The organism is Arthrobacter sp. 2RAF22, assembly GCF_052115325.1.
Taxonomy (GTDB): Bacteria; Actinomycetota; Actinomycetes; order Actinomycetales; family Micrococcaceae; genus Arthrobacter.
Genome location: NZ_JBFRGL010000009.1, coordinates 1 through 113,891, shown reverse-complemented (window position 1 = coordinate 113,891; position 113,891 = coordinate 1). Strand labels below are relative to the sequence as shown.

General features: G+C 65.4%; 109 protein-coding genes and 1 pseudogene (1 of these 110 running past the window's edge). 26 read left to right on the top strand and 84 right to left on the bottom strand.

Annotated elements, in window-relative coordinates; genetic code table 11:
- Positions 1-887: the 5' portion of an AAA family ATPase gene (locus tag AB4068_RS09610; RefSeq protein ID WP_059387784.1), read on the bottom strand. Its footprint begins 1,342 nt before the window's first position; 887 of the gene's 2,229 nt are visible here — the first part of the coding sequence; it begins with the start codon at positions 885-887; the stop codon falls past the left edge of the window.
- Positions 888-1,045: 158 nt separating this feature from the next.
- On the opposite strand from AB4068_RS09610, the gene AB4068_RS09605 reads away from it, so the two are divergent.
- The gene (locus AB4068_RS09605; protein ID WP_441433242.1) at positions 1,046-1,681 is read left to right on the top strand and encodes a GNAT family N-acetyltransferase; all 636 of its coding nucleotides are present in this window, start codon (positions 1,046-1,048) and stop codon (positions 1,679-1,681) included.
- A gap of 19 nt (positions 1,682-1,700) precedes the next feature.
- On the opposite strand, the gene AB4068_RS09600 is transcribed toward AB4068_RS09605, so the two are convergent.
- Positions 1,701-2,363: a DNA-3-methyladenine glycosylase gene (locus AB4068_RS09600; RefSeq protein ID WP_441433241.1), complete on the bottom strand. Its 663-nt coding sequence runs from the start codon at positions 2,361-2,363 to the stop codon at positions 1,701-1,703.
- Between the two features lie 94 nt (positions 2,364-2,457).
- Between AB4068_RS09600 and AB4068_RS09595 the strand changes: the two genes are divergently transcribed.
- Entirely contained in the window at positions 2,458-4,023 is a 1,566-nt protein-coding gene (locus AB4068_RS09595; RefSeq protein ID WP_441433240.1) for an AlkA N-terminal domain-containing protein, read from the top strand.
- Here AB4068_RS09595 and AB4068_RS09590 read toward each other — a convergent pair.
- The 9 genes from AB4068_RS09590 to argC all read right to left on the bottom strand — a co-directional run bounded on the left by AB4068_RS09590 (position 3,929) and on the right by argC (position 13,541).
- Entirely contained in the window at positions 3,929-4,666 is a 738-nt protein-coding gene (locus AB4068_RS09590; RefSeq protein ID WP_441433239.1) for a maleylpyruvate isomerase family mycothiol-dependent enzyme, read from the bottom strand. The two genes, AB4068_RS09595 and AB4068_RS09590, sit on opposite strands and share 95 nt — an antisense overlap.
- A gap of 126 nt (positions 4,667-4,792) precedes the next feature.
- Entirely contained in the window at positions 4,793-6,265 is a 1,473-nt protein-coding gene (gene argH, locus AB4068_RS09585) for an argininosuccinate lyase (RefSeq protein ID WP_441433238.1), read from the bottom strand.
- A complete protein-coding gene (locus AB4068_RS09580) occupies positions 6,262-7,467 on the bottom strand; it encodes an argininosuccinate synthase (protein WP_236816785.1) in 1,206 nt (401 codons plus the stop codon). The genes argH and AB4068_RS09580 overlap by 4 nt, the downstream gene beginning before the upstream one ends.
- A 103-nt stretch (positions 7,468-7,570) precedes the next feature.
- On the bottom strand, positions 7,571-8,107 hold the full coding sequence (locus AB4068_RS09575; RefSeq protein WP_284989299.1) for an arginine repressor: 537 nt from the start codon (positions 8,105-8,107) through the stop codon (positions 7,571-7,573).
- Entirely contained in the window at positions 8,107-9,105 is a 999-nt protein-coding gene (gene argF, locus AB4068_RS09570; RefSeq protein ID WP_284989300.1) for an ornithine carbamoyltransferase, read from the bottom strand. Before argF ends, AB4068_RS09575 begins: the two co-directional genes overlap by 1 nt.
- Positions 9,102-10,394, bottom strand: a complete 1,293-nt coding sequence (locus AB4068_RS09565) for an acetylornithine transaminase (protein ID WP_284989301.1) — start codon at positions 10,392-10,394, stop codon at positions 9,102-9,104. Before AB4068_RS09565 ends, argF begins: the two co-directional genes overlap by 4 nt.
- Positions 10,391-11,335: an acetylglutamate kinase gene (gene argB, locus AB4068_RS09560; RefSeq protein ID WP_059387787.1), complete on the bottom strand. Its 945-nt coding sequence runs from the start codon at positions 11,333-11,335 to the stop codon at positions 10,391-10,393. Before argB ends, AB4068_RS09565 begins: the two co-directional genes overlap by 4 nt.
- Before the next feature lie 11 nt (positions 11,336-11,346).
- Complete coding sequence (gene argJ, locus AB4068_RS09555; RefSeq protein WP_441433237.1) at positions 11,347-12,513, bottom strand: bifunctional glutamate N-acetyltransferase/amino-acid acetyltransferase ArgJ; 1,167 nt, start codon at positions 12,511-12,513, stop codon at positions 11,347-11,349.
- Complete coding sequence (gene argC / locus AB4068_RS09550; RefSeq protein ID WP_306962901.1) at positions 12,510-13,541, bottom strand: N-acetyl-gamma-glutamyl-phosphate reductase; 1,032 nt, start codon at positions 13,539-13,541, stop codon at positions 12,510-12,512. The genes argJ and argC overlap by 4 nt, the downstream gene beginning before the upstream one ends.
- Before the next feature lie 185 nt (positions 13,542-13,726).
- On the opposite strand from argC, the gene AB4068_RS09545 reads away from it, so the two are divergent.
- The 4 genes from AB4068_RS09545 to AB4068_RS09530 all read left to right on the top strand — a co-directional run bounded on the left by AB4068_RS09545 (position 13,727) and on the right by AB4068_RS09530 (position 21,393).
- Positions 13,727-14,815, top strand: a complete 1,089-nt coding sequence (locus AB4068_RS09545; RefSeq protein WP_059387786.1) for a fatty acid desaturase family protein — start codon at positions 13,727-13,729, stop codon at positions 14,813-14,815.
- Positions 14,816-14,950: 135 nt separating this feature from the next.
- The gene (locus AB4068_RS09540; RefSeq protein ID WP_332603240.1) at positions 14,951-15,916 is read left to right on the top strand and encodes a quinone oxidoreductase family protein; all 966 of its coding nucleotides are present in this window, start codon (positions 14,951-14,953) and stop codon (positions 15,914-15,916) included.
- Positions 15,917-15,981: 65 nt separating this feature from the next.
- Positions 15,982-19,914, top strand: coding sequence for a Pls/PosA family non-ribosomal peptide synthetase (locus tag AB4068_RS09535; protein ID WP_441433236.1), 3,933 nt, complete (start codon positions 15,982-15,984; stop codon positions 19,912-19,914).
- Positions 19,915-19,995: 81 nt separating this feature from the next.
- Positions 19,996-21,393 carry a M1 family metallopeptidase gene (locus AB4068_RS09530; protein ID WP_306962892.1) on the top strand — a complete coding sequence of 466 codons (1,398 nt, stop codon included), beginning with the start codon at positions 19,996-19,998 and terminating at the stop codon, positions 21,391-21,393.
- Between the two features lie 26 nt (positions 21,394-21,419).
- Here AB4068_RS09530 and AB4068_RS09525 read toward each other — a convergent pair whose 3' ends face one another.
- From AB4068_RS09525 to pheS, 3 genes are all read right to left on the bottom strand, one after another.
- Positions 21,420-21,983, bottom strand: a complete 564-nt coding sequence (locus tag AB4068_RS09525) for a 4'-phosphopantetheinyl transferase family protein (RefSeq protein WP_306962889.1) — start codon at positions 21,981-21,983, stop codon at positions 21,420-21,422.
- A gap of 128 nt (positions 21,984-22,111) precedes the next feature.
- Positions 22,112-24,661 (bottom strand): phenylalanine--tRNA ligase subunit beta, encoded by a 2,550-nt coding sequence (gene pheT, locus AB4068_RS09520; RefSeq protein WP_306962888.1) that lies wholly within the window; start codon positions 24,659-24,661, stop codon positions 22,112-22,114.
- 2 nt (positions 24,662-24,663) lie between these two features.
- The gene (pheS, locus tag AB4068_RS09515) at positions 24,664-25,725 is read right to left on the bottom strand and encodes a phenylalanine--tRNA ligase subunit alpha (RefSeq protein WP_441433235.1); all 1,062 of its coding nucleotides are present in this window, start codon (positions 25,723-25,725) and stop codon (positions 24,664-24,666) included.
- 186 nt (positions 25,726-25,911) lie between these two features.
- Here pheS and AB4068_RS09510 point away from each other — a divergent pair.
- Together AB4068_RS09510 and AB4068_RS09505 are read left to right on the top strand one after the other, a co-directional pair.
- Positions 25,912-26,205 (top strand): annotated as a pseudogene (locus AB4068_RS09510) (SIMPL domain-containing protein); the annotation flags it as partial.
- Positions 26,206-26,276: 71 nt separating this feature from the next.
- Positions 26,277-26,561, top strand: a complete 285-nt coding sequence (locus AB4068_RS09505; RefSeq protein WP_441433245.1) for an SIMPL domain-containing protein — start codon at positions 26,277-26,279, stop codon at positions 26,559-26,561.
- Positions 26,562-26,575: 14 nt separating this feature from the next.
- On the opposite strand, the gene pcp is transcribed toward AB4068_RS09505, so the two are convergent.
- Positions 26,576-27,223 (bottom strand): pyroglutamyl-peptidase I, encoded by a 648-nt coding sequence (gene pcp / locus AB4068_RS09500; protein WP_441433234.1) that lies wholly within the window; start codon positions 27,221-27,223, stop codon positions 26,576-26,578.
- Positions 27,224-27,347: 124 nt separating this feature from the next.
- Between pcp and AB4068_RS09495 the strand changes: the two genes are divergently transcribed.
- Positions 27,348-28,442 (top strand): Rv2578c family radical SAM protein, encoded by a 1,095-nt coding sequence (locus AB4068_RS09495; protein WP_441433233.1) that lies wholly within the window; start codon positions 27,348-27,350, stop codon positions 28,440-28,442.
- On the opposite strand, the gene AB4068_RS09490 is transcribed toward AB4068_RS09495, so the two are convergent.
- Positions 28,439-28,879 (bottom strand): (deoxy)nucleoside triphosphate pyrophosphohydrolase, encoded by a 441-nt coding sequence (locus tag AB4068_RS09490; RefSeq protein ID WP_059387790.1) that lies wholly within the window; start codon positions 28,877-28,879, stop codon positions 28,439-28,441. The genes AB4068_RS09495 and AB4068_RS09490 overlap by 4 nt on opposite strands.
- A 144-nt stretch (positions 28,880-29,023) precedes the next feature.
- Here AB4068_RS09490 and AB4068_RS09485 point away from each other — a divergent pair, with 144 nt between their 5' ends.
- Positions 29,024-30,232, top strand: coding sequence for an MFS transporter (locus tag AB4068_RS09485; RefSeq protein WP_441433232.1), 1,209 nt, complete (start codon positions 29,024-29,026; stop codon positions 30,230-30,232).
- On the opposite strand, the gene AB4068_RS09480 is transcribed toward AB4068_RS09485, so the two are convergent.
- From AB4068_RS09480 to infC, 5 genes are all read right to left on the bottom strand, one after another.
- On the bottom strand, positions 30,229-31,146 hold the full coding sequence (locus AB4068_RS09480) for a cation diffusion facilitator family transporter (RefSeq protein ID WP_284989314.1): 918 nt from the start codon (positions 31,144-31,146) through the stop codon (positions 30,229-30,231). The two genes, AB4068_RS09485 and AB4068_RS09480, sit on opposite strands and share 4 nt — an antisense overlap.
- Positions 31,147-31,248: 102 nt before the next feature.
- A complete protein-coding gene (locus AB4068_RS09475; RefSeq protein WP_441433231.1) occupies positions 31,249-32,145 on the bottom strand; it encodes a TrmH family RNA methyltransferase in 897 nt (298 codons plus the stop codon).
- 26 nt (positions 32,146-32,171) lie between these two features.
- Complete coding sequence (rplT, locus tag AB4068_RS09470; protein ID WP_284989316.1) at positions 32,172-32,852, bottom strand: 50S ribosomal protein L20, sunset domain variant; 681 nt, start codon at positions 32,850-32,852, stop codon at positions 32,172-32,174.
- Between the two features lie 117 nt (positions 32,853-32,969).
- Positions 32,970-33,164, bottom strand: a complete 195-nt coding sequence (rpmI, locus tag AB4068_RS09465) for a 50S ribosomal protein L35 (protein WP_059387794.1) — start codon at positions 33,162-33,164, stop codon at positions 32,970-32,972.
- A 117-nt stretch (positions 33,165-33,281) separates the two neighbouring features.
- Positions 33,282-34,325 (bottom strand): translation initiation factor IF-3, encoded by a 1,044-nt coding sequence (infC, locus tag AB4068_RS09460; protein WP_441433230.1) that lies wholly within the window; start codon positions 34,323-34,325, stop codon positions 33,282-33,284.
- Positions 34,326-34,703: 378 nt separating this feature from the next.
- On the opposite strand from infC, the gene AB4068_RS09455 reads away from it, so the two are divergent.
- Complete coding sequence (locus AB4068_RS09455; RefSeq protein ID WP_284989317.1) at positions 34,704-35,090, top strand: DUF1844 domain-containing protein; 387 nt, start codon at positions 34,704-34,706, stop codon at positions 35,088-35,090.
- A gap of 81 nt (positions 35,091-35,171) precedes the next feature.
- On the opposite strand, the gene AB4068_RS09450 is transcribed toward AB4068_RS09455, so the two are convergent.
- The 8 genes from AB4068_RS09450 to AB4068_RS09415 all read right to left on the bottom strand — a co-directional run bounded on the left by AB4068_RS09450 (position 35,172) and on the right by AB4068_RS09415 (position 41,408).
- Positions 35,172-36,506, bottom strand: coding sequence for an MFS transporter (locus AB4068_RS09450; RefSeq protein ID WP_441433229.1), 1,335 nt, complete (start codon positions 36,504-36,506; stop codon positions 35,172-35,174).
- A gap of 57 nt (positions 36,507-36,563) precedes the next feature.
- A complete protein-coding gene (locus AB4068_RS09445; RefSeq protein ID WP_441433228.1) occupies positions 36,564-37,466 on the bottom strand; it encodes an SseB family protein in 903 nt (300 codons plus the stop codon).
- Positions 37,466-38,212, bottom strand: a complete 747-nt coding sequence (gene priA, locus AB4068_RS09440) for a bifunctional 1-(5-phosphoribosyl)-5-((5-phosphoribosylamino)methylideneamino)imidazole-4-carboxamide isomerase/phosphoribosylanthranilate isomerase PriA (protein WP_059387797.1) — start codon at positions 38,210-38,212, stop codon at positions 37,466-37,468. The genes AB4068_RS09445 and priA overlap by 1 nt, the downstream gene beginning before the upstream one ends.
- Before the next feature lie 45 nt (positions 38,213-38,257).
- Positions 38,258-38,416 (bottom strand): hypothetical protein, encoded by a 159-nt coding sequence (locus AB4068_RS09435; RefSeq protein WP_172465499.1) that lies wholly within the window; start codon positions 38,414-38,416, stop codon positions 38,258-38,260.
- Position 38,417: 1 nt separating this feature from the next.
- On the bottom strand, positions 38,418-39,173 hold the full coding sequence (gene hisH, locus AB4068_RS09430; RefSeq protein WP_441433227.1) for an imidazole glycerol phosphate synthase subunit HisH: 756 nt from the start codon (positions 39,171-39,173) through the stop codon (positions 38,418-38,420).
- Positions 39,170-39,796 carry an imidazoleglycerol-phosphate dehydratase HisB gene (gene hisB, locus AB4068_RS09425; protein WP_059387799.1) on the bottom strand — a complete coding sequence of 209 codons (627 nt, stop codon included), beginning with the start codon at positions 39,794-39,796 and terminating at the stop codon, positions 39,170-39,172. Before hisB ends, hisH begins: the two co-directional genes overlap by 4 nt.
- Before the next feature lie 43 nt (positions 39,797-39,839).
- Positions 39,840-40,958, bottom strand: a complete 1,119-nt coding sequence (locus AB4068_RS09420) for a histidinol-phosphate transaminase (protein WP_284989322.1) — start codon at positions 40,956-40,958, stop codon at positions 39,840-39,842.
- A gap of 90 nt (positions 40,959-41,048) precedes the next feature.
- Complete coding sequence (locus AB4068_RS09415) at positions 41,049-41,408, bottom strand: LysM peptidoglycan-binding domain-containing protein (protein WP_059387800.1); 360 nt, start codon at positions 41,406-41,408, stop codon at positions 41,049-41,051.
- Between the two features lie 366 nt (positions 41,409-41,774).
- On the opposite strand from AB4068_RS09415, the gene lexA reads away from it, so the two are divergent.
- Complete coding sequence (gene lexA, locus AB4068_RS09410) at positions 41,775-42,524, top strand: transcriptional repressor LexA (protein ID WP_059387803.1); 750 nt, start codon at positions 41,775-41,777, stop codon at positions 42,522-42,524.
- Between the two features lie 41 nt (positions 42,525-42,565).
- On the opposite strand, the gene AB4068_RS09405 is transcribed toward lexA, so the two are convergent.
- Complete coding sequence (locus AB4068_RS09405) at positions 42,566-44,629, bottom strand: ATP-dependent DNA helicase (protein WP_441433226.1); 2,064 nt, start codon at positions 44,627-44,629, stop codon at positions 42,566-42,568.
- Positions 44,622-46,184 carry a GTPase HflX gene (hflX, locus tag AB4068_RS09400; protein WP_284753588.1) on the bottom strand — a complete coding sequence of 521 codons (1,563 nt, stop codon included), beginning with the start codon at positions 46,182-46,184 and terminating at the stop codon, positions 44,622-44,624. The genes AB4068_RS09405 and hflX overlap by 8 nt, the downstream gene beginning before the upstream one ends.
- Before the next feature lie 402 nt (positions 46,185-46,586).
- Here hflX and AB4068_RS09395 point away from each other — a divergent pair, with 402 nt between their 5' ends.
- Positions 46,587-47,201, top strand: a complete 615-nt coding sequence (locus AB4068_RS09395; protein ID WP_441433225.1) for a class I SAM-dependent methyltransferase — start codon at positions 46,587-46,589, stop codon at positions 47,199-47,201.
- Here the strand turns inward: AB4068_RS09395 and dapF are convergent.
- The 7 genes from dapF to AB4068_RS09360 form a co-directional block, all read right to left on the bottom strand.
- Positions 47,182-48,150 (bottom strand): diaminopimelate epimerase, encoded by a 969-nt coding sequence (gene dapF, locus AB4068_RS09390; protein ID WP_441433224.1) that lies wholly within the window; start codon positions 48,148-48,150, stop codon positions 47,182-47,184. The two genes, AB4068_RS09395 and dapF, sit on opposite strands and share 20 nt — an antisense overlap.
- Positions 48,151-48,181: 31 nt before the next feature.
- Positions 48,182-49,123, bottom strand: a complete 942-nt coding sequence (gene miaA / locus AB4068_RS09385) for a tRNA (adenosine(37)-N6)-dimethylallyltransferase MiaA (protein WP_441433223.1) — start codon at positions 49,121-49,123, stop codon at positions 48,182-48,184.
- A 6-nt stretch (positions 49,124-49,129) separates the two neighbouring features.
- A complete protein-coding gene (gene miaB, locus AB4068_RS09380) occupies positions 49,130-50,725 on the bottom strand; it encodes a tRNA (N6-isopentenyl adenosine(37)-C2)-methylthiotransferase MiaB (RefSeq protein ID WP_441433222.1) in 1,596 nt (531 codons plus the stop codon).
- A gap of 22 nt (positions 50,726-50,747) precedes the next feature.
- The gene (locus AB4068_RS09375) at positions 50,748-51,989 is read right to left on the bottom strand and encodes a lytic transglycosylase domain-containing protein (protein WP_441433221.1); all 1,242 of its coding nucleotides are present in this window, start codon (positions 51,987-51,989) and stop codon (positions 50,748-50,750) included.
- 128 nt (positions 51,990-52,117) lie between these two features.
- Entirely contained in the window at positions 52,118-52,693 is a 576-nt protein-coding gene (locus tag AB4068_RS09370) for a regulatory protein RecX (protein ID WP_306962856.1), read from the bottom strand.
- A gap of 64 nt (positions 52,694-52,757) precedes the next feature.
- Positions 52,758-53,807 carry a recombinase RecA gene (gene recA / locus AB4068_RS09365; RefSeq protein ID WP_059387807.1) on the bottom strand — a complete coding sequence of 350 codons (1,050 nt, stop codon included), beginning with the start codon at positions 53,805-53,807 and terminating at the stop codon, positions 52,758-52,760.
- A 241-nt stretch (positions 53,808-54,048) separates the two neighbouring features.
- Positions 54,049-54,288, bottom strand: a complete 240-nt coding sequence (locus tag AB4068_RS09360) for a DUF3046 domain-containing protein (protein ID WP_307053497.1) — start codon at positions 54,286-54,288, stop codon at positions 54,049-54,051.
- Positions 54,289-54,329: 41 nt separating this feature from the next.
- Here AB4068_RS09360 and AB4068_RS09355 point away from each other — a divergent pair, with 41 nt between their 5' ends.
- On the top strand, positions 54,330-54,827 hold the full coding sequence (locus tag AB4068_RS09355) for a MarR family winged helix-turn-helix transcriptional regulator (RefSeq protein ID WP_284989330.1): 498 nt from the start codon (positions 54,330-54,332) through the stop codon (positions 54,825-54,827).
- A 72-nt stretch (positions 54,828-54,899) separates the two neighbouring features.
- Here AB4068_RS09355 and AB4068_RS09350 read toward each other — a convergent pair whose 3' ends face one another.
- The 16 genes from AB4068_RS09350 to AB4068_RS09275 all read right to left on the bottom strand — a co-directional run bounded on the left by AB4068_RS09350 (position 54,900) and on the right by AB4068_RS09275 (position 70,385).
- Positions 54,900-55,352, bottom strand: a complete 453-nt coding sequence (locus AB4068_RS09350) for a helix-turn-helix domain-containing protein (RefSeq protein ID WP_059387810.1) — start codon at positions 55,350-55,352, stop codon at positions 54,900-54,902.
- A 132-nt stretch (positions 55,353-55,484) separates the two neighbouring features.
- Positions 55,485-55,988, bottom strand: a complete 504-nt coding sequence (locus tag AB4068_RS09345) for a CinA family protein (RefSeq protein ID WP_441433220.1) — start codon at positions 55,986-55,988, stop codon at positions 55,485-55,487.
- Positions 55,985-56,587: a CDP-diacylglycerol--glycerol-3-phosphate 3-phosphatidyltransferase gene (gene pgsA, locus AB4068_RS09340; protein ID WP_307053499.1), complete on the bottom strand. Its 603-nt coding sequence runs from the start codon at positions 56,585-56,587 to the stop codon at positions 55,985-55,987. The genes AB4068_RS09345 and pgsA overlap by 4 nt, the downstream gene beginning before the upstream one ends.
- A 9-nt stretch (positions 56,588-56,596) precedes the next feature.
- Positions 56,597-59,467: an FtsK/SpoIIIE family DNA translocase gene (locus AB4068_RS09335; RefSeq protein WP_307053500.1), complete on the bottom strand. Its 2,871-nt coding sequence runs from the start codon at positions 59,465-59,467 to the stop codon at positions 56,597-56,599.
- 171 nt (positions 59,468-59,638) lie between these two features.
- A complete protein-coding gene (locus tag AB4068_RS09330) occupies positions 59,639-61,330 on the bottom strand; it encodes a ribonuclease J (RefSeq protein WP_059387811.1) in 1,692 nt (563 codons plus the stop codon).
- Between the two features lie 27 nt (positions 61,331-61,357).
- Positions 61,358-62,269, bottom strand: a complete 912-nt coding sequence (dapA, locus tag AB4068_RS09325; protein WP_059387812.1) for a 4-hydroxy-tetrahydrodipicolinate synthase — start codon at positions 62,267-62,269, stop codon at positions 61,358-61,360.
- 86 nt (positions 62,270-62,355) lie between these two features.
- On the bottom strand, positions 62,356-62,718 hold the full coding sequence (locus tag AB4068_RS09320) for a hypothetical protein (protein WP_306962846.1): 363 nt from the start codon (positions 62,716-62,718) through the stop codon (positions 62,356-62,358).
- Between the two features lie 60 nt (positions 62,719-62,778).
- The gene (locus AB4068_RS09315) at positions 62,779-63,267 is read right to left on the bottom strand and encodes a hypothetical protein (protein ID WP_441433219.1); all 489 of its coding nucleotides are present in this window, start codon (positions 63,265-63,267) and stop codon (positions 62,779-62,781) included.
- Positions 63,268-63,271: 4 nt separating this feature from the next.
- A complete protein-coding gene (dapB, locus tag AB4068_RS09310; protein ID WP_306962842.1) occupies positions 63,272-64,030 on the bottom strand; it encodes a 4-hydroxy-tetrahydrodipicolinate reductase in 759 nt (252 codons plus the stop codon).
- 61 nt (positions 64,031-64,091) lie between these two features.
- Positions 64,092-64,547: a molybdenum cofactor biosynthesis protein MoaE gene (locus AB4068_RS09305; RefSeq protein ID WP_236816685.1), complete on the bottom strand. Its 456-nt coding sequence runs from the start codon at positions 64,545-64,547 to the stop codon at positions 64,092-64,094.
- Complete coding sequence (locus AB4068_RS09300) at positions 64,537-65,037, bottom strand: MogA/MoaB family molybdenum cofactor biosynthesis protein (RefSeq protein WP_306962839.1); 501 nt, start codon at positions 65,035-65,037, stop codon at positions 64,537-64,539. Before AB4068_RS09300 ends, AB4068_RS09305 begins: the two co-directional genes overlap by 11 nt.
- The gene (gene moaC, locus AB4068_RS09295) at positions 65,034-65,582 is read right to left on the bottom strand and encodes a cyclic pyranopterin monophosphate synthase MoaC (protein WP_306962838.1); all 549 of its coding nucleotides are present in this window, start codon (positions 65,580-65,582) and stop codon (positions 65,034-65,036) included. The genes AB4068_RS09300 and moaC overlap by 4 nt, the downstream gene beginning before the upstream one ends.
- Complete coding sequence (locus AB4068_RS09290) at positions 65,570-66,790, bottom strand: molybdopterin molybdotransferase MoeA (protein ID WP_284989340.1); 1,221 nt, start codon at positions 66,788-66,790, stop codon at positions 65,570-65,572. Before AB4068_RS09290 ends, moaC begins: the two co-directional genes overlap by 13 nt.
- A gap of 46 nt (positions 66,791-66,836) precedes the next feature.
- The gene (locus tag AB4068_RS09285) at positions 66,837-68,396 is read right to left on the bottom strand and encodes a molybdopterin-dependent oxidoreductase (protein WP_284989341.1); all 1,560 of its coding nucleotides are present in this window, start codon (positions 68,394-68,396) and stop codon (positions 66,837-66,839) included.
- Complete coding sequence (locus AB4068_RS09280) at positions 68,393-69,661, bottom strand: sensor histidine kinase (protein WP_441433218.1); 1,269 nt, start codon at positions 69,659-69,661, stop codon at positions 68,393-68,395. The genes AB4068_RS09285 and AB4068_RS09280 overlap by 4 nt, the downstream gene beginning before the upstream one ends.
- On the bottom strand, positions 69,648-70,385 hold the full coding sequence (locus AB4068_RS09275; RefSeq protein ID WP_059387814.1) for a response regulator transcription factor: 738 nt from the start codon (positions 70,383-70,385) through the stop codon (positions 69,648-69,650). Before AB4068_RS09275 ends, AB4068_RS09280 begins: the two co-directional genes overlap by 14 nt.
- 172 nt (positions 70,386-70,557) lie before the next feature.
- Here AB4068_RS09275 and moaA point away from each other — a divergent pair, with 172 nt between their 5' ends.
- The 3 genes from moaA (at position 70,558) to AB4068_RS09260 (ending at position 72,333) form a co-directional block, all read left to right on the top strand.
- The gene (moaA, locus tag AB4068_RS09270; RefSeq protein ID WP_441433217.1) at positions 70,558-71,688 is read left to right on the top strand and encodes a GTP 3',8-cyclase MoaA; all 1,131 of its coding nucleotides are present in this window, start codon (positions 70,558-70,560) and stop codon (positions 71,686-71,688) included.
- Positions 71,689-71,692: 4 nt separating this feature from the next.
- On the top strand, positions 71,693-71,959 hold the full coding sequence (locus AB4068_RS09265; RefSeq protein WP_441433216.1) for a MoaD/ThiS family protein: 267 nt from the start codon (positions 71,693-71,695) through the stop codon (positions 71,957-71,959).
- 80 nt (positions 71,960-72,039) lie between these two features.
- The gene (locus tag AB4068_RS09260) at positions 72,040-72,333 is read left to right on the top strand and encodes a hypothetical protein (RefSeq protein ID WP_306962826.1); all 294 of its coding nucleotides are present in this window, start codon (positions 72,040-72,042) and stop codon (positions 72,331-72,333) included.
- A gap of 25 nt (positions 72,334-72,358) precedes the next feature.
- Here AB4068_RS09260 and AB4068_RS09255 read toward each other — a convergent pair whose 3' ends face one another.
- The 9 genes from AB4068_RS09255 to truB form a co-directional block, all read right to left on the bottom strand.
- Entirely contained in the window at positions 72,359-72,820 is a 462-nt protein-coding gene (locus AB4068_RS09255; RefSeq protein WP_284989347.1) for a DUF1579 family protein, read from the bottom strand.
- A gap of 87 nt (positions 72,821-72,907) precedes the next feature.
- Complete coding sequence (locus tag AB4068_RS09250) at positions 72,908-74,251, bottom strand: M16 family metallopeptidase (protein ID WP_441433215.1); 1,344 nt, start codon at positions 74,249-74,251, stop codon at positions 72,908-72,910.
- Positions 74,252-74,405: 154 nt separating this feature from the next.
- Complete coding sequence (locus AB4068_RS09245; RefSeq protein WP_284989349.1) at positions 74,406-76,658, bottom strand: polyribonucleotide nucleotidyltransferase; 2,253 nt, start codon at positions 76,656-76,658, stop codon at positions 74,406-74,408.
- 254 nt (positions 76,659-76,912) lie between these two features.
- Entirely contained in the window at positions 76,913-77,182 is a 270-nt protein-coding gene (gene rpsO, locus AB4068_RS09240; RefSeq protein WP_028266602.1) for a 30S ribosomal protein S15, read from the bottom strand.
- Positions 77,183-77,381: 199 nt separating this feature from the next.
- Entirely contained in the window at positions 77,382-78,236 is an 855-nt protein-coding gene (gene kynA, locus AB4068_RS09235) for a tryptophan 2,3-dioxygenase (protein ID WP_441433214.1), read from the bottom strand.
- Between the two features lie 9 nt (positions 78,237-78,245).
- Complete coding sequence (locus AB4068_RS09230) at positions 78,246-79,229, bottom strand: bifunctional riboflavin kinase/FAD synthetase (RefSeq protein WP_284989351.1); 984 nt, start codon at positions 79,227-79,229, stop codon at positions 78,246-78,248.
- Positions 79,230-79,345: 116 nt separating this feature from the next.
- The gene (locus AB4068_RS09225; protein WP_441433213.1) at positions 79,346-79,795 is read right to left on the bottom strand and encodes a hypothetical protein; all 450 of its coding nucleotides are present in this window, start codon (positions 79,793-79,795) and stop codon (positions 79,346-79,348) included.
- A gap of 2 nt (positions 79,796-79,797) precedes the next feature.
- Positions 79,798-80,151 carry a hypothetical protein gene (locus tag AB4068_RS09220; RefSeq protein WP_284989353.1) on the bottom strand — a complete coding sequence of 118 codons (354 nt, stop codon included), beginning with the start codon at positions 80,149-80,151 and terminating at the stop codon, positions 79,798-79,800.
- A 2-nt stretch (positions 80,152-80,153) separates the two neighbouring features.
- The gene (gene truB / locus AB4068_RS09215; RefSeq protein WP_441433212.1) at positions 80,154-81,074 is read right to left on the bottom strand and encodes a tRNA pseudouridine(55) synthase TruB; all 921 of its coding nucleotides are present in this window, start codon (positions 81,072-81,074) and stop codon (positions 80,154-80,156) included.
- An 86-nt stretch (positions 81,075-81,160) separates the two neighbouring features.
- Between truB and AB4068_RS09210 the strand changes: the two genes are divergently transcribed.
- Positions 81,161-82,315, top strand: coding sequence for a pyridoxal phosphate-dependent aminotransferase (locus AB4068_RS09210; RefSeq protein ID WP_441433211.1), 1,155 nt, complete (start codon positions 81,161-81,163; stop codon positions 82,313-82,315).
- A 3-nt stretch (positions 82,316-82,318) separates the two neighbouring features.
- On the opposite strand, the gene AB4068_RS09205 is transcribed toward AB4068_RS09210, so the two are convergent.
- The 6 genes from AB4068_RS09205 to rimP form a co-directional block, all read right to left on the bottom strand.
- Positions 82,319-82,804: a nucleoside deaminase gene (locus AB4068_RS09205; protein WP_284989356.1), complete on the bottom strand. Its 486-nt coding sequence runs from the start codon at positions 82,802-82,804 to the stop codon at positions 82,319-82,321.
- A 116-nt stretch (positions 82,805-82,920) separates the two neighbouring features.
- Entirely contained in the window at positions 82,921-83,430 is a 510-nt protein-coding gene (gene rbfA, locus AB4068_RS09200; RefSeq protein WP_441433210.1) for a 30S ribosome-binding factor RbfA, read from the bottom strand.
- A 235-nt stretch (positions 83,431-83,665) separates the two neighbouring features.
- Positions 83,666-86,515, bottom strand: a complete 2,850-nt coding sequence (gene infB, locus AB4068_RS09195; RefSeq protein ID WP_284989357.1) for a translation initiation factor IF-2 — start codon at positions 86,513-86,515, stop codon at positions 83,666-83,668.
- A gap of 152 nt (positions 86,516-86,667) precedes the next feature.
- Positions 86,668-87,009, bottom strand: coding sequence for a YlxR family protein (locus tag AB4068_RS09190; protein WP_059387822.1), 342 nt, complete (start codon positions 87,007-87,009; stop codon positions 86,668-86,670).
- A 223-nt stretch (positions 87,010-87,232) separates the two neighbouring features.
- Positions 87,233-88,213 carry a transcription termination factor NusA gene (gene nusA, locus AB4068_RS09185; RefSeq protein ID WP_059387823.1) on the bottom strand — a complete coding sequence of 327 codons (981 nt, stop codon included), beginning with the start codon at positions 88,211-88,213 and terminating at the stop codon, positions 87,233-87,235.
- Positions 88,213-88,836, bottom strand: coding sequence for a ribosome maturation factor RimP (gene rimP, locus AB4068_RS09180; RefSeq protein WP_059387824.1), 624 nt, complete (start codon positions 88,834-88,836; stop codon positions 88,213-88,215). Before rimP ends, nusA begins: the two co-directional genes overlap by 1 nt.
- Positions 88,837-89,002: 166 nt before the next feature.
- Here rimP and AB4068_RS09175 point away from each other — a divergent pair, with 166 nt between their 5' ends.
- Genes AB4068_RS09175 through AB4068_RS09165 form a run of 3 tightly spaced genes read left to right on the top strand, consistent with a single transcriptional unit; the run spans position 89,003 to position 91,845 of the window.
- The gene (locus tag AB4068_RS09175; RefSeq protein WP_441433209.1) at positions 89,003-90,007 is read left to right on the top strand and encodes a DUF4439 domain-containing protein; all 1,005 of its coding nucleotides are present in this window, start codon (positions 89,003-89,005) and stop codon (positions 90,005-90,007) included.
- A gap of 51 nt (positions 90,008-90,058) precedes the next feature.
- Positions 90,059-90,787, top strand: coding sequence for a VIT1/CCC1 transporter family protein (locus AB4068_RS09170; RefSeq protein WP_234753091.1), 729 nt, complete (start codon positions 90,059-90,061; stop codon positions 90,785-90,787).
- Between the two features lie 35 nt (positions 90,788-90,822).
- Entirely contained in the window at positions 90,823-91,845 is a 1,023-nt protein-coding gene (locus tag AB4068_RS09165) for an aminoglycoside phosphotransferase family protein (RefSeq protein ID WP_284989359.1), read from the top strand.
- A gap of 39 nt (positions 91,846-91,884) precedes the next feature.
- Here AB4068_RS09165 and AB4068_RS09160 read toward each other — a convergent pair whose 3' ends face one another.
- Genes AB4068_RS09160 through AB4068_RS09150 form a run of 3 tightly spaced genes read right to left on the bottom strand, consistent with a single transcriptional unit; the run spans position 91,885 to position 95,932 of the window.
- Positions 91,885-93,270: a pyridoxal phosphate-dependent decarboxylase family protein gene (locus tag AB4068_RS09160; protein WP_441433208.1), complete on the bottom strand. Its 1,386-nt coding sequence runs from the start codon at positions 93,268-93,270 to the stop codon at positions 91,885-91,887.
- 56 nt (positions 93,271-93,326) lie between these two features.
- The gene (locus tag AB4068_RS09155) at positions 93,327-94,124 is read right to left on the bottom strand and encodes a sulfite exporter TauE/SafE family protein (protein WP_441433207.1); all 798 of its coding nucleotides are present in this window, start codon (positions 94,122-94,124) and stop codon (positions 93,327-93,329) included.
- A complete protein-coding gene (locus AB4068_RS09150) occupies positions 94,121-95,932 on the bottom strand; it encodes a proline--tRNA ligase (RefSeq protein WP_441433206.1) in 1,812 nt (603 codons plus the stop codon). The genes AB4068_RS09155 and AB4068_RS09150 overlap by 4 nt, the downstream gene beginning before the upstream one ends.
- A gap of 601 nt (positions 95,933-96,533) precedes the next feature.
- On the opposite strand from AB4068_RS09150, the gene AB4068_RS09145 reads away from it, so the two are divergent.
- The 3 genes from AB4068_RS09145 to AB4068_RS09135 are packed head-to-tail and all read left to right on the top strand — an operon-like array spanning position 96,534 to position 98,661.
- On the top strand, positions 96,534-97,286 hold the full coding sequence (locus tag AB4068_RS09145) for an ABC transporter ATP-binding protein (protein WP_441433244.1): 753 nt from the start codon (positions 96,534-96,536) through the stop codon (positions 97,284-97,286).
- Positions 97,287-97,297: 11 nt separating this feature from the next.
- The gene (locus AB4068_RS09140) at positions 97,298-98,041 is read left to right on the top strand and encodes an ABC transporter permease (RefSeq protein ID WP_307053541.1); all 744 of its coding nucleotides are present in this window, start codon (positions 97,298-97,300) and stop codon (positions 98,039-98,041) included.
- Entirely contained in the window at positions 98,038-98,661 is a 624-nt protein-coding gene (locus AB4068_RS09135; protein ID WP_441433205.1) for a TetR/AcrR family transcriptional regulator, read from the top strand. Before AB4068_RS09140 ends, AB4068_RS09135 begins: the two co-directional genes overlap by 4 nt.
- Before the next feature lie 66 nt (positions 98,662-98,727).
- Here AB4068_RS09135 and AB4068_RS09130 read toward each other — a convergent pair whose 3' ends face one another.
- The 5 genes from AB4068_RS09130 to dxr are packed head-to-tail and all read right to left on the bottom strand — an operon-like array spanning position 98,728 to position 103,664.
- The gene (locus AB4068_RS09130; RefSeq protein ID WP_284989397.1) at positions 98,728-99,615 is read right to left on the bottom strand and encodes a GNAT family N-acetyltransferase; all 888 of its coding nucleotides are present in this window, start codon (positions 99,613-99,615) and stop codon (positions 98,728-98,730) included.
- On the bottom strand, positions 99,578-100,744 hold the full coding sequence (gene ispG, locus AB4068_RS09125; RefSeq protein ID WP_013600504.1) for a flavodoxin-dependent (E)-4-hydroxy-3-methylbut-2-enyl-diphosphate synthase: 1,167 nt from the start codon (positions 100,742-100,744) through the stop codon (positions 99,578-99,580). The genes AB4068_RS09130 and ispG overlap by 38 nt, the downstream gene beginning before the upstream one ends.
- 60 nt (positions 100,745-100,804) lie before the next feature.
- Positions 100,805-101,098: a YciI family protein gene (locus AB4068_RS09120; protein WP_284989364.1), complete on the bottom strand. Its 294-nt coding sequence runs from the start codon at positions 101,096-101,098 to the stop codon at positions 100,805-100,807.
- Positions 101,099-101,130: 32 nt separating this feature from the next.
- Positions 101,131-102,462, bottom strand: coding sequence for a M50 family metallopeptidase (locus AB4068_RS09115; protein WP_059387828.1), 1,332 nt, complete (start codon positions 102,460-102,462; stop codon positions 101,131-101,133).
- Positions 102,463-102,479: 17 nt separating this feature from the next.
- Positions 102,480-103,664, bottom strand: a complete 1,185-nt coding sequence (dxr, locus tag AB4068_RS09110; protein WP_332603275.1) for a 1-deoxy-D-xylulose-5-phosphate reductoisomerase — start codon at positions 103,662-103,664, stop codon at positions 102,480-102,482.
- Positions 103,665-103,702: 38 nt separating this feature from the next.
- Here dxr and AB4068_RS09105 point away from each other — a divergent pair, with 38 nt between their 5' ends.
- Positions 103,703-105,169, top strand: coding sequence for a lipase maturation factor family protein (locus AB4068_RS09105; RefSeq protein WP_441433204.1), 1,467 nt, complete (start codon positions 103,703-103,705; stop codon positions 105,167-105,169).
- A gap of 15 nt (positions 105,170-105,184) precedes the next feature.
- On the opposite strand, the gene AB4068_RS09100 is transcribed toward AB4068_RS09105, so the two are convergent.
- From AB4068_RS09100 to AB4068_RS09070, 7 genes are read right to left on the bottom strand one after another with little or no spacing between them, the layout of a single operon-like run.
- Positions 105,185-106,021, bottom strand: a complete 837-nt coding sequence (locus AB4068_RS09100) for an HpcH/HpaI aldolase/citrate lyase family protein (protein ID WP_307053518.1) — start codon at positions 106,019-106,021, stop codon at positions 105,185-105,187.
- On the bottom strand, positions 106,018-106,536 hold the full coding sequence (locus AB4068_RS09095; protein WP_059387831.1) for a MaoC family dehydratase: 519 nt from the start codon (positions 106,534-106,536) through the stop codon (positions 106,018-106,020). The genes AB4068_RS09100 and AB4068_RS09095 overlap by 4 nt, the downstream gene beginning before the upstream one ends.
- On the bottom strand, positions 106,533-107,285 hold the full coding sequence (locus tag AB4068_RS09090) for a CoA transferase subunit B (RefSeq protein WP_284989369.1): 753 nt from the start codon (positions 107,283-107,285) through the stop codon (positions 106,533-106,535). Before AB4068_RS09090 ends, AB4068_RS09095 begins: the two co-directional genes overlap by 4 nt.
- A 2-nt stretch (positions 107,286-107,287) precedes the next feature.
- A complete protein-coding gene (locus AB4068_RS09085; RefSeq protein WP_441433203.1) occupies positions 107,288-108,055 on the bottom strand; it encodes a CoA transferase subunit A in 768 nt (255 codons plus the stop codon).
- 19 nt (positions 108,056-108,074) lie between these two features.
- Positions 108,075-109,238: an acyl-CoA dehydrogenase family protein gene (locus AB4068_RS09080; RefSeq protein WP_441433202.1), complete on the bottom strand. Its 1,164-nt coding sequence runs from the start codon at positions 109,236-109,238 to the stop codon at positions 108,075-108,077.
- Positions 109,239-109,240: 2 nt separating this feature from the next.
- Positions 109,241-111,334 (bottom strand): acetyl/propionyl/methylcrotonyl-CoA carboxylase subunit alpha, encoded by a 2,094-nt coding sequence (locus tag AB4068_RS09075; RefSeq protein WP_441433201.1) that lies wholly within the window; start codon positions 111,332-111,334, stop codon positions 109,241-109,243.
- A 4-nt stretch (positions 111,335-111,338) separates the two neighbouring features.
- Positions 111,339-112,946 carry a carboxyl transferase domain-containing protein gene (locus AB4068_RS09070; protein ID WP_441433200.1) on the bottom strand — a complete coding sequence of 536 codons (1,608 nt, stop codon included), beginning with the start codon at positions 112,944-112,946 and terminating at the stop codon, positions 111,339-111,341.
- Positions 112,947-113,096: 150 nt separating this feature from the next.
- On the opposite strand from AB4068_RS09070, the gene AB4068_RS09065 reads away from it, so the two are divergent.
- Entirely contained in the window at positions 113,097-113,726 is a 630-nt protein-coding gene (locus AB4068_RS09065) for an SACE_7040 family transcriptional regulator (protein WP_059387833.1), read from the top strand.
- The last annotated feature ends 165 nt before the right edge of the window (positions 113,727-113,891 follow it).

Sequence of the window (113,891 nt, the reverse complement as noted above, 5' to 3'; positions counted from 1 at the left end):
TGGCGGTTGGCCACGGCATTCGCAATCACGTCGGCCATGTTCAGCTTGCCCTTGAGGGCTGCGACGTCGGGATCCTGTTCCGGGACGGCGTGGATACCGGGCATGAGGCGGCCCAGGCTCGCCATGACGACTCCGGTCTCGCCGAGGGACGGCAGGACCCGCTCGATGTAGTGCATGAACGACGACGAAGGTCCAACAAGCAGCACACCTGCCGACTTCAGGCGGTCACGGTGGGTGTACAACAGGTAGGCGGCGCGGTGGAGCGCGACCGCCGTCTTGCCGGTACCGGGGCCGCCTTGGACAACCAAGGCACCCGACATGGACGAACGGATAATCCGGTCCTGCTCGGACTGGATGGTGCCGACGATGTCCGACATGCGGCCGGTGCGCTTGGAATTCAGGGCGGCAAGGAGTGCGCCCTCGCCCTGGAGCGAGGCGTTGTCCGCCAGCATGCTGGCATCCAGGACATCGTCCTCGATCGCTTTGACCTCCCGGCCCTGCAGGATCAGGTGACGACGACGGCGGACGCCCTGCCGGTCAAAAGCGGTCGCCTGGTAGAAGTGGCCGGCTTCGGGGGCGCGCCAGTCGACCATAAGCCGCTGGAGATCCGCCGTGGACAGTCCGATGCGGCCGATGTACTGCGCCTCGCCGCTGTCCAGGTCAAGGCGTCCGAACACGAGACGGTCGTCGACGGCGTCCAGCTGGGCGAGGCGGTCCTCGTACAGTGCCGCGAACGCGTCCCTTTCGGAAACGTTCTGCATGGTGCCCACCGCTCCGGCGCGCCGGACCTGCGCCAGCTGTTGGCGCTTTTCCTCCCGCAGCTCATCCAGACGCGAGTAGAGACCGGCCACGTACTCCCGTTCGTGGATCAAATCAGCGTCGTGCATCGAAACGTTCCCCTATCGAAAAAGACGGACCGTCCATTCTACAGCGGTTTTGCTTGACGTGTGTGAAACTGCCCGCACGCCGGTGCGTCACGCAATGTTCACCCTGCGCTAACCTCCTGGGCTTTTCAGTCCGGCCCCGGTGGTGCTTCAATGCTGCAATGCAGCACGACGTTGCCCTGACCCGACACGGCATCAGCCTGGTCCCGCTCTCCCCCGCACATGCCGGTCCGCTCTTCGATTTTGTGGACTCCGGGATGTGGTCCGGCATGGCCGCTGAGCAGCCCTTGAGCGCCGCGGAACTGGCCGAACTCTTCGCAGCCCGCCTCGAAGATCCGGCGACCATGCCGTTCGCCGTCGTCGAACAGCGGACGGGAGCGCTGCTCGGAACCACATCCCTGTGCGAGTACAGTCCGCGCCAGCAGCGCTTGGAAATCGGCGGCACTTTTTACGGGCGCCCATTCTGGGGCAGCCACGTCAATCCGGCCGCGAAGCAACTGCTGTTGGCGTACTCCTTCGATGTTTTGGACGTCCACCGGGTGGCCTTCCGCTGCGATGCCCGCAATACGCGCAGCGCCTCGGCCATCCAGCGGCTTGGTGCCAGCTACGAGGGCACGCTGCGGGGGCACCGCTTCGCTCCCGACGGGAGCCGTTGCGACACCGCCGTGTTCTCGATCCTGCGCGAAGAATGGCCCCAGGTGCGCGAGTCCCTGCTTGGCCGCCTCGCGCCGTTCGAGCTGGCCGACAACCAGTGTGCATATGTCGCGGAGCCTGCCCGGACCGAACACGCCGCTTGAAGGATTCCTCCGTGGGCCCCTACAAACGCTTCCCGACGGTGCGGCTGCGGCCCGGCTTGTAGCGGGACACCGTGGGATCCCCGGAGAGCCAAAAGCGCCACGGGTAGTCGGCGGAACCGCCGTCGCCCGATACTCCGACCCGGAGCCCGCTCGCGACTGCCGATGGCGCCGCCGGAGTGACCGGAAGTTCGAGGCCGAAGGGCTCGGCCAAGGCATCCCGGCCGCTGTCCGCCGTCGTCAGCCCCATGGCGGACGCCAGCCGGGCGGGCCCGCTGGCAAGATCGGTCGGCGATTTCGACGCCGGACGGCGGGACTGTGCCAAGGCTTGGCCGGCCACCACCTCCCCTGCCCGCAACAGCAGCGCGGACGCAACGCCGTCGGGACCGCAGACAATGTTGGCGCAATAGTGCATGCCATACGTGAAGTAGACATAGAGGTGGCCTGCCGGACCGAACATGGGAGCGTTCCGGGCGGTGGGGCCGCCGAAGGTATGGGATCCAGGGTCGGGTTGGGCCGATCCCCGCGGGCCCAGATACGCTTCCACTTCGCTGAGCCGGACGGACACCGTGCCCTCGGGAGTCCGGTGGCTCAGCACGGCGCCGAGGAGCAAGGGGGCAACGTGCCGCGGATCACCGGAAAGAATGACCCTGATGGCCTCCGGAGACGCACCCTGCGTTGTCATGCCCAGACCCTAGCAAAAATCCGCCAACCGGGCCGTGGCCGGCTATGTCCGATTTCCGCTAGGACGCGCCTGCCGATGCTGAAAGGATGAAGTCATGGACTTTTGGCAACGCTACCGTGCGATCGATGCGCGGGATCCCCGGTTCGACGGCCAGTTCTTCACCGCCGTCCGCTCGACGGGCATCTATTGCCGGCCGTCGTGCCCGGCACGGACACCCAAGGCAGGAAACGTGACGTTCTACGAAACCTCGGCCGCCGCCCACGAGGCCGGGTACAGGGCCTGCAAACGCTGCCTGCCGGAGGCGGTTCCGGGCACGCCTGCGTGGAACCTGCGCTCGGACGTCGCCGGCAGGGCGATGCGGCTCATCAACGACGGCGCGATCTCCCGGGTGGGCGTCGAAGGACTCGCCGCCAGGCTGGGCTACTCCTCCCGCCAGCTCAACAGGATCCTCAGCCACGAACTCGGGGCCGGGCCGCTGTCCTTGGCGCGGGCCAGCCGGGCGCAGACGGCCAGGACGCTCCTGGTCTCCACCTCGATGAAACTTTCGGACGTGGCGTTCGCCGCCGGGTTCAACAGTGTCCGCCAGTTCAACGACACCATCAACGAAGTCTTCGCCCTGACTCCCACGGCACTCCGGGCCACCGCCAAGCCCCTAGGCCATCACGGCAAGCAGGGTGAGGCCACTTCCTTGACCCTCAACCTCCCGTACCGGGAGCCTTTCGACACGGGGATTTTCGATTTCCTCGCGGCCCGTGCGATTCCCGGCGTCGAACTGGCGGGTCCCACCAGCTATACGCGGACCCTCCGCTTGCCCCGCGGCAACGCAGTGTTCGCAGTGGAGTACGACGCCGGGGCGCGCGGCGGCGCGCTGACCCTCGCCGTCAGCACCTTGGATCTCCACGATCTTCCCGTGCTCCTTAGCCGGGTGCGGCGATTGTTCGATCTCGACGCCGATCCCGTGGCCGTCGACGAGGCGTTGGCCTCCGATGCCAGGCTCTGCCCGTCAGTTCGCGATACGCCCGGGATCAGGGTTCCGGGCGCCGTGGATCCCCAGGAACTGCTGATCCGGGCGATGATCGGCCAGCAAATCACCGTAGCCGCCGCACGCACCGCTTTGAGCCAACTGTCCGACGCCGGGACCCGCTTGCCGGAAGGGCACCCGGGACACGCGCTGGGCCTGGACCGTCTCTTCCCCACGGCCGGGGAAATCGCACGCTCGGGCCGGGAACTACTGAAAGGCCCCCAGCGCCGCATAGATTCCGTGCTTGCCGCGGCAGCAGCCATGGCCAGCGGGGAACTCGACTTCGACTACGGCGACGACCCCCAAACGCTCGCGGACAAACTCTTGCCGTTGCCCGGCGTAGGACCATGGACCGTGGGCTACGTGGCGATGAGGGTCATCGGCGACCCGGATGTCTTCCTCGCCAACGACGCAGCCGTCCGGAACGGCCTCAAGAACCTGGCCGCCTCGGAGGGCCTGCCTACAGACTTCCGCAACGTGAGCCCGTGGCGTTCCTACGCCACGATGCATCTGTGGAGGGCAGCGGCAAGCAAACGCGGCAGCGCTATCGTGTCGCGGGAACGCTCGATGGCCACGGGAGAAGCTCCGGCAAGTCAACACCGTCCGCGTCGGCAGAGGCCCGCAGGCTCCCCAGGGTAGGCGTGCGGCCGGCGAGCCAGGCGGCAATATCCGTGATCATGCCGTTGATGGCAACGGACTGCCGCCCCGAGCCGATGACCACCTGCGGCAGGCCCAGGGGCTGAAGCACGAATTTCCGGTCTGCGGGCACGCGGGCCGAGAGGAAATCGAAAAGGTGCTCGCAGAATTGCCGGCTCCAGGCTTCCGGTCCGCGACCGATTCCCAGGTCCGTGACGTGGATGACCAGTTCGCGCCAGAGCGCCAGGCCGCCGTCGAGCACTGTTCCGTTCCGGAAGCTGATCCGGGTGTTCCAGCCGGACTCCACAAGCCCATCGAAGGCCCGCAGGGCCCGCGAGAGGGCCGCTTCGGTGGCGTCACGGTGTTCGGCAAGGCTATGGCTAGCCGCCAGCTCAATCGCCTTCGTACGGCCCTCGTAGCCGCCGTCGTAGATGTCGATGGTCTCGCCGCGTGCGGCGTATTCCAGTTGCCTGGCCATGGCGTTCGAGATACCGGCAATGTGAGCCAGTACGTGGCCGCGGGTCCACCCGGGCAGCTCGGAGGGAGCTGCAACATCGGCGTCGTCGAGTTTGGCGACAACGTCGGTGACAGTGCCGGCTGCTTTGTGGAGCTCGGCAAGAAGCGCTGAGGTAGTGATCTCGGTCATAGCGCCATAGTATCCGACAGGGTTAATGACTGTTAACGAGGATTAACTGGCAGCGGCGGGCATTTCGCTGCAGGCTTTGCGAAAAAGACTGCCTCGAAATACCCGCCGGCGTTGGCCTTCTTTTCGTTACTCCGCGTACTTCCGCACCGCCGCGAGCTCCGCTTCGAGGGCAAGCAGTTGGCGCTCGACGGCGGCCGGGGCCGTTCCGCCTTGGGAGTTGCGGCTGTTGAGTGAACCTTCGGTACTGAGCACGGTGCGGACCTCGGGAGTCAAGTGCTCCGAAATGCCCGCGTACTCTTCGTCCGTCAGGTCCCACAGCTCGACGCTGCGCCCTTCAGCCAGCTTCACCGCCGCACCGGAGAGCTCGTGCGCCTCGCGGAACGGCACTCCCTGGCGGACAAGCCACTCGGCGATGTCCGTGGCAAGCGCGAAGCCCTGCGGTGCCAGCGATGCCATGCGCTCGGTGTTGAAAGTGAGCGTGGCGATCATGCCGGAGACGGCCGGGAGCAGCACCTCCAAGGTGTCCGCGGCGTCGAATACCGGTTCCTTGTCTTCCTGCAGATCGCGGTTGTACGCGAGCGGCAGGCCCTTGAGCGTTGCCAACAGCCCGGTCAGGTTGCCGATGAGGCGCCCTGCCTTGCCGCGGGCGAGCTCGGCGACATCCGGGTTCTTCTTCTGCGGCATGATCGACGACCCCGTGGAGTAAGAATCATGGAGCGTGACGAAGGAGAACTCCTTGGTGGCCCACAGGATGACTTCCTCGGAGACCCGCGACAGGTCCACGCCGATCATCGAGCAGATCCACGCGAACTCGGCGAAGACATCGCGCGAGGCAGTGCCGTCGATCGAGTTGTGGACCGCCGAGAAGAAGCCGAGGTCCGCGGCGACGGCCTCGGGATCCAGGCCGAGCGAGGAACCTGCCAGGGCACCGGAACCGTAGGGCGAGACACCGGCGCGCTTGTCCCAGTCCTGGAACCGCTGCACGTCGCGCAACAGTGCCCAGGCATGGGCCAGCAGGTGGTGGCTCAGCAGGACAGGCTGGGCATGCTGCAGGTGCGTCCGGCCGGGCATGGCAACGCCCTGGTGGGCCTTGGCCTGACCAACGAGGGCGTCGATCGCGGCGAGCACGCCGCGGGCGATGATGCGGGCGTGGTCGCGCAGGAACATGCGGCCCAACGTGGCCACCTGGTCGTTGCGCGAACGGCCTGCCCGGAGCTTGCCGCCCAGGTGGGTTCCCGCGCGCTCAATGAGCCCGCGTTCGAGGGAACCGTGGACGTCCTCATCGCTCTCGGCCGGCTGGTAGGCGCCGCTCGCGACGTCGTCATCCAGCTGGGTGAGCGCCGCGAGCATGCCTTCTAGTTCGGCGTCGTCCAGCAGCCCGGCCTTGTGCAGCACGCGGGCATGGGCCTTGGAGCCGGCGATGTCGTAGCGGGCCAGCCGCCAGTCGAAATGCGTGGACTTGCTCAGCGCCGCAAGCGCGTCCGCGGGACCGCCGGCGAACCGGCCGCCCCACAGCGCGCCTTCATTCGTCCCCGAACGCTCCCCAACCTCGCTGCGCTCGGCCGGGGACCCCGGCGTCCGTGGGCCCACCGACGTCATTTGCCCGACACCCGCAGGTCGCGGCCTGCGGCGACCTTGGAGGACATTCCCCACAGCTCGATGAAGCCCTTGGCCTGCGACTGGTCGAAGGTATCGCCGGTGTCGTAGGTGGCGAGGTCGAAGTCGTAGAGCGAGGTGTCGGAGCGGCGGCCGTTGACGATGGCCTGGCCGCCGTGCAGGACCATGCGGATGTCGCCGGAGACGTACTTCTGGGTGTCCTCGATGAAGGCGTCCAGGGAGCGCTTGAGCGGGGAGAACCACTGGCCGTCGTAGACCAGCTCGGACCAGCGCTGGCCGACGGTGGCCTTGAAGCGGGCCTGCTCGCGCTCGATGGTGACGTCCTCGAGGTGCTTGTGGGCGGTGATGAGGGCCATCGCGCCCGGAGCTTCGTAGATTTCGCGGGACTTGATGCCCACCAGGCGGTCCTCGACGACGTCGATCCGGCCAACGCCCTGGGCACCGGCGCGGCGGTTCAGTTCCTGGATGACCTGGAGCGGAGTGTGCTTGACGCCATCGATGGCCACCGGGACGCCGGCTTCGAAGGTGATGGTGACTTCGTCCGGTGCCGGCGGGAATTCCGGGGTGGCCGTGTAGTCGTAGATGTCCTTGGTGGGRGCGTTCCAGATGTCCTCGAGGTAGCCGGTYTCGACGGCGCGKCCCCAGACGTTCTGGTCGATCGAGTACGGGTTCTTCTTGGTGGTCTCGATCGGCAGTCCCTTTTCCTCGGCGAAGGCGATGGCCTTGTCGCGGGTCAGGGCGAGGTCGCGGACGGGTGCGATGCATTTCAAGTCCGGGCCCAGCGTCTGGATGCCGACCTCGAAGCGGACCTGGTCGTTGCCCTTGCCCGTGCAACCGTGCGCAACGGTGGTGGCACCGAATTCGCGGGCGGCCTTGACGAGGTGCTTGACGATCACGGGGCGTGAGATCGCCGAAACCAGCGGGTAGTGGCCCTGGTAGAGGGCGTTGGCCTTCAGCGTGGGCATGGCGTATTCGTTGGCGAATTCGTCGCGGGCGTCGGCCACGTAGGCCTCGACGGCGCCGCAGCCGAGGGCGCGCTGGCGGATGGTCTCCAGCGACTCGCCGCCCTGTCCGACGTCGACGGCCACAGCGATGACCTCGGCCCCGGTGGCTTCACCGATCCAGCCGATGGCTACGGAAGTATCAAGGCCACCGGAGTAGGCCAGAACAATGCGCTCAGTCACGAGAGTGCTCCTTTGTTGTTGCTTGGTTCTTTTGAGTCAAAGCTTGGTTCGGGCCGAAGGCCCGGGTGGAACAGCGCCGGAATGGTTCACTTGCCGGGCTGGACTAGTTCCCCGGTCCGGCTTCCTGGGCCAGCTGGAGGAAACGGGCTGCCAGCTCGGCGCCGCCGTCGGGATCCCTGGCAACCAAAAGCAAGGTGTCGTCGCCTGCGATCGTACCCAATACCGACGGCATCACCGAGTGGTCGATGGCCAAGGCGAGGAAGTTCGCGGCACCCGGTGGCGTCCGCAGCACCACGATATTGCCCGACGCCTCGGCGGTCACCAACAGCTCACCGCAAAGGCGCGACAGGCGAGCGTCCAGGATTTCCTGGGTGACACCGCTTTTCGCATTGCGGTCGCCACCCTCGCCGGGCACTGCGTAGACCAGCGCGCCGTCCTTGCCGCGCACGCGGACCGCCCCAAGTTCCACGAGGTCCCGGGAGAGTGTCGCCTGCGTGACCTGCACGCCGTCGTCCGCCAGCAGTGCCGCGAGCTCGGCCTGCGAGCGCACGGACTCGCCCGTCAGGATCGCGGTGATCCGCGCTTGCCGGGCAGTCTTGGTGGCAGGGCTGGCACCTTGCGACGCAGGATGGGTGGACACTAGAACGTGCTCTCCCCGGTGCCCTCAACGGGGGAAAGGCCGTCGACGAATGCGAGTCCCGACTTGTGCATCAGCCACGCCATGAGCGCTTTCTGGGCGTGCAAGCGGTTCTCGGCTTCGTCCCAGACGATGGACTGGGGCCCGTCGATGACGCCGGCGGAAATTTCATAGCCTCGGTACGCAGGCAGGCAGTGGAGCACGACGGCGTCCGGTGCGGCGTGTTCCATGGCCGCCTCGTCCACGGAGTACTCGCGGAAGAGCTGCATCCGGGCTTCTTTTTCGGCTTCCTGGCCCATGGACACCCACGTGTCGGTGGCGACGACGTCGGCGTCGTTCAGGGCTTCCTTGGCGTCGGTGGTGATGAGCACGGAACCGCCGGTCTCGGCAGCGCGCTCCTCCGCTGCCGCCACGATCTCGGCCGCGGGCAGGTAGCCTTCCGGGCCCGAGATCCTGACGTGCATGCCCGCCGTGACGCCTGCCAAGAGATACGAGTTGGCCATGTTGTTCGCAGCGTCGCCCAGGTAGGCCATGGTGAGGCCCTTGAGTTCGCCCTTGTGCTCCTTGACTGCCAGGAGGTCCGCGAGCAACTGGCAGGGGTGGTAGTCATCGCACAGGGCATTGATGACGGGAACCTTGGAGTTTTCGGCCATTGCTACGAGGCCGGAGTGCGCGGACGTACGCCAGACGATGGTGGAGACCATGCGTTCGAGGACCTTTGCGGTGTCCTCCACGGATTCCTTGTGGCCGATCTGCGCCTCGCCCGGATTGATGATGAGCGCGTTCCCGCCCATGTCCGCGATTCCGGTAGCGAAGGACACACGGGTCCGGGTGGAGGTCTTGTCGAAGATGACAGCGACGGTCTTGCGCCCATTGCCGGCAGCTGCGAACGGCTGGACGCTGTACGGAGCGGCCTTCATTCGAACGGCGAGCTCAAGCACTTCGGCTTGCTCGGCCGGTGTGAGGTCCGTGTCCTTGAGGAAATGACGTGTGGTGTTCACTGTGCGTCCTTAGCGGTCAGGGGTGCAGCGTTCTGGGCTGCCGCCGCCTGGATAATGCCGGGCAGCGCGTCGAGGAAACGGTCGGCCTGCTCGGTGGTCAGGATGAGCGGCGGAGCCAGCCGGATGGTGCGCGGGCCCGGGCTGTTGATGATGAAGCCCGCGTCGAGGGCGGCAGTCACCATGGCAGGCGCAATGTCGGCGTCAAGGTCGAAACCGATCAGGAGGCCTTCGCCCCGCACTTCGGTGACTGCGTCGACGTCGGACAGTCCGGCCCGCAAGCGGGCGCCGACGCTAAGAACGTTCGCCAGCACGCCCTGGCTTTCGATGGCATGCAAGGTGGCGAGGGCGGCGGCAGTTGCCACCGGGTTCCCGCCGAAGGTGGTGCCGTGCTGGCCGGCGGTCAGGAGCGACGACGTCGGCTCCCCGAAGGTGATGAGCGCGCCGACCGGGAAGCCGCCGCCCAGGCCCTTGGCGAGGGTCACGGCGTCGGGCACGATTCCGGCGTCTTCGCTGGCCAGCCACTTGCCGGTGCGCCCGATGCCGGTCTGGACCTCGTCCAGGATCAGCAGCGCGCCGGCGGCGGTGGTGGCTTCGCGGGCAGCCCGCAGGTACTCGACGCTGAGCGGGCGGACGCCCGCTTCGCCCTGGATGGGCTCAAGGAACACGGCCGCTGTGCTTTCGTCGACGGCGGCACGGAGCGCCTCGATGTCGCCGAACGGGATGTGGACCACGCCTCCGGGCAACGGCTCGAACGGCGCCCGGTAGGCTTCCTTGGCGGTCAGGGCCAGGGCGCCCATGGTGCGGCCATGGAAGGCACCTTCCAGGGCGATGATCTTGGTGCGCGTGGCAGAACTGTTGCGCCGAGCCAGCTTGAACGCGGCCTCGTTGGCCTCGGTGCCGGAGTTGGCGAAGAACACCTTGGAGCCGGCAGGAGCCTTGGTGATGGCCAGGAGCTTCTCGGCGAGCGCGATCTGCGTGGGGCTCGTGAAGAAATTGGAGACGTGCCCCAGCGTGGCCAGCTGGCTGGAGATGACAGAGGTGACGAACGGGTGGGCATGGCCCAGCGCGTTCACGGCAATCCCGCCGAGGAGGTCCAGGTATTCCTTGCCGTCGGCGTCCCACACGAGGGCTCCCGCGCCACGGACCAGGACCCGCTGCGGGGTGCCGAAGACGCCCATGAGCGAAGAAGAGTAACGGGCAAGCCAGTCGCTTCCCGTGCTCTGGGAAACGAGCGTGGTTGCGGCGGCCTCCGCAGCGCCGGTCGGGCTCAAACCAACAGTTTCGTTCATGCGTTCACTTCCTCGTCGGGGACAACTTGGGTTCCGATGCCCGCGGTCGTAAAGGTTTCCAGGAGCATGGAGTGCGGCAGGCGGCCATCCACGATGTGCGCCCGCTCGACTCCTTCATCGATGGCCTTCAGGCAGGCCGTCATTTTCGGGATCATGCCGGACTCCAGGCGCGGCAGCATCTCCCGCAATTCCGTGGCCGTCAGCGAGGAAATGAGCGAGGACTTGTCCGGCCAGTTGGCGTAGAGGCCCTCGACGTCGGTCAGGATGACGAGCTTGGATGCGCCCAGTGCCGAGGCAACCGCCGCTGCTGCCGTGTCCGCGTTGACGTTAAGCACTTGTCCGGTAGTGGAGCCGGTGCCATCCCCTTCGTCAAGGATCTCGGGGGCGACCGTCGAAATCACCGGGATGCGGCCGGCGTCGAGGATGTCCTCGATACCCCTGGGATCAACGCCCACCACTTCGCCCACCAAGCCGAGGTCCACTTCCTCGCCGTCCACCACGGTGCCGGTGCGCACGGCACGCAGGAGTCCGCCGTCTTCACCGGACATCCCGACCGCATAGGGTCCGTGGGAGTTGATGAGGCCCACGAGCTCGCGGCCCACTTGTCCGGTAAGCACCATACGGACCACGTCCATGGCCTCGGGAGTGGTGACGCGCAGGCCGCCCTTGAATTCGGATTCGATACCCAGGCGGCCAAGCATCGAGTTGATCTGCGGGCCTCCCCCGTGCACGACGACCGGGTGGATACCCACGTGGTGCAGGAAGACGATATCCTCGGCGAAGGCGCGTCGGAGTTCCTCGTTGACCATGGCGTTGCCGCCGTACTTGATCACCATGGTGGTACCGGCGAAGCGTTGGATCCACGGCAGTGCCTCGATCAGCGTCGCGGCCTTGTCCTGGGCATCGCTCATGGAGGTATTTTCGCGGGTGTGCGCAGTCATGGTCATCCCGTCTAGCTCGAGTAGGCGCTGTTCTCGTGCACGTACTCGTGCGTGAGGTCGTTGGTCCAGATGGTGGCCTCGGCGTCGCCGGCCTGCAGGTCGATTTCCACGAGCACCTCGCGGGGCTCGAGATCCACCAGGTTTCGGTCGTCGCCGATGCTGCCGTTGCGGCAGATCTGGATGCCGTTCATGGAGACGTTGAGCTGGTCCGGTTCGAAGACGGCGTCCGTGGTGCCCACCGAGGACAGGACGCGGCCCCAGTTGGGGTCCTTGCCGAAGATGGCGGTCTTGAAGAGGTTGGAGCGGGCCACTGAACGGCTGACGATTTCGGCGTCGCGCTCGCTCGCCGCGTTGAATGTGCGGATGGCGATGTCGTGGCTGGCACCTTCTGCGTCGCCGATCAACTTGCGGGCAAGCTCGGCACACACCTGGGTGATTCCTGCGCCAAGCTGCTCGGCGGACGGGATGGCCTCGGAGGCCCCGGAGGCCAACAGGACGACCGTGTCGTTGGTGGACATGCAGCCGTCCGAGTCGGTGCGGTCGAAGGTGACGCGCGTGGCGTCGCGGAGGACGACGTCGAGCTCTTCCGCCGGGACCTGGGCATCAGTGGTGAGCACCACGAGCATGGTTGCGAGGCCTGGCGCCAGCATGCCGGCGCCCTTCGCGATGCCCCCGACGGTGAACGAGTTGCCTTCGGAGTCGGTGCCGCTGAAGACTGCTTCCTTCGCCACGCTGTCCGTGGTCATGATCGCCGTAGCGGCGGCAGGACCGCCGTTCTCGGAGAGTTCCGCGAACGCCGCTTCGATGCCCGGGATGATCTTGTCCATAGGCAGCTGCTCACCGATCAGTCCGGTGGAGCAGACCACGACGTCGGAGGCGGAGATCCCGAGCACGGCCGCCACTTTCTCTGCGGTTGCGTGCGTATTTTGGAATCCCAGTGGACCCGTGCAGGCGTTGGCGCCGCCGGAATTCAGCACCACTGCGTCAACGCGCCCGTCGGAGAGGACCTGGCGTGACCAGTGCACGGGCGCCGCGGCCACGCGATTCGAGGTGAAAACGGCTGCCGCGGCTTTCAGGGGGCCGTCGTTGACAACCAGGGCAAGGTCCGGATTCCCGGACGCCTTGATGCCGGCTTTGACACCTGCGGCCCGGAATCCCTGGGGGGCGGTGATGGTCACGGGGCAACTCCTTGGACGTTGAGGCCGGCGGATTCGTCCAGGCCGAGGGCAATATTCATGGACTGCACGGCGCCGCCGGCGGTCCCTTTGGTCAGGTTATCGATGGCGCACGTGACAACCACGCGGCCGGAATGCTCGTCGAAGGCCAACTGCATGACTGCGTGGTTGGAACCCTGCACCGATTTAGTGGTGGGCCACTGCCCTTCGGGCAACAGGTGGACGAACGGTTCGTCGTCGTAGGCTTCGGCCCAGGCACTGCGCAGTTCGGCGGCCGTGACCCCGGCCTTGACCTTTGCTGTCGCCGTGCTCAGGATGCCGCGGCTCATGGGCGCGAGGGTGGGAGTGAAGGACACGGTGACTGGTTCACCGGCCGCGTTGGAAAGTCCTTGTTCGATCTCGGGGGTGTGGCGGTGTCCGCCGCCCACGCCATAAGGACTCATGGACCCCATGACCTCGGAACCGATGAGGTTCACCTTGGCTGCCTTGCCGGCACCCGAGGTGCCGGAAGCAGACACAATCACGACGTCGTCCGGCTGGAGAAGCTTGTTGGCGAAGCCGGGCGTGAGGGCGAGAAGGGCCGACGTCGGGTAGCAACCGGGCACCGCAATCCGCTTCGCCCCCTTGAGTGCGTCGCGCTGGCCGGGAAGCTCCGGAAGCCCGTAGGGCCAGGTCCCTGCGTGGGCGGAGCCGTAGAACTTTTCCCACGCCGCGGGGTCTTCGAGCCGGTGGTCAGCGCCGGCGTCGATCACCAGTGTGCCTTCGGGCAGCTGCGCCGCGATCTCAGCCGAGGCTCCGTGCGGGAGGGCCAGGAACACGACGTCGTGGCCAGCGAGGTTTTCCACGCTGGTGTCCTCGAGAATCCGGCTGGCCAAACCGTGGAGATGCGGCTGCAACTCCCCTAGTCTGGAACCGGCATTGCTGTGCGCGGTGATGGCGCCGATGGTGACGTCCGGATGGCCCGCCAGGAGGCGCAGCACCTCTCCCCCGGCATAGCCGCTGGCACCGGAGACGGCAACAGAAATAGTCATGGCACGACTATACAGCAAAACTATTCATGGTTGCCGATATTTATGCACGACCTTTTTAGGGCTTTCTGTAGCAGCCCGGCTCGGGGCGCCGATTTGGGAGCGTATGCTGAATAGAGGGTGATCTAGACCGTGCAGCCGATCGTCGGTTGCAGCGTTGCCCGTTATGTATTACGGGGCAACTGCATATGTCACAGACCTCCACCACTGAACGTCCTAGCAAGGTCGTCCGGCCACCCAACGCCGTCGTGCTCAGCTATTCCGAGCTTCTCAAGACGGTCCGCGCGGAGGGGCTTTTGAAGCGCCGCGTCGGCTTTTATATCAGCGTTTTCGCTTCCCTGGTCCTCCTGCTGACCGGCACCTGGTTCGGCTTCGCGCTGATCGGCCCCAGCTGGTACCAGCTACTCATCGCCGCAGCCCTGGGCATCCTTTGTACCCAGTTGAGCTTCCTGGCACATGAGGCCGGCCACCGCCAGATTTTTGCCTCCCGCAGGGCCAACGACTGGTCCGCGCGTATCCTGGCCACGTCGGTTGCCGGCATCAGTTACTCCTGGTGGGAACAGAAGCACGGCGCGCACCACAACAGCCCGAACGTTATTTCCAAGGACCCGGACATCAAGACCGGCGCCCTGGCCTTCCACGTTGAAGCCGCTGCCGGCAGGCAGGGACGCTTCGCGTTCCTCACGCGCAGGCAGGGCTGGTTCTTCTTCCCGCTCCTCCTCCTGCTGGGCATCAGCCTGCAGTGGGAGTCCTTGATGTACATCTGCCGGCCCGGAGCCATCAAGCACCGCTGGGTGGAGACGCCCATCCTCCTGGCACGGCTTCTCGCCCTGCCGGTCCTCGCCTTTACCTTCCTGCCGCTTGGCATGGCATTTGCCTTCCTGGGCGTCCAGATCATGGTGTTCGGCTTCTACATGGGTGCTTCCTTCGCCCCGAACCATAAGGGCATGCCGGTTCTGCCGGAAGACTCCCGCGTCGATTTCCTGCGTCGCCAGATCCTGACTGCCAGGAACATCTCCGGCGGCCCCTTCATGAACATCCTCCTAGGCGGCCTCAACCACCAGGCCGAACACCACCTGTTCCCGGACATGGCCCGCCCCCACTTGCGCCGTGCCTCGGAGATCGTCCGAAGCTACTGCGAAAAGCACTCGATTGCCTACACCGAAACCACGTTGATGCAGTCATACGCCATCGTCGTGCGCTACCTCAATGAGGTCGGACTCGCCGCGGGCCGCGGCTTTGACTGCCCCGTCGCTTCCGCGCACGGCAGGGGCTGACACGCCCGGAAGTCATCCGGACACATTACGGCGAACCACCGCCCCGAGCCGCTGACTGGACACTCGACGGACTCCGCTCCCTAGGATGGTTGTGTGAATGCGGGCACGAAAGTGCCTCGACGGAGAAGGAGACCCATGACGCACGCAATCATTGCCCGGAAAGCCGGAGGACCCGAAGTCCTCGAACTCACCGAGGCAGAGGTCCCGGTTCCGGGTCCGCGCCAACTCCTTGTCAAAGTTGCAGCCGCCGGAGTGAACTTCATCGACACATATCAGCGCAGCGGCATCTACAAGGTTGAGTATCCATTCACCCCCGGCTCCGAGTCGGCAGGCACCGTAGTTGCCATCGGCGCGGACGTGGTGGATTTCACCGTCGGCGACAGGATCGCTACCGCTGAAGGATCCCGCAGCTACGCGGAGTACACCCTGGTGGACGCCGACAAAGCGCTTCCGGTACCGGACGGCGTCGACGACCACACCGCGGCAGCCCTGCCGCTGCAAGGAATGACCGCGCATTACCTGATCAACTCGTCTTTCCGCGTAGAGCCGGGCCACACCGTCCTGACCCATGCCGGCGCCGGCGGCGTGGGACTCATCCTGACGCAGTTGCTCAAGGCCCGGGGTGCCCGCGTCATCACCACAGTCTCGTCGGACGAGAAGGAAGCCCTGGCCCGGGAAGCCGGCGCGGACGAGGTCCTGCGCTACAGCGGATTTGCGGACAAGGTCCGCGAGCTCACCGACGGCGAAGGCGTCAACGTGGTGTACGACGGCGTCGGCAAGGAGACTTTCGACGGATCCCTCGCGAGCCTTCGCATCCGCGGCGCACTCGTCTTGTTCGGGGCAGCGTCCGGACCCGTGCCCCCGTTCGACCCGCAGCGACTGAACGCAGGCGGATCGTTGTCCCTGACACGCCCGACGCTTGGCCATTTCCTCCAAAACCCGCAGGAACGGCACTGGCGTTCGGCCGAAGTCTTCCGCGCTGCCGCCAGCGGCGCCCTCAAAGTCCGGGTTGGCGGAACCTACCCGCTCGCCGAGGCCGCCCAGGCCCATCGCGACCTGGAAGCGCGCAACACCACAGGCAAACTACTGTTGGTCCCATAAATCGAGGCAAATGCCACGCGGCCGCTGACACTTTTTGTTCACCTCAATCCGAGAAACTTGGGAACGTGACCCAGGAACATGAAATCCCGGCGGACAGCCTGGAACTCAAAGTCGTGCATCTCCCCCAGCTGCAAGGCTCGGCAGCCGCCCCTCCAGCGCGCACACTCGTCGAGATCCTCCAGGACACGGCCCGGACATTCCCGGAAGCGTCTGCCCTCGATGACGGGCACAAGTCGCTGAGTTACTCCGAACTCATGGCTCAGGTGCGCGGTTTTGCGGCGACGCTCAACGCAGCCGGACTGGGGCCGGGAGACAAGATCGGCGTGCGGGTCCCTTCCGGATCCAACGATCTGTACATTGCCATCCTGGCGATCCTCTCGATTGCGGCCGCCTACGTGCCCGTGGACGCGGACGATCCCGAGGAACGGGCACGGCTGGTTTTCGGAGAAGCCAAGGTATCTGCCGTTGTCACCAAGGGCCGCAAGATCGAAGTGTCCGGGGAGCGCCCGGCACCGCACCCGGCTCCGCGCACCCCAGGGCTGGACGACGATTCGTGGGTCATCTTCACCTCAGGTTCCACCGGCACGCCCAAGGGCGTGGCGGTGCAGCACCGTTCCTCCGCTGCCTTTGTTGACGCCGAAGCCCGGATCTTCCTCCAGGAGGATCCGATCGGTCCGCAGGACCGGGTCCTCGCCGGCCTTTCAGTGGCCTTCGACGCGTCCTGCGAAGAGATGTGGCTTGCATGGCGGCACGGTGCCTGCCTGGTCCCGGCACCGCGCGCCCTCGTGCGTTCCGGCATGGACCTCGGCCCATGGCTCATCAACCACGGCATCACAGTGGTGTCCACCGTTCCGACGCTCGCGGCCCTGTGGCCGGCCGAAGCCCTTGAGAACGTGCGCCTGCTTATTTTCGGCGGCGAGGCCTGCCCGCCCGAACTCGCCGAGCGCCTCGCGGTGGAAGGCCGCGAAGTGTGGAACACCTACGGCCCCACCGAAGCGACCGTCGTGGCGTGCGCGGCTCCCCTCGGCGGGGACGGCCCCGTCCGTATCGGACTGCCGCTGGACGGCTGGGACCTCGCCGTCGTCGACGCCGCAGGGGTTCCGGTGGCGGAAGGCGGGACGGGCGAACTGATCATCGGCGGCGTCGGACTGGCCCGCTACCTGGATCCGGCCAAGGACGCCGAAAAGTACGCCCCCATGCCATCCCTTGGATGGGAACGGGCGTATCGCTCGGGCGACCTCGTCCGCTACGAGGAAGCCGGCCTCATCTTCCAAGGCCGCGCGGACGAACAGGTCAAGCTTGGCGGCAGGCGCATCGAACTCGGCGAGATCGACGCCGCCCTGCAGGCCCTCCCGGGAGTCGCCGGTGCCGCGGCCGCAGTCCGCACGACGGCGGCGGGGAACCAGATACTGGTCGGCTACCTGGCTCCAGCCGGACCTGAGGACATCGACCTCGCAGCTTCCCGCGAGCTCCTGACGGAAAGCCTGCCCGCCGCGCTGATCCCCCTGCTGACGGTCGTGGATTCGCTTCCAACGAAGACCAGCGGCAAAGTAGACCGGCATTCCCTTCCGTGGCCGTTGGCGGGCGCAGGCGCCGCGGATGCCGACAAGGCACCACTCAACCTTTCCGAAGACGCCCAATGGGTGGTTGAGCAATGGGAAAGCGTCCTCGGCTCGAGCGTCACCTCGCTCGACGCCGACTTCTTCGCCTACGGTGGCGGCTCCCTCGCCGCCGCCCAACTGGTCTCGGCGCTGCGCGTGCGCTATCCCACCATCACGGTGGCCGAAATCTACGCGACACCCCGCGTCGGCGCCCTGGTCGACGCCGCGCGGCAGTCTTTGCCCGAAGGCGGCATACAGGGGCCGGCGGCGAAACGCACGGTTCGCCCCACCTCCCGGAAATCGCAGGTCTTCCAGACCCTGATGGGGATCTTCCTCAACATCCTGGTTGGCATGCGCTGGCTCACGTATCTCATGGCCGCGAACCATTTGCTGGCCGACCTCGCCGGTTTCACAGCCGCTCCCGTGGTGTCCTGGTGGTGGATCCTGGCGTCTTGGCTGGTGTTCGTGAGCCCGCCCGGACGCATGGGCATCTCGATCCTGGCCGCGCGAACCCTCTTGCGTGGGGTCCAACCCGGAACCTACCCGCGATCGGGCAAAGTCCACTTGAAGCTGTGGCTGGCCGAACAGATCCAGGACCTTTCGAGCGCCATCAGCCTTGCCAGCGCTCCGTGGGTTCCCTACTACGCCAGGGCACTGGGGGCGAAGATAGGGAACAACGTCCATTTGCACTCCCTTCCTCCCGTCACAGGACTGCTGTCGTTGGGCAGCGGCTGCAACATCGAACCCGAAGTGGATCTCTCCGCCTGGTGGATCGACGGTGACTTTGTCCACATCGGCGCCATCCATGTAGGTGCCGGTGCCACAGTCGGCTCCCGCAGCACGCTGATGCCAGGAACCAGCATCGGCGCGGGCGCGCGGGTGGAGCCCGGTTCCGCGGTGTTTGGCAAGGTCAAGGCCGGGCACCTCGTTGCCGGATCCCCCGCCGAACGCCGTGGCAAAGCCAAGAATGGATGGCCCGAGACCCCCTCGTCGCACCACCTGATCGGCCGGCTCTGGTTTGCGGCGTTCGCTGCCGCCTCGGCGCTGCTCGCCTTGATTCCGTACATTTCGGCATTCGTCGCCGCGATCGTCATCCTGGTCTTCATCCAAGGCCGGAGCTCGCTGCAGGATGCCTTCCCTGAACTCCTGCTTGCCATTCCCCTGGCTGCACTCGCCTGGTTCCTGTGCAATCTCCTGCTGATCCTGGCGACTACCCGGATGCTCGGCGTCGGTCTCAAGGAGGGATACTATCGCGTCCGCAGCCGCGTCGGTTGGCAGGTTTGGGCCACTGAACGGGTCTTGGACATGGCCCGGGATCTGCTCTTCCCCATCTACGCCAGCCTCTTCACGCCCGTGTGGCTGCGCCTGCTGGGCGCCAAAGTAGGCCGCAATGTGGAGGCTTCCACGGTGCTGCTGCTGCCACGCATGACGACCATCGGCGACGGCGCGTTCCTCGCCGACGACACCATGGTGGCCTCCTACGAGCTCGGCGGCGGCTGGATGAAGATCGGACCGGCCAAGATCGGCAAACGCTCGTTCCTCGGCAACTCCGGCATGACCGCCGCAGGACGCAGCGTGCCCAAGAACTCACTCGTCGCGGTCCTGTCGGCCACGCCGGCCAAGGCCAAATCGGGCACCTCCTGGCTGGGCAGTCCGCCCGTCAGGCTGCGCCGGACCGCCGTCAACGCAGATCTGAGCCTCACCTTCAACCCGCCGCTGGCCCTCAAGACCAAACGGGCCCTGTGGGAACTATGCCGGCTGGTGCCGGTCATCCTGACCGTGGGGATCGCCGTCGGCATCATGCTGGCCCTCGACTGGATCGCCACCGAGACCTCCTACTGGCTTGCCGCCGTCCTCGGGGGCGTCGTGGTCCTCGCGGCCGGCGCGGTGGCCGCGGCAAGTTCGGTCGCCGCGAAATGGATACTGGTGGGGCGCATCAAAGAGGGCGAGCACCCCCTGTGGAGCTCATTCATCTGGCGCAACGAAGTGGTGGACACCTTCATCGAGATGGTCAGTGCTCCATGGTTCGCACGTTCGGCATCCGGCACGCCTGCGTTGGTGTGGTGGCTCCGTGCCCTCGGCGCGAAAATCGGCCGGGGTACCTGGTGCGAGAGCTACTGGCTCCCCGAAGCCGACCTCGTCACGCTCGGCGAAAGCTCCACGGTCAACCGTGGCTGCGTGGTCCAGACACACCTCTTCCATGACCGCATCATGAGCATCGATACGGTGGTCCTCGGGGATGGCGCCACGATGGGTCCGCACGGCGTCATCCTGCCGCGCGCAAGTATCGGGGCCGGCGGAACGGTGGGACCGGCGTCGCTGGTTATGCGTGGCGAGACGGTTCCCGCGGGCACATACTGGATGGGCAACCCGGTCAGCCCGTGGTCCGGACCGTAGCGTAGATTGGCAAGAGGGCGTGAAATACCGGCCCGTGACACGACCGCAGCACAACAAGCTACACGGAGGCAGCCAGCGCACATGAGCCGCAGCGAACCCGGAACAACCCAAGCGCAGGAAACAACCGCAACTGCCGCCGATCCCTACACCCTGCACCACGGGAGCACGGCATTCCAGGTGCTGAGGTACGAGCTGGACCTGGACTATAGCCTGGGCAGCAACCGGCTCAACGGCCGCGCCATGCTCCGTTGCATAACCCTCGAAGACACGGACTCCGTAGTCTTGGACCTGGTGGGCCTGAGGGCTTCCAAAATCCTGGTTGACGGCAAGAAAGTGCCGAAGTTCAGCCCGCGCGGCGAGCACCTCGTGATCACCGTCAAAGACCGCTTGCGGGCAGGCCAGCACTTCACGGTTGAACTCCGCTACGACGGCAACCCGAAGCCGCGCCGGGGCCTGTGGGGCGAAGTCGGGTGGGAAGAGCTCGAGGACGGCGTGCTGGTTGCCGGGCAGCCGAACGGCGCCGCGTCCTGGTTCCCGTGCAACGACCATCCGCGGCACAAGTCCAGCTACTTGATCAGCATCACCACCGACGACAACTACCGGGCCATCTGCAACGGCCGCCTCGTCTCCCACAGCAGGAAATCAAGCCGCGAAACCTGGGTCTACGAACAAGCCGAGCCGATGGCAAGCTATCTCGCCACGGTGCAAATCGGACGCTACCGGGTTCACCAGCTCAGCCCCGCCCTCGACGGCGTCCGCGCCGGGACTGCCCATCACGCCGAAGCCCTGCGGCAGGCTCCGGTGCCCCAGTTCGTCGCGGTCTCCCCCGGTTTATTGACCGAGGCCCGTGAAGGCCTGGCACGGCAGGCCGACATGATGCGCACCTTTGTGGAGTGTTTCGGTCCGTATCCCTTTGCCGAATACACGGCCGTGGTGACCGAGGACGAACTGGAAATCCCGCTTGAGGCCCAGACGCTCTCGATCTTCGGCCGGAACCACATGGAGCAATCGTGGGACGCGCAGCGCCTCATCGCCCACGAGCTGTCCCATCAGTGGTTCGGCAACTCGCTCACGGTGAGCAGCTGGAGGGACATCTGGCTGCACGAGGGCTTCGCCTGCTACGCGGAGTGGATCTGGTCCGAGGAAGCCGGCGTCATGTCCCTCGCCAACCGCGCAAAGACGGCGTGGCGCAAGCTCGACATGGGCGCCCAGGACCTGGTGATCGGGGACCCCGGGCCGGAGCACATGTTCGATGACCGCGTCTACAAGCGCGGAGCCCTTGCCCTCCATGCCGTCCGTCGTGCATGCGGAGACGCTGCGTTTTTCGGGTTGCTGCGGCATTGGACCGAGGCCAAGCGCCACAGCTCGGTCTCCACGGAGGAATTCATCGCTGCGGCCAACGCCTACGTCCCGGGACTCGACGCGGCCAGTGTCCTGGAACCGTGGCTGTACCAAGCAGACCTGCCCGCTTTCAGCTGACCCTGGAATTCAGCTAAGCCAAGGACTCAGCGGGACGTTGCCGCGAGCGCGGCGAGGAGTCCGGCCGGAAGATCCCGGCCGTCAGCGCTGGCCGGGAGCTCCAGATCCCACAGCCCCGGCCGTTCAAGCACCTCGAGGGAATCCGGCGCCACCCTGAGCCCTTCGCCTGTCATCTTCAACCAGGCTTCCTTGCGCGCCCACAATCGTGCCCGCTCTTGGGCCCGACGTCCGGGTTCCAGCGCGGCGAGATGGCGCCGCTCCCGTGCGGTCAGGGCAACGTCGTCGAAGCCGACGAACTCCGTGCCCGCCGCATTTTCCAGGTCGACGCCCACCCGCAGCCCGGGCCCGGGATACGCGACGGCGGCAAACAGCACCCAGCCCGACGACCGTGAGGCGCTGAGCGCCAGGGGTGCGGGGCCGCCGTCGAGCACGTATCCGGGCCGGCCATGCGCGATGTCCGGACCAGAACCGCAGTCCGGGCACTCATAGGCCGCCTTGAGCTTCGAGGCGGGAACACCCAGAAGGGTGGCGGCGAAGTCTTGCTGCGCCAGCCTGGATGCCAGGAACTCCAGGCGCAGGGTCGCAGCCATGGCGTCTCCCCTTAGGGTTTCGGCCGGAGACAGCAATTCCGCCGCTATCTTTTCGATGGCGGCGGAATCGGCAAGATCCAGGGACTGGATGTGAACAGCCAGCCCCTGGATGCCCGGGTTGATACTCGTCAGCGCTGGACTGCTCCGAACCGCTCTGCGGCGACGGCGACGGCGGCCTCGCGTGCCTCCGAGGCCTCGTCGGCGGTCAAGGTGCGGTCCGTGGCACGGAACCGCAGCCCGAAGGCTAGCGATTTCTTGCCGTCTTCGATCCCTTGGCCTGCGTAGACATCGAACAGGGCAACGTCTTCGAGGAGGTCGCCGGCGCCTTCCCGCAGGGCAGCCAGTACGGCGTCCGCCGGAACGTCCTGCGGCACCACGAGGGCAACGTCCTGCGTGGCGACCGGGAAGCCCGAGATGTGCTTGGCAACAATGACGTCCGGAGCAGCATCGAACAGTGCGTCCGCGTTGAGCTCAAGGGCCACGGAGCGCGCCGGCATGTCATGTGCTGCGAGCAGCTTGGGGTGCAATTCGCCCGCGTAGCCCACGACGTCGCCCGAGCGAAGCGCCAACTGGGCGGCACGGCCCGGGTGGAACGCCTGGTGGCTGCCTTGGCTGACCACGAGTTCCACGCCGAGGACGTCGCCGACGAGCCGCGCAACGTCCAGGGCGTCAGCCCAGTCCCAGGCACGCGGGGTGTGGGCCGCGGCTGCCGGGGAATCATGGCCGGTCAAAACAGCGGCGATGTGCAGCGGCTGGTCCGGGACGCCGTCGTACAGTCCATCAAGGACCTCGTCGGTTGGCTTGACTCCCAGCGGCGGGATGGATGCCGTGCCCAGCTGACCGTCGGGGAGGAACACCGAGCCTGCCTCGAAGAGGGCGAGGTCCCGGAAACCGCGGGAGTGGTTGCGGCGGGCCACCTCGATCAGGCCGGGAAGCACGGAGGTACGCAGGTAACCGTGTTCCTCGCTGATCGGGTTGGCCAATTTGAGGGCGGTGCGTGCCGCGCCCTCTTCCGCCACGCCGAAGGTGTCGTTGGCCGACTTGGAGACGAACGGGTAAGAGAGGACCTCGGTGAGCCCGGCGTCGGCGAGGGCCTGGACCACGCGGCGCTTTTGCTGCTGGGTCCGGGTCAGGCCGCGCCCTGGAGGTGCCACGGGAAGGGTCGCCGGGATGTTGTCGTAGCCCACCAGCCTCGCGATTTCCTCGGAAAGGTCTTCCTTGGTTTCCAGGTCATTGCGCCAACTCGGTGCCGTGACCACATAGGAGCCGCCCACTTCGTCCTTCAGGACGATGGCGCCCAGGTCCTTGAGGGAACCCGTGATCTGTTCTTCCGTGAAGTCGATGCCGATCCGGGAGGCCGCGTAGCCGGCAGGCAGCTCGATGGTCACGGCGTCAGGTGCCGTCCCGACGTCGGTACCGGCTTCGTCCGCCGTCCCGCCGGCGAGTTCCACCAGGAGGTCCACGACGCGCTGGGCGGCAACGTTGGCAACCTGCCAATCCACTCCGCGTTCGAAGCGCTTGGACGCCTCTGACGGCAGCTTGTGCCTGCGGCGCGAGCGCCCGATCGAGACCTCGTCGAAGTGCGCGGCCTCGACCAGGACGTTGGTGGTCGAATCGGAAACCTCGGTATTGGCTCCGCCCATGACGCCCGCGATGCCGATCGCGCCGGAGTCGTCGGTGATCAGGAGGTCTTCGACGTCGAGCGAACGCACTTTGTCGTCGAGGGTGGTGATCTTCTCCCCCGCGACGGCGCGGCGGACCACGATATCGCCCGAAAGCTTGTCGAGGTCGTAGCAGTGGTTCGGCTGGCCGAGTTCGAGCATCACGTAGTTGGAGATGTCCACAGGCAGCGAAATGGAGCGGATGCCGGCCAAGCGCAGCCGGGAGACCATCCACGGCGGGGTGGGGCGGGTGGCGTCCACGCCGCGAACCGTGCGGGCCACGAAGCGGTCGCAACCGGGCTTCCCGTAGATGGGGGCGTCGTCGTTGAGCTTGACGCCGTAGCCGCCGGAGAGCGCGGCGGGGGCATTGACCTTGGCAGCCGGGTCCGTGAAGACGGTTCCGGTGGCGTGGGCGTACTCGCGGGCCACGCCGCGGATCGAGAACGCGTAGCCGCGGTCCGGAGTGACATTGATTTCGGCGGCTTCGTCGTAGAGGCCAAGGAGGGACATGGCGTCGGTGCCGATTTCGGGATCCAGGCCGATGCGGGAAAGCACCAGGATGCCGTCGTGGTCCTCGCCGATGCCGAGTTCACGGACGGAGGCGATCATGCCCGCGGACAGGTGCCCGTAGGTCTTGCGCGCGGAAATGTGGAAGTCACCCGGGAGCACAGCTCCCGGGAGGGTCACTACAACCTTGTCTCCCTCGACGAAGTTGTGGGCACCGCAAATGATGCCCTGCACGCCGGAGGGATCGATGCCCTTGCCGGTCAGGGTCTGCTCCTGGCCTTCGGGGACCACGCGGACCTGGCACCAGTTGATGGTCTTGCCGTTGCTCTGCGGTTCCTTGACGAGGCTCAGGACCTGGCCCACCACGATGGGACCCTTGAGTTCGTCCGTGGGGCGGTGGACAGCTTCTTCTTCAAAGCCGACCTTGACCAGTTCCGCCATGACGTCTTCGGCCGTGGCGTCGGCCGGAACCTGCGCGAATTCACGCAGCCATGAAAGTGGGATACGCACTGTTAGATCTCCATCCCGAAGTGCTCGCTGAAACGTACATCGCCTTCGATCATGTCGCGCATGTCGCCGACCTCGTTGCGGAACATGAGCGTGCGCTCGATGCCCATGCCGAAGGCAAAACCTGAATACTCGTCCGGGTCGATGCCGGCAGCGCGCAGGACGTTGGGATTGACCATGCCGCAGCCGCCCCATTCGATCCAGCGGGGGCCGCCCTTGGCACCGGGGTGCCAAATGTCCAACTCCGCGGACGGCTCGGTGAACGGGAAGTAGTTGGGACGCAGGCGGATCTGTGCCTCGTCACCGAACATCTGGCGGGCGAAGTGCTCCAAGGTGCCGCGCAGGTCGGCCATGCTCAGCTTCTTGTCAATGGCCAGGCCCTCGAACTGGTGGAACACGGGTGTGTGCGTGGCATCGAGTTCATCGGTGCGGAATACCTTGCCCGGGCACAGCACATAGATGGGTACTTCGCGCTCCAACATGGACCGGACCTGTACCGGGGACGTGTGCGTGCGCATGAGCAGGTGCGCCTCGGGAGGTTCCACGAAGAAGGTGTCCTGCATTTCGCGCGCCGGGTGGTCCGGCTTGAAGTTGAGGGCGTCGAAGTTGAACCACTCGGACTCGACCTCCGGTCCTTCGGCGATTTCCCAGCCCATGCCGACGAAGATGTCCGCCACGCGGTCCTGCAGCGTGGAGAGCGGGTGGCGGGCACCGGCGCGGCGCCGCCGCGGCGCTGCCGTGACATCGACGGTTTCCTCGACAAGGATGCGGGCGTCGTTTTCGGCTTCGAGCACAGCGGTCCGTGCTGCGAGCGCCTGGTTGACGCGGCCACGGGAGGAACCCATGAGCTTGCCTGCGGCGGCCTTCTGCTCCTTGGGCAGGCCGCCGATTTCACGGTTGGCAAGGCTCAAGGGCGATTTCTCGCCGGCGTGCGCCAAGCGGACGGCTTTGAGTTCTTCGAGGGAGGATGCAGCGGCAATCGCGGCGACGGCTTCCTCAACGGCAGCGGTGATGGCGGCTTCATCCAGAGGGTTCGGGATGGCAGCGCCCGGCAAAGTGTCAGTCATCTACTGTTCTTAGCTACGAGTCGGAAATGGTCTTCACCAGGCAGGGCCATGGCAAAAGCAGGAGCGATGCTCGCTGGACGCGTCCGGCGGGCACTAACAACCAGTCTAGTAGAAGGGTCCCGCGGGGATTTAACCCGTGACCCTGCCTCATCGATTCATCGGCGCGCCCGGGGCTAGCATGGCCTCATGACACCGGTCCGCACCATCACTGTCACCGGAGAGGGAACCGCGGAAGCCGTTCCCGACCTGCTCACCCTCACGCTCGCCGTCGAGGTCAGGCGCGACGCCGCCGAAGCGGCCTATGGCGATGCGGGAGCGATCGTCTCGGCGGTGACCGACGCGTTACGAGGGCACGGCGTGGCCGGTCCCGACTTGCGGACCAGCGGCCTCAATCTTCGCGCCGACCTTGTGTGGGCTGAGAACCAGGGGCAAAAGGTCAGCGGTTATGTTGCGTCAACCACCCTGGTTGCCAGGGTCGGCCCGCCGTCGGCGGCCCCCGCGGCCATCTCCGCCGCGGTGGCGGCGGGCGGCGACAACCTTCGCATCCACAGATCGAACAGGGATTCACGGATGCCTCGGCCGTTGCGGCACGGGCACAGGAGGCTGCCTGGCGGGAGGCCGAAGCGAAGGCGGCCCGCTTCGCCGCGCTTGCCGGCGGCCGTTTGGGGCACGTCCTCTCCATCGATCAGCGGCCGGAGCATGGATCACCGGTGCCTATGATGGCCGGTATGCAGCGTGCTTCAACGAGCGAAGGCGTGCCCATCGAAGCGGGCTCAGTGGCGGTTTCCGCGAGCGTGGCGGTGCAGTGGGAGCTGGATTCGCCCGCGCCGGCCTAGTGAACGGCGCCGGCCTAGTGAACCGCCCCTGCGGACAGCTTGGTGTCCACCGGAGTCTCAAGCGAAGCGCGAACGACGACGGCGATCCCCCGCCCCATGTCCCGCGTCGCCATCCCGGGCGTCGCACTACCCTGCGGAAGTAGGGCTTCGTCATAGGGAACGTGGATGAAGCCGCCCCGCGCGCGGGGCGGAACGGCTCCGGCGAGTTCGTGCATCAGGGCATAGAACACGTGGTTGCACACGTAGGTCCCGGCAGTCTGCGAGACCTCGGCACGGATTCCGGCGATCTGGAGCGCCCGGAGCGCGGACTTCACCGGGAGTGTGCTGAAGTACGCCGCGGGACCTTCGGGGACTACCGGCTCGTCGATGGGCCTGTTTCCGGCGTTGTCCGGAATCCTGGCGTCATCGCAGTTGATGGCCACGCGTTCCAAGGAGAGCCGGTCCCGGCCGCCGGCGAGCCCCACGCAGATGACCAGATCCGGGCGCAGCCTCTCCACGGCCTCGCGCAGGACCGCGGCGGATTCACCGAAAACGCACGGCAGTTCGAGCGCTTCCACGTCATGGCCTTCGGAGCGCAAGATCTCCTGTGCTTCGAGGACGGCAGCCCACGAGGGATTGCTGGAATCGCCGCCAAAAGGCTCGAATCCCGTCAGCAGAATCATGCATCCACCCTAGCAACGGCTGAGCGATTTCCAGGTGGCTCGTTCGATCCTTCATGGGCCTTCGTTYGGGGCCTTCTTTCAACCGGCCTTGACAAGTGTTCGAACATATATTCGAATGGAGGCCATGAGATGGGACGCACAGGCACTTTCACCACAACGTGGTCCGGCACCCGGAGACAACAGCAGCAGCGGTCCGTCCGGAGCCGCCCCAGCAACGGACGCACTGCTGCCGCTGGCCGGGCTTGTGCGTTCCGTCTCAACCCCCGAATTCTCCGGAGTCACCTTTCATGAGGTCACCGCCAAATCGGTGCTCAACAAGGTGGCATCCGGTTCCCAGATGCCCTTCGAATGGACGGTCAACCCGTACCGCGGATGCAGCCATGCCTGTGTCTACTGTTTTGCGCGCAAGAGCCACACCTATCTGGAGTTCGACGCCGGACACGATTTCGATTCCCAGGTGATCGTGAAGATCAACGCGGCAGAGGTCTTGCGCAAGGAACTGTCCAAGCCTTCGTGGGGCCACCATCATGTGGCCCTCGGCACCAACACGGATCCGTATCAGCGGGCAGAAGGCCGCTACCAGCTGATGCCTGGGATCATCCGGGCCCTGGCCGATTCCGGTACTCCGTTCTCCATCCTCACCAAGGGAACCCTCCTGGGCCGCGACATCCCCCTCCTCAAGCACGCCGCCAGCCACGTGCCGGTGGACCTGGGCATCTCCCTGGCCATGACTGACGAAGCCCTGGCCTCGGCAGTGGAGCCCGGCACGCCCGCGCCGCGCGCCAGGCTCAAGCTCATCCGGCGGCTGCGCGAGGCCGGGCTGCCGTGCGGTGTCATGGCCATGCCCATCCTGCCGTGGCTGACGGACAGCGATGATGCACTGGAGTCGCTCTTTACGGCACTCTCCGGGGCCGGCGCCACTGGCGTCACGGCCGGGGCGTTGTACCTGAAGCCGGGCACGCGGGAATGGTTCATGCAATGGCTGGCGGCCAACCACCCCGAGCTCGTTGGCAAGTACCGGCGCCTCTATGGCCAAGGCTCGTATGCCTCGAAGGAATACAGGACCTGGCTAAGCGGCCGTATCAACTACTTCAAGGCCCGTCACGGTTTCTCCGGGAGCAGCGGTTTCAGCCACAGGAACGCGACGGCGGGCAAGGAGACGCCCGCTTCACTTCCACCTGCTTCCTTTCCAACAACGGGCCAGTCCGCGCTTTTCTAGTTGAGCAGGCCGGAGGCCACCCGTTCCAGCAGTGCACGGACAATCGGCAGGTCGGCAGGAATCCACGGCAAGGTCAACGCCTCGTCGCCATTGCCAAGCGGAACCCACCGGAGTTCATCGTGGTCCTGGAGCGGACGCGGCTCGCCGTCGAGCAGTTCGGCGAACCATACCCTCATGACGGCGCGCTCGTTCAGCGGCCAAGCGGCGCCCGCGTCAGGCTCCACCTCAGACCCGAGCCGGACAGTGATCCCGAGTTCCTCGAGCAACTCGCGGTGCAGCGCGTCTTCGAAGGATTCCCCGGCCTCCAGCTTGCCGCCCGGGAACTCCCACATTCCCGCGAATTGCGGTGGGGCGCTGCGCCTCGCGGCGAGCAGCCGTTTCGGATTTTCAAGGGAATCGACGACGGCGGCGCCCGCCACGCTTATCAGTCCAGTCACCGCAACAGTCTATTGGCCCTCAGGTCATCGCCCCCGCTATGGAAGTTGTCACATTCAGGGCTATTCACCGAGGACTCGAACTAAGCTTGAAAGTCGGCTTTATTCCCTCCGAGTTGCATCCCGCTCGCCCCAAGAAACAGGACGATGACCACTACTGATGTCACCAAGACCTCCCAAATGACCCGAAGCCGTCACGTGGCGCTGGCGATCTTCGCCCTTGCCATGGGTGGATTTGCCATCGGGACAACGGAGTTCACCATGATGGGCTTGCTCAAGGAGATCGAGCAGGGACTCCACATCAGCACTCCCGAGGCCGGGAACCTGATTTCGGCCTACGCCTTGGGTGTCGTGGTGGGGGCGCCCATCTTCGCGGCACTTGGTGCCCGGCTCCCCCGCAAGCAACTTGCCCTGGGGCTCATGCTGTTCCTGTCGATAGCGAACCTGACGTCCTTCATCGCACCGGACTACGGAACCATGGTGATCACGAGGTTTGCCTCGGGACTGCCCCATGGCGCCTTCTTCGGAATCGCCGCGGTCATCGCCGCGAGCCTGGTTGCTCCCACCAAGCGCGGCTGGGCGATTTCGATGGTCATGGGCGGACTGACCGTCTCCAACGTCATCGGTGTTCCCGCGGCGACGTGGCTCGGCCAGACTTTCGGGTGGCGCCTTCTCTTCGTGGTGGTGGGCATCATCGGCCTGGCCACGAGTGTGTTGCTCTGGAAGTTCGTCCCCTTTGAGCCAGCCCACCCGGAGGCAAGCATCCGCCGGGAACTTGGTGCCCTCAAACGCATCCAGGTGTGGTTGGCATTGCTGATCGGAATCATCGGTTTTGGCGGCTTCTTCGCCACCTACACGTACATCTCCCACACCATGACGTCCGTGGCCGGCATCCCGGAGGCGCTGATACCCCTCGTGGTGGCCCTGTACGGACTGGGCATGGTGGCAGGCAACATCCTGGGCGGCCGCATCGCCGATAAGTCGGTCATGGGAACCATCTACCGGGTGCTGCCCCTCATCGCCTTGGCGCTGGTGGCCTACGCGGTCGCGGCCCACTGGGCGTGGTCGGCGTTCGTCATGGTCTTCATCGTGGGCGGCATCGGCTCCATGCTCATCCCGCCCTTGCAAACGCGCCTGCTCGACGCTTCGCCGGACGCGCCGTCCTTGGCCTCTTCGCTCAACCACTCCGCGCTCAACATCGCCAACGCCCTTGGCGCATTCCTCGGCGGGGTGGTCATCGCCTGGGGCTGGGGATACGTTGCCCCTGCCCTCGTCGGGGCCGTCCTGGCGATCCTGGGGCTCGGCGTCGCGGGCATCAGCGGCTGGTTGGAACGCAAGAAGCCGCTGGCTGCCTAGACCTGGACACGCTCTACGTCGGGCTCGAGGTAGATGACCCGGGCGATCGGTACCGCGGTGCGGATCCTGAGTTCGGCGGCGTCGATCGCTGTCGCAATCGCCTGCCCCGTATCTGCCGCGCCCACGCTGATCTTCGCAGCGACCAGCAACTCTTCCGGGCCCAAATGCATGGTCTTGAGGTGGATAATGCGCGTGCCATCCGACTCAATGGCTTCCGTGATCCGCGCATTGTCCTCTTTGGTGGCAGATTCGCCGAGCAGCAAGGACTTGGTTTCCACCGCGAGCACCACGGCGATTCCCACAAGGAGCAGGCCGATCATTCCGGTGCCCGCGGCGTCCCACAAGCCGTTGCCCGTGATGAGGGTCAGGCTCACGCCGAACAGCGCGAAAACGAGGCCCAGAAGGGCTCCGAAATCCTCCAGGAGGATCACGGGCAGTTCCGGTTGCTTGGCGTTGCGGATGAACTTGATCCAGCTTTGTTTGCCGCGCAAGGGATTGGATTCGTGGATGGCGGTCCGGAACGAGAAGGATTCCGCCACAATAGCGCCGAGCAGCACGGCCAGGGGTACCCACCAGAAATCGCCTTCAATGGCATGGGGGTGCTGGAACTTCTCCCAGGATTCATAGAGCGCAAAGAGTCCGCCAACACTGAACAGCACGATCGAGACGATGAAGGCGTAAATGTAGCGCTCACGGCCATAGCCGAACGGGTGCTCGGGACTCGCTGCGCGCTGTGCCCGCTTCCCGCCAAGCAGCAGGAGCAACTGGTTGCCGGAGTCGGCGACGGAGTGGATTGCCTCGGCCAACATGGACGACGACATCGTCAGGACGAATGCGACGAACTTGAGCACAGCGATCGCCAGGTTGGCACTCAATGCCGCCACGATTGCCTTGGTACCGCCATTTGCAGCCACGGAGGCTCCACCTCTTCTTCGATTCAGGGGATGTGAGTGAAAGGCACGAACAGACCGCGAGGTCGCGTTCCTGCAAGCAATACCGTACCTGCAGCGGGAGTGTCAGGAGGCTTGCTGCGAGCGTGCGCTGGCGTAGAGGCAAACCGTGGCTGCTGTGCCAAGGTTCAGGCTTTCCGCGGAACCGTAGACGGGCACTGCGACACGATGGTCGGCAAGGGCAAGCTCGGAGTCTGAAAGTCCTTGCGCCTCGTTGCCGAAGAGCCAGGCGGTCGGGGCTTCGAGGGCGTAGGCGGAAGTCGCTGCTGACGCACCCAGGCGGCGCGCCGCGTTCTCGTCCTGAAGTTTGTCCAGGTTGAGGGTGCCGTAACCGTCCGCTGCGAGGATCCCGATGCCGCGCTCCTTGCAGCCGGCCACGAGTTCCCCGATGTCCGCACCCAACACAACCGGTAGGTGGAAGAGCGAACCTGCCGTGGACCGCACAGCCTTCGGGTTGTAAATGTCAACGCTGGAGGCCGTCAGGACCACGGCGTCCGCCCCGGCGGCATCAGCGGCCCGAAGCACCGTGCCCGCGTTGCCGGGGTCGCGCACCTGGCACATGACGGCGATCAGCCGCGGCCCGGCGTCGAGCACTGATTCAAGGCTGACGTCCACAAAGCTGCAGACGGCCACAATCCCTTGGGGATTGACGGTGTCCGCCATGGCGGCCAGGACATCGTCGTTCGCCAGCCGCAAGGCAACGCCGTCGGCGAGTTCGGCGAGTTCAGGGAGCCGGTCAAGGCAGCTTTCGCTCGCGAACACTTCGTGTACGACGCCGGACTCCCCCGCCGCGGTCCGCTCCCGGTGCAGGACCAGCGCCTCGCGAACGGCCTGGGGGCCTTCCGCGAGGAACCGCCCGCGCTTTAAACGGGCCGGGCGCCCTGCAAGCTTTGCGACATCCCTGACCCGATCGGCTCGGGGGTTGGACATCGGAAGTTCTTGCGGGCGCCCGGTTTCGTTCATATAAAGAACTTTAGTGGCAGTTGCGACTAGTTCTTGATCTGCTGGCGGGCTTCGCCACCGGCAGGCTCAAAGCCTGCAGCCTTTGCGGCCTCAACGGTGGAGAACCAGTACTCGGCAACAGTCACGTCGTACCAGGTGGAACCCGGAACGTGGTACTTGTTGGACTCGGCGTTGCCCTTGATGGCGTGGCCTTCCGGTGCGGCTTCGCCCTCAACGGCGACAACAGCGCCTTCGATGGCCGGCTTCTCGGAAGCAGAGGCCTTGACGGCGGTAGCGGTCTTCGCAGCCGGAGCAGCCTTGGCGGCAGCCTTCGGAGCGGCCTCGGCCTTGGCGGCCGGAGCGGAAGTGTCGGCAGGCAGGGAGTCCTTGGCAACCTTGACCAGCGCGGCGAAAGCGTTGGCGTCGGAAACGGCCAGCTCTGCCAGCATGCGGCGGTCAACCTCGACCTCAGCGGCCTTCAGGCCCTGGATCAGACGGTTGTAGGTCAGGCCGTTGGCGCGGGATGCAGCGTTGATGCGCTGGATCCAGAGGCGACGGAAGTCACCCTTCTTCTTGCGGCGGTCGCCGTAGCTGTACACAAACGAGTGCAGCAGCTGCTCTTTTGCCTTGCGGTACAGGCGAGACCGCTGACCGCGGTAACCCTTGGCCCGTTCAAGGACAACCCGACGCTTCTTGTGGGCGTTTACCGCCCGCTTCACACGTGCCACGTGCGTACTCCTTCAAAATTCTTATCCCAAGCTGCTACTGCCGGAAACCCGGCCGGCCTGAGAAGGCTTTGGTGTAGTCGGCGGCTACCGGATGGCAGCAACCAGAAAACTTGGAACTTAGACGCCGAGCATCTTCTTGATGACCTTGGCATCGCCCTTGAAGACGATCTTGTCGCCGGCAAGGCGACGGGTCAGGGTGGAGGACTTGTGCTCCAGGTAGTGGCGGCGGTTGGCCTGCTGACGCTTCAGCTTGCCGGTGCCGGTCAGCTTGAAGCGCTTCTTAGCACCACTGTGGGTCTTCATCTTCGGCATGGGAACCGATCTCCTTACGTGTCCGCAGACTGGGTCTGCAGTTCTTTCGTGCAGCCACCCCATAGGGGGCGGCTGCTGCTTTCGTGCCGGGCGGAGGGAATGCCTCCTGCGGCGTGACTAGTTGGTCTTGCGTGCCGCTGGCTTCGGAGCGGCCTTGGGGGCTGCCGGCCGAGCTGCAGGCTTCGGAACCGCGGGCTTCGCCATCGGTTTCGGTACTGGTGTGGCAGCAGGCTTGGGGGCAGCCGGCACAACAGGCTTCGAAGCTGCCTGCTCAGGTGCCTTTGCCGGTGCCGGTGCCTTTGCGGGCGCCGGCGCGACAACGGGAGCTGCTTCAACCGCGGGAGCCTTTTCGACAACTGGAGCTGCTTCAACTACAGGAGCTGCTTCAACTACAGGAGCCTTCTCGACAACCGGAGCTGCTTCAACCACGGGAGCCTCTTCGACAACCGTTTCCTCAGCGACCGGAGTCTCTTCGACTTCAGCGGCCTCCGCCTCAACGGCTTCCGGTGCGGTTTCCTCGGCCTGGGTTTCCTCGGCCTGGGCCAGGAGTTCCGCCGGCAGCAAGTCCGCGAGTGACTGGGTCAGGGGAGCATCCTCGCCTGAAACGTCAATCCGGCCTGCGGCCTTGGCTTCATTCTGGGCCTTGGCCTCTGCACGCTGCGCCGCGCGGCGGGCCTCGGCCTTGGCCTCGGCCTTGTTTTTCAGCGGACCGATCACCATGACCATGTTGCGGCCATCGATGCGCGGGCTGGACTCAATCACGCCGACTTCGGCAACGTCCTCAGCGAAGCGCTGCAACAGGCGGATGCCCATTTCAGGGCGCTGCTGCTCACGTCCGCGGAACTGGATCATGGCTTTCACCTTGTCACCGGCACCCAGGAAGCGAAGCGCGTGGCCGCGCTTGGTCTCGTAGTCGTGGGTATCGATCTTCAGGCGGAAGCGGATTTCCTTGAGGACCGTGTTGGTCTGGTTCTTGCGGGCCTCACGGGCTTTAACAGCGGCTTCGTACTTGTACTTGCCGAAGTCCATCAGCTTGCACACCGGAGGCTTCGCCTGCGGTGCAACTTCAACGAGATCCAGGTCAGCCTCGGCAGCCAGACGCAGGGCGTCCTCAATACGGACGATTCCAACCTGTTCGCCGGCAGGGCCGACCAAACGCACCTCGGGGACGCGGATACGCTCATTGATTCTTGGCTCGCTAATGTCAAAGCTCCTGTTGTTGTGATGAGTATTCCACCGGCAAATAGAGAAGGCCCCCAATTGCTGGCGCAATCGAAGGCCTCGAAGATCGGAAACGGCCCCTCAAGGGAGGCGTTCGCGCCATCCAAGGCTGACCTTGAACGGTGTCCGACCAGGTACCCGGCAACTTACATCCCCGAAGGGAAACGGCTGACGCGGGTGGGAGAGAACTCCGCTTGCAAACTGAAAATCAATTCTACAGAAATCGGCAACCAACCGCACATTAACGGTGGGTGGCCGAGCGCTGCGTGAGCCATGGAAAATGGCAACTTCCAGTCGGTCTGTGACAAGCTTACCAGCATGAGCACTTCAGACAGCAATTCCCTCGACCACGAGCCCGCCGGCACTGGTGCCGGAGTAAGCCAGCAGATCCGCGACATTTCGGAAGTTCCGGCTGTTGAGGTCATCACCACCGGCGCCGTTCACCTCATGAGCGCGGCAGCCGTCAAAGTGGGCTTGGCCGACGACCCCGAGGCCGAAGAGCTCAAGGACCTGGACGAGGCCCGCAAGCTGATCACCGCCTTGGCCGGACTCGTCACCGCCGCAGCACCGGAAATCGGTTCGCAGCACGCCGGCCCCTTGCGCGACGGCCTCCGCTCCCTACAGCTTGCGTTCCGCGAGGCGTCCCTGATCCCGGACGAGCCGGGCAAGGGCCCGGGCGAAAAGTTCACCGGCCCGGTCAACTGATCCGGACTATCTGTACGACCGCGACGGCGGGCTGGCCCCTTTGGCCGGCCCGCCGTCGTCGTCTGCCGGCTCAGGCGCGACTCAGGTGGCGGGGTCTCCCGCGCCCGCCTGGGTGATGGTCATGCTCCGGCGCCGACGCAGCTGGAGGAACAACCCGGCAAGGCACAACACCACTCCCGCCGTCCCGATGGCGACGAAGCCGGCCCACGGCCCCACGCCGTCGATGAAGAGGCCCGCGACGGGCGAACCGAAAGCCACGCCTGCAGTGAGGGCCGAGCCGTACCAGCCCATGGCCTCGCCGCGCCGCTCCTCATCCACGATGTCGGCGACCTTTTCCGACGCCGCGGACAGCACCGGCGCGCAGAGCAGGCCGGGAAGCAGAGACAACAATGCAAGGGTCCACGTGTCCCCGGCGAAGCCCATCGGGATGGTCAATGCCGCCATTCCCAGCAGGAGCAGGATGGGCGAGACGGGCCGGTGCATGGCGCCGTAGATGAGCCCGCCGACTACCGATGAGGCGCACCAGAAGAAGAAGACAATTCCGATCTCGCTCTCGTGCCCGCCGCGCTGCAACACCGCGACGATTCCGACGTCGGTGCCGCTCAGGACCATTCCGGATCCTGCGGCGACGGCGAACACGGCGGCTACCGCCGCGGTGAACCATGTGAAGTTCCGGGCCATCTTTCCCCGCAACCCGGAAGGTTGCGACACTGTCGGAGCCATCTCCGAAGCCGCCTCCTGAAGATGGGCCGGAGCCGATGCCACCACCGCGGCTTCGGCCGCATGAAGCTCATCGGCATCCCGGTCGGCCGTCTGGCCGGCGTCCAGGACGCCCTCGCTGCGGGTGGGCGGGTTGAACCAGAGAAGGAAGAGCCCGGCGGCCGACGTGCACACACCCACGATGGTCAGGCCGAGGACCGTGAACCCGCTGGTAGCCACGACCGCGCCCACCGCGGGGCCGATCATGAAGACCACCTCGGTGCCAATGGAGTCCAGCGCATAGGCCGAACGCCGCTGCTCGCCGTCAACCAGCACCCCCAGGGACTGGCGGATGACGCTGAAGATGGGCAGCGTCAACAGGCCCCCGACGAAGACAAGTGGGAGGATCCATTCGTAACTGACGTGCGGCACCACGGACCAAATCACCAACTCAGACACAACGGAAGGAATAAGCGCCTTGCGCAGGCCGACAGTGTCCACGCGCCGCCCCCGCCACGGAGCGCCGATCGCGATGCCGATGGTGAATACCGCCGCGGCAGCACCGGCGGCGGCATATCCCTTGCCCAAAGTCAGCACGATGTGCAGGGTGAGCAGGACTCCCGCTGCCGAGTGCGGTATGCGGGCCACCATGCCCACCAGCAGGAGACGCCGCACGGACGTGATGGACAGCATCTCCCGGTAGAGAGAGAAATTCACGAGCTCATCCTCTGTTCTGCCGAGGGCAGGACAAGGACGTTCCCCCTGTGCCTTCGGCTACTGTGCCGCCCGCTGCAAGCTGACCTCGATCGAGTCAACCCGCTCGGCGAACAATTCGTTCTGCGCCCAACGCCCGTTCAGTCCGGAGACGAGATCCTGCACCGCGGCGGCGTCCAGGCCGTCTTCGAGGTACAGCACCACGCGCAATTCGGGCCCGGGTCCCCCGCCGGCCATGGCCGATCCGTCAGCCGTGCGCGAAGCCATTCCAGATCCCGGCCGCACCTCCAGGCGCCGCACGGCCGGGTACATCCCTGCCAGGGAATTGAGAGCAGACTCCAGTTCATCATCAAGGTACGACGGCGTCCAGTCGCGCTGCTGTGCCAGTGACCACATGGCAGGCCGGCGGACGACGAAGGTGACATCCGAACCGGGATCCAGGACGAGCAACTGGGCCCCTTCGGACACGGCAGACAGCGCTGCCCGGGCCGCATAAACAGCGACGGGACGGGCCTGCGGATGCCAGGCTTCAAGGGCAGCCGCCGACGTGAACACAGGCATGGCCGTGCGGCCATCCGGCGCCTTCAATGTCACGAGCGCCATGTCGGCCTGCTTGTCCGCATGGAGTCCGTCCACGCCCTCGGCTTCCTCAGCGAGCTGGGCCACCACCGGGACGAACACCCTCGCCGTTGCCAACGAAGCCACCACACCGGCCTCGCTGCCGGTTCCGGCGAGCAGAGCCGCGACGGCGGCGAGGTATCCGGCGTCGGCCGTTCCGTCGTCGTCCTCGAAATTATGGATCTTGGCGGCGTCGCCGCTCAGGTCGCGGCCTGCCCAGGGCTGGCCGGCAGAATCGCCTGCGCCGCCAGCACCTGCCAGGGCCGCAGCGATGTGCCCGGGCAACTGCCGGGGTGCCGGAGTCGAAGCCTGGTCAGCTGCCGGGAACTGTGGATCGTGAGACATCAGCGGCGGCCGGCGACGTCCAGGGCTTCCGGGAGCGTAAAGGCACCGGCATACAGCGCCTTGCCGACGATCGCTCCTTCGACCCCAAGCGGTACGAGCTCCCGCAGGACGCGCAGGTCCTCAAGGCTGGAGATGCCGCCGGACGCGACAACTGGCTTGCCGGTCTTTTCGACCATCTGGCGCAACAGCTCGACGTTGGGTCCCTGCAGTGTCCCGTCCTTCGTGACGTCGGTGACCACGTAACGGGCGCAGCCGGCATCCTCAAGGCGGGCCAGCACCTCCCAGAGGTCCCCGCCTTCCTTGGTCCAGCCCCGGCCTGCGAGCGTCGTTCCACGGACGTCGAGCCCGACGGCGATCTTGTCACCGAAGCGGTCGATGGCCCGGCGGGTCCATTCCGGATTCTCCAGCGCGGCGGTTCCGAGGTTCACGCGGGCGACGCCGAGCTCAAGCGCGCGCTCAAGGGATTCGTCGTCGCGCAGTCCGCCGGACAGCTCCACCTTGACGTTCAGCTGCGAGACGACCTCGCTGATGAGGCCCGCGTTGTTGCCGCGTCCGAACGCCGCGTCAAGGTCCACCATGTGCACCCACTCGGCTCCGGCGTTCTGCCAGTTCAGCGCCGCTTCCAGCGGGGTGCCGTAACTGGTCTCGGAGCCGGCTTCTCCCTGAAGGAGACGAACGGCCTGGCCGTCCACGATGTCGACAGCGGGCAGGAGTTCCAGAACGGGCAGTTCGGAGGCGGTGGTCATTGAAGTCCTCGGTGTTGTGGGGACGGGCGTCAGTTGCCCGGCAACTTATTTTGCAGGCAAAGTGAAGAGGTATGCGGCCAGCAGAGCCAAGCCGGCGAGTACGTAGAACGAAATGGAGACCCAGGCGGGGCGTTTCTGCTGGTGGAAGGAGATTCCGCCGCCAACCAGCAGCCCGGCCGCGCCCATGAAGATAACGGACCACATATCAGGCAGCGCCTCCGGCCTCGGTCGGCTGCGGCTGGGTTTTTGCTTGCGGGCGCAAACCCTCAACCCAGTTTCGCAGGAGCCGGGCTCCGGCGTCGCCCGACTTCTCGGGGTGGAATTGCGTGGCACACAACGGTCCGTTTTCCACGGCGGCGATGAAGGGGGCGCCGTGTTCGGACCACGTCACCTTCGGCGGAGCCATGCGGGGCTGGACAACGTCGAATTCCCACTTCTGTACGCCATACGAGTGCACAAAATAGAAGCGTTCGTGCTCGACGCCGGCGAACAGCTTCGAGCCTTCCGGCACGTCCACAGTGTTCCAGCCCATGTGCGGCACAACGGGGGCAGGCAGGAGTTCCACTTTGCCGGGCCACTCGCCCATGCCTTCGGCCTCGGTACCGTGCTCCACTCCGGCCTCGAACAGGACCTGGAGCCCTACGCAGATACCCAGGACTGGCCGGCCTCCGGCAACGCGACGGCCGATCATCCGGATCGCGTCCACTGCCTTGAGTTCACGCATCACCGTTTCGAAGGCGCCGACGCCGGGGACCAGGAGACCGTCGGCGTTCAGGACGTCTTCGGCTTTGGCGCTCAACGTGACTGCCGCTCCGGCACGCTCAAGCGCGCGGACCGCCGAGCGGACGTTGCCCGAGCCGTAGTCAAGGACCGTTACGGTCGGCTTTCCCTCGGGCGAGACGATGCGGCTGGCAGCCTTCGGATCGACCACAGCGCCGTCCTTGAGGATCAGCCCACTCACAAGGCACCCTTGGTGGACGGAATGCCTTCGACACGGGGGTCGGACTCGACGGCGGATCGGAGTGCACGGGCAAAGGCCTTGAACTGGGCCTCCACGATGTGGTGCGGATCCCGGCCGGCCAGGACATTCATGTGGAGGCAGATACCGGCGTGCAAGGTGATGGCCTCAAAGACGTGGCGGGTCAGCGAACCGGTGAAGTGTCCACCGATCAGGTGGTATTCCTGCCCTGCGGGCTCACCGCCGTGGACCAGGTAAGGACGTCCGGAGACGTCGACGACGGCGTGGGCCAACGCTTCATCCAACGGGACCGTGGCCTCGCCGAAGCGACGGATCCCTGCTTTGTTACCCAAGGCGGTGCGCAGGACCTCGCCGAAGGTAATGGCAACGTCCTCCACGGTGTGGTGGGCGTCGATGTGGGTGTCTCCGCTCGCCTTGACGGTCATGTCGATGAGCGAATGCTTGCAGAGCGCCGTCAGCATGTGGTCATAGAACGGCACCGAGGTGCTGATATCCGAGACGCCCGTGCCGTCGAGGTTGATTTCAACCAGGACGGAGGATTCGCTGGTGGTGCGTTCCATGCGTGCTGTCCGGGCGGCCGCCGTGCTGGCGCCGTTTTCGCTCATCGATATGTCCTTAGGAGGAAGGAGTGGTGGGACTTGTTCAAGTCTAGGCCGGTGCGGAGACCTGGCCGTCCAGCAAGGCTTCGAGCGCCTTGAGGAATGCAGTGGTTTCAGGCTCCGTGCCGGCGGTGACGCGGAGGTGGCCCGGGATGCCGACGTCGCGGATCAGGACTCCGCGCTCCAGCAGGCCTTGCCACAGGGCGTGGGGATTCTCGATTCCGCCGAAAAATACGTAGTTCGAATCGGAGGCGGCCGGCTTGAAGCCCATGCGGGTCAACTCGCTGACAATGCGATCGCGCTGGACCTTGATGTCCTCGACGTCCGCCATGAGGGCTTCGCGGTGACGGAGGGCCGCCAGTGCGGTCGCCTGCGTGATGGCGGAGAGGTGGTATGGAAGGCGTACCAGACGGATGGCGTCGGCGACCTCGGGGGCGGCTGCCATGTAGCCGATGCGCGCACCGGCGAGGGCGAACGCCTTGCTCATGGTCCGGGACACAATAAGGCGCTCCCGGCCGGGGAGGAGCGTCAACGCGCTTGGCGTGTTGTCGTGGGCGAACTCGTGGTAGGCCTCGTCCACGATCACCACGGTCCGGCTCGCCTCGCCGGCGTCGTACACGGCTTCGACAACGTCCAGGCCAAGTCCCGTGCCGGTGGGGTTGTTCGGGGAGCAAAGGAACACGACATTCGGCTTGAGTTCACGGACCTGCGCGGCCGCCGAGGCCGCATCGAGGCCATAGTCTTCAGCGCGAACACCAGCGATGTATGCAGTGTCGGTTCCGCTCGCGAGCAAAGGGTACATGGAGTACGTCGGCGGGAAACCGAGCGCGGACCTGCCCGGGCCGCCGAAGACCTGGAGGATCTGCTGGAGTACTTCATTGGAGCCGTTGGCTGCCCAGATGTTCTCGGCCGAAAGGTCGTGGCCAAGGTATTCCGCAAGGGCCTCGCGCAATTCGGTGAACTCGCGGTCCGGATAGCGGTTCAGTCCGGTGGCGGCTGCCGCGACCGCTTCGGTGATGGCCGCCTGGACGTCCGCTGGGACGCCATGCGTGTTTTCGTTGACGTTGAGCAAAATCGGAACATCAAGCTGCGGCGCGCCATAGGGGCTCAGGCCGCGAAGGTTGGTCCGGAGGGGAAGTCGGTCAAGTCGCTCAAGCTGGTCACTCACCATGACAGTTTAAGGTGCCGCGGCGGATGCCCTGAAACTGTGACGGCACGGAGACCGTCCAGGGGCCGGGCAACCCGGTCCAAGTTGCCGCTAAGTCGAAGGAATGAACAGCTGCTGGCCGGGCACGATGTGGCCGTCCTGGAGGTTGTTCAGCTGGATGATCTCCGCAACGACGTCGCGTGGATCCCGGGACGGTGCGGCGCTTCCCGCAATCCCCCACAAGGACTGGCCCACTTGTACCGTGACGCTCGTGCTGGAGGTGGGCTGCAGTTCAGCGGCGGAATCAGCAGCCTTGGCCGGCGAATTCAGGAATCCCGCCAGGCTAAGGAGCGCTGCAACCAGGAGCATGGCCGGGACGCCGAAGAAGACCATGCGGCCCCTGCGGGTCAGGCGGAGCCGGCCCGCCGGCGCACCGTGGCCGGGTGTGTGGGTGATGGTGATTGCGGACATGAGCTGAGCCCTTCTGAACAATGCCGCGTTCCGGAATCTCTGGTTGCGGCTGCCAATTCTTGCCTTCATTCAGTGCTTGCAGGACGGTTGTTCGTTGTTGTCTTCGAACGATTCGGGCGAACACCCGGACCCCGCACCACTTTTATAGAACACATATTCGAACCTTGCTATGACATTTTTAGCACTTATCAACGAACGATGTCGAGACTCGCTAGAACAAATGTTTGATAAACGCCTGCGCCTGCCCTACGTTTGAGTGAAGGAACGAGCACTGAATCAGTGCAACAGGAGGGTCTGACATTTCAGGCCGACAGTCCCGGCAAGCCCTCAGGGCCGCGCGGACGGAACGGAAGGGTGTTGGCGAACATGGCAGCGAAAGCCACTGGCAGCGGGTCGGCCTCAGCGCGGAGCCAGCAGCCGCAGAAGGCCCCCAAGAGCCTGACCGTCCGCCAGAAGAAAATCCTGGAGACCATCCAACGTTCAGTGAACGATCACGGGTATCCGCCGTCGATGCGCGAAATCGGAGACACGGTCGGCTTGGCCAGCTTGTCCAGCGTCACCCACCAGTTGTCGCAGCTCGAGAAGCTCGGTTATCTTCGCCGCGATCCCAAGCGTCCGCGCGCCATGGAAGTCCTCATGCCGTTGACCCTGGACGGTGGCTCCGTCATCCCCGGCGTTGAAGCGCCGGCGAAACTCCGCAGCGCCGGCGGCCTGGCCGTCACGGAACTCGCGAGTGCCAGTGACACGGCCATGGTTCCCCTCGTCGGGCGCATTGCTGCCGGTGGGCCCATCCTGGCCGACCAGACCGTTGAGGACGTCCTGCCTCTGCCCCGGCAATTGGTAGGCCATGGCGAGCTCTTCATGCTCAAGGTCGCCGGTGATTCCATGATCGACGCCGCTATCTGCGATGGAGACTGGGTGGTAGTGCGGCGTCAAAACGACGCACTCAACGGCGACATCGTGGCCGCACTCCTGGACGACGAAGCCACCGTCAAGACCTTCCGGCAGCGCGACGGCCACACGTGGCTGCTCCCGCAGAACACGCAGTACGAACCCATCCTGGGCGACCATGCCACCATCATGGGCAAAGTCGTCTCGGTCCTGCGCTCACTCTAGGACGCGCTCGCTCTAAGGCACCCTCACCCAGGGCACCTGCCTTAGGCCGTGGCCGACTCGGCGTAAAGACGTTCGAGGGCACCGCGCACCACTGAACGGTCCGTGGTGGGCCAGAAGGGCGGCAACGCTGCCCTGAGGAAGTTGCCGTAGCGCTCCGTCGAAAGCCGTGAATCCAGTACTGCCACGACGCCCTTGTCCCCCGTTGAACGGATGAGGCGGCCGGCCCCTTGTGCCAGCCGAATGGCCGCGTGCGTTGCAGACACTGCCATGAAACCGTTGCCCCCGGCCTGGGCGACCGCGCGGGACCGTGCCGTCATCAGGGGATCGTCCGGGCGAGGGAACGGGATCCGGTCAATCACGACCAGCCGGCATGAACCGCCGGGAACGTCGACGCCCTGCCAGAGGGACATGGTGCCGAACAGGCAGGTGTCCTCCTGCTCGGCAAACTGCCTGACCAGCGCGGCCATGGTCGATTCTCCCTGGCACAGGATGTCCACATCCAGGCGCGACCGCATCGCTTCCGCGGCGTCCTCAGCCGCACGACGGGAAGAGAACAGGCACAAAGCTCCGCCGTGCGAGGCCTTGATGAGCTCTTCAAGTTCGTCCAACGCTTCGGGCGAGGTGCCGCGACCCGGCTTGGGCAGGTGCTTGGCGACGTACAGCATGCCCTGCTTCGGGTAGTCGAAGGGCGAGCCGACATCCACGCCCGTCCAGCTGGGGGCGCCCTGGCCAGTCAAGCCCAGCCCTCCGGCTGTGGCCTCGAATGCAGACCCGATAGCCAAAGTGGCAGAGGTCAACACCACGGTATGGCCCGCGAAGAGCCCTTCGCGGAGGCGTCCGGCGACGCTGAGCGGCGCGATGTTGATGAGCGCCGGCGAGTCCTCGTCGGGGGCCGTGTAGCCCTGCTGGGGATCGAAGCTGCTGTTCCGGGAGAGCCACACGACTTCCCTGTTTTCCCGGGCGGAGAGCAGCCGTTCGCACAACTCGAGGATCAGCATGAGCCGTGAGCGCGCGAGCTGACGTCCGCCGTCGACCGCGTTGGACGAATCCCCCTTCGAATCGGAAAGCGCCGCACGGCACGCTTCCCGGAGCTGGTCCACGCCATCAAGTTGTTCGTCATTGAGCCCGTTGGGCAAGAGGCCGGACGGCGCTCCCATGATCGCGAGTTCCAAGCGATCCGCGGCGGCGTTCAGCGCGTCCACGGTGATGGCCGTGTGTTTGCGGGCGCTGGAGGCCGCGGCATGGATCATCGCCACGGACAGCTGCCCGGACACGGCACCGGTCACGCGGTCCTGGAGCTCGTGTGCTTCGTCCACCACCACGACGTCGTATTCGGGCAGGACGGCCAGCCCTTCAAAGGCGCTGACGGCGAGCATCGCGTGGTTGGTGACCACGACGTCGGACTCCGCGGCGCGGTGGCGGGCGAGCTCGCTGAAGCACTCCTCGGCCATCGGACACTTTTGCGCTCCGAGGCACTCCATGGACGTGACGGATACCTGGCGCCAGGCCCGGTCCGTCACGCCCGGCATGAGTTCGTCGCGGTCCCCCGTCGTGGTCTTCGCCGCCCATTCACGCAGCCGCACGACTTCCTTGCCAAGCTGCGAGGCAGGCCCGCCGATGGCTGCGGCCAGATGCGGAACGCTGGTGTCCTCGCCGAGGGAGAACAGCTGCCCCTCAGCCGGTTCCTCGCTGGGGAACCCGCCCTCCAGCTTGTGCCGGCAGACATAGTTGGCCCGGCCTTTGACCAGGGCGATGCTGACCGGGCGCTCCAGCTCCGGATTGATGGTTTCCAGGAGCCGGGGCAGATCCCGGCCCACGATCTGCGTCTGCAGGGCCAAGGTGGCCGTGGACACGAGCGTGGGCTTGTTGCTCTCCATCGAGTGCGCAATCAACGGAATCAGGTACGCAAGGGACTTGCCAGTGCCCGTGCCCGCCTGGACCAGGAGGTGTTCGCCGGTCTCGATCGCCCGCGCCACCTGCCTGGCCATCTGGTGCTGGCCCGTGCGGTTTTGGCCTCCCATGCCGGCAACGGCTTTGTCCAGGAGTTCGAGGGCGGTCCGTTCCCCCACGGTTTCGCCGCGCTCCCCCGCCTCTGGATCAACCATTGCTGACGAACGACTCCAACTCGGCTGCCAGGTTCTCGTGGACCATGGCCACCACGCGGGTGCCTTCCTCCTCATGCTCAAGGCTGAGGATTTCGGCGTCGGTGTTGTGCAGCTTGTTGATGAGCTCGCCGCGGTTGTACGGAATCAGGACTTCAAGGCGCACGCCAGGGCGCGGAATAGCCTCGCTGATAGCCCCGAGGAGCTCGGCAATGCCCTGCCCGGTGCGGGTGGACACGACGACGTGGCGTGGCTCTTTTTGCTTGAGCCGCTCAATGACGAACGGATCAGCGGCGTCCGCCTTGTTCAGGACGATGATTTCCGGGATCTTCCGGGCATCCACTTCGCTGAACACCGTGCGGACGGCCGCGATCTGGCCTTCCGGATCGGGATGCGAAACGTCCACCACGTGGAGGATCAGATCGGCGTCGGCCACTTCTTCCAGCGTGGAGCGGAAAGCCTCCACGAGCTGGGTGGGCAGCGAACGCACGAAGCCGACGGTGTCCGAGAGCGTGTAGCCGATTCCGTCAGGGGTCTGGGCCTTGCGCACCGTCGGATCCAGGGTGGCGAACAACGCGTTCTCCACGAGGACACCGGCATCCGTCAGGCGGTTGAGCAGTGACGACTTTCCGGCGTTCGTGTAACCGGCGATGGCAACCGAAGGAACGGCATTACGACGGCGGTTGGCCCGCTTGGTCTCGCGCGATGGCTTCATGGCGGCGATTTCGCGCCGCAGCTTGGCCATGCGTGTGCGGATTCGGCGGCGGTCCAGTTCGATCTTGGTTTCACCAGGACCACGGGAACCCATGCCGGCACCGGCGCCACCCACCTGGCCACCGGCCTGGCGGGACATGGAATCGCCCCAACCACGCAGGCGCGGCAACAGGTATTCCAACTGTGCGAGCTCAACCTGGGCCTTGCCCTCGCGGCTCTTGGCATGCTGCGCGAAGATGTCGAGGATCAACGTGGTGCGGTCCACCACCTTGACCTTGACGATGTCTTCAAGGCCGCGCCGCTGGGATGGCGCCAGTTCGGCGTCGACCACCACGGTATCGGCTCCTGTGGACATCACGATGTCCTTGAGCTCCATGGCTTTGCCTGAGCCAAGGAAGGTGCCGGGGTCCGGTTTCATGCGGCGCTGGACGATGCCGTCCAAGACTTCCGAGCCGGCGGTTTCGGCCAAGGCGGCGAGCTCCCTCAGGGAATTCTCGGCGTCGGCCAGGGTGCCTTCGGTCCAGAGGCCTGCCAGCACGACGCGCTCAAGGCGCAGCTGTCGGTATTCGACCTCGGTAACATCTTCAAGTTCCGTGGACAGCCCGGCGGTACGGCGCAGGGCCCGGCGTTCGGCCAGGTCCTCTTGATCGCCGTCGTAGATGCTGTGTTCTTCGTCCAAGCGGGAAATTGCCTGGGCTTTGCCAAACACGCCCCGGGGTTCGTCGCGGTCCTGAACTATGGCAGGTGCGTCCTTGGAGAGAATCCGGTCGATGACAGCCTGGATTTCTTCAGGACTCATGTCCTGGGCGTCGGAATCGGGTCCGGTGTTCTTCTGCGTGGTCATGGTCTCCTTTTAGGGGGTTCGGCACTTCCAGAATAGTGCCGATTCGTCTCTTGTGGCGCGGAATTCGCGCAGGGCTGATGCCTGGCAAGCCTCTGCCGATGGCCTGGGGTCTCCAACCGGACGGGCTGCGCGGATTGCGAACACAGATCCCAGGGGCGGGAGGGGACGATCTGCTGAGTGTCCAAGCGTCAAGAACGGCGTCTGGAACGGACATGCCAAGGCGGAATGGCGCTGCACATAATGCAGGCCTGCGTCGCGGGCGGTGCCGGCTACACGGAGTCGGTTACTCGGAGATCAAGAACATGCGAACCACGCTATCAGACCTCGTCAAGCCCGGGCCGGGGCAGTTTGGAGCAGTGCGCGGTTTCCCTTGCCCGCTGCTGGCCACTAATCTGGCAAGCTATGGAGTCTGCTCACTATTTCAGCGCACAGCCCGCGGGGCCGTTCACCCGCAAGCCCCTCACGGTGGAACTGGCCGGCGCGACCCGCCGGCTCCAGACATCGGGCGGTATCTTCAGCCCCGACGGGATCGACAAGGGAACCGCGATCCTTCTCTCCGAGGTTCCACCGCCGGCGCCGCAGGGAAACCTGTTGGACATCGGCTGCGGCTGGGGTCCCATTGCGTTGACCATGGGGCTCATGGCGCCGCACGCTCAGGTCCACGCCGTCGACGTCAACGAACGCTGCGTCACCTTGACCAACGAGAACGCCGCACTCCTGAAGCTCGGGAATGTCACCGCGAGCCTGCCCGACGAGGTCGATCCCGCCGTGACGTTCGACACTATCTGGTCAAACCCGCCCATCCGTATCGGCAAGGATGAACTCCACAGCCTGCTGCTCACCTGGCTGCCGCGGCTCGCTCCGGGTGGAAACGCCTGGCTCGTGGTGCAGAAGAACCTTGGCGCGGACTCGCTTCAGCGCTGGCTGGCCGATACCCTCGATGGTTCCTTCGCGGTGTCCCGGGAAAGCACGTCGAAATCCTTCCGCGTCCTGCGGGTCAGGAAAGCGTCCCGCTAGCGACAATCACGGCGGGGCCGCTGAGCTCCACGTGTTCGCGGCCGCTTTCTCCGGGGAAGAACCGCACGCCGACGACGCCGCCCGGCACGTTGACGCGCCACGTGTCGGGAGCACCTTCCCCGGCCCAGTGCCGGATGGCGACGGCGGCCGCGCAGGCGCCGGTGCCGCACGATTGGGTCTCGCCGACGCCGCGTTCGTGCACTCGCATCGTGATGTTGCCTACGCCTTCGTGGACGAGGGGCTCAGCGGGAACCACGAATTCGACGTTGGTGCCGTTGGCCGGCTTGGGATCGACGACGGGCGCCTTGAAGAGCTGCGTGGATTTGAGTTCTGAAAGTTCGGCCAACGCCACCACAGTGTGCGGATTGCCCATGCTGACAGAGAGGGCAGGCCGGGCCACTTCGAGTCCGTCGGCGCTGACGAGGGAGTCCATGGCCTTGGTAGTGGCATCCTTGGGGAAAATGAACTCCCACGGACCCATGTCCACCGCATAGCCATCAGCGCTCCGGACAATCTTCTTGATGCCGCCGCGCGTTCCGATGGTCAGGGATTCACCGGCGTTGAGGGTGACAAGACCCTGCTCGATCAGGAATTGGACGAAGACGCGGACTCCGTTGCCGCACATTTCGGACAACGAGCCGTCGCCGTTGCGGTAGTCCATGAACCACTCGGCAGCGGAATCCGCCTCGAGCAGCTGGAGGCCTTCGGGCAGGAATCGTGAAGGGACTGCCCGGATGAGCCCGTCCCCGCCAATGCCCAGGTGGCGGTTGCAGAGCGCTGCGACCTGCTCCGGAGAGATCTGGTGCGCGTCTTCGGGGTCCGCAATGAGGACGAAGTCGTTGCCCGTACCGTGCCCCTTGGAGAAGGCCAGCCCGTGAAGACCGGAGGCGGGTACGGAACCGCCGGCAGCGGCAGGCTGCGGGGCGGAAAATGCAAGGGTTTCATCCATGGCTCAAGGCTACCTGTACTGGGGGTTGCGCCTAAATCACCGACGCCGGACTCGCGCAGATTTCTGCGGCTTTGGCCACCAAATCCGTATCCTGCCAGTCCAGCCAATGGATCCGGGGGTCCGCCCGGAACCACGTGAGCTGGCGCCGGGCGAATTGCCGGGTGGCCACGATGGTTTCTTCGGCCGCGGCAGCTGTGTCGGATTCGCCGTCGAGGACCTTCAGGAACTGCGCGTATCCGAGCGCCCGCGATGCCGTCTTGCCTTGCCGCAGTCCGACGGCGTCCAGCCGCGCGACCTCTTCAAGAAGTCCCGCGTCGACCATCTTCAGCACGCGCCCGGCCAAACGCTCGCGCAGCACTCCGCGGTCGACGTCGAGCCCTATCTGCACGGCCGGCTGGAAATACTCGCGCTGCGGCATGAAGGAGCTGAACGGGCGGCCGGTGAGCTCGAAGACTTCCAGCGCGCGGATGACGCGGCGGGCGTCGCCGAGCCTGCCGGCGGACACGGGGTCGATGCGTTGGAGGCGTTCCTGGAGGCTTGGAAGACCGGAGGTTTCGTGCTCCTGCTCCAGCCGCTGCCGCACGCCGGGGTCCGTGCCGGGAAATTCCAGGACATCCAAGGCTGCGCGGACGTAGAGGCCGGAGCCGCCCACCAGGATGGCGCGCTTGCCTCGGCCATGGATATCACGGATGGCGGCGCGGCAGTCGGCCTGGAAAGCGGAGACGCTGGCTTCCTCGGTGACATCCATCGTGTCCAGGAGGTGGTGGGGCACTCCCCTGCGTTCGGCGACGGTGATCTTGGCCGTGCCGATGTCCATTCCACGGTAGAACTGCATGGCATCGGCGTTGATGACCTCGCCATCGAGCGCGAGGGCGAGGTGGACGGCGAGATCGGACTTGCCGGAACCGGTGGGGCCGACGACGGCGATCACGGGCGGATTCGGATCAGCTGACCCGGCCGGTACTGCTGCCATGCCGGGCTAACCGCGTCGTACGGGGAGCGACGGCATACCGAGGGAGACGGCCCTTGAACCTGAAGACCCGATGCCGCCGGACCCTGCGCCCGAGGCACTCGGGGCTGGAGCGCCGCAGGAATCGGCCTGCGCGCGGTCCCACGCGTCGCCGGCACGGGAGCGCCTCAAGCTGTAGTCCGCCGTCGTCTCCGGATCGGAGACGAGGTGGAAGGCAGCGGCCTCGGTGATGGTCACGGTGACGAAATCGCCGGGCCGCGGAGTCTCTGCGCCTTCCGGCACGGAGAAGTGGACCAGGCGCTGGTCCTGGGAACGACCCGAAAGGCGATGCGTTTCCTCGGCCTTGCGGCCGGATTGGGCCGTGACAAGGAGCTCGACCCGGCGTCCGAGCTGTTTCGCGTTCTCCTCGGCTGCGATGCGGTCCTGGAGGGCCGTCAGTCGCTCGTAGCGTTCCTGGACAACGGCCTTGGGCAGCTGGTCCGGAAGGTCCGCGGCCGGGGTGCCCGGGCGCTTGGAGTACTGGAAGGTGAAGGCTGAGGCGAAGCGTGACTTCTCGACGACGTCGAGCGTGGCTTGGAAGTCCTCTTCCGTCTCGCCGGGGAAGCCCACGATGATGTCCGTGGTGATCGCGGCGTGGGGAATCTTGTCGCGGACCTTGTCCAGGATCCCCAGGAACTTGGTCGAACGGTAGGAGCGGCGCATGTCCTTGAGGACCTTGTCCGAACCGGACTGGAGGGGCATGTGCAACTGCGGCATGACATTGGCGGTCTCGGCCATCGCGTCGATGACGTCGTCGGTGAAGGCAGCCGGGTGCGGGCTCGTGAAGCGGACGCGCTCGAGGCCTTCGATATCGCCGCAGGCGCGGAGCAGTTTGGAGAAGGCCAAGCGGTCCCCGAATTCCACGCCGTAGGAGTTCACGTTCTGCCCGAGCAGCGTCACCTCGACGGCGCCGTCGTCCACCAACGCCTGGATTTCGGCGAGGATCTCGCCGGGACGTCGGTCCTTCTCCTTGCCGCGGAGCGACGGCACGATGCAGAAGGTGCAGGTGTTGTTGCACCCGACGGAGATGGAAACCCAGCCCGAGTATACGGAGTCGCGCTTGGTCGGCAAGGTGGAGGGGAAGACGTCCAGCGACTCCAGGATTTCCAGCTGTGCCTCGTTGTTGTGGCGGGCCCTGTCCAGCAACGCCGGGAGCGCCCCTACATTGTGGGTCCCGAACACTGCGTCCACCCACGGCGCCTTGCGCACGATGGTTTCGCGGTCCTTTTGCGCAAGGCATCCGCCGACGGCAATCTGCATTCCAGGATGGGCGGCCTTGACCTGTTTGAGTTCCCCGAGGTTGCCGTAAAGCTTGTTGTCGGCGTTCTCACGGACGGCGCAGGTGTTGAAAACCACGACGTCGGCGACGCCGCCGTCGAACGGCACGTACCCTGCATCCTCGAGGAGCCCTGCCATGCGCTCGGAATCATGGACATTCATTTGGCAACCGAAGGTGCGGACCTGGTAGGTGCGCTTCGCCGCGTGCTCGGGTGCCGGATCGACGACAGGGCCCGGAGCGGGCTGCTGAACGGGGGCTGGTGCTGGTGCTGCAGAAGGGGAACTCACCAATCTAGGGTAGCCCCTCGGACTAGTACCAGTTGAAGCCCATCTCATGCTGCCAAGCGTTGCAGGGCGAACCGTAACGGTCGCGGATATAGCCGAGGCCCCAATCGATCTGGGTCCGGTAGTTGCTAAGCCAGTCGCTGCCTGCCGAATAGTACTTGTCCGGCGGCAGCGCCTGCGCTACACCGTAAGCGCCGCTGCTGGGATTGGTGGCGTCCGTCATCCAGCTTGATTCCTGGGTCCACAGCAAGGACAGGCACTGCATTTGGTCCTGGCCCCAACCATAGGCGCCGAGCCGGGAGGACGCGTATTGCCGTGCGCCGGCGGGGTCGTTGACGACGTTTCCCCCGCCACCGCCACCCCCGCCTACGAAGCCGCCGCCTCCTCCACTGCTGATGGGCGGCTGGACCGCTTGCTGGTTGTTGGCGGCGGCCGCTGCGGCTGCCGCTGCGTCGGCTAACGCCTTGCGCTGCGCCGCCTCCCTCTTGGCCTCCTGGGCGGCCTGGTACGCGGCAAGCGCAACCTGGCCTTCTTGATATTTCTGTGCGACAGCGGCAGAAGTGGAGGTCAAGGACGCGAGTTGGGCCACCATGGTCTTTCGCTGGCCGTCCGTGGCGGCCACGCTGTCTTCGGCTGCCCGCCTTGCAGACTCTGCGGCCTGGGCCTTTGCCGCGGCGTCGCTGTCCAACTGGGCCAGCACATCGCGGGCGGCTTGTTCCTGGGCGGTTGCGGCGGCAGATGCCCGGGACGCGCTCAGGGCATCATCGTGCAGCTTCGCCGTACGATCCAGGACCCTGTTCAGCAAGGCGAAATTTTGAATGTTGTCCGGCGCGATGGCGGCGTTCGCAAGGGACCAGGGACCGGGATCGAAGCCGCCCGACTCGTATGCCTGGACCACCAGGGAGGACGTGGCCTTTCTCAAGGAATCCGCTTTTGCCTTGGCCTGTTGGGACGCCTCGGCCAGTTTCTGGGTGACTGCCTGCTGGTGCAGCAGTGCGTCATGGGCCTTGGCGTACTCAGTTCCGGCCTTGATGGCTGCCGCGCCGAGCTCTCCGGATTTCTGCTGAAGTCCAGCCAATAACTGGTTGATGCGGTCTACTTCGGCGCTTGCGGCAGCTTCGTTCCCTTGGGCTTGCTGTACTTCTGCCCAGCTGGGATAGCCCGACGGCGGGGCATCGTCGTCCGCCGAAGCCGGGCCTGCTTGGAGAAGCGACGCGACAAGCAAGGGCACAATGATTGCCGAAAGCCGTAGCGACAACGGATTCATTGGATCTGACCTGCCTCCCGACTCGGAACACTAGTCCAGAACCTTAGCCGACAGGCACCCAGAAGCCACCCAACCCCGCCGCCGGGGACAATACTCACAGGCAGCTCTCAGTTTCTCCGAGACACCGTTTAGCCGATGTCCTCTGCTTCAGGACCGCGTGCTTCAGGACCGCCATACTCTCCGGCGCCATAGGAGCCAGGCTCCTGCGCCAAGGTTTCGTCCAAGACCTCGCCGACAATCCGGAATGCCGTGGATGGCTGGTAACCCTTGCGGGCAAGCATCGACGCGAGCCGCCGGGTTTGCTTGTCCCGCTCGGCCCTGTCGGAAAGGTCCGTCCCGGCCCTCAATCGGCGTGCGACCAGATCCCTGGCCGCGTTCCGCTCGTCGTCGTCACTCACTTGCGCGAGCGCCTGCTCCGCGGTTTCCGTGTCGATGCCTTTGTCCGCCAATTCGCGCCTCAAGGCACCCCGGGCGAGTTTCCTCGACTGGGAACGGCTGCGGACCCACATTTCGGCGAAATCGGCGTCATCAATGAGCCGGACTTCCTCGAAGCGGTCCAGAACGGCTTCGGCCACCTCCTCCGGCACGTTCCGTTCGGCCAGTTTGCGGGCAAGCTGAAGCCTGCTCTTGGGCGAGTTGGTCAGTTGCCGCAAAACAATGGACCGGGCTACCGATTCCGGATTGGCCTCAGGGTCCGCCGCCACGGACGAATCCGCAGACGGGCCCCACGACCGGGAAGAACTTGAGGAACGGGAGCGGCCCTGGCGCTTAGCCGTCAACGGCCTTCAGCTTCGGAGATTTTTCGGCTTCGGCAGGCTTGACTACTCCGACGCCAAGCTTCTCCTTGATGAGCCGCTCGAGGTCCGCAGCCAACTCCGGGTTGTCCCGCAGGAAACGGCGCGAATTCTCCATGCCCTGGCCCAGCTGGTCACCGTCGTAAGTGAACCATGAACCGGACTTCTTGATGATGCCGTGCTCGACGCCCATGTCGATGATGCCGCCCTCGCGGGAAATACCCTGGCCGTAGATGATGTCGAACTCCGCGATCTTGAAGGGCGGAGCCATCTTGTTCTTGACGATCTTGGCCTTGGTCCGGTTACCTACCGAATCCGCGCCTTCCTTCAGCGTCTGGATACGGCGGACGTCGATGCGGATGGACGCGTAGAACTTCAGGGCCTTGCCACCGGTGGTGGTCTCCGGGGAACCGAAGAAAACGCCGATCTTCTCGCGGAGCTGGTTGATGAAGATGGCAGTCGTCTTGGTCTGGCTCAGCCGGCCGGTGATCTTACGCAGGGCCTGGCTCATAAGGCGGGCCTGAAGGCCGACGTGGGAGTCGCCCATTTCGCCTTCGATTTCAGCGCGGGGAACCAATGCGGCGACGGAGTCGATCACGACGATATCCAAGGAGCCGGAGCCGATCAGCATGTCCATGATCTCCAAGGCCTGCTCACCGGTATCCGGCTGCGAAACCAGCAGCGCGTCGGTATCGACGCCCAGTTTCGCCGCGTACTCGGGATCGAGGGCGTGCTCGGCGTCGATGAAGGCTGCGATGCCGCCCTGGCGCTGGGCGTTGGCCACAGCGTGAAGCGCGACGGTGGTCTTACCCGAGGATTCCGGGCCGTAGATTTCCACGATACGGCCGCGCGGCAGGCCGCCGATTCCCAGGGCGACGTCCAAGGCGATGGAACCAGTGGGAATGACTTCGATGGGCGCACGGATATCGTCACCCAAGCGCATGATGGAGCCCTTGCCGAATTGCTTGTCGATTTGGGCAAGCGCTGCCTCGAGCGCCTTCTCACGATCCTGGTTTGCCGCCATGGTTCACACCTCTGATGCTTTCTCGCTGTGGACTGGCCTGAACGGCCGCTTTCCTGTCTCATCCGACGCTAGTACGAGCCGCTGACAATTTTGTGTGCGACTTCGTCTATGTGGACAACTACGGGCTTCGAATGACACGGAAACCGCTCCGTCAGGACCAATTTTCCGCTGATAGGAGCATAGCCTCATCCGAACAGATATTCGAACAAATTTGTGGGCGTGTCCGTTCAGGAACGGGAACTCAGAACGTCCGGGAACCCTTGTCGGCGGGCTTGATGTCCCTGCCGAGCCGTCGCTCCTGGGGAACGTCCTGGACGTCGCACAGGGCAAGCCAGACGTCGCGGGGGCTGTAGCCCGCTGCCAAGGCGTCGTCTGCCGTCCGTCCGCCGACGCCGGCCAATACAAGGGAGCTGCTGAGGACCCGGGAGTAGCCAGCCCCGAATTCATCGTCCATCAGCCGCCAGAAGTCACTGATCCGCACCAATAGAGTCTCTCATGGGAGCGGACTCTAGAATGGTTGTCATGAGCAACACTCCCGACGACGCGCCAGAGATGGTGGAGGTTGGCGACAACGTCGACGCCGCCCTCCAGCAGGTGGAACACCAGCTGAGCATGTTCTGGCGACGCGCACGATCGCTGTCCCACCAGTTGTCCCGCCAGGTCCATCCCGACATGGAACCAGCCGCCTACGGACTGCTGACGATCATCCGGAAAGAGGGGCCAATCCGCCTCACGGAGCTCGCCTCGTGCATCGGCGTCGGGAAGCCATCGGTGAGCCGCCAGATCGCGTTCCTGGAAAGCATCGGCATGGTCTACAAAGAGGCCGACCCTCAGGATGGCCGCGCACAATCCATCCGGCTCACCCCCAAGGGCGAAGAAAAGATGCACCAGGTCCAGGACGCACGCCGGCAGGTGTTCCGGGAACGCCTGGGTGAATGGCCGCTGGAAGAAATCCAGACGCTTGCTGACTACATTGAACGGCTCAACGCCGCGTATGGCGAAGGTATCGGCAAGGACTGACCTCGCCAGGCCACAAAAGCCCAAGAAGGAGGGCCTCCAGCTGGAGGCCCTCCTTCTTTACTTCAGGTCCGCCTAGCGGGCTCCGGAGAGCATGCCCTGGGTGAAGTCGTCGTTCAGTTCGGCGCTGAGCTCGCGATCGAGATCGCGGCCATAGCGCTGGGCGAATTCCTGCGGGACGGTGTCCGGAACAGCGACGCCTTCGGCGACGGCAACCCGGTCACTGACCTCGCGGAGCATGCCGGACAACGGAACGTCCAGGGCCGAGCAGATCGAGGACAGCAGCTCTGAGGATGCTTCCTTCTGGCCGCGTTCAACTTCGCTCAGGTAGCCAAGGGAAACGCGGGCGCTGTGCGAGACTTCGCGGAGCGTACGGCCCTGGCGCTGGCGGACATCGCGCAGGACATCACCAATTTCGTGACGCAGTACAACCATTTTGCGCTCCTTCTGTTCGCTCGGTGCCTTCTCGGCCAAGCCCACATCCTTCCAGCGGACAACGCCGTTTATGGATACGGGCTGCTTAACCATCTGTATCGCCTTGCTCCCTCGTGAGGCCGGTTCACCTTGCGGGTGCACCGGTTGTTTTTTACATCCTAGGCGCCCCGGCCATTCCGGGGCGACACAATGTAACAACTATTGGGCCGCTGTTTTTGTTCCCGGCTACTTTACGTGCGGTAAGTCGGCATGGACAAGGCACTCCAACAAGCGCTCCAGTGCGGCCGCGGTCGCCTGCGCACGGATACTTGGGCGATCTCCCCGAAAGGAGTAGGCATGGGCCGCAGCTCCGCCCTGCGTGGCGACGCCAATGAAGACGGTGCCAACCGGCTTCCCGTCATGCGGCAAAGGTCCCGCAACCCCCGTCGTGGAGACCCCGACGTCGGCCCCGCACGCGCGCCTGGCACCGTCGGCCATGGCCGCCGCCACTCCGGCGTCGACGGATCCGACGGCGGACAGCAACTCCTCGGAGACCCCCAGGATTCCGGCCTTGACGGCATTCTGATAGGCGACCACCCCGCCCTGGAGCATGCCTGACGCGCCGGGAGTATCGGCGAGGGTGGCTGCAACCATTCCGGCTGTCAGGGATTCTGCGGTAGCCACGGTAACGCCCCGCTCGATGGCGAGGGCGACGGCGGACGCAGCCGCCTCTTCAGCGGTGGGGCTCATGCGCGCTTGCCCGCCGAGCGAAGCTTTGCGGCTTCGATCACATATTCGGCGCCGGTCCACACTGTAATCGCGAGTGCGACGATCATGACCCAGAAGGCCACGCTGACGAGCCACGGCGCGAAGGAATTCAGCGGCAGGATGTAGAGGAAGATCGCGACGGTCTGGATGACGGTCTTTAGCTTGCCGCCCCGCGAGGCCGGCATCACGCCATAGCGGATGACGAAGAAGCGCAAGGCGGTGATGCCCCATTCGCGCACGAGGATGAGGATCGTGATCCACCACGGCAGCTCCCCCAGCGCCGAGAGGAGAACGAGTGCCGATCCGATCAGCAGCTTGTCGGCAATCGGGTCCGCGATCTTGCCGAAGTTGGTGACGAGGTTGCGGCTCCGGGCGATGTCGCCGTCGAGCTTGTCCGTATAGATCGCCACAGCGAAGGCCACAACGGCGGTCCAGCGCCAAATGCCGTGCTGGCTGTTGTCCGCCAAGAGGAACCACACGAAGAACGGGACGAGGACAATTCGAAGCATCGTCAGGATGTTGGGCAGGTTCCAGATATCGGAGCTGCTGGAACCGGCTTTGCTGCCGTCGGATGTAGTCACCCCTCTAGGCTACCGTCCGGTCAATGACCAGGCGTCTTCGCCGCCGTCGTCCTCGTCATCGATGCCATCTGCTCCGTCGTGGTACTCCGTGGCCTGCTTGCGGCGTTCGAGATCGGCGGCGACCAAGTCCTCGGCGTAACCGCCGACGGCGATGTTCGCGTTCGCGTTGTCGCTCAGCGCCGCGGTGTGCGCGTCGGGGATAGCCGGAGCATCCTGCCCCTTCATGGCTGCCAGCACGGGAGCGAGGTCGTCGGGCTTGACCAGGACATCGCGGGCCTTGGAACCTTCGGACGGGCCCACGACGCCGCGCGACTCGAGCAGGTCCATGAGGCGGCCGGCCTTGGCGAAGCCGACGCGGAGCTTGCGCTGCAGCATCGAGGTTGAGCCGAACTGCGTGGTGACCACCAGTTCGGTGGCCTGGAGCAGGACCTCGAGGTCGTCTCCGATGTCGTCGTCGATCTGCTTCTTCTGCGCCTCGGGTGCGACGTCGTCACGGTAGACAGCCTTGAGTTGGCCTTTGACGTGTTCCACCACGCGGTGGATTTCGGACTCGGTGACCCAGGCGCCCTGCACACGCATCGCCTTGGAAGCGCCCATCGGCAGGAAGAGGGCGTCACCCTGGCCAATGAGTTTTTCCGCGCCGGGCTGGTCCAGGACCACGCGGGAGTCGGTGACGGAGGACGTTGCGAACGCCATACGCGAAGGGACGTTGGCCTTGATCAGGCCGGTGACGACGTCAACGGACGGACGCTGGGTGGCGAGGACCAGGTGGATGCCGGCAGCACGGGCCAGTTGGGTGATGCGGACAATCGAGTCTTCGACGTCGCGCGGGGCCACCATCATGAGGTCGGCGAGCTCGTCCACGATCACCAGCAAGTACGGGTACGGCTTGATGACGCGCTTGGAGTCGACCGGCGGCAGAACCTTGCCGGCGCGGACCGCCTTGTTGAAGTCGTCGATGTGCTTGAAGCCGTAGTTGGCGAGGTCGTCGTAGCGGGCGTCCATTTCGCGCACCACCCACTGAAGTGCCTCGGCGGCCTTTTTGGGGTTGGTGATGATGGGCGTGATGAGGTGCGGAACGCCCTCATACGCGGTCAGTTCCACGCGCTTGGGGTCCACCATGACCATGCGGACCTCATCGGGTGTGGCACGCATCAGGATCGACGTGATCATGGAGTTCACGAACGACGACTTACCGGCACCTGTGGCACCGGCCACGAGCAAGTGCGGCATTTTGGCGAGGTTCGCGACGACGTAGCCGCCCTCGACGTCCTTGCCGACGCCCATCACCATGGGGTGGTCTGTCCGCCTGGCGTTCTGGCTGCGCAGGACATCGCCGAGGGACACGGTCTCGCGGTCCGTGTTGGGGATCTCGATGCCGATGGCAGACTTGCCCGGAATAGGGCTGAGGATACGGACATCACTCGATGCCACCGCGTAGGAGATGTTCTTGGACAAGGCAGTGACGCGCTCCACTTTGGTGCCGGGAGCAAGTTCGATCTCGTAGCGGGTCACGGTGGGTCCACGGCTGAATCCGGTGACAGTGGCGTCCACGTTGAACTGCTGCATCGTGTCCGTCAAGGCGGCCACGACGGCGTCGTTCGCTTCCGTGCGTTCCTTCGGGATGGAGCCCGGAGTCAGGTTGTCGGAGGACGGCAGCGTGTACGTGACGTCCCCGGCGAGCGAAAGTTGTTCGGTGCGCTGCGGGATCGGCGTCGGGGGCGGTGGTGGACTGACCGGTGCCGAAGGCACGATGACCGGTGGAACGGCGGCGGCCGGCGCGACCAAGGGGATCGCTTCGGTGGCGTTGTCCGCAACCGCCTTCGCGCTTCCGAGTCCCTGTGCACTTCCAAGACCTTGCGCGGCTTTGATCTTCTCGACGGCGATTTCAGCCTGGGTCGGCCTGCGCACGCCCGGCGGCACGGCGGGCCCGCCCTTCGCGGGAGGGGCATCGTCGTCGACGATTGCGTGCTCGAAGGCTTCGTCGCCCACATAGCCCTCGAGTGTGGGGTCGTCGTCGTGGTCCTTGCCGAAGAAGCGCTTCCGGCGCTTCTTCTTTGGCTCAACGGCCGCCTCGTTTTCGTAAAGGTAGCTGCGGTCGTGGGAATCGTCGTGCTGCGAGCCGGCATCCACGAGATCGACGCCCATGAGGTGCTCGTAGGCGCCCCGGATACGCCGGGGAATGGCGCCGAAGGGCGTGGCCGTGACAATCAGGAGCGAGACGAACGCCAAGGCACCGTAGACCAGGACGGGTACGGCAGGGTGGATGGCGGCAAGAGGCGATGCCGCGAGGAAACCGAGCATCCCGCCCGCACGCCGGAGGCCATCGAAGCCGTCGGCGACGGTCGGCTGGCCCCCGATGATGTGGGCCAAGCCGGTTCCGGCGAATGTCATGATCAGGAAACCGATGCCCACGCGGTTGTTGCCCCGGCTGTCCCATGGCTGCCGGAAGAGCCGGAAGGCGCAGACAAAAAGCATGAGCGGCAGGAGCAAGGACACCCAACCGAAGGTTCCGTTCACGATGCTGTAGACAACGTCCGGGAACCAGCCTTTGAAGCCCCACCAGGCGAAGGTTGCGATGAAGACACCGAGAGCCAGGTTGAAAAGGGCGGCGCCGTCCCGGCGGTCGGCGGGATCAAGGTCACTGACGTCATGGCCGATCCGGCGGACCCCCGCACCCACCACGTGCCCGATTCCCAGCCAGACACCCGCAAGCACACGCAGGATCCATGGCTGTTGGGGTTCGACGACGGCGGCCTGCTTGCCGCGGGCCGCGCCTGTGCCGCTCCTGCCGGTCTTGGCCGGGGTCCGGCCGCTGCCCGAGCCGCTGGTTTTGCTGTTGGAGCTGCCTCTAGGCGCGGAGGTAGTACGAGTCGCCATATCGGCCACGCTACCCCAAGCCGTCCGGAAAGCCGCGGATTTCAGGGGAACGGAGGAGCCATGTTGCCCCTGTAGAACAATCCGCGGACCTGGTTCCGCGGCGGGCCGGCCTTCAAACACGAACGGCCCGGTTCGCTTGAACCGGGCCGTTCGGAGTCATCTCCGTCCGGGCTATGCTTCCAGAACCAACGGGATGATCATGGGGCGCCGGCGAAGCTTGCGGTTGACCCACGTGCCGATCACGCGGCGCACGACTTGCTGGAGCTGGTGGTTGGTGTGGTCCGCGTGGTGGAGCACCGCGTCTTCGAGGGCAGCATTGATCTTGGGGATGATTTCGTCGAACACGGAATCGTCTTCGGCCACGCCGCGGGCGTGGATTTCCGGGCCCGAGACGATCTTGCCGGTGGTCCGGTTGATCACGGTGATGACCGAGATGAAGCCCTCGTCGCCGAGGATCCTGCGGTCCTTGAGGTCGGCGTCGGTGATTTCACCCACGCTGGAGCCGTCCACATAGACGAAGCCCACTTCCACCTGGCCAACAACATTGGCTTTGTGGTCCCTGACGTCGATGACTGTGCCGTTGTCGCTGAGGATGACGCGGTCCGAGGGCACGCCGGAGTCCTCCGCCAGGTTGCCGTTGGCGATGAGGTGACGGGTTTCGCCGTGCACAGGCATCGCGTTCAGGGGTTTGAGGATGTTGTAGCAGTAGAGCAGTTCGCCCGCAGCGGCGTGTCCGGAGACATGCACTTTGGCGTTGCCCTTGTGCACGACGTCGGCGCCGAGCTTGAGCAACCCGTTGATGATCCGGTAGACCGCGTTCTCGTTGCCGGGGATGAGGCTCGAGGCCAGAATAACGGTGTCGCCCTGGCCCACCACCACGCGGTGGTCACCGTTGGCCATCCGGGACAGTGCTGCCATGGGTTCGCCCTGCGAGCCCGTGGACATGAGGACCACGCGGTGGTCCGGCAGGTTGTCGATGTTCTTGATGTCCACGAGGATTCCCGGCGGGACGTCAAGGTAGCCCAGTTTCGCGGCGATAGCCATGTTGCGCACCATGGACCGGCCCACGAAGGCGACATTGCGGCCATGCTTGGCGGCGGCGTCGAGCACTTGCTGCACCCGGTGCACGTGCGAGGAGAAGGAGGCAACGATGATCCGCTTCTTGGCCTGGCCGAACAAACGGTCCAAGGTGGGGCCGATCTCCTTTTCCGCCGTGGTGAAGCCGGGAACATCCGCGTTGGTGGAGTCGGCCATGAACAGGTCCACCCCTTCTTCACCCAGGCGGGCGAAGTGGCGCAGGTCCGTGATGCGGCCATCGAGGGGCAACTGGTCCATCTTGAAGTCGCCCGTGTGCAGGACGTTGCCGCCGGCAGTGCGGATGAAGACGGCCAAGGCATCCGGAATGGAGTGGTTGACGGCAACGAATTCGCATTCGAAGGGGCCGAACTGCTCCACCTGCCCTTCGGCGACCGTCAGCGTGTACGGCTTGATCCGGTGTTCCTGGAGCTTGGCCTCGACGAGGGCAAGCGTCAGCTGGGAACCGACCAACGGCAGGTCCGCGCGCAGGCGCAGAAGATACGGCACAGCGCCGATGTGGTCTTCGTGGCCGTGCGTCAGGACGATGGCAACTACGTCGTCCAGCCTGTCCTCGATGTACGAGAAATCGGGCAGGATCAGGTCGACACCCGGCTGTGTCTCTTCAGGGAAGAGCACGCCGCAGTCAACCACCAGCAGCTTGCCGTTGATTTCGAAAACGGCCATGTTGCGGCCGATCTCCCCCAGCCCGCCGAGGGGCACAATCCGGAGTGTTCCCTGCGGAAGTTTGGGCGGGGTGACAAGTCCGGGAAGGGCGGTTTGGGTCATAATGCGCTACTTTCCGGCGGAATCGTTCTAGACAGTGAAGTCCATTCCAGCTTCCGCCAAGTCCTCGCGGATGATTGCGATCTCGGCGGCGTCCGGCTCCACGAGGGGCAAACGGACAACCGAGTTGGGCAGGACTCCCTGCCATTTAAGAATTTGTTTGGCGGCGACGGCGCCTTGGACCCGGGTCATGGTTGCGCGGATCACGGGCTCGAGTTCGAAGTTGATCTTGCGTGCCGTGCCAAGGTCGTTCGAGTTGATGGCGTCGATCAGCTCACGGAAGCGGCGGGTGACAACGTGGGTGGTGACGCCAATCAGGCCCACCGCACCCATGGCCATCCACTGGAGGGTCAGTCCGTCGTCCCCCGAGTAGAAAAGAAGGTCGGTTTCCGCCATGACGCGTGTGGCCGCGGCGAAATCGGCCTTGGCATCCTTGACCGCAACGATGTTGGGGTGGGAGGCAAGGCCGATCATGGTCTCCGGCGCGATCTGGATGGAGGAACGCCCGGGAATGTCATAGAGCATGACAGGAAGCTCGGTGGCGGACGCAATGGCCTCGAAGTGGGCCCGGACGCCAGCCTGGCTCGGCTTGTTGTAGTACGGGGTGACGAGCAGGAGTCCGTCGACGCCGAGCTTCGCGGCTTCCTGGGAGAGGTGCACCGAGTGCGCGGTGTCATTGGTTCCCGTGCCCGCGATGATTGCCGCGCGACCGCCCACGGCTTCCTTCACGGCGCGGAACATGCCGAGGTTTTCCTCGTCGGTGAGCGTGGACGTCTCCCCCGTTGTTCCGGTGACCACCAGGCCATCGCAGCCGTCGTCAACAAGCTTGACTGCCAGTTCCGCTGCCTGCTTGTAGTCAACTTCGCCGTCCTTGGTGAACGGGGTGACCATGGCGGTCAGAAGGGTACCGAGAGCAGGAACGTTCGCACGAGAGTCAGACATATGAAAAACGTTACCCTGTCAGCTGCGGGTTAGGAGAATGGGGCCCGCGTGATTGTCGTCAAATTCAACGAAATGGGAGCACGGCCTCAGGCCGAAGCGTCGCTGTGGCGCCCGGGCGTCGCTGGCCTCTCCGGCGAGCAATACCGGGCAACCGCGGACTCCCGCAAGCGGTCCGCCCACGCTCCCAGCCGCTGTGCTGCCCGCACATAGTCGAACAATTCAACGGGGGTCAGCGATTCAACGTCGGTCTCCGCGAGCCGCCTGGCAAGTTCGGCGCCCGGTTGCTGTTCGCCCAGAACGGTTCCCTCGCGGCGCCACTGCACATCTTCAGGGGGTTCCCCTGCGACAAGCTGCCGGAAGAGGAAATCGACGACGCCCGGGCTCATCGCCTTCATGGGCCCATCCAGGCCTTGGGGATAGCCATTCGGCCGCTTCGAAGGATCGTTCATGCAGCCATGGTATTCGAACATATATTCGAATACAAGGTGTTCTCTCCGAGGGGCCGGCCGCTACCGCTCCGCTGCGGTGGGCTCAGCGCGGAAGAGTCGCACGGCGTCGCGCATGGATTCCCGCGCGCGCTTGCGGTCGCCGGCGGCATCGTAGGCGCAGCTGAGCCGGAACCAGGAACGCCAGTCCTCGGGGGCGGCCTCGGCCTTCACGCGGTACTTTTCAAACTCGGCGTCCGCGGCTGCACGCACGATGCGGCCTCCCGGCGTGCGCGGCAGGTTGTCCACCGGCAGCCCGCCTTCGGCTTCGAGCACCTTCGCCATCTTTTCCGTGCGCGCACCGAAAACAAGCTCGCGGATCAATGCCCACGCTCCAATGATCGGAAGCACCAGGTAGGCGGCTCCGATTCCCTTGGCGACCAGGTTCGCGTCACTGAGCAGCAGGATCGAGCGCTCGAAGGTAACCACGAGGTAGAGAACCAGCAACAGGGTGACGGCACCCACCCAGATCTTGGTGCGGTTCTCCTTGAATGCTTTCCAGAGCGAGCCCATGCGCCTACAGCCCCAGATCCAAATAGCCGTCCAGGCCGACGGTCAGCCCGGGGTGGGACGCCACATTGCGCAGTCCCAGCAGCACACCGGGCATGAAGGACGCCCGGTCGAAGGAATCGTGGCGGATGGTCAGTTGCTCTCCCGGGCCGCCGAGGAGCACTTCCTGATGCGCCACGAGTCCACGCAAACGGACGCTGTGGACGCGGACACCGTCCACGTCGCAACCGCGGGCACCGTCAAGGGCCGTGTTCGTGGCATCCGGGCTAGCGGGGACGCCGGCTTCTTCGCGGGCGGCGGCAATGAGCTGGGCCGTGCGGACGGCGGTGCCCGAAGGCGCGTCCACCTTGTTCGGGTGGTGCAGCTCGATGATTTCCACCGATTCGAAATACTTGGAGGCCTTGGCGGCGAAAGCCGAGGCGAGGACGGAGCCGAGGGCGAAGTTGGGGGCGATCAGGACGCCGGATTCCGGGTTCGCCGCAAGCAGGCCGCGCAAGGCCGCGAGCCGCTCGGCGTCCCAGCCGGTGGTGCCGACAACAGCGTGCATGCCGTGTTCGACGGCGAAGCGGACGTTCGCTTCGGTGCTGTCCGGAACGGTCAGGTCGACGACATACTTCGCACCGGCGTCGAGCAGGGTATCAAGGGAATCGCCGCGGCCCAGCGCCGCGACGAGCTTCATGTCGGCGGCTGCCTCCACCGCCTTGACGGCTTCGATACCCATGCGGCCCTGGGCGCCCAGAACGGCGACAGCAAGTTGTTCGGTCATGCCCTTAACCCTACCGGGCGGCGCGCCGGGTTTTTCGCCCCAACGTGGGGTCGCCGGGAAGCTACTCCCCTGCCCCGACCCACTCGACCGTGCCGTCGCTGAAGAACTGTTCCTTCCAGATGGGCACTTGCGCTTTGATCCTGTCCACGAGCTCCGAGCACACTGCGAAAGCCTGTCCTCTGTGTGCAGCGGCAACGGCGCAGACGAGCGCAGGTTCGCCAATCTCCAGCAGGCCGATCCTGTGCGCTGCCCAGATCCGTACAGGCTGGGCTGCCTCCCCCGAGTGCTCTGCCACGAGCTTCGCGACGACGTCGGCCATGACCTGGTGCGCCGTGGGGTGGGCGCTGTAGCTGAGCCTGTCGACGGGTTTGCCGCCGTCGTGGTTCCGGACCACGCCGCTGAAGCTCACTACCGCTCCCGCCGTGTCCGATTCAACCGCCGCTATGGCCTGGTCAACGGAAATCGGCTCCGCGCTGAGGATCGCGCTGATGACTTCGAAGTCGGTTTCAGTGGTCATGGCTTCCCTCCAACTGATCGCATAGGTGGGCGATGACAGGATCAAGGACGGCAAGGCCGTCCATTACGCCCTTCGGTGAGCCCGGCAGGTTCACGATGAACGTCTTGCCGGCTGTACCTGCATGGCCCCGGCTCAACATCGCCATGGGGGTCTTGGCGGCACCGGCGCGCCGGATGCCTTCCATGAGCCCCGGTATTTCTCGGTCAAGCAAAGGCAAGGTGACTTCCGGAGTGCGGTCATCGGGGCTCAGACCGGTACCGCCGCTCGTAATGACGACGGCGGGTTCCAGGGTCAGCAGCGCCCGGATGGCGGCACCGACCGGCTCCCCATCCGGCACTACCATGACGGGGAAGGTCTCGTAGCCGTGTTCGACCAGCCAGTCCAGGATCACGGGGCCGCTCTTGTCCTCATAGATTCCTGCCGCGGCACGGTTGGAGGCGATGACCACGCCGGCCTTCCGCGGCCCACGGACGGGTTCGCAGGCGTTCATGTGCGCTCTCCTTCGCCGGGCGCGCCGGACGGGGCGGGAACGGCCCAGTCGCCGCTCTTTCCGCCGCTCTTGGCCAGCACCTGGATGCCGCTGATGACTGCGTGCTTGTCCACTGCCTTGATCATGTCGTAAACGCTCAAGGCGGCCACCGATGCCGCAGTCAACGCTTCCATTTCCACGCCCGTGACGCCCCTGGTCTTCACCGTTGCCAGGACAACCACCGTGTCCGGGCCGAGTTCGAAGTCCACGGTGACCTTGGAAATCGGCAGCGGGTGGCACAGGGGGATGAGTTCGGGCGTCTTCTTGGCTGCCATGATGCCCGCAACGCGCGCTACCGCGAGGGCGTCGCCTTTCGGAAGCTCACCGGCGCCGAGCAAGGAAAGCACCTCGGCGGTGCTGTGGACGGTGGCCGTGGCGGTCGCCTCCCGTGTGGTCACGGCCTTCCCGGAGACGTCGACCATTTGGGCTGTACCATCTTGGCGCAAATGCGTAAGGGCGCCGCCGACCATGCCGGCGGGTTCTGGAGTGTCGTTCACAACATCCATACTTCCACTTCCGCCCCGGCGTCGAGTTCCGTGACGGCCGCAGGCACCTGGACGAGCGCGTTCGAGTTGGCCAGCGCATGGATGAGATGGGAGCCGGCACCGCCCTCCAGCCGGACTGTTCCCCCCGGAAGCAGCGTTCCGCGGCGGACCTGGTGTTTTCCGGCGGGCGAAGTCAAAGACTCCGTAAGGCGGGCCTGCAGGCTGGGCCGCAAGGCGGGGATTCCGACCACGGCGGCGAGCGCCGGGCGAAGGAACATTTCGAAGGACACGAGGCAGCTCACGGGATTGCCCGGGAATCCCAGGAAGGGCACGCCGTCGAACATTCCGATCCCCTGGGGGCCGCCGGGTTGCATGGCCACCGACACGAATTCGACGGCGTGGCCCATCATCGCCTGCCGGACCACTTCGTAGGCTCCTTTGCTGACGCCCCCGGTGCTGACGATGAGATCGACGGTCCCGCTCCGGCCGCGGAGGAGCGCCAACAGCTCGGCGGGATCGTCGCCGCTGATTCCCGTCCGTGTGACGTGGAGGCCGGACTGCAGCATGGCGGCTTCGAGCAGGGTTCCGTTGGAATCGTAGATCTTGCCTGCCGGCAGGGACGTGCCGGGCTCCACGACTTCGTCGCCCGTGGTCACCAGGAGCACGCGCACCGGCGTGCGGACCTCGACGGCGGTCATCCCCAAGGCGGCGAGCAGCCCCAATTGCCCGGGCCCGAGGGCAGTTCCTGCGTGCAAGGCGACGGTTCCCGCGGTGATGTCGCTCCCGGCGTCGCGGACGAACGTTCCCGGCTCGGTGGTGGGAAGACGGACAGTTGCTGGCACGCCGGGGACGGGAAAGACATCAGGCAGGGCCTGTTCGATAGGCACGACGGCGTCGGCCCCCTCGGGCATCATGGCGCCCGTCATGATCGGGGCTGCGGTGCCCGGGATGAGTCGGACCGGTGCCGCGCCGGCCGGGACCGGGTCCACGACCGTCAGCTCCGCACCGGCGTCGCTCCCTGCGTGGGGGGCAAGGTCGGCTGAGCGGACGGCGAACCCGTCCATCTGGGAGTTGGCGAACGGCGGCAGGCTGAGCGGGGCCAGGACATCGGCGGCAAGTACCCGGCCGAGCGCCCCCATCAGCGGAAGCTCCTCGGTGCCCTTCGTGTCCGCGAGGCCGGACAGCAGCTCCTGGACGGCTTGGCGGTGTGCTGCGACGGATCGTGCCACGAGGGTTCCTCCCGGATTGGTTCGCTCAGACTTTCACAGCCTAATGTCAGTTGGCGGTGACATGGATGGTGTGGAACCCCGTGGCGCCGTCCGGGGCGACGGGAGTTTGGGCTTCGGGCTGCGGCGTACCCGTGGCATCGGTGGCACGGACCTGGACTTCATGGTTCCCGGAGCCCAGCTCAAGGCCCAGCTGCCATTGGTACCACGTATCCGACGAGATCCCGGGCGCGAGCTTGGCTTCCTGCCACTTGCCGCGGTCGACGCGCAGCTCCACCCGGGAAACGCCGCGGTGTTGAGCCCACGCGACACCGCCGAACTGGACCGTTCCCGCCTTTACTGAGCGGCCGTCCCGGGGCACGTCGATGCGCGACTGGGTCTTGATGGGACCGTGGTCGCTCCAACCGCGAGGGACCCAGTAGCCCTGATCGTCGGCGAAACGCGTCACCTTCAGTTCGGTCAGCCATTTGGTGGCCGAAACATAGCCGTAGAGGCCCGGGACGACCATCCGGACGGGGAAGCCATGCTCCAGCGGCAGGGGTTCGCCGTTCATTCCGACGGCGAGGATCGCGTCCCGATTGTCGGTGAGCGCCTCGAGGGGGGTTCCGGCGGTCCAGCCGTCAGTGCTGCGGGAGAGCACCATGTCCGCACCGGGCTTCGGTCCGGCCATGGCGAGGAGTTCGCGGACCGGCCAGCCCAGCCAGAGGGCGTTGCCGATCAGGTCTCCGCCGACTTCATTGGATACGCACGCGATGGTCACGTGACGCTCGATCATCGGCTTCGTCAGCAGGGTGGCGAAATCCAAGGTGACTTCGCGTTCCACCAGGCCAGTCACCTTGAGGGTCCAGTCCGGCGGATTCACGGCAGGCGGGATCAGCGCGGTGTCGATCCGGTAGAAGTCGGGGTTCGGCGTGACGAGCGGCTGCAGGCCCGCCAAGGTGAGGGCGGCGCCGTCGGGAACCTTTTGCGGGGGCGTCACCGGGGCAGGAAGCGCCACCCCGCGGCGGAAATCGGATGCCACCGTTCCCGCCCTCCGCACGAGGGTCGTGACGATCCCCGCCGCCGCCGCTGCTATCGCGGTTCCACCCAGCAATTGCATAAAGCTTCGGCGCGCCAAGGGCATGTCGCTTGCAACGGGCACGGGTCGCCAGGTTTCCAGCCGCTGGATCAGGAGCCGGAGGAAAAGCATGGTGACGATCGTGGCCACGACGGGGGCAATTGCGGCTGTCGGCGCGGCTTGGGCACGGGTCAGCACTGCAGCCAGCCCCGCAGCTCCAGCGAGCAAGGCGAGCGCCAGCCCCGCTCCTTTTCGCCGATACTCCAGCAGTCCTGCTACCGCGGCAAGGACCAAGGTCACCAGGGCGATGCTGACAATCAGGGCAAGTTTGTCGGCGGTGCCGAAAAGGTTGACGGCCAGTTCCTTGGCCCAACCCGGCACGGCGTCGATGACCACACCGCCCAACGCGGTGACCGGTGAAACGGACGGGCTCAGGAACCCGGCCAGCAACTCGCCGGCCGCCACCCCGAACCCGATGGCCACCACGCCGCACGCCGCCGCCCACCGGACGGCCGTCCTGGTACCGGCTTTCTTCGAAGTGGTCCTGCTCATAATGTGCCTGCCTGTTTGGGGCTCTCTGACGGAACGGTGTCCGCGTGGACTGTCTGCTTCGGAAATACCTCGGCGTGGGCCGGGGCGGCCTGTGCACCCGACGGAAGGCGGAGCGTGAATCGGCAGCCCTCGCCGGTGTTCGCCACCGTGACCGTGCCGCCGTGAGCCTTCACGATGCCTGCCACCATGCTGAGCCCCACGCCTGCTCCGCTGTATCGCGGTGGACCCCCTTCCACAGGCTTCCCCGCTCCCCGGGAACGGTCCTTTTGCCAGCCGGTCTCGAAAACGTGGGCGAGATCCTCCTCGTCGATGCCTCCGCAGCTGTCCACGACGTCGACGACGGCGTCGCTCCCGTCGCGTCCGACGCGAACCATGACCCCGCCGTCGGGCCGGCTGTAGATGATCGCGTTGAGCAGCACGTTCCGGACTGCCCGTCCCAGGCTGGGGCCGTCCGCGACGGCCATGCACTCCCGGTCGCCGCCGCCGTCGAGCCGGATGCCGCGTTGGGCGGCGAGGGGCGCGAGATCGGCGATGGCGTCGCTCACGAGGTCGTAGAGGTCGAGGGATTCTGCGCTCAGGCGGAGCGTTCCCGCCTGGATTTTGGACAGTTCCAGGAGGTCGTTGACCATGACCGCCATCTGGTCCGTCTGGGCGATGATCTTGCGGTAGTACGCGGGGATGTCGGAGGCCATGCCATCTTCCAGCGCTTCGGCCATGGCCCGCATGCTGGCCAAAGGGGTCCGGAGGTCGTGCGAGATCCAGGAGACCAGTTCGCGGCGGGCGGTTTCGACGGCGGCTTCCCGTCGCCGGGATTCCTCAAGTTTGACGCTGCTCGCTTCGAGTTCCTGGGCTAGCTGGGCGAGCTCGGAGTTCATTGCCGGTCCGGCCCGCCGCGATCCCGATTGTGGCAGGAAGGAGCCATCGAGGGCTTCTCCGCTGCCGAGGCGCCGCGTTGCTGCGACGAGCCGGATGGCGTTGCGGGACACCCCGGCCCCGAGGACCAGGGAAATCGCGATCGCCACGGCCGAGGCTACCCCGAGGATGTACCACATGACTTCGAGGTCCAGGGCGGAAATGAACATCGCATTGAAGGCGCTCACCATCCCTGCCACGAGGACGGCAACGGTGGCCACCACCACGAGGCAAATCTGGACCAGGATCGACGCGCCACGCAGGAAACGCAGCAAGGCAAGGGTCAAGGCGCCGATGAGGACAGCCCACAACAGCATCCAGCCCAGGATGGTGAACATTTCAGCCGGCTGCATGTCCACCTTCCTTCGCGTCAAAGCGGTAGCCGACTCCCCAGACCGTTTTGAGCAGCATCGGGGTGGTGGGGTTGTCTTCGATCTTTTCCCGCAAGCGACGCACGTGGACGGTCACAGTGGACAAATCCCCGAAGTCCCAACCCCACACTGCCTTGATGAGATCCTCGCGGCTGAACACCTGGTTGGGCCGGCGGAGGAGGAACGCCAGCAGATCGAACTCACGCACCGTAAGCATCAGGGGTTTGCCATCCTGGAGCACTGTGCGCGAGGCAGGATCCAATTCGAAGCCGGCGAGTTCGACTGGCGGTTCCGGGCTGAATTCCCGGATGCTCCGGCGCAGGACGGACTTCACGCGGAGGACCAACTCGCGGGGTGAGAAGGGCTTGGTGACATAGTCGTCCGCTCCGCTTTCCAATCCCAGGATCCGGTCGTCTTCCGTGCCGAGGGCGGTCACCATGATGATCGGTACGCTCATGGCCAGGCGGAGCCTGCGGCACACTTCCACGCCGTCGAGTCCGGGCAGCATCCGGTCCAGGATGACAAGGTCGGGCCGCCTGGCGGCCGCGAGGCTCAGCGCGGTGAAGCCGTCGCCCGCGAGATCGACTTGGAAGCCTGCCTGGACCAGGTAGTCCCGGACGACGTCGGCGATGGTCTGTTCGTCTTCGACCAGCAGGATGCGCCGATTGCCGACGTCGGCACCGTGCGGGGCGGGCTGCGTGTTCACACCTTCAGCATAGATTCGCGTGGTGCCCGCGGTAGGTGTTCCGGGCGTCCACGGGCCAACCGTATGCATTCCGTAAGAAGTCACCTCTTGCGTTGCCTTCCGCGGGAGCGGATGACGAACGTGACTGGTGGCCGATATCACGCTCGGGCCCTGCCTGGCGTAGCCTGAACCCATGAGTGTTCAGCTAGGCATGCCGTTGCCCCCTACGGGCGATGGGACGGGAAGCAGCGTGTCTGCTCCTCCGCCGCGCCCTGCCGGAACTCCTCCGGGCCTGTTCGACCGTTACGGACGCCGGGCCACCGACATGCGCTTGTCCTTGACCGACAAATGCAATCTCCGCTGCACCTACTGCATGCCGGCCGAAGGCCTCGAATGGTTGTCCAAACAAGCCGTGATGACCGCCGCCGAGATCGTCCGGCTGGTGCGGATCGGCGTCGAACACCTCGGGGGCCGCGAACTGCGCCTCACCGGAGGCGAGCCCCTGGTCCGCGCCGACCTGGTAGACATCATCACCGCCCTCCGCCAGGCGCACCCCGATCTGCCGATCTCCATGACCACCAACGGCGTCGGACTCGACAAGAAAGCGGCGGCGCTCAAGCAAGCCGGACTCACCCGCATCAACGTGTCCCTCGACTCCCTCCACGAAGAAACCTTCACGAAGCTGACCCGGCGGCCTTTCCTGGACAAGGTGTTGGCCGGCGTCGACGCCGCCCGGGCCGCAGGCCTGGGACCGGTCAAGATCAACGCCGTCCTCATGCGCGGAATCAACGACGCCGAGTCCCCCGAGCTCCTGGCCTGGGCAGTGGAGCGCGGCTATGAACTGCGCTTCATCGAACAAATGCCGTTGGACGCCGACCACGGCTGGACCCGGCGCGACATGATCACGGCAGCCGAGATCCGCGAACTGCTTTCCCGCGACTTCGTGCTGGCCCCGGACCCGCGCGAACGCGACGGCGCACCGGCGGAACGATTCGAAGTACGACGGCGGGACCCGGCATCCGTCCAAGCCACCGGTCCGCTCCTGGGCACCGTCGGCATCATCGCCTCCGTCACCGAACCGTTCTGCTCCGATTGCCGGCGCACAAGGATCACCGCCGAAGGCAAGATCATGAGCTGCCTGTTCTCACGCGAAGAATTCGACCTGTTGGGACTACTCCGGTCCGGAGCCAGCGACGAGGAACTCGCCCAACGCTGGCAGGACGCCATGTGGATCAAACCCAAGGCACACGGCATGGACCACACCGGCCTCGGCGCACCCGACTTCGTCCAACCAGACCGCAGCATGAGCGCCATCGGAGGCTGAGGCTTTGCTCGTAAGATACTTCGCTGCCGCGCGCGCCGCGGCAGGCGTCGAAGAGGAACACCACGATCTCCCGGACGGAACCAGCTTGGACGGGCTGATCGCGGCCGTGCTCGCCGTCGAACGTCCGGAACCATTGGCCGGCACGCCGCCCCTGGCCCGGATCATTTCGCGCAGCAGCTTCCTGCGCAACGAGATAGCGGTCCGCGACCATTCGGCGGCCCTCGGTGCGGACGACGTCGTTGACATCCTCCCGCCGTTTGCCGGGGGCTGAGCCGGCCACGGCCGGAGGGTAGCTCCCGGGGTCCAAGGAGCCTACGCTGTGCCTATCCGCGCAACAGCAAAGGAACAGCCATGTACACCCTCCTGATCGAACACGCCGTGAACGACTTCGACGCATGGAAGCGGTCGTTCGACTCGGATCCGGCAGATCGCGCCGGCTCCGGCGTTGTTTCGTACAGGGTCTCCAAGCCCGTGGACGATTCCCAGCGGGTCCTGATTGAGCTTGATTTCGCCGAGCGGGAGCGTGCTGAATCAATGCTGGACACCTTGCGGACACGGGTGTGGAGTGGACCTGGAAGGCCGGCCTCGCTCGACGGCATGCCGGATGCGCGGATCGTTGAGTCGTTGGAGGCCAAGGTCCTCTGAACGCTGTGCCTGCCGGACGTGTGCCTTAGACGCGCCTGCACACAGAGACCATGAACGGGCTGAACGTCGGGGCATCCCCGAGCCTCAGTTCCGCCGTGTGGGTCAGCACGCCGCCGTCCACCTTGAAGGTGTGGCGCGCGGTCCCGCGAGGACTACGCCGCTCAAGCCTGAGCGTGCCGTCCTCCCAATGCCCGCGGGCCGGAGCTTCCGGTGGCCGGCCCATACTGTCCACGTAGTACCAGAGGGTCTCTCCGTGGTCCGGGTCAACGGTGAAGACACCGTGGCCCTCGAAATGGGTGCCGTCAGGCTCGATGTGCCGGTAGCTCTGCACCAAGGCGTAGCCTCCCGCCGCGCGCGAGAATGTCACCTCGGCGTCGGCGGTCCGGGCGGGTCCCCAGGGCGAGGCCGCAAGCTCGGTGCTCCCCCGCCAATGACCCAGGAATGCCTCCAGCGCAGTGTGTGCATGACTCTTCAATGGCTCGTTCATGGCGACTCCTGCGCGGGACGATGGATACGTCACCATCATGTTCCCGATCGAGCAGGCGCGTCCAGCCTTCCCCACCCGGACGCGGGTTCAGAGGCCGAACGTCTCGGATTCCTCGAAGGGCCCGACGACGGTTACGGTGCGGGGGGCTTCGGCGAGCACCCGGGCGAGTTCCTGGACCTGCTCGGCGGTGACGGCCTTGATGCGGTCCAGCGTTTCGTCGATGTCCTGGAATTCGCCGGAGACGAGCTCGGCGCGGCCGAGGCGGGACATCCGCGAACCGGTGTCTTCAAGGGCCAGGACGATTCCGCCGCACAATTGGCCGACGGCCTTGCGCAGTTCCTCGTCCGTGATTCCGTCGGCAGCGAGCTTGTCCAGCTCGGCGCCCAGGAGTTCCAGGACCTGCTTGACCTTCGACGGCGTGCAGCCGGCGTACATGCCGAAGTAGCCTGCGTCAGCATAGGCGGAGGCGAAGGAATAGGTGGAGTAGACGAGGCCCCGCTTTTCGCGGATCTCCTGGAAGAGGCGCGAAGACATGCCACCGCCAAGGACAGCGTTCAGGACGCTCATCACGAAGCGCCGATCGTCGGTGGCCACGATCGAGGGGCAACCCATGATGATGTTGGCCTGCTCCACGGGACGCTTGATCACATGCAGTCCTGCGGTACCCGTGATGTCCGCCCGCTCGGTGGAGCGGCGCTCAACGGGGGCAGCGGTCTCCTTCAGCTCCCACCCGGCCGTCCGCAAGGCATCGAGCACGAGGCGGCACACGATGTCGTGGTCCAGGCCGCCGGCAGCGGTGATCACGATTTCGTCGGGTCGGTAGTAGCGCTGGTAGTGTGCCCACACCGAATCGCGGGACACAGCCTTGATGGCGGCAGGGGTGCCCCCGATCGGTCGGCCCAGCGGATGCACACCGAGCACTGCGGCCACGAAGTTTTCATGTGCGACGTCGGTGGGGTCATCGCTGTCCATGGCGATTTCCTCAAGGATCACGTCGCGTTCCTGCTCAAGTTCCGCAGGATCCAGCACGGCGCCGGTGATCATGTCCGCGATGACGTCGATAGCCATCGGAAGATCTGTGTCCAGCACCCGCGCAAAGTAGCACGTGCTTTCCTTCGCGGTGGCCGCGTTCGATTCACCGCCGACCTCGTCGAAAGCGGACGCGATCTCCAGGGCTGTGCGCTTCTTGGTGCCTTTGAACAAGAGGTGCTCAAGGAAGTGGGTGGAGCCGTGCTGGCCGTCCGCCTCGTCCCGGGAACCGACACCCACCCAGAATCCGATGGTTGCGGATCGCTGCCCGGGCATGGCCTCTGTGAGCACCCGGACGCCTCCCGGAAGCACTGAACGCCGGACAACGGAGCCGCCTTCGGCGCCATGGATCAATTCGCCGCCGGGCACGGTCTGCGCCAATGGGAGGGGTACGACAGTCATCAAGACCTTTCAGTTCTGCGGGAAATCATGGGTGCCAAATCTGGCTGCAATCGTACCAGCGGGCGCATCGCCCCCGGGACGGGAATCCGTTGTTAAAACCGGGCAGGACCGGTGGACATGTCCACCGGTCCTGCCGCGTGTTTGCCGGTTCAGGCTACTCGGCGGAAACTTCAGCCTCTTCGGCGGGAGCTTCCTCGGAGACGGCGCCTTCTTCCTCGGCCACAACCGGGGAGAGGGAGAGCTTGCCGCGGTCGTCGATCTTGGTGATCTCGACCTGGATCTTCTGGCCCACGGAGACGACGTCGTCGACGTTGTCCACGCGCTTGCCGCTGGCCAGCTTGCGCAGCTCGGAGATGTGCAGCAGGCCGTCCTTGCCCGGGGTCAGGGAAACGAACGCACCGAAGGTGGTGGTCTTGACGACCGTGCCCAGGTAACGCTCACCGATTTCCGGGATCTGCGGGTTGGCAATGGCGTTGATCGCGGCGCGGGCTGCTTCAGCAGACGGACCGTTGGTGGCGCCGATGTAGACGGTGCCGTCGTCCTCGATGGAGATGTCGGCGCCGGTGTCTTCCTGGATCTGGTTGATCATCTTGCCCTTGGGGCCGATGACCTCACCGATCTTGTCAACGGGGATGTTGACGGCGATCACGCGCGGTGCGAACTCGGAGAGCTCGTCCGGGGTGTCGATGGCGGCGTTGATGACGTCCAGGATGTGCAGGCGGGCTTCGCGGGCCTGCTTCAGGGCTGCGGCCAGGACCGATGCGGGGATGCCGTCGAGCTTCGTGTCCAGCTGGATGGCCGTGACGAACTCGGAAGTACCGGCAACCTTGAAGTCCATGTCGCCGAAAGCGTCTTCGGCGCCGAGGATGTCGGTCAGGGCAGCGTAGCGGGTCTGACCGTCAACCTGGTCGGAAACCAGGCCCATGGCGATACCGGCAACGGCGGCCTTCAGCGGCACGCCTGCGTTGAGCAGGGACAGCGTGGAGGCACAGACGGAACCCATCGACGTCGAACCGTTGGAGCCGAGGGCCTCGGACACCTGGCGGATGGCGTACGGGAATTCCTCGCGGGACGGGAGAACCGGAACCAGGGCGCGCTCTGCGAGTGCACCGTGGCCGATTTCGCGGCGCTTCGGGGAGCCGACGCGGCCGGTTTCACCGGTGGAGTACGGCGGGAAGTTGTAGTTGTGCATGTAGCGCTTGCGCGTGACAGGAGACAGCGAGTCGATCTGCTGTTCCATCTTGAGCATGTTCAGCGTGGTGACACCCATGATCTGGGTTTCTCCRCGCTCGAAGATGGCGGAACCGTGAACGCGGGGCAGGACCTCTACCTCGGCGGTCAGCTGGCGGATGTCCGTCAGGCCGCGGCCGTCGATGCGGATCTGGTCCTTGAGGATGCGCTGGCGGACAACCTGCTTAGTCAAGGAGCGGAAGGCTGCGGACAGTTCCTTCTCGCGGCCCTCGAACTCGCCGGCGAGGGCGCCAAGGACTTCGTCCTTGAGTTCGTCGGAGGCGTTGTCGCGGTCCTGCTTGTCGGCGATCTGGAAGACAGCAGCAAGCTTCTCGGCAGCGGCGGCTTCAACAGCGGCGTAAACGTCGTCCTGGTAGTCCAGGAAGACCGGGAATTCAACCGTGGGCTTGGCAGCGCGGGCGGCCAGGTCAGCCTGGGCCTCGCACAGGGCCTTGATGAACGGCTTGGCAGCCTCGAGGCCCTCGGAAACGACCTCTTCGGTGGGAGCGGTGGCGCCCTGTTCCTTGATGAGGTTCCAGGAGTTGTCCGTGGCTTCGGCTTCAACCATCATGATGGCGACGTCGTCCCCGGCGATGCGGCCGGCAACAACCATGTTGAAGACGGCGTTCTCGAGCTGGGAGTGCTTCGGGAAGGCAACCCATTCGGTGCCCTGTTCGTCGGCGATGAGGGCAACGCGGACGCCGCCGATCGGGCCGGAGAACGGGAGGCCGGAGAGCTGGGTGGACATGGACGAGGCGTTGATGGCCACGACGTCGTAGAGCTCGTCCGGGTTGATCGCCAGGACGGTCACGACGATCTGTACCTCGTTGCGCAGGCCCTTGACGAACGCGGGACGCAGCGGGCGGTCCATGAGGCGGCAAGCCAGGATGGCTTCGGTGGACGGGCGGCCTTCACGGCGGAAGAACGAGCCCGGGATGCGGCCGGCGGCGTACATGCGCTCTTCGACGTCGACGGTCAGCGGGAAGAAGTCGAAGCCTTCACGCGGGGACTTGCCTGCGGTGGTTGCGGACAGCAGTGCGGTGTCTTCGTCGATGTAGACCATCGCGGCGCCGGCTGCCTGCTTGGCGAGGCGGCCGGTTTCGAAGCGGATTACACGCTTGCCGAAGCGGCCGTTGTCGATGATGGCTTCTGAGAACTGGATTTCGGGACCCTCCATTGAGAGTCACCTCCGTTTCTTGTTTAGCGGAAGTCCTCCCGCATCGACCCAGGCCAGCGTCTGTTCCTGGCCTGTACGACACCCGGTCATCGATCGAGACCCACGGGCTGTGCCTTCATCACAGAAGGCTGCTCCCGGGGATCACTACCGAGGACCGCGAATGCGCGATGCGGTTGAACTCCTGTTAAGTGTTGGATTTAGTTATGGAGAAAAGGCGGCCCGTTCCGCGGAGGATCGGGCCGCCCGAAGTCAAACTAGCGGCGCAGGCCGAGGCGCTCGATGAGCGCACGGTAGCGGGCAATGTCAGTCTTCTTGAGGTAGCCCAGCATGCGCTTGCGACGACCAACCATGGCCAGCAGACCGCGCTGGGTGTGGAAGTCGTGCTTGTGCTCCTTCATGTGCTCAGTCAGATCCTTGATCCGCTGAGTCAGGACTGCAATCTGGACCTCCGGCGAACCAGTGTCGCCCTTGGACGTTGCGTATGCCTCGATGATGGACTGCTTAACAGCGGCTTCAAGTGCCACGTGAACTCCTAGAGTTGTGCCGTGCGTCCCGATTCAGCGCCTCGCTGCCGGGTTGTAATGCGCCGATGACCGCACACAAAACAGGTCCAGCCGCCACGGACTGCAGCCGGATCCATCCCTCAGTTTACCGGCAGCCCGGCAATCTTGTCGAAAGCTGCCGTGTGACCCTCATCAAAGCCTCTTCAACGACGGCCGCCGCTCACTGCCCGATCTCGGTCCGGACGGCGAAAAGCTCAGGGAAGAACGTCAAGTCAAGGGCCTTCTTCAGGAAGGAGACACCGCTCGAGCCTCCGGTTCCGGTCTTCATGCCGATGGTCCGCTGCACCGTGCGGAGGTGCCGGAAGCGCCACAATTGGAAGTTGTCTTCCAAGTCCACCAGTTCCTCGCACGCTTCGTACGCCGCCCAGTTGTCTACGGCATGTTCGTAGATGTGCTTGAAAAGAGGCAAGAGCTCGGGGGCGAACTCGTGGGCCTGGGTGACGTCCCGATCCAGGACGGACCGCGGAACGTCGTAGCCATGCCGGTCCAGGTAAGCCAGGAATTCGTCGTAGATGCTCGGGGCATTCAGGAGCTCCTCCAGCATGGTCCGGGACTCCGGATCCGATTCGAACACTGGCAGCATTTTGGCGTTCTTGTTGCCGAGGATGAACTCGACCGCGCGGTATTGGCTCGACTGGAAGCCGGAGGCATTGCCCAGGAAGCCACGGAACTGGGAGTACTCGGTGGGGGTGAGCGTTGCGAGCACCGACCATTGCTCGGTGAGCGTCTTCTGGATGTGCTTGACCCGGGCGATGGCCTTGAGCGCGGAGCCGAGGTCGTCCTGGCGGAGCCAGGCGGCCGCGCTGCGGAGTTCGTGCAGGACCAGCTTTAGCCAGAGCTCGGTGGTTTGGTGCTGGATGATGAACAGGAGTTCGTCATGGTGTTCAGGCTGGCTGACAGGTTGCTGGGCGCTGAGCAGCACGGGCAGCTGCAGGTAGGAGGCGTAGCTCATGCGTGAGCTGAAGTCCTTGACGATGCCTTCGTCGAGTGGCCGGGTGTTCTTCTCAACGCTCACGGTAGGGGGCTACTTATCCAGCAGGAGATGGTGGGCTTGGACGACGTCCAGCCGCATCTGTTCCACCAGGGCCTCGGGTCCGCGGTAGGCCACCATGCCTCGCAGCCGCGCCGTAAATTCCACCACGACGGTCTGGCCGTAGAGGTTGAAGTCCTCCACCGCCTCCTCGGGGCGGTCGATCACGTGAGCTTCCACCTGGCGGCTCACGCCGTCGAACGTGGGGTTGGAACCCACTGAAATCGCGGCTGGCCAGCGGGTTCCGGATTCGTCCACGAGCCAGCCGGCGTAGATTCCGTCCGCCGGTACGTAGCCCGTGGCGCCGTGGTCGAGGTTTGCGGTCGGAAAGCCCAGGGCGCGTCCGCGCGCAGCGCCATGGACCACTTCGCCGCGCATCCTGTGCGGGCGGCCGAGGACGGCGGACGCGGTCTCGACGTCGCCTTCGGCAAGGGCCTCGCGCACCCAGGTGGAGGAACAGCGGCGGTCCGTGCCGCCGTCGTCGTGTACTGGAAAGCCTTCCGCGCCGAACTCGTTGACCACGTGGACGCCGAATCCGAGTTCCTTGCCCAATTCCTGCATGGTGCCGACGTCGCCGGAATTTCCCACGCCGAAACGAAGATCGTGGCCCACAACGACATGTGCTGCGTGAAGCCCGTCCAGCAGGACCTTGACGACGAATTCCTCGGGCGTCATGGCGGCAAGCGTGAGGTTGTATTTCATGACGAGGACGGCGTCCACGCCCGTGCCGGCCAGGGCATCGAGCTTGTCCTGCAGCCCCATGAGGAGCTCCGGCGCGGAGTCGGGCCGATGGACCAGTGCCGGGTGGGGATCGAAGGTCACGACGACGGACCGCGCACCGTGCTGCTTTGCCGTGCGCAACAGTTGCGTCAGCACTTGCTGGTGTCCGCGATGGACGCCGTCAAAGTTGCCGATGGTCACGACGCTGGGACCGAAATCCTCGGGGACCTCGGTGGGATCGTTCCAGATGTGGACCATCAACCTCGCCTTTTACTGCTGGTATTCACTATGCCCGGTGCCTGCTCCGGCGCCGGAATTCTCTAAGGTTACCCGCTATCCCACGGCGCCCTTGCCCCGTGGCGGAGCTCCGATTTCTACTGCGTGAGTGGTGCCGGACGCCGACGGTAGAGCCACAGTAGTCCCAGGACCGGCAGGATCAACGGCACAAAGCCGTATCCACGTCCGAACAAGGACCACACAGTGTCGTGCGGGAAAGCCACCGGATCGAAAAGGCTGATGGCGCCAACCACCACCACGCCGATCATCTCAACAAGGACGGCCGCGAGGGACACCTTGAACCACGTGCGGCCTGGCTTCGCGAGGGAGACCGTCGCCACGATGTACACCACGGCGGCGAAAGCCGAGAGGATGTGGGCCAAGGGAGCATCCGAGAACTTGGTCAGGATCTGGTAGCCGGCACGGGCCGTGGCCGAGATCGCGAACACCGCGTAGACCGCAATCAGCAGCCTCCCGGGCCCGGTGTTGCGGGTGTCCCGGTTCTTCTTCCCGGTGGTTTCAACAGTCACTTCGTGTGCTTCTTCCAATGTCAGTACCAGATCTGGTTCATGCGGGCCGCCATGACCAATGCGGTGACGCCCACGGCGCCCATGACGAAATTGCTCCAACGGGTCCGCTCCAGGATGGACCAGTACACCGCGACGACGGGGAGGATCAGCGCCGTGATGATGTAGCCCCAGAATTCCCAGGGCTCCCCCGCGATCTTTTCACCCATCGCCACGCGGATGATCGATCCCACCAGATAGACCAGCAGGACGAGTTCGACGGCGGCAACCGACAGTATGGTGACGTCGTTGGGGGCCTTCTTCATGATGCCGGCCGCGACGCAAATGATGGTGGACAACAGGCCCACTATCAGGACAGCGTAAAAGTATCCGTCCATGGTTACTGTGCCTGCTTTTCGTTGTCGGGGGCGAACACCAGGACGGGCTTGGCGAAGCTCCCCRCATCGGCCAACAGCGCCACCAGCTCCCCTGACGGAGAGAACGCGGCAGCCGGGTTCTCGGCGGTGGCCGCGCCGGCCGTGCCGGCAGCGGGTCCCGCGGCGATCCTGCGGCCAAAGGAGATTTCGGTGGTTTCGGCGTCGCTCAGTTCCCGGTTGGGCATGAGCGCCCGGGCGGCGGCGGACATGTCGAGGACTTCCAGTTCCTCGGCAAGCTGTTCGAGGGTGCGGGCTTGCTCCAGGGAGTACGGCCCCACGTGGGTGCGGCGCAGCGCCGTCAGATGGCCGCCGACGCCGAGAGCCTCGCCCAGGTCGCGTGCCAGCGCGCGGATGTAGGTGCCTGAGGAGCATTCGACGGTCACGTCGATGTCCACTATCCTGCCGTCGTCGACCCTCCGGATGGCGTGGATCTCGAAACGGTGGATGGTCACGGGCCGGGCGGCGAGCTTGACCTCTTGCCCCGAACGCACGCGCGCGTAGGACCGTTCGCCGTTGACCTTGATGGCGCTGACGCTGCTGGGGACCTGCTGGATCTCGCCGCTCAGCTGCGCGACGCCGGAACGGATGGCGTCCTCAGTGACTGCGGCGGCGCTGCGGCTTGCGGTGATGTCGCCCTCGGCATCGTCCGTGATGGTTGATTCACCGAGCCGGATGGTGGCGGAGTACGTCTTGGAGGTGCCCACGATGTAGGTCAGCAATCGCGTGGCCTTGTTGATGCCAAGCACAAGCACCCCCGTGGCCATGGGATCCAGGGTCCCCGCATGGCCCACTTTCCGGGTACCGGCCAGTCGCCGCATCCGTCCAACCACATCGTGGCTGGTCCATCCTTGCGGCTTGTCAACGATTACCAGTCCAGAAAGCACGCCTCCCAGTATATCCGCGCCGGGGCATGCATCCTGCGGCCCGCGGCTTCCCTGGACGCTCCGGGACCGCGGCTAAGATGGCTCCCATGCCTGAGCTTGCCGCACACGTCCGCGAAGTGCCCGTGAACCAGATCCGCGAGATCACCGAGGCGGCCTGGAGCACCCCCGGGGCGATCGTCCTCAGCATCGGCGAGCCGGGCTTCGCGCTGCCCCGGCACATCCTGGACGCGGGGATCGCGTGCCTGGACAGGGACGAGACCAACTACACCCCCAATGCCGGAATCCCGGCGCTGCGTGAAGCCTTCGCCGACCGCTTCCGTGCCCACAACCACGTGGATATCGGGGCGGAGCGCGTATATGTCGTGGACGGAGCCCAGCAGGGACTGCACTTCGCCATGAGCCTGCTCCTCTCCCCCGGCGACGAGATCCTGATTCCCAATCCGGGCTACCCGACTTTTGCCATGACAAGCCATTTGTTGCACGCCGTCCCGGTGCAGTATCCGCTCTACCCGGAGCACGAGTTCCAACCCCGCATCGAGGACATCGAGGCCCTGATCACGCCGCGCACCAAGGTATTGGTCCTGAATTCGCCGTCCAATCCCCTGGGCGCAGTGATCTGCGAGGAAACGACGCGCGAGCTCGTGGAATTGGCCGTCAAACACGATCTGTGGATCATTTCGGATGAATGCTACGAAGCCTTCACCTTCGACGTTCCGCACACGAGTCCCGCCCGCTTCGACAGCGCCGTTCCCGGGGAGGCCCGGGTCTTCACGTCCCTGACCTTGTCCAAAACGTACGGGCTGACGGGACTGCGGATCGGCGCACTCATTTGCCCGCCGGGCCTCGAACGGAAGATGAACAACGTCATGGAAGCGATCGTTTCCTGCGTGGCTTCGCCGTCCCAGTACGCTGCCGTCGCGGCGCTGACCGGCCCGCAGGACTATGTGGACACGGCGCGGGAGCACTACCGTTCCAACCGCGATGCCGCCTCGGCGGTGCTTGCCCAGAAGGGCATTCCCTTCCTGGGCGCCCAGGGAGCTTTCTATCTCTGGGCGGACGTCTCGCATGTGAGCGGCGGGGACGTGCGTGCCTGGGTGCGCACCTTCTTGGCAGACTCTGGAGTGGCCGTGGCACCGGGAACCGCGTTCGGTTCCATCGGCGAAGGATGGATCAGGATCGCTTTGTGCGGTGACCAGCAGCAACTGCTCGACGGCGTCGGGCGGCTCCCGGCGCGGACGTGAGCCTCAGTATTTGGTCCGGTTCTTGTGCCCGCGCCAGGCATCGAAGGGAGCCTCGGATGCAGGAACGTCAGTGTGTTGGACGGGCAGCAGGTCGGGCCTGTTGCCGTCGAAATATTCGTAGAACACGGCATCGTCGAAGCCTGCGGCCGCTGCCCCGTGCCGATCGGCGGCAAAGTAGACGCGGCTGACCCGGCCCCATAGGGCCGCCGAGAGGCACAAAGGGCACGGTTCGCAGCTTGAGTAGAGCACCGAGCCGCTGAGGTTGAAGCTCCCCAGTTCCGACGCGGCCCGCCGGATGGCCACTACTTCGGCGTGCGCCGTGGGGTCGTTGTCGCGGGTGACCCGGTTGACGCCGTCGTGGAGCCGTCCGTCCGGGGTGACCACGACGGCGCCGAAAGGGCCGCCGCCGTCGGCCACGTTTTGGACCGCGAGCCGCACGGCGTGTTCAAGGTAGTCTTCGGGACTCTGAGCTGCATCGTGGGCCGCCATGCTCCGATCTTAGCGACGGGCCAGCATTTTGGCCCGGCTTTTCACGGTTAAACACGCAGGACCGGATCCGGCAGTCGCGAGAACTGCGGATCCGGCCCCACCCGGGAAGCGCCGGACTATTTGCCGCCGTCTTCGTCGATGTCTTCATCGGCACGGAGGTCGATGTCTTCTTCGTCAAAATCGTCTTCGTCGATGTCCGCATCCTGCGGGGCATCGCTCTTGTACGGGTCTGCGTCGCCGGCGTGCTTGGCGCCGGCGGCCAGGGCGGCCACCTCGGCGTCGCGTTGCTTGGCGGTGCGCAAGAGCTCCTCAAGGTTCGAGGCGTTGACCGGGATGAGGTCGGCAACGAATTCCAAGGTAGGAGTCAGCCGCACGGTGATGTTGCGGCCCACTTCCTGGCGCAAAACACCCTTGGCCTTCTCCAACGCCCGAACAGCATCAGAATGGGCGGCTTCGTCGCCGAAGACGGTGTAATACACGGTGGCGTGCTGAAGATCGTTGGTGACGCGGGCATCCGTAATAGTGATGCTCTCAACCCGAGGATCCTTGATCCGCCGGCCCAGTGCCTCAGCAACAACAACCTTAATCCGCTGCGCCAACTTGGCAGCGCGTGCCGGATCAGCCATTTCTACTCCTAAAATTTGCGTACGACGGCGCGGTGGCGTCTCGCAATGTTGAGTCTGCATAAGCTGCCACCCACCTGAGGTGAGTCTATGACGATGCCGGAGAGTTGTGGGGGCGCCCGGGAGTGGCATCGGGCCTACCGGAGCTGGGCGGCTCAGGATCGTAGATCCCGGGCCGCCCAGCGTAGGGGCGGGGCGCCCCCACAATTCGGAGGCACCCCGCGCAAAAGCGAATACCTTAGACCCGCGGCTTTTCGCGCATCTCGAAGGTCTCGATGATGTCACCTTCGTTGATGTCGTTGTACGAGCCAAGACCGATACCACATTCGAAGTCCGTGCGGACCTCGGTGGCGTCGTCCTTGAAGCGCTTGAGCGTCTCAACGGTGAGGTTGTCGCCGATGACCTTGCCATCGCGGCTGACGCGGGCCTTCGTGTTACGGCGGATGATGCCCGAGCGCACGATCGAACCGGCGATGTTTCCGAACTTGGAAGAACGGAAGACTTCGCGGACCTCGGCGGTACCGAGCTGGACTTCCTCGTACTCCGGCTTGAGCATGCCCTTGAGGGCCAGCTCGATGTCATCGATTGCCGAGTAGATGACGGAGTAGAAGCGCATGTCCACGCCTTCACGATCGGCCAGTTCAGCCACGCGCTCGGCGGGCTTGACGTTGAAGCCGATGATGATGGCGTTGTCCACCGTGGCGAGGTTGACGTCGTTCTGCGTGATGGCACCCACACCGCGGTGGATGACGCGCAGTTGAACGTCTTCGTCGCCCACATCGATCTTGAGCAGGGCGTCTTCGAGGGCTTCGACCGCACCGGAAACGTCACCCTTGAGGATGAGGTTGAGGGTGTCGATCTTGCCTTCGGCCACAGCCTTGTCGAAGTCCTCGAGGCTGATGCGCTTGCGGCGCTTGGCCAGTGCCGCGTTGCGGTCGGCTGCCTCGCGCTTTTCAGCGATCTGGCGGGCCGTACGCTCGTCGGAGGTCACCAGGAAGGTGTCGCCTGCACGCGGTACGTTGGACAGGCCCAGGACCTGGACCGGACGGGACGGAAGCGCGACGTCGAGGGCGTTGCCGTCTTCGTCGAACATGGCACGGACGCGGCCGTGGGCCGTACCGGCCACGATCGTGTCACCGACGGCCAGGGTACCGGACTGGACCAGGACGGTGGCCACGGAGCCGCGGCCCTTGTCCAGGTTCGCTTCGATGGCAATGCCTCGAGCGTCCTTGTCCGGGTTGGCGCGCAGGTCCAAAGCGGCGTCTGCGGTCAGCAGCACGGCGTCGATCAGTTCGTCAATGTTGATGTTCTGGCGGGCAGAAACCTCAACGAACATGGTGTCGCCACCGTATTCTTCGGGAACCAGGCCGTACTCGGTGAGCTGGCCCTTGACCTTGTCCGGGTTCGCACCTTCCTTGTCGATCTTGTTGACCGCGACGACGATCGGCACGTTGGCCGCTTGTGCGTGGTTGAGTGCTTCCACCGTCTGCGGCATGACGCCGTCGTCGGCTGCGACAACCAGGATGGCGATGTCGGTGACCTTGGCACCACGTGCACGCATGGCGGTGAACGCCTCGTGACCCGGGGTGTCAATGAAGGTGATGTCGCGCGGAGTGCCTTCGTGGACGTGGCTGATCTGGTAGGCACCGATGTGCTGCGTGATGCCGCCGTGTTCGCCGGCAACCACGTTGGTCTTCCGGATAGCGTCGAGCAATCGGGTCTTACCGTGGTCAACGTGACCCATGACGGTGACAACCGGCGGACGCGGTTCGAGGACGTCGTCGCCTTCGGCTTCCAGTTCGGCATCGAGATCGATGTCGAACGAGTCGAGGAGCTCGCGCTCTTCGTCTTCCGGAGAGACAACCTGTACCTTGTAGCCGAGTTCGGCGCCGAGCAGGCCGAAGGTGTCCTCGTCCAGCGACTGCGTAGCCGTTGCCATTTCACCGAGGTGGAACAGCACGGTCACCAGTGCAGCGGGGTTCGCCTCGATCTTGTCGGCGAAGTCCGTGATGGACGAGCCACGACGGAGCCGGACTACGGTGTTGCCGTCGCCGCGGGGTACGGATACGCCACCCAGCGACGGAGCACTCATCTGCTCCAGTTCCTGACGCTTTGCACGCTTCGACTTGCGCTGCTTGCCGCGTCCTGCGCCACCCTTGCCGAAGGCACCTTGGGTACCGCCGCGTCCGCGGCCGCCCTTGCCGAAGCCACCGCCGGCGGGAGCTCCGCCACCGGTGCCTGCACCAGGAGCGCCACCCGGACGGCCGGGGCCGCCACCACCGGGACGGCCAGCGCCGCCCGGACGGCCTGCGCCACCGGGAGCGGGACGCTCGGTGCGGTTGGGCATCATGCCCGGGCTGGGACGGTTTCCTGCGGGGCCACCTGCCGGACGCGGAGCGCCCGGACGGGGAGCACCGGGGCGCGGAGCACCCGGACGCGGACCACCGGAACCGGCTGCGGGGCGGGGACCGCCTGCGCCGGCCGCGGGACGCGGACCGCCGGGACGCTCGCCGTCAGTGCGGCCACCGGAACGTGGCATGCCCTGCGAAGTTGCGAAGGGGTTGTTGCCCGGACGGGGAGGACGCTCGCCGTCGCCACGGCCGCGGGGCATGCCCTGCGAGGTCGCAAACGGGTTGTTGCCCGGACGGGGGCCGCCTGGCCGCGGTGCCTGGCTGCCCGGACGTGCCGGGGCAGGGGCTTCGGCCTTGGGTGCCGGACGGGCGCCCGGTTTGGCGGAAACGGGGCTTGCTGCGGCTGCGGGAGCCGCAGGCGCCGCCGGGGCGGGGGTTTCAGCCTTGGGGGCTGGAACCGGAGCCTTGGGCGCAGCGGGGCCCGGAGCCGGGCGGGATGCTGCCGGTGCAGCAGGGGCAGCGGGTGCCGCGGGGGCTGCAACGCGAGGTGCTGCCGGGGCAGCGGCCTTCGCAGCGCCGGCGCCCGGATAGGCGTCGCGAAGCTTCTTCACGACCGGTGCCTCAATTGTCGAAGAGGCGGAGCGAACGAATTCGCCCAATTCCTGCAGTTTTGTCACTGCATCTTTGGAAGTAATACCGAGCTCTTTGGCGAGCTCATGTACGCGGACCTTGGCCACATTTCTCCTGTCTCGGTCCGCACCGAGCCAGGCACGAACCGTCTAATTCTTACTGCGGGCCCCTGCCGCTAACGCGGCGGATAGGCCCTGTGCAGAGCGCAACAAAGTTGTCATCGTTGCGCACTCATCGCTGGGAACTCATCGGGTTTCCATCAGTTTTCTGACCCGCTTTCAGGTTTGGACGGTTTTCCTGCTTTCACGTGGGTGTCCGCAGGGGGTATGACTGCCGCCAGGTAGCGTTCGACGGCGGTGACTTCACTTGCGCCCGCGAGGGCCCTAGCGAAAGCACGCCGTTTGCTTGCCAGCGTCAGGCATGTGGTGCTGGGGTGCAGCCACGCACCCCGGCCAGCCATCCGGCGTCGTTCATCCACCAGGACGACGGGTGACCCGCCGCCTTCGGCGACAAGCCGGATCAACTCGCTCCGCTTGCCTTGTTTCCGGCATCCGATGCAGGTGCGCACAGGCTGGTGCCTGGTGTGAAGCAGTTCAGTCACTGGGTGTATCAACCTGCCTCAGTGTCTTTGCCTGTCTTCTGCGGTTCTGCTTGGCTCGGCGCCCACCCTCGACTTGCCGGGATTATTGCCCCACAAGCCGCGAGCACGCCAAAGCGCACGGATACCGGGCATAGGCCCGGTTCCATCCATTCTAAGCCCCCGAGTGCCCGGCCACCGAATCCACAAGGTGCGGGGATCCGGGGCCGGGCACCGTTTGGTCTGTTTAGTTGCCCTTGGCCGGAGTGGCGTCAGAGACGATGTCGATCCGCCAGCCGGTCAGCTTGGCTGCGAGGCGGGCGTTCTGGCCTTCCTTGCCGATGGCGAGGGAGAGCTGGTAGTCGGGAACAACCACGCGGGCCGAACGCGTGGCTTCGTCCGTGATAGTGACGGAATTCACGCGCGACGGCGAAAGGGAGTTGGCGATGAAGGTCGCCGGATCGTCGCTGAAGTCGACGATGTCGATCTTTTCGTCATTGAGTTCGGTCATGACCGCGCGGACGCGGGAACCCATTTCACCAATGCAGGCACCCTTGGCGTTGATGCCCGGGGTGTTGGCTTTGACGGCCATCTTGGTCCGGTGTCCGGCCTCGCGTGCCAATGCCACGATCTCGACGGATCGGTCCGCGATCTCCGGGACCTCCAGTTCGAAAAGCTTCCGGACAAGGCCCGGGTGTGAACGCGACAGCGTGATGGAGGGTCCCTTGGCGCCGCGGTGGACGTCCACCACAAACGCACGCAGCCGGTTGCCGTGGGTGTACTTCTCCCCCGGCACCTGCTCGGGCGGCGGCAACAGTGCTTCCACGGAACCGAGGTTCACCTGGATCATGTGCGGGTTGTTGCCCTGCTGGATCAGGCCGGCGACGAGTTCGCCTTCACGGCCCTTGAATTCGCCGAGGACGTTGTCGTCCTCGACGTCGCGCAGGCGCTGCAGGATGATTTGCCGCGCGGTGCTCGCCGCAATGCGGCCGAATCCGGCAGGAGTGTCCTCGAACTCGCCGATGGCTTCGCCGTCGTCGTCGATTTCCGTGGCCCAAATGGTCACGTGCCCGCTCTTGCGGTCCAGCTCCGCACGGGCCTTCTCGAAGGCGCCCGGCGTCTTGTGGTATGCCACCAGGAGCGCCTGCTCAATGGTGGGAATCAGGAGGTCCAGCGGGATTTCACGCTCACGCTCCAGGAGTCTCAGCGCACTCATGTCAATATCCATTAGGCCTCCTCGGAAGGTCCGTTGTACTCGTCTTCCAGCACGGCCTCGTTGAGGTGGCTGAACTCTATCTCGACTTTTCCTTGGCGGATCCTGTCGAAAGGAATCTTCACGGGTTCGCCCTGCTTGGGCTTCATGCCCTTCTTGACCTCTTGCTCGGGAACCAGCGTGACGCCGTCGTCGTCGACGGACTGGATGCGGCCCGTCAGGTTCTCTCCTTGGATCACGTTGACCTTGACCATGCGTCCGCGGGCCCGGTGCCAGTGGCGGGGCTCCGTGAGGGGGCGCCCGACGCCGGGCGAGGAGACCTCGAGGTCGTAGGGGCGGCCGTCGGTGCGGGGATCGTTGTCCAGGATGTCCGAGAGCGCCCTGGAGATTTCCGCGATGACGTCCAGGCTGACGCCGCCGGTTTCCTCCTGGGGCAGGTCGATGACCACGTGGACTACCCGGTGCGAACCGGCAACGTGGATGGCAACATCCTCAAGATAGAGCCGGCTCGCCAGGACGGCAGGCTCCAGAAGGGCCTTCAGCCTGCTCTCCTCGGGGTTGCGGACCTCGTGTTGTGCTGGACTCGTCGGATCCGTTCCAGCCTGGTCTGTTGAAGTCGTGGCTTCCGAATGACTCACTGGCCAGCCGCCTCCCGATAGATGATGTTGTGACTACTAGCTTAACGACATTTGCGGCGGCGTGGTGCACGGGGTCCCTCCGCGGGGACGCAAGTTGCCTGTGGGCGTGACACCATAGTCTGTTGTGAACCACGAGACTGTTGAGAAACCACGGAGCCATGGCTGGATGAGGACCCTCCTGCTGGCTTTCCTCGCAGTCCTTGTCCTCGGAGTCGGCGCCGTGCTTGTCCCGCGGGACGTTGGAAAGCCCCAGGCGGTGCCGTTTTCCGAAACTGCCCGTTCCGAAGCGCTCTCTTCGGCCGAGACGCTCCTGGGCAGCGCATCGCTCCTGGAGAGCACCGACACTGTGATGTTGCTGACAAGCCAGGCGCAGGCGCTGCTGCAACCTTCCGGCTCGTCGGCGTCGAGCACTCCCACGGCTTCCGCCAGCCTCCGTGCCACGCAGGACCGCCCAACGCGGGCTGGCTTCGTCTCCGCGCTCTCCGCGAGCGCTTCCCGTCGCTTGGCGGACGCCGCGAATGCCGACGGCGGCATGGCCCGGCTGCTTGCCGCCGTCGGGACCGCCCAGCTGCTTGAGTCATCGCGGCTTGCCACGAACTGGGGCTTGCCGCTACCAGCGACCCCGCCCGGGGCGAGTGCCGCCCCGGCACCGCCGCCGAGCTGCCCTGCCTCAACGGGCACCTCGACGACGGCGCCGACACCCGGAACGGCGCCCACCCAGGCCGATCTGCCCGGAGCCCTTGCCGCCGTCGTCAGCTCGGAACAGGAGGCGATCTATGCATACCAAGTGGCCCTGACCAAGCTGGACGCGAAGGCGTCGGCGACGGCAAGCACGTGGTTGGCGCGCCACCAGGAGCTGCTCCGCGGAGCGGAGGCCCAGGGCCGGCTGCACTGCATCGCCACGCCCCCGCGGGAAGCCGGCTATCGCCTGCCTGCGACTTTCGCCGCCAAACCCGGGCTGGCGCTCGGGAGCATGGAGTCCAGCTCGCTGACTGCCTACGCCGACCTCGTCGCGTTGTCGGAGGGCGAGACGCGCCATTGGGCGATCGACGGGCTCGTGGACGCCGCCAAACGCAGCCAGGCCTGGGGAACCCCGGTTGGTCCCTTCGCCGGCCTTGCGGTCGACGGCAAGGCGCTGCCCCCGCTGCCGAGCGGCACTCCGGGTCCATAGGAAAGCCTTTCTTTGCTGGCGGCAGCAGATTCCAAGTGCTTGGCTTGTACCATGGCTTCCATCGAAACTGCAGCCCTGCACGAGAACGAACCACACGCCAACGACCTCGCCCACCGGCTCAACTGGCTCCGGGCAGGCGTCCTTGGCGCCAATGACGGAATCGTCTCCGTCGCCGCCATCGTGGTGGGTGTCGCCGGCGCCACCACGAACACCGGCGCGATCCTCACTGCCGGAGCCGCCGGACTCGTGGGCGGCGCGGTGTCCATGGCACTCGGCGAGTACGTCTCCGTCAGCAGCCAAAGTGACAGCCAAAAGGCCCTCATCGAGAAGGAACGCCGGGAGCTCGCCGAGGAACCCGAAGAAGAGCTCGCGGAATTGACTGCGATCTATGAGGCCAAGGGACTGCGGCCTGAAACAGCGCGGAAAGTGGCCGCGGAGTTGACGGAGCATGACGCCTTGGCGGCCCACCTTTCCGCCGAATTGAACATCGACGAGGACGACATCGTGAGCCCTTGGCATGCGGCCTTCGCGTCCGCCATTGCCTTCACCCTCGGCGCGGTACTGCCGATGCTCGCGATCCTGCTCCCGCCTCCGGGACTGCGTGTACCGCTGACCTTCATTTCCGTGCTGCTCGCCTTGGCCATCACTGGAGCGATCGGGGCGTGGATCGGCGGCAGCTCGAAGACCCGCGCCGCCGTGCGGGTCGTCATCGGCGGAGCCCTTGCGCTTGCTGCGACGTTCTTCATCGGAAGCCTCCTGGGCTCCTCCGGAGTGGTCTGAACCATCCCCGGACCGGCTTGGGTAGGCTGACAGTGATGTCTACCTTCGTTTCGATCCCTGGCGACCTCCAGGCACGCTACTCCCGCACAGCGGAGGGGCGGGCGTGGCTCTCAGGGTTGCCCGGACTGATCAATGCCAGCTTGGAACGCTGGCGGCTGTCCGTTGACCTGGAACCCGGCGGGCAACCTTGGAATGGCCACGGCGGCATCGTCATTCCGGTCCTCTACAACGGCGCCCGTTCGGTGCTCAAGATAGCGTTCCCGCACGAGGAGGCCCTCGTTGAACGGCACGCGCTGGCCCTGTGGGGCGGCACCGGGGCCGTCAGGATGCTCGACGCCGATGCCGCGTCCTGCGCGATGCTCCTGGAGCGGCTCGACGCCGTCAGTTGGCTACAGGGCGCCCCGATGGACGAAGCCCGCGACGTGTGGGGATCGCTCGTGAAGGAACTCAGCATCGAACCCGACGAGCGGCCCGAGTGGAAAGAGTTTGAGCATATAGCGGCACGTGCCGAGCGCTGGAGCGATGAGTTGCCGGCGGACTGGGAGCACCTTGGCCAGCCCTTCCCCCGATGGCTCCTGGAAGCCGCATTGGAGGTGTGCCAGACCCGGGGCGCTGTCGGACGGCGGGCGGGCAGGGACGTCCTGGTGCATTGCGACCTGCATTTCATGAACATCCTCCCCCACCTCAATGGCGCCCGGGCCGCCGGAAGGCGCGCATACGTGGCGATCGATCCGCAACCAAAGATCGGTGAGGCGGAGTTCGCCGTCGCCCCGATCTTGTGGAACCGTATCCGCGACCTCTCCACGACGGCCCCGGAGGTTGCGCTCCTGGAGCGTTGCGCGGATTTCAGCCGCGCGGCCGGCCTGGACGGCGAAGCGGCCCGCGAATGGAGCCTGGTTCGCGAGGTCGAAAACGCCCTGTGGTATGCCCGAAAGCCACGGCATGAGGGCGACCTTGCGCGCTCCTTGTGGGTGGCCAGCACCCTCGCAGGACGTCCCCTGGACGGCCTGCCCGCCGCACACGACCTGCCCGAACCTGGACTGGCCGCCTCGAGCTAGCTTCAGGGCGCCGGAGGCCGTGCCGTTCAGCCGCCGCGCTTAGGCGGTGGCCGCCAGAGCATCCTTGATGGCCTGCACCGCGATATCCAGGTCTGCCGAGTCCGTGGACCAGTTGGTCACCGAGACTCGCAGGATATCCCTGCCCTGCCAGCGTGAACCGGACATCCAGACCCTCCCGTCGGCCATGATGAAGTCCGTCACGGCACGCGTCCTCTCGTCGGAACCGAAGGCCAGCGACAACTGCGTGAACACCACATCGTTGAGGACCTCGACGCCGGGCACCTCGGCAAGCCGCCTGGCCAGTTCCGCGGCACACTCGGCGCGCCCGGCGACAAGCTCCCGCACGCCATCCCCACCCAGGGAACGCAAGGCCGCCCATACCGGCACTCCCCTGGCCCGTCGGGAAAGCTCGGGTACCTTCTCCATGGGGTCGCCGGGGCCGTGGTCATCCTGCATCAAGTATTCGGCGTGCATGCCGATGGCGGATCGCAGGGCAGCAACGTCACGTACCACCACGATCCCGGCGTCGTACGGCACATTGAGGGTCTTGTGGGCATCGGTTCCCCACGAATCGGCCAATCCGACGCCCTCCACCAGATGCCGCAGTCCCGGCACAGCGGCTGCCCACAGCCCGAAAGCCCCGTCAACATGGACCCACGCGCCATGATCCTTGGCAGCGGAAATCGCCTCGGGGAAAGGATCGAAGGCTCCGGAATGCAGGTTCCCGGCCTGGAGGCACACGATTGCCGGACCGGAACCGGACTCCAACGCAGTCCGAAGCGCGGCTGGGTCAATCCTTCCTTGATGGTCCGCCGCAACAACCTCCGGGGCCCCGAAGCCCAGGAAGCGCAAGGCCATGTCCAGGCTCTCGTGGCGCTCGGCCCCGACGAGGACACGGAGTTTCGGCGCGCCCTGGAGTCCGCCGGCGTTGACATCCCAGCCGACGGCGGCCAGCTGGCGCCATCGGGCCGCCGCGAGCGCCGTGAAGTTGGCCATGCTTGCGCCGGTCGCGAATCCGACGTCGGAGCCAACAGGTAGGCCGAGCAGCTCAAGGAGCCATTGCCCTGCCGTCTCTTCGATCCCGGCAGTGGCGGGTGTGGCAAAACGCAGTCCGGAGTTCTGGTCCCATGCGGAAACCATCCAGTCCGCAGCCATGCCTGCCGGCACCGTGCCGCCGGTGACCCAACCGAAGAAACGCCCCGATTGCATGGCCATGAGCCCGGGCTCTGCATGTTCGGCAAGGAAATCAATGACCGCGGCCGGATCCAATCCGCTGGCCGGCAACGGTCCACCGAAGACTGCCGCGACGTCGTCAGCCGTGGTGCTTGGCCGTACCGGCCGCCCGGGCAAGGCCCTCAACCACTCACGCGTATGCTCCCATGCACGTTCCAGTGCCTGCTCATAGTCGCCGGAATCGACCCACATGAGTGCATGCTACGCCCGGGGCTTCCCTGCGGCCATCGCTTGCGACGTCCGGGGCGCTACGTGGCGAAGTAGTCGTTCCAGACGTCCACCCCGAGTTTGACGATCAACGCGCCGACCACGATCAGGAACACAATCCGCACAAACCCGCTGCCCTGTTTCACGGCTGTCCGGGCGCCCAGGTAGCCGCCGGCCATGTTGGACAAGCCCAGCACGGCGCCGACGCCCCACAGCAGTGATCCGTGCGGCAGGAAGAACAACAGGGCACCGGCGTTCGTGGCCATATTGACGATCTTCGCCTTGGCGCTGGCCTCAAGGAAGGCATAGCCCATCGCGGAGACGAGGGCGATCACCAGGAAGGAGCCTGTACCAGGACCTATCAGGCCGTCGTAGAACCCGATCACCCCGCCTATGGCGCAGGCCACCACGTAGTGCGTGTGGCCGTCATGACGCAGAGCGGTCAGCTCGCCTGCATTGGGCCGCAGCGCAGTGAAGAGCGCGACGGCGATGAGGGCCACCACGATGATGGGTTTGAAGACGCTCGCGGGAAGGTTGGCCGCCAGGACGGCTCCGCCGAAACTGCCCGCGAGGGCAATCACCGCCATGGGTATGGCCGTCTTGAGGTCAGGGCCAACCCGGCGGTAGTAGGTGACAGCGCTGGTTGTCGTCCCGAAAATGGAGCCCATCTTGTTGGTGGCCAGCGCCTGGACCGGGGTGATCCCCGGAACCAGGAGCAAGGCGGGGAGCTGGATCAGTCCCCCGCCGCCCACCACGGCATCGATCCAACCGGCCGCGAATCCAGCCACGACGATCATGACGAGCGTGGTGAGCTGGACCGACTCGAAGCCGGAGATCACTTCTGGCGTACGGCGTTGACCACGTAGTCGGCAGCCTTCTCGACTGCCACGTTCTCTGCCTGGCCGGTGCGACGGTCCTTGATCTCCACAACGCCGTCCACCAAGCCACGGCCCACCGCCACGATGGTGGGGACGCCCACGAGCTCGGCGTCGCCGAACTTCACGCCGGGGGAAACCTTGGGGCGGTCGTCGTAAATCACGTCGAGGCCGGCGGCCTCGAGCTCGGCGGAGAGCTTCTCGGCCGCAGCGAAGATTTCCTCGCCGCGTCCGACGGCGACCACGTGGACGTCCGCGGGGGCCACGGAGCGCGGCCAGATCAAGCCCCGGTCGTCGTTGTTGGCCTCGGCCAGGGCGGCCACGGCACGTGTCACGCCGACACCGTAGGAGCCCATGGTGACCACAACCTGCTTGCCGTTCTGGTCAAGGACCTTCAGGTCGAGGGCCTCGGCATATTTGCGGCCGAGCTGGAAGATGTGTCCCATTTCGATGCCGCGGGCAGTCTCCAAGGGGCCGGAGCCGTCCGGGGCTTCGTCTCCCGCGCGGACCTCGGTGCATTCGATGACGCCATCCCAGGCGAAGTCGCGCCCGGCTACGAGACCGAACACGTGCTTTCCGTCTTCGTTCGCCCCGGTAACCCAGCTGGTACCCGAGACAACCCGGGGGTCGACAAGGAAGAGCAACTTGGACGTTCCTTCGAGCCCGAGAACGGCCTCGCCGAGGACAAGTCCGGGGCCGATGTAGCCCTTGACGAGTTCCGGAATCTTCTTGAGGTCGTCCTCGTTCGCCGCTTCGAGCCCGATTTCGCCGGCAATGGGCAGGAATGAACCGATGTTGGCTTCGACGCGCTTGAGGTCCACTGCGCGGTCACCGGGAACGCCGATGACCACGATCTGGCGTTCGCCCGTGGGCAGCGTGACGGCGAGGACCACGTTCTTGAGGGTGTCGGCGGCAGTCCAGGCGCCGCCGTCGGAATCGCTGCGCGCGGCGAGCTGGTTGGCAGCCGTCACGAGGGTGTCGATCGTGGGCGTGTCCGGGGTGTCCAGGACGCGTGCGGGAGGCGCGTTGCTGAAGTCGATCTCGGCCGGGGCCACGGTGGTCACGGCTTCGACGTTGGCGGCGTAGCCGCCCGCCGAGCGCACGAAGGTGTCCTCGCCGATCTCGGTGGGGTGCAGGAACTCCTCGCTCTTGGATCCACCCATGGCGCCTGCCGTGGCGGCAACGGGGATGACCTCAAGGCCAAGGCGCTCGAAGATTTTCAGGTACGCGGCACGGTGGGCCGCGTAGCTCGCGTCCAGGCCGGCGTCGTCGACGTCGAACGAGTAGGAATCCTTCATGATGAATTCGCGGCCGCGGAGGAGGCCTGCCCGGGGGCGTGCTTCGTCGCGGTACTTGTTCTGGATCTGGTACAGGCTCAGCGGCAGGTCCTTGTACGAGGAGTACAGGTCCTTGACCAGGAGGGTGAACATTTCCTCGTGCGTGGGGGCGAGGAGGTAATCGGCACCCTTGCGGTCCTGGAGGCGGAACAGCCCTTCGCCGTATTCGGTCCAGCGGTTGGTCGCCTCGTACGGTTCGCGGGGCAGCAGTGCCGGGAAGTGGACTTCCTGGGCGCCGATAGCGGCCATTTCCTCGCGGATGATCTGCTCGACCTTGCGCAGGACGCTCAATCCCAAAGGCAGCCACGTGTAGATGCCCGGTGCGGCACGGCGGATATAGCCCGCACGGACCAGGAGTCTGTGGCTTGCGACTTCGGCGTCGACGGGATCTTCACGCAAGGTGCGCAGGAACAGCTGGGAGAGGCGAAGGACCACGGGTCAGAATCCGTTTCTATGGCAAGAGCTGGCAAAAACTACTGTGTACCAATCTACCGGCTTGCGGCCGGGGAACCTGCCGGGGCCGTCCCCCCGGATCCCTTCCCCGGGTTCTTCGGAAAGCAAAGCCGCCCCGAACGAACATGAGCCACGCCATGGTGCGAGGAAGCCCCTGGCCGCTGGGCGGCTGGTCATCCTGCCATGGCGTGGCTCAGCGGCTGGTCGGCCGCGGGCGTTGTCCTGGAGGCTTAGTCGGACTCGTCGAATGCCTTCGAAAGATCAACGCCTACAGCCATTTGGTTTTGTGTTTCCTCTCTGAAACCGTCCGCGCCCCAGCGACACGGCTGGTTCTGAATTTATGTGATGGTGGACACTTTTTTCAAGGGCTTGGACTAATCAATTCTGGCAACGAACAACGCGGGGTCAGTTAGCGCCCATCCGGAGGTCCGACATGGGCCGTAAGTGACCCCGCGTTGCAGGATCTGTCACCGAGGCTCACAGTTGACGCGCCTGTGTAATGGATTTACCTTTTATTCATCACCTGATGAATAAATCGGAGGCCGCGATGTCCCACAGTCCAGCGGGAAGTCCTGCACCAGGCATGTCCCCTGCGGTCACGGTGGAGGGCCTGCACGTCACGCGCGGCCGCAAGAAGATTCTCCGTGGCGTGGACTTCGCCATGGAACCCGGACGGATCACGGGCCTGCTTGGACCCTCGGGGAGCGGCAAGACAACCCTCATGCGCTGCATCGTCGGCGTCCAGCGGCTGACAGCCGGCAGGGTGGACGTATTGGGCCGTCCGGCAGGTACTCCGTCATTGCGGCACGACGTCGGATACGTCACCCAGGCACCGAGCGTCTACACGGACCTCAGCGTCGAGGCGAACGTGAGGTATTTCGGAGCCATGCACGGCGTCTCGGCGGCCGACACCGCGGAGGCGATTGCCGCCGTCGGGCTCGAATCACTGGCACGGCGGAAGACGGCAGACCTATCCGGCGGGGAATTCAGCCGGGTCTCGCTGGCCTGCGCGCTCGTCTCGCATCCGAAGCTGCTGGTCCTCGACGAACCAACGGTTGGCTTGGACCCGGTACTGCGTGCCGAACTGTGGGAACGGTTCGCCGCCTTGGCCAAAGCGGGCACCACCCTGCTGGTGTCCAGCCATGTCATGGAGGAGGCCTCGCACTGTTCCTCGTTGCTCCTGCTCCGCGATGGATTGCTGCTGGCGCAGCTCAGTCCGGCGGAACTGAGCGAGCGGGGACACAGCAACGACCTGGAACAGGCCTTCCTGCACATCATCCAGGAAGCGGGCGCCGCTTCGAGCCACCGGAGTGCCAATGAAAGCCAGGTGGCGTGATGAATCCACGGATGATGTTTGCCACCACCAGGCGGGTCCTGGAACAACTGCGGCACGACCACCGGAGCGTCGCGCTCATCATGGTGGTTCCGGCCCTGCTGCTCACGGGCGTCTACTATCTGTTCGAGAACGAAACCCTGCCTCCCGGATTCCCCCGGACGTTTGACCGCGTGGGACTCATGATGCTGGCCATTTTCCCGTTTGTGGTGATGTTCCTGGTCACGTCGATCACTATGTTGCGCGAAAGGACGTCGGGGACGTTGGAACGGCTCCTGACGACGCCCATCCACAAAGCCGATCTCCTGTTCGGCTACGCGTTGGCGTTCTCCATCATGGCGGCCCTGCAGTCCCTTGTGGCAACCGCTGTGGCCTACTGGATCTTCAATCTGGATATCAAGGGCGGTCCCGGTTACGTCGTGATGATTGCCGTCATCAACGCAGTACTCGGTGTTGCGCTCGGCCTGTTGTGCTCGGCCTTTGCGAGGACCGAATTCCAGGCGGTGCAATTCATGCCGGTGGTGGTGATACCGCAGATCCTCTTGTGCGGACTCTTCGTGGCCAGGGACCACATGAACAGCCTCCTGGAGGGCATTTCCAATGTGCTGCCGTTGACGTTTTCGGTCGATGCGCTCCAGCAGATCGCCGACAACACCGAGGCGACGCAGGCCATGTGGCAGGATGCCGGGGTCATGGCGGCGATCGTTGTGGGGGTCTTGGTCCTGGCTTCGTTCACCCTCCGACGGCGGACCTCATGAGCGGCGGCGTGCCTCCCGTGCGGCGGGGACGCCGCAGCGGCGGGAGCGACTCCCGCGAGCTGATCCTCGCTACAGCGCGCCGGCTCTTCGCCGAACACGGCTTCGACGGCACGAGCCTGCGGCAAGTGGCCCGCGAAGCAGAGATGGACCCGGCCATGGTCCACCACTTCTTCAAGGGCAAGGACGAACTCTTCGCCCAGAGCATCGAACTCCCGGCTGATCCCGACGAGGTCCTGGCCGGCGTCGAATCGTTGGACCCGGCGCAACGCTCCGAAGCAATCGTCCGCGCCGTGTTGCGTCTGTGGGAAAGCCCGGCACAACACGGGCTTGTCGCGTTCGTCAGGGGAACGATCGGCTCCAAGGCCAAGACCGCCTTGCTGCGGGAGATGGTGGCGAGGACCATCCTGTCCAGGATCACAGCGGGTCTTCCCGGTTCCCCGGAGGAGGCGAAGATGCGTGGCAACCTCGTTGCCACGCAGGTGGTGGGGCTCATGCTGATGCGCTACGTGGTCCGGCTGGAACCCCTGGCTTCGGCCTCCCAGGACGAGGTAGTGCGGCTCGTGGCCCCGAACGTCCAGCACTACCTCACCGGCGCGCTCACCCCTCCCAACTCGCATTAGACGTCGTTATGAGCCCTCAAAACGACATCTATTGCGAGTTAGTTGGGTTGCCTAGAACGGGGTTGATCAGTACAGCACCGTGGCGAAGGTTCCCAGGCGTTTGAACCCGACCCGCTCGTACGTGGCGCGCGCCCTGGTGTTGTACTCGTTGACGTAAAGGCTGGTGATCGGCGCGAACTGCTGGGCCAGGACAACCACTCCCGCCATGTACCCGGCACTGAGTCCTTGGCCGCGGAACTCGGGGTTCATCCAGACGCCCTGCACTTGGGTGGCCTGCGCGGTGACCGCCCCGAGTTCGGCTTTGAACTTCACTTTCCCGCCGGCGTCGATGTGCACCAGGGAATGGCCTTGCCGGATCAGTCCGGCCACCCGGCGGCTGTAGAAGTCCTCGCTCCCGAGGAAGGGAGAATACCCCACTTCCTCTTCGAACATGGCTGCGCACGCGGGCAGGATACGGTCGAAATCCGCGATGTTTCCGAAGCCGAGCTGCGGATTGGCTTCGATGGCGGGTGGCCCCGAGATGGCCAGAAGTGGCTGGTCGGCACGTACCTCGTGGGCGAAATGGCCCAGCTGCTCCAAGCGGGAATGCAGCGCCAGTACGGTCTCCGCCGGCCCGAAGATCGAGGCGTACCGGCGTCCTGCCCGGTGTGCAACCGCCGCAACGCGGGAAGCCAGCCCGGGGTCCAGCTGCACCGGAACCAGATTGGCGCCGGCCCAGCAGGCACCCACCAGGGCATCGCCGTCGAACACTCCAAAGACGCTCGCCCCACCGGACGTGGGTGCGGCGCTCCCCGACGAATCGAGATGCGCCAGAATGAAGACGTTCGCTACAGGGTCTTCCATCGCGAGCACGCGAAGGGCCCGGGTGTCGGCAGCGCCGAGCACCCGGACGGAAATCCCATCGGCGGCTGTCTCGCTACGAGACGCTAACCACGGGGCTACCCTTGACAGCATCTTCGCCATCGGCCTCCCCCATCTCTTCGGCGATACGCATGGCCTCTTCGATCAGTGTCTCAACAATCTGGCTCTCGGGGACAGTCTTAATGACTTCGCCCTTCACGAAGATCTGGCCCTTGCCGTTTCCGGAGGCCACACCGAGATCGGCTTCACGTGCCTCGCCCGGGCCGTTCACCACGCAACCCATGACGGCGACGCGCAACGGAATCTCCATTCCCTCAAGCCCGGCCGTGACCTGCTCAGCCAGCGTGTAGACGTCCACCTGGGCGCGTCCGCATGAAGGGCAGGAGACGATTTCGAGCTTGCGGGGGCGCAGGTTGAGGGACTGCAGGATCTGGTTGCCGACCTTGATTTCCTCGACAGGCGGGGCGGAGAGGGACACGCGGATGGTGTCGCCGATACCCCTGGACAGGAGCGCTCCGAAGGCCGTCGCGGACTTGATGGTGCCCTGGAAGGCGGGCCCGGCCTCTGTCACGCCGAGGTGCAGGGGCCAGTCGCCCTTTTCGGCAAGCATCTCGTAGGCCGCCACCATGATGACGGGATCGTTGTGCTTGACGGAGATCTTGAAATCGTGGAAGCCATGTTCCTCGAACAACGACGCTTCCCACACAGCGGACTCGACGAGGGCCTCCGGGGTGGCCTTGCCGTACTTCTTCAGGATGCCGGGCTCCAGGGACCCGGCGTTGACGCCGATCCGGATGGACGTACCGTGATCGCGAGCTGCCGCCGCGATTTCCTTCACTTGGTCATCGAACTTGCGGATGTTGCCCGGATTGACGCGCACCGCAGCGCAACCGGCCTCGATCGCGGCGAAGACATACTTCGGCTGGAAGTGGATGTCCGCGATCACGGGAATCTGGGACTTGCGGGCGATGATCGGCAGTGCCTCGGCGTCGTCCGCGGAGGGGCAAGCGACACGCACGATGTCGCAGCCGGACGCCGTCAGCTCGGCGATCTGCTGCAGGGTGGCGTTGATGTCCGTGGTGGGGGTGGTGGTCATCGATTGCACGCTGATGGGTGAATCGGAGCCGACGCCGACCGAACCCACCTTGATCTGGCGGGTCTTGCGGCGGGGCGCGAGAACGGGGGGCGGGGCTGACGGCATTCCCAGGCTGACCGAGGTCACGTGGACTCCTTGGGTTGAAATGGGTGGATCGTAGGGCCGGGAACCCGGCCGGTCATGCTGCTAGGAAGCGTGGGCGGAGAGCATTCCGATGACGGGGTTCCACTCCGACGTCCGGATGCCTGCAATCCCCCGGACGGCGGCGAACGGATCCTCCTTCAACGTGGCGTTCAGCTCGGCCTCGTCGGCGGCCTCGAGCAGGAGCAGCGCACCCGCCCCGTCGGTGTAAGGGCCGCTCGCCAGCAGGGTTCCCTGCTCGGCGAGGCTGGCGAGCCAGGCGCGGTGGGCGGGGCGGTTCGCGTCGCGCACCTCGGCGGACTCGGCGTCGTAAACGTACTCAACAGCGAAAACAGTCATATGGATAGCCTATCCCCCCAGCCCAATCCGGATCAGCCGAAGAGGTTGACGGGCTTGACGATGTCCGCGTAGATCAGCAGCGCGCTCATGGCCATGAGGACGCTCGCCACGACGTAGGTGAGCGGCAGGAGCTTGGCGATGTCGAAAGCGCCGGGATCCGGTTTGCCGAACAGCTTGGCGATTCGACGCCGGGCTCCCTCGTAGAGCGCGCCCGCCACGTGTCCGCCGTCGAGCGGCAGGAGCGGAACCAGGTTGAAGACGGCGAGGGCGAAGTTCAGTCCGGCGAGGAGCCCCACGAGGGCGCTGACGCGCGATTGCAGCGGAACCTGATCCATGGCAGCCACTTCACCGGCCACCCGGCCGACGCCGACGACGCTGATGGGGCCATTGGGATCGCGCGGTTCGGAGCCGAAAGCCGCTTGCGCTACTCCGACTACCCTGGCGGGGAGGTTGAGGATGACTCCGGCGATCTGCTTGATGTTCTCGCCGGCCATCGGAAGAACGGTCGACGCCGGCTGGGGCACCATGGCGGTTTGCGCACCGATGCCGAGGAACCCGACCTCCTCGTACAGCGGCTTGCCGTCCGAGCCCTTGGCCTGCTGGCCGTTGTCGGCGATGACGGGGCGTGCGGACAGCACCGGGGTAACCTGCGTGGTGACGCTCTTGCCGCCACGGTCCACGGTGATTTGCACGGACTTGCCGGCGGATGCCCGGATCCAGCCGCTCATCTCGGCCCAGCTCGTCACAGGCTTGCCGTCAAAGCTGGTGACAACGTCGTTCGGCTGGAGCTTGGCCACCGCGGCCGGGGTCAGTTGGCAGTTCGGCGAGTTTGGATCGACGGTTTCGCCGGCCTTGACTTGGCACTTTGACACCTCGGCGATGGTGGTGGTGGCGGTGGACACTCCGAAGCCCATGAGCAGCACCGCTGTCAGCACCAGGCCGATGAGCAGGTTCATGGCCGGCCCACCCAGCATAATGATGACCTTTTTCCAGACCGGCAGCCTGTAGAAGACCCTGTTCTCGTCGCCGGGGCCCACTTCCTCGTGCGCCGCGGACCGGGCTTCGGTGGCGAGTGTCTGGAACATGCCGGTGCTGGACGGCCTGACGCTGCCATCTTCCTTGTTGGGCGGGTACATGCCGATCATGGCGACGTAGCCGCCCAGCGGGATCGCTTTGACGCCGTATTCGGTCTCGCCTCTCCGTGTGGACCACAGGGTAGGACCGAACCCGATCATGTACTTCGTGACGCGCACCTTGAAGAGCTTGGCGGGAAGCAAGTGCCCCACCTCGTGCAGCGCAATGGAGACGGCCACGCCGATCGCGACGAAGACGACTCCGAGAATGAACAGAATGACGGGATTCATGCCTTAAGTACTGCTTCCTAAAGGGTGCTGTTGGCTAAACGATCATGGGTGCGCGTGCGTGCCCACCTCTCAGCATCCAACACCGAGTCCACCGTCAGCTCCAAGGATCCTGAATGTTCGCTGAGGACGGACTCCACCGTGTCCACGATGTCGGTGAAGCGGATCCTCCCGGCGTGGAAGGCTTCCACCGCTTCCTCGTTGGCCGCGTTGAAGACCGCTGGAAACGTGCTCCCCTGCTTCGCGGCGTCCTTGGCCAGTTCCACGGCCGGGAAAGCCACCGAGTCGAGGGGTTCGAACGTCCAACTGGTGGCCTTGGTCCAGTCGCAGGCCTTGGCGGCGCCGGGCACGCGGTCCGGCCACCCGAGGCCGAGGGCGATGGGCAGTCGCATGTCCGGCGGAGAAGCCTGGGCAATGATGGAGCCGTCCACGAACTCCACCATCGAGTGCACCACGGATTGCGGGTGCACCACGACGTCGATCCTGTCCAACGGGACGTCGAACAGCAGGTGCGCTTCGATGACCTCCAGGCCTTTGTTGACGAGGCTGGCCGAGTTGGTGGTGACCATGAGGCCCATGTCCCATGTGGGGTGCGCAAGGGCCTCGGCCGGGGTGACGTTGCGGAGTTGCTCCCGGCTGCGGCCCCGGAAAGGTCCGCCGGACGCCGTCAGGATGAGTTTCCCAACCTCTTTGTCGGTTCCTGCGCGGAGGCATTGGGCGATGGCCGAGTGCTCGGAATCCACGGGCACGATCTGGTCAACGGCGGCAGCGGCCTTCACCAGGGCACCGCCCACGATGAGGGATTCCTTGTTCGCCAAGGCCAGGATGGCGCCGGACTTGAGTGCTGCCAACGTGGGCGCCAGCCCGATGGACCCCGTGATGCCGTTGAGTACGACGTCCGCTTCGATCGCGGCAATCTTGGTGGACGCATCCGGCCCCGTGATGATCGCCGGATCGTAGTTCCGGAGTCCGGCGGCGGAGGCGGCAGCGCCGATGAGTCTGTGGAGTTCGTGGGCGTCGCCGTAGGCGATGCCGACTGCCTGTGCCTTGGTGTGGACTGCCTGCTGCGCGATGAGTTCCAGGTTCCCGCCACCCGCGCTCAGCGCCACGACCTCAAACAGGTGGGGGGCGGCGTCGACGACGTCAATCGCTTGAGTGCCAATTGAACCAGTGGACCCGAGGAGGATGATCTTGCGCGGCTGCATTGCTTAAGTATCCCGCACCCCAGGCGTAGCGTTGGTTTGTGGACTGGGTCTCGTGGTTCGAGGCGCCGGACTATGAATTCGCCCGGCAGGTGCTCCAGCGCGGCACGGCCGCGCTCTATTTCATCGCGTTCCTGTCCAGCCTCAACCAGTTTCCCGCACTCCTTGGCGAACATGGGCTCCTGCCTGTCCCGAGGTATGTGGACGGCCACAGGGTCTTGCGCAGGCCCAGCCTGTTCCGCTGGAAGTACTCGGACACGTTGCTCCGCGCCGTATGCGCCGCAGGACTTGCCGTGTCCCTGACACTCGTGGGCGGGCTGCCGCAGCTTGGCCCGCCGTGGCTTCCCTTGGCCGCGTTCCTGGCCTTGTGGTTGCTCTACATGTCGATCGTCAACGTCGGCCAGACCTTCTACAGCTTCGGTTGGGAGATGCTGCTGCTGGAAATGGGCTTCACCGTCGGCTTCCTCGGTTCGGACCAGGTCCCCCCGCCCAGGACCATCCTCGTCCTGCTCGTGTGGTTGCTCTTCAGGCTGGAATTCGGCGCCGGCATGATCAAGATCCATGGCGGAAGCGAGTGGCGTGATTTAACCGCCCTGTACTACCACCACGAAACCCAGCCCATGCCCGGACCGTTGAGCCGCCAGGCGCATCTCCTGCCCAAAGCGATGCACCGCATGGAGGTGCTCGGCAACCACTTCGCCCAGCTGGTGGTGCCGTTCTTCCTGTTCGCCCCGCAGCCGCTGGCCACCATCGCCGCAGGAATTGTGGTCTTCACGCAGCTTTGGCTGGTGGGGAGCGGAAACTTCGCGTGGCTCAATTGGTCCGCGATCGTGCTCGCCTTCGCTGCGGTGAGCGACCCGGTTGCCCACGCTGTGCTGCCTTTCATCCCGCAACGGACCAACCCGGCAGCGGCGGTTCCGCAGGCCCCGGTGTGGTGGCTCGCCGTCGTACTCGCGGTGACGGTGCTCCTTCTGGTGCTCAGCTATTGGCCCATCCGCAACCTGCTCTCGCGGGGGCAGCTCATGAACGCGAGCTTCAACCGATGGCAGTTGGTCAACACGTACGGGGCGTTCGGCACGGTGACGCGGCACCGCGTGGAAATCGTGGTGGAAGGCACCCAGGCAGACGTTCCCGTCGACGAGGCAGATTGGCGCGAATACGGCTTCAAGGGCAAGCCCGGCGACGTCCGCCGGCTCCCCCGGCAATGGGCGCCCTACCACTTGCGCCTCGACTGGCTGATGTGGTTCCTGCCCTTGCGCACTGTGCACGAGGAATGGTTCTACGCGTTCCTGGGCAAGCTGCTCGACGCCGATCCGCCCACCTTGCGCTTGTTGCGCCAGGACCCGTTCGACGGCGACCGGCCGCGTTGGGTGCGGGCCCGCAGCTTCCTGTACCGCTTCGCCACGAGGGCCGAGTTCCGGGAAACGGGTCAGCGCTGGATCCGGATTGAGCTCTACGAGGTCATCGCCCCGTTGTCGCTGCCGAAGCCACGACAGCGCGGTCAATAGACCCGGGGCGACCCTTCAGGAAAGCCGTGCCCTGCGCAGCGTGGATTCGGCGTGTTTCAGGATGGGACCGTCCACCATTTTGCCCTTGTGCTGGAACACACCGGTTCCGGCCGCAGCCGCGGCGTCAAGCAGTTCCCGCGCCACTGCGACGGCTTCGGGCGACGGCGCATAGGCTTCGCGGACAACGGCTACCTGGTTCGGGTGGATGCAGGCCTTGGCACCGAATCCGCTGGCCACTGCGTCGGCGGATTCCACGGCCAGCCCCACAAGATCGGGAATGTCGACGTAGACCGAGTCGATGGCCTCCTTGCCTGCGGCTTTGGCCGCCAGCAGCACGGTGGACCGGGAGTGCGTTGCGACGGCGCGGTAGCCGCCGTCGTCCTTGCGGCTGGAGGTGCCGCCCATCGAGGCGATCAAATCCTCGGCGCCCCACATGAGCCCGACGACGTTGGGAGCCTGGGCGATCTCAGCCGCGTTGACGATTCCCTTGGCCGTCTCGCACAGGGCGATGACGTGGTATCCCTCGAGTGCTTTCAACTGTTCGGCGGTCTCGGCCTTGGCCAGCATGATGGTGCGGTAAGGAGTATGCGCCAGGCAGTGCAGATCCTTCTCGAAATCCGGGGTGCCCACCGGATTGACGCGCACAATCGTGCGGCTGGGGTCGAGTTCGGCGGTCTCGCCGCCTGAGCCGAGCTGGGCGAGGATCGCGCCCCGGGCCCGCTTCTTATCTGCAGGCGCGACAGCATCCTCGAGGTCCACGATGACGGCGTCGGAACGCTCAGCGGCCTTTTGGAACCGTTCCGGCCGGTCGGCGGGGCAGAAAAGCAAAGCGGGGCCCATGGTGAAGGTCATGTATTGATTGTCCCCTGTTGCGCCTCCAGATGCGCTGTCCGGCTCCACATGAGGCAGGCCCGCGTCGCCAGTGCCACCACAGTGCCGTCCTGGTTGCGGCCGGTATGTTTCATGGTCACCACGCCTTGCCCGGGACGCGACGACGACTCCCGTTTCCCGATGATGACCGTCTCCGTGTAGAGGGTGTCGCCGTGGTAGAGGGGGTGCGGGAATGAGACGTCCGTGAGGCCCAGTTGGGCAATGATGGTGCCCTGGGTCAGCTGGGTGACGGACTGTCCCACCATGGTGGACAGCGTGAACATCGAGTTCATGAGCCTCTGCCCGAAGGGCTGTTTGGCGCTCCACGCCGCGTCCAGGTGGAGGGCCTGGGTGTTCATGGTCAACGTGGTGAACAGGACGTTGTCCGTTTCGGTGACGGTCCGCCCGGGCCGGTGGGCGTACACAACGCCTTCCTCGAGTTCGTCGAAGTACATCCCCCGCTGCTCGACTACGCGGGGTTCAGCGTCCGCCGTCATACAGTCAACTCCTGGTCCTCTTCGAAGAGCTCGACGCCGGTCGCCGCGGCCACGTCCTCGGCCGAGACATTCGGTGCCAGCTCGCGCAGCACGAGCCTCGAGGCCCCGCCTTCGGAGACGACGTCGATCACGGCGAGGTCGGTGATGATCCGGTCCACGCAGCCTTTCCCCGTGACGGGCAACGAGCATTCCTTGACGATCTTGGGCTTGCCGTTGCGGTCCACGTGCTCCATCATCACGATCACCCGCTTGGCGCCGAAGACCAGGTCCATGGCGCCGCCCATGCCCTTGACCATTTTGCCGGGGATCATCCAATTGGCCAGGTCCCCGTTGGCCGCGACCTCCATGGCCCCCAGCACGGCGACATCCACATGGCCCCCGCGGATCATGCCGAACGAGGTAGCCGAGTCAAAGAACGCGGCGCCCGCGTTGACTGTGACCGTTTCCTTGCCGGCGTTGATCAGGTCCGGGTCCACCGCGTCCTCGGCCGGGTAGGGGCCGACGCCCAGTATCCCGTTCTCGGAATGGAGGATCACCTCGACGCCCTCGGGGATGTAGTTGGGGATCAGGGTGGGCATGCCGATCCCCAGGTTGACGTATTGCCCGTTGGTGAGTTCGCGGGCTACGCGGGCGGCGAGTTCGTTCCGCGTCCAGCCCTTGCCCTCGTGGTGCTCGGCGCCGGCGCGGCGGTACTCGTGCCTGACGGCCTCGGGACGCGGCGGCACATCCTGGGTGATGTTCGATTCCATGGCTACGCTCCTGCCTGCCGGGTCAACGCGACGGTCCGCTTTTCGATGCGTTTCTCCGTGTCCGGTGCAACAACGACCCGCTGGACGAAGATGCCCGGGGTGTGGATATGTTGCGGATCGAGTTCGCCGGGTTCCACAAGCTCTTCGACCTCGACGATGGTGATCCGGGCCGCCATGGCACACAGTGGATTGAAGTTCATAGCCGTCGCGTGGAAGACGAGGTTCCCGTGACGGTCCCCCTTCCAGGCGTGGACCAGTCCGAAATCGGGTGTCAGGGATTCCTCCAGGACATAGTCCGCCCCGTTGAAGGTGCGCACTTCCTTAGGTGAGGATGCGATCGCCACGTTGCCGTCGGCGTCGTACTTTTGCGGCAGACCGCCTTCCGAAACCTGCGTCCCGACGCCGGCCGCCGTGAAGAACGCGGGGATTCCGGCCCCGCCGGCGCGCAGTTTCTCGGCGAGGGTACCTTGCGGGGTGAGGACCACCTCCAGTTCACCGGCGAGGTACTGCCGCGCGAACTCCTTGTTCTCACCAACATAGGAACTGATGGTCCGGCGGATCCGTCCGTCCTTCAGCAGGATGCCCAGGCCCCAGTCGTCCACGCCGCAGTTGTTGCTGACTGTTTCAAGGTCCTTGGTGCCTTGATGGTGGAGCGCATCGATCAGCGCCACCGGGATACCGCACAGGCCGAACCCGCCGACGGCGAGAGAGGCACCGTCGTGGATGTCCTTCACCGCTTCCGCGGCGCTGGCAACAACTTTGTCGATCATCGTTTACCTTCCCTGACGGTTAAAGGCCCAGCTCGCGGGCGATGAGCATCAACTGGACCTCGGTAGTGCCTTCCCCGACTTCCAGGATCTTGGAGTCGCGGTAGTGCCGTGCCACCGTGAATTCGTTGATGAAGCCATAGCCACCGAACACCTGGGTGGCGTCCCGTGCGTTGTCCATGGCTGCCTCGCCTGCGACCATCTTAGCGATGGCCGCTTCGGTCTTGAACGGCTTGCCGGCCAGCATCCTCGCGGCCGCATCGTAGTAGGCCAGGCGGGCTGTGTGGGCCCGTGCCTGCATGCGGGCAATCTTGAACTGGATGGCCTGGTACTTGCCGATGTTCTGTCCGAAGGCCACGCGTTCCTTGGCATATTTCACGGACAAGTCGACGCAGCCCTGGGCCGCGCCGGTGGCAAGCGCGGCGATGGCGATGCGGCCTTCGTCCAGGATGGACAGGAAGTTGGCGTAGCCCCGTCCTCGGACACCGAGCAGGTTCTCTTCGGGAACCCGCACGTTGTTCAGTGTCAGCGGGTGGGTGTCGGAGGCGTTCCAGCCCACCTTGTTGTAGGCCTTTTCGGCGGTGAAACCGGGTGTGTCCGTGGGGACCAGGATGGTGGAGATTTCCTTCTTGATGCTCCCGTCCTTGCGTTCGTGCTGCCCGGTGACGGCGGTGACGGTGACGAGCCGGGTGATGTCGGTCCCGGAGTTGGTGATGAATTCCTTGTTGCCGTTGATGACCCAGCGGCCGTCCTCGAGGTGCGCGTTCGTCTTGGTGCCACCGGCGTCCGAGCCGGCTTCCGGCTCGGTCAGACCGAAGCCTGCGAGCGCTTCGGCCGAGGTCAGCTGGGGCAGCCATTGTTCCTTCTGCTCCTGGGTGCCGAAGCGGTACACGGGCATGGCGCCAAGCGAGACACCCGCCTCGAGGGTGATGGCCACGGACTGGTCCACCCGGCCCAGCTGTTCCAGCGCGAGCGCCAGGGCGAAGTAGTCCCCGCCCATTCCGCCGAACTCTTCAGGGAAGGGCAGGCCGAAAAGACCCATCTCACCCATCTGCTTGACTACCTCGTACGGGAAGCTGTGTTCCTCGTCGTGCTTCGTGGACACCGGCGCCACTACCTCGTCGGCGAATTCCCGGACGGAGTCGCTCAGGTCCTGGTATTCCTCGGTGAGTTCAAAACTTGCCATGGCTAGACTTCCTCGTCTTTCTGGTTTTCTGCTGAGGCTTCTGGGGCGGGCTCCGCCGCCACGTGGATGGTGGCGAGGACTTGGTCAGCCTTGACGAGGTCCCCGGTCTTGCTGCTGAGGTGCACGGTGCCGGACACAGAGGCCACGAGCTGGTGTTCCATCTTCATGGCCTCTACTGCGAGGAGGACGTCGCCCGCTTCCACGTGGTCGCCGTTGTGCACCGAAACGGAGACGACGGTTCCCGGCATGGGAGACCGGACTTCGGGATCCGCGGCGCCTTCTTCGCGCTGGATGCCCGCGAGGATTCGTTGGAGCCGGGCTTCGCGGTCCAGGATCTCCAGCCGGCAGGACCAGCCGTCGCTGCCCAGCCAGAGTTCGCGTGTCCCAAGCTCCGAAGATGGTGAGCCGTGCGCGAAAGGGTGCTCGACGCCGTCGAGCACCAGCACCGCATGTCCCGAGGGTCCCGGCCGCATGACGGCAGAGTGCTCGACGCCGCTGTCCACGCGGGAGGTGAAGCCCTGCGCGTCCACCGTCAGCCCCACGGTGGCCAGTCCGCCGTCGGGACGTCCGACTGTGGTCTTCCACGGTGCGGGCGCGCCGACGCGCCAGCCGTCGGCGGCGTTCCAGGGTCCTGCCGTTCCGGCAGGAGCCAAGACCTGACGGTCCAGCATCGCGGCGGCAACCAACTCGACGTCGGACACTTGGCGGAATTCCATCCCGTCAAGTTTGCGCTCGATCAAGCCGGTGTCGAGGCGGCCGGCGCGGACATCGTCGTCGTTGACCAGGAGCCGCAAGTACTCGATGTTCGTGTGCACGCCCAGCAGCGTGTAGTCCCCCAGCGCGTGGTCAAGGGTGTCCAGCGCCGCTTTGCGGTCCGGACCCCAGGCAATGACCTTGGCGAGCATGGGGTCGTAGTCCCCGCTGACGGACAGGCCCGTCAGCATGGCCGAATCGACGCGGACGTGCGGATCGTTGCTTGCCCGTTCCCGGAGCATCACGATCTCGCCGATGGATGGCATGAACCCGCGTTCGGGTACCTCCGCGTAGACTCGCGCCTCTACCGCGTGGCCCTCAAGCACGACGTCGGACTGCGCCACCGTGAGGACCTCACCTGCGGCGATGCGCACTTGCCATTCGACAAGGTCGACGCCTGTCACCATTTCCGTGACAGGGTGCTCCACCTGGAGGCGGGTGTTCATCTCCATGAAGAAGAAGTGCTCCGGATCCTGGTCCGAGACGAGGAACTCCACCGTACCGGCACCGCTGTACCTGACGCTTCGGGCAGCCTGGCAGGCGGCCTCACCGATCCGCGCCCGGACCTCGGCCCCATTCGCGAGGGACTCCAGCAGGGGGGACGGTGCTTCCTCGATGACCTTCTGGTGGCGGCGCTGCAGGGAACATTCGCGCTCGCCGAGGTGGATCACGTTGCCGTGGTTGTCGGCGAGGACCTGGACTTCGATGTGCCGGGGCGACTGGATAAGACGTTCCAGGAACAGGGTGTCGTCGCCGAAGGCGCTCGCCGCCACCCGTCGGGCCGTGAGCAGCGTTGCCGCCATATCCTCGAGCCGCTCCACGATGTGCATGCCCTTGCCACCGCCACCAGCCGAGGGCTTGATGAGCAGGGGGAAGCCGACGCCGGGCGCCGCCTCGATGAGCGCCTCGTCGCTCAATCCCGGTTCGGCGATACCCGGGACGCAGGGGACGCCGTACGACATGACATGGTTCTTGGAGCGGATCTTGTCGCCCATGATCTCGATGGCGTCAATGCCGGGGCCGATGAACGCGATGCCTGCCGCGTCCAGGGCCTTGGCAAACTCAACGTTTTCGGCCAGGAATCCATACCCCGGGTGGACCGCCTGGGCACCGCTTTGCAGGCAGGCCTCGATGATGGCGTCGATCCGCAGGTAGCTGTCCGCCGCCGCGGCTGTGCCGATCCGGACGGCCGTGTCTGCTTCGCGCACGTGGCGGGCCCCGGCGTCGGCGTCTGAATAGACCGCAACGGAACGGATGCCCATGGCCTTGAGGGTGCGGATGACGCGGCAGGCGATCTCGCCGCGGTTGGCGACAAGGACGGTTTCGAAGGAGTTGATGGTCATGGGGTCACATCCGGAAGAGGCCGAAGGAGGTTTCCGGCAGGGGTTGGCGGGAGACGGTATCCAAGGCCATGCCCAGGACGCGCCGGGTGTCAGCGGGGTCGATGATGCCGTCGTCCCAGAGCCGGGCGGTGGAGTAGTAGGGACTGCCTTGGTCCTCGTATTGCTGCCTGATGGGGGCCTTGAAGGCTTCCTCGTCCTCGGCGGACCATTCCTCGCCGCGGGCCTCGTACTGGTCACGCTTGACGGTTGCCAGCACGCTCGAGGCCTGGTTCCCGCCCATCACCGAGATCCGGGACGCCGGCCACATCCAGAGGAAGCGCGGCGAGTAGGCGCGGCCGCACATCGAGTAGTTTCCGGCACCGAAGGAACCGCCGATCACCACCGTCAGCTTGGGCACGCGGGCGGTGGCGACGGCGGTGACCATCTTGGCGCCGTTCTTGGCGATGCCGCCCTGCTCGACGTCCTTGCCGACCATGAAGCCGGAGAGGTTCTGCAGGAAAACCAAGGGGATGCCGCGCTGGTGGCACAACTCGATAAAGTGCGCGCCCTTGAGGGAGGACTCGCTGAACAACACACCGTTGTTCGCCACGATGCCCACAGGGTGGCCGTGCAGCTTCGCGAACCCCGTCACCAAGGTGGTGCCGTAGTTCTTCTTGAACTCGTGGAACCTCGAGCCGTCCACGAGCCGGGCGATGACTTCCCGGACATCGTACTTGGCGTTGACGTCCGTTGGAACGGCACCATAGATCTCGCCCGGGTCCACCACGGGCTCGACGGCGGTGTCCACGTCCCAGGCAGGGGCCTCAGGCTTGGGCAGGGTGGAGACGATGTCGCGGACGATCTGCAGGGCGTGCTCGTCGTTTTCGGCGAGGTGGTCCGTCACACCGGAAATCCGCGAGTGCACGTCGCCGCCGCCGAGTTCCTCCGCGGTGACGATTTCACCGATGGCGGCCTTCACCAGCGGCGGGCCGCCAAGGAAAATGGTGCCCTGGTTGCGGACAATGACGGTTTCGTCGCTCATGGCGGGAACGTAAGCGCCACCGGCCGTGCAGGACCCCATGACCGAGGCGATCTGCGGGATCTTCGCCGCTGACATCCTGGCCTGGTTGAAGAAGATCCGGCCAAAGTGCTCCTTGTCCGGGAACACCTCGTCCTGCTTGGGCAGGAACGCTCCCCCGGAATCCACGAGGTAGACGCACGGCAGCCTGTTCTCCAGCGCGATTTCCTGCGCCCGGAGATGCTTCTTCACCGTCATCGGGTAATACGTTCCGCCCTTGACCGTGGCGTCGTTGGACACCACCATCACCTGGCGGCCATGGACCAAGCCGATCCCCGCGATCACTCCGGCACCCGGGGAGTCGTCGTTGTACATCCCGTTGGCCGCCAGCGGGGCGATCTCCAGGAACGGGCTTCCCTCGTCCAGCAAGTAGTTGATGCGCTCGCGCGGCAACAGCTTGCCCCGGGAGATGTGCCGCTCGCGCGACTTCTCCGGGCCACCCAGGGCGGCCACCGCTAGGCGCTTCTTCAGCTCGTAAACCAGGGACAGCTGCGCTTCCGCGTTGGCCGCGAACTGATCGCTGCTGGTATCCAGCTGGCTGGCGAGTGTCTCCATCGACTGTGTCCCATCCCGGCCAATGGCCATCTCAGTTAGTACCGCATAACTGGAATTTAGGTTAGTCTCTATTAACTGTGTTGTCCATCACCCCGACACGGGGCCCGCCCGGTACCGGCGCTGAAGTGGACGCGTGCAAAAGGAGGAATTGTGGTCACTTTCCAGCGGAGCTCCCAGCAGGACGGCCCAGCACCGACCCAGCGGAGCCAAGCCAAGGAAACACGGCGCAAGGCCCTCCTGACCGCCGCAGCCGGGTTGTTCGCCGCCGATGGTTTCAACCGCGTGTCCCTTGAGGACCTGGGGGCCGCGGCAGGAGTCAGCGGACCTGCGGTGTACCGGCACTTCCCAGGAAAACAAGCCGTGCTCGCCGAGCTGCTGTTGAGTGTGAGCCGGAATCTTCTCGACGGCGGCCGCACCGTGGTGTCCGAAGCCGCCGACGCTGAAGCTGCGTTGCGCGGACTGGTGGAGTTCCACGTGGACTTCGCCCTCAGCAATCCCGATGTCATCCGGGTCCAGGACCGCGACTTCAGCAACCTCAGCGACGCCGACCAGGCCGAAGTCCGCACACTGCAGCGCAACTATGTGGAACTGTGGGTGGGGGTGCTCGGCGAACTGCATCCGGACACGGATCCTGCCGAGCTCCGGGTCCGCGCGCACGCAGCCTTCGGCCTCATCAACTCGACGCCGCACTCGGTCCGGCACCATGGTCGACGCATGGCCGTCAAGAGTGCCCGGCCCATCCTTGAACGCATGGCCCTGGCCGCCCTGACGGTGCGCTAGCCTTCCGCTAGCAAGGCCCAACTGATATGTAGAAGCTGTTGTCAAGAGGCAGTGGTGAGCGGCTCCCGGTTTTGGTGTCGGGGGCCGCTTTCCGTTGGGGTGCTGTCCGGGTGTGGTGGGTGTGCTGGCGGGTCTTGTGTTCGACTGCAGTGTCAGACTGATATT

Coding starts and splice junctions, on each gene's coding strand:
- AB4068_RS09605 (WP_441433242.1), top strand. CDS start 1,046: ATGCAGCACGACGTTGCCCTGACCCGACACGGCATCAGCCTGGTCCCG.
- AB4068_RS09600 (WP_441433241.1), bottom strand. CDS start 2,363: ATGACAACGCAGGGTGCGTCTCCGGAGGCCATCAGGGTCATTCTTTCC.
- AB4068_RS09595 (WP_441433240.1), top strand. CDS start 2,458: ATGGACTTTTGGCAACGCTACCGTGCGATCGATGCGCGGGATCCCCGG.
- AB4068_RS09590 (WP_441433239.1), bottom strand. CDS start 4,666: ATGACCGAGATCACTACCTCAGCGCTTCTTGCCGAGCTCCACAAAGCA.
- argH (WP_441433238.1), bottom strand. CDS start 6,265: ATGACGTCGGTGGGCCCACGGACGCCGGGGTCCCCGGCCGAGCGCAGC.
- AB4068_RS09565 (WP_284989301.1), bottom strand. CDS start 10,394: ATGAACGAAACTGTTGGTTTGAGCCCGACCGGCGCTGCGGAGGCCGCC.
- argB (WP_059387787.1), bottom strand. CDS start 11,335: ATGACTGCGCACACCCGCGAAAATACCTCCATGAGCGATGCCCAGGAC.
- argC (WP_306962901.1), bottom strand. CDS start 13,541: ATGACTATTTCTGTTGCCGTCTCCGGTGCCAGCGGCTATGCCGGGGGA.
- AB4068_RS09545 (WP_059387786.1), top strand. CDS start 13,727: ATGTCACAGACCTCCACCACTGAACGTCCTAGCAAGGTCGTCCGGCCA.
- AB4068_RS09540 (WP_332603240.1), top strand. CDS start 14,951: ATGACGCACGCAATCATTGCCCGGAAAGCCGGAGGACCCGAAGTCCTC.
- AB4068_RS09530 (WP_306962892.1), top strand. CDS start 19,996: ATGAGCCGCAGCGAACCCGGAACAACCCAAGCGCAGGAAACAACCGCA.
- AB4068_RS09525 (WP_306962889.1), bottom strand. CDS start 21,983: ATGGCTGCGACCCTGCGCCTGGAGTTCCTGGCATCCAGGCTGGCGCAG.
- pheS (WP_441433235.1), bottom strand. CDS start 25,725: ATGACTGACACTTTGCCGGGCGCTGCCATCCCGAACCCTCTGGATGAA.
- pcp (WP_441433234.1), bottom strand. CDS start 27,223: ATGATTCTGCTGACGGGATTCGAGCCTTTTGGCGGCGATTCCAGCAAT.
- AB4068_RS09495 (WP_441433233.1), top strand. CDS start 27,348: ATGAGATGGGACGCACAGGCACTTTCACCACAACGTGGTCCGGCACCC.
- AB4068_RS09485 (WP_441433232.1), top strand. CDS start 29,024: ATGACCACTACTGATGTCACCAAGACCTCCCAAATGACCCGAAGCCGT.
- AB4068_RS09475 (WP_441433231.1), bottom strand. CDS start 32,145: ATGAACGAAACCGGGCGCCCGCAAGAACTTCCGATGTCCAACCCCCGA.
- rpmI (WP_059387794.1), bottom strand. CDS start 33,164: ATGCCGAAGATGAAGACCCACAGTGGTGCTAAGAAGCGCTTCAAGCTG.
- AB4068_RS09455 (WP_284989317.1), top strand. CDS start 34,704: ATGAGCACTTCAGACAGCAATTCCCTCGACCACGAGCCCGCCGGCACT.
- AB4068_RS09445 (WP_441433228.1), bottom strand. CDS start 37,466: ATGTCTCACGATCCACAGTTCCCGGCAGCTGACCAGGCTTCGACTCCG.
- priA (WP_059387797.1), bottom strand. CDS start 38,212: ATGACCACCGCCTCCGAACTGCCCGTTCTGGAACTCCTGCCCGCTGTC.
- AB4068_RS09435 (WP_172465499.1), bottom strand. CDS start 38,416: ATGTGGTCCGTTATCTTCATGGGCGCGGCCGGGCTGCTGGTTGGCGGC.
- hisB (WP_059387799.1), bottom strand. CDS start 39,796: ATGAGCGAAAACGGCGCCAGCACGGCGGCCGCCCGGACAGCACGCATG.
- AB4068_RS09415 (WP_059387800.1), bottom strand. CDS start 41,408: ATGTCCGCAATCACCATCACCCACACACCCGGCCACGGTGCGCCGGCG.
- lexA (WP_059387803.1), top strand. CDS start 41,775: ATGGCAGCGAAAGCCACTGGCAGCGGGTCGGCCTCAGCGCGGAGCCAG.
- AB4068_RS09405 (WP_441433226.1), bottom strand. CDS start 44,629: ATGGTTGATCCAGAGGCGGGGGAGCGCGGCGAAACCGTGGGGGAACGG.
- hflX (WP_284753588.1), bottom strand. CDS start 46,184: ATGACCACGCAGAAGAACACCGGACCCGATTCCGACGCCCAGGACATG.
- AB4068_RS09395 (WP_441433225.1), top strand. CDS start 46,587: ATGGAGTCTGCTCACTATTTCAGCGCACAGCCCGCGGGGCCGTTCACC.
- dapF (WP_441433224.1), bottom strand. CDS start 48,150: ATGGATGAAACCCTTGCATTTTCCGCCCCGCAGCCTGCCGCTGCCGGC.
- miaA (WP_441433223.1), bottom strand. CDS start 49,123: ATGGCAGCAGTACCGGCCGGGTCAGCTGATCCGAATCCGCCCGTGATC.
- AB4068_RS09375 (WP_441433221.1), bottom strand. CDS start 51,989: ATGAATCCGTTGTCGCTACGGCTTTCGGCAATCATTGTGCCCTTGCTT.
- recA (WP_059387807.1), bottom strand. CDS start 53,807: ATGGCGGCAAACCAGGATCGTGAGAAGGCGCTCGAGGCAGCGCTTGCC.
- AB4068_RS09355 (WP_284989330.1), top strand. CDS start 54,330: ATGAGCAACACTCCCGACGACGCGCCAGAGATGGTGGAGGTTGGCGAC.
- AB4068_RS09350 (WP_059387810.1), bottom strand. CDS start 55,352: ATGGTTAAGCAGCCCGTATCCATAAACGGCGTTGTCCGCTGGAAGGAT.
- AB4068_RS09345 (WP_441433220.1), bottom strand. CDS start 55,988: ATGAGCCCCACCGCTGAAGAGGCGGCTGCGTCCGCCGTCGCCCTCGCC.
- AB4068_RS09335 (WP_307053500.1), bottom strand. CDS start 59,467: ATGGCGACTCGTACTACCTCCGCGCCTAGAGGCAGCTCCAACAGCAAA.
- AB4068_RS09330 (WP_059387811.1), bottom strand. CDS start 61,330: ATGACCCAAACCGCCCTTCCCGGACTTGTCACCCCGCCCAAACTTCCG.
- dapA (WP_059387812.1), bottom strand. CDS start 62,269: ATGTCTGACTCTCGTGCGAACGTTCCTGCTCTCGGTACCCTTCTGACC.
- AB4068_RS09320 (WP_306962846.1), bottom strand. CDS start 62,718: ATGAACGATCCTTCGAAGCGGCCGAATGGCTATCCCCAAGGCCTGGAT.
- AB4068_RS09315 (WP_441433219.1), bottom strand. CDS start 63,267: ATGGGCTCGCTCTGGAAAGCATTCAAGGAGAACCGCACCAAGATCTGG.
- dapB (WP_306962842.1), bottom strand. CDS start 64,030: ATGACCGAACAACTTGCTGTCGCCGTTCTGGGCGCCCAGGGCCGCATG.
- AB4068_RS09305 (WP_236816685.1), bottom strand. CDS start 64,547: ATGACCACTGAAACCGACTTCGAAGTCATCAGCGCGATCCTCAGCGCG.
- AB4068_RS09300 (WP_306962839.1), bottom strand. CDS start 65,037: ATGAACGCCTGCGAACCCGTCCGTGGGCCGCGGAAGGCCGGCGTGGTC.
- moaC (WP_306962838.1), bottom strand. CDS start 65,582: ATGGATGTTGTGAACGACACTCCAGAACCCGCCGGCATGGTCGGCGGC.
- AB4068_RS09285 (WP_284989341.1), bottom strand. CDS start 68,396: ATGAGCAGGACCACTTCGAAGAAAGCCGGTACCAGGACGGCCGTCCGG.
- AB4068_RS09280 (WP_441433218.1), bottom strand. CDS start 69,661: ATGCAGCCGGCTGAAATGTTCACCATCCTGGGCTGGATGCTGTTGTGG.
- moaA (WP_441433217.1), top strand. CDS start 70,558: ATGAGTGTTCAGCTAGGCATGCCGTTGCCCCCTACGGGCGATGGGACG.
- AB4068_RS09260 (WP_306962826.1), top strand. CDS start 72,040: ATGTACACCCTCCTGATCGAACACGCCGTGAACGACTTCGACGCATGG.
- AB4068_RS09255 (WP_284989347.1), bottom strand. CDS start 72,820: ATGAACGAGCCATTGAAGAGTCATGCACACACTGCGCTGGAGGCATTC.
- AB4068_RS09250 (WP_441433215.1), bottom strand. CDS start 74,251: ATGACTGTCGTACCCCTCCCATTGGCGCAGACCGTGCCCGGCGGCGAA.
- AB4068_RS09230 (WP_284989351.1), bottom strand. CDS start 79,229: ATGGTCCACATCTGGAACGATCCCACCGAGGTCCCCGAGGATTTCGGT.
- AB4068_RS09220 (WP_284989353.1), bottom strand. CDS start 80,151: ATGGACGGATACTTTTACGCTGTCCTGATAGTGGGCCTGTTGTCCACC.
- AB4068_RS09210 (WP_441433211.1), top strand. CDS start 81,161: ATGCCTGAGCTTGCCGCACACGTCCGCGAAGTGCCCGTGAACCAGATC.
- AB4068_RS09205 (WP_284989356.1), bottom strand. CDS start 82,804: ATGGCGGCCCACGATGCAGCTCAGAGTCCCGAAGACTACCTTGAACAC.
- rbfA (WP_441433210.1), bottom strand. CDS start 83,430: ATGGCTGATCCGGCACGCGCTGCCAAGTTGGCGCAGCGGATTAAGGTT.
- nusA (WP_059387823.1), bottom strand. CDS start 88,213: ATGGATATTGACATGAGTGCGCTGAGACTCCTGGAGCGTGAGCGTGAA.
- AB4068_RS09175 (WP_441433209.1), top strand. CDS start 89,003: ATGAGGACCCTCCTGCTGGCTTTCCTCGCAGTCCTTGTCCTCGGAGTC.
- AB4068_RS09170 (WP_234753091.1), top strand. CDS start 90,059: ATGGCTTCCATCGAAACTGCAGCCCTGCACGAGAACGAACCACACGCC.
- AB4068_RS09165 (WP_284989359.1), top strand. CDS start 90,823: ATGTCTACCTTCGTTTCGATCCCTGGCGACCTCCAGGCACGCTACTCC.
- AB4068_RS09160 (WP_441433208.1), bottom strand. CDS start 93,270: ATGTGGGTCGATTCCGGCGACTATGAGCAGGCACTGGAACGTGCATGG.
- AB4068_RS09145 (WP_441433244.1), top strand. CDS start 96,534: ATGTCCCCTGCGGTCACGGTGGAGGGCCTGCACGTCACGCGCGGCCGC.
- AB4068_RS09140 (WP_307053541.1), top strand. CDS start 97,298: ATGATGTTTGCCACCACCAGGCGGGTCCTGGAACAACTGCGGCACGAC.
- AB4068_RS09135 (WP_441433205.1), top strand. CDS start 98,038: ATGAGCGGCGGCGTGCCTCCCGTGCGGCGGGGACGCCGCAGCGGCGGG.
- AB4068_RS09130 (WP_284989397.1), bottom strand. CDS start 99,615: ATGCTGTCAAGGGTAGCCCCGTGGTTAGCGTCTCGTAGCGAGACAGCC.
- AB4068_RS09120 (WP_284989364.1), bottom strand. CDS start 101,098: ATGACTGTTTTCGCTGTTGAGTACGTTTACGACGCCGAGTCCGCCGAG.
- AB4068_RS09115 (WP_059387828.1), bottom strand. CDS start 102,462: ATGAATCCCGTCATTCTGTTCATTCTCGGAGTCGTCTTCGTCGCGATC.
- dxr (WP_332603275.1), bottom strand. CDS start 103,664: ATGCAGCCGCGCAAGATCATCCTCCTCGGGTCCACTGGTTCAATTGGC.
- AB4068_RS09100 (WP_307053518.1), bottom strand. CDS start 106,021: ATGACCTTCACCATGGGCCCCGCTTTGCTTTTCTGCCCCGCCGACCGG.
- AB4068_RS09095 (WP_059387831.1), bottom strand. CDS start 106,536: ATGACGGCGGACGCTGAACCCCGCGTAGTCGAGCAGCGGGGGATGTAC.
- AB4068_RS09090 (WP_284989369.1), bottom strand. CDS start 107,285: ATGGAATCGAACATCACCCAGGATGTGCCGCCGCGTCCCGAGGCCGTC.
- AB4068_RS09085 (WP_441433203.1), bottom strand. CDS start 108,055: ATGATCGACAAAGTTGTTGCCAGCGCCGCGGAAGCGGTGAAGGACATC.
- AB4068_RS09080 (WP_441433202.1), bottom strand. CDS start 109,238: ATGGCAAGTTTTGAACTCACCGAGGAATACCAGGACCTGAGCGACTCC.
- AB4068_RS09075 (WP_441433201.1), bottom strand. CDS start 111,334: ATGACCATCAACTCCTTCGAAACCGTCCTTGTCGCCAACCGCGGCGAG.
- AB4068_RS09070 (WP_441433200.1), bottom strand. CDS start 112,946: ATGGAGACACTCGCCAGCCAGCTGGATACCAGCAGCGATCAGTTCGCG.